Consider the following 96,342-nt stretch of genomic DNA (forward strand, 5'->3'; position numbering starts at 1 on the left):
AGAAGCAGCTCATCGAAGACGTCCAGGACTTCGCCGACGAGTGGGGCTACGGCATCAAGCAGCTCGGCAAGCACACCCAGGGCGCCGTGAAGATGATCAACAACATCGGCGAGAGCTTCGACAAGCTCGACTTGGACCTGGCCGAGTCCCTCAAGGCTCCGAAGCAGAAGGGCAAGTGACGTGGCTGGGCAACGGCCTGCCTTCCCCCACATAGGCTGGGACCCCACGCCGGGAAGCGTGGAGGACACCCGAGACCTCGCCAAGCAGCTCGGCAAGCTGGCCGGCGAGCTGGGTACGGCGCTGGGAGAACTGGAGCGCATCGAGACCGGTGCCTGGAAAGGCAAGACCGCGATCGCTTTCAGCGAGTACGTCGGCCAGGACGTCACCCCTCTCATCCGCAAGAGCCACGAGTCCTTCGACAAGGCCTCGCGCGCGTTGCACCGCTGGGCCGACGACCTCCAGGACTTCCAGGACCGCGCGGACCGCCTGGAGAAGAGCGCCGGGGACAAACTCAATGCCAAGGCAGAGGCCGAGGGGAAGGCCGCCGGCAAGGGCAGCGACGAACTCGCCAAAGCCTCGAGCGCCGTGGACGGCGTCATTCAGAAGGTCCATGAACTGGAGGCGGATTACCGGGCGGCCGCCCGTCAGGTCAGCAAGGAGCTCGACAAGGCCGGCGACATCGCGCCCGACGAGCCGGGCTTCTGGGACAAACTCGGCAAGGGTATCGAGGGTGCCTGGGACGCCACCGGCGACTGGATCAAAGATCACGCGGACGTCTTCAAAGCAATCGGCGACCTTCTCAGCCTGGCCAGCGGTGTACTGGGACTCCTCGCCATCATCACCGCTCCCTTCGAACCTATAGGCGCCATCTTCGCCGCCGCAGCGATGATTACGAGTGGCGCAGCCCTCCTGACCCATCTGGCCGCCAAAGCAGCTGGCGCGGAAGTCAGTTGGACCGAGATCGGATTCGACGCCCTCGGCGTCCTACCAGGCGTCAAGGGGCTCACGGGCAGCGCAGAACTCGCGAAGGGCGCAAACGCGGCCGCACGGGCCGCAGAGCTCGGCGAGGGCTACCGCGGCGTAACCAGCGTCGGGAAGGCATTTGTTCTCTTCGGTCCCATCAAAGCGGTGCCCATGGTGAAGCTGGGCGAAGGCGGCAGCCGACTGACCTTGGCGGTCGAAAGCGGATTGCAGAATATTCGCAAGGGTCAGTTTCTCGGCACCCAGGGCATCAACTTGGTGTCGGGTTTGAAGTTCATCAAGGGGGCCGACGCAATCGCCCCCATGGGCAGGGCGGGCCGTATCATCGATGGTTCGATCAAGGGCGCCCTCGATGCCTACAAGGTGCATACCATCGCAACAAATGACTTTGGGGGCTGAGTGCCGTTCATGAACACCCCTGAGACACTCCAGGATCTGACCATCGAGGGCGCCGTACTGCCCCCGATGGCCTTCCGGCTACCCGACGGTATGCACGCGATCGAGGTTTCACTCGATGCTGACGAGCGGGCACAGGCGGCACAGCAACTCGTCCGCGAGATCTATCCACGTGGTGAAGTACCCCTGTGGGAAACCATGGGTTCGCTGTACAGCGCCATGGCCGATCAGATGCTCGCGAGCGGGGTCGGCTTCTTCGGTATCGGACTCTACGGGCTGGAGGACGACAGAGGCGTGGCACACTGCTCGCTCACCATCGCGGCCTTCGAGTCCGGTGAGACGGATCAGGAAGTCGTCGCGCAGGGCATCAAGGCACTCTTGCTCCGGGACACCTTGCGCGAGGTGACCTGGCTGGATCTCCCGTGCGGGCCGGCGGTCTGCGCAGTCAGCTTCCAGAAACTAGTCGTGGACGGCGGATACACGAAGTCCGGCCAGGACGAGGAACTCATCATGGGACAAATCCAGGTACACATCCCGTTCGCAACCGGTCCGTACACCGCTGTGTTTACCCTGGACACGGCTTCAGTGGAACAGTGGGATGAGTTCGCACACGCCGTCGCGGGAATCGTCGGCTCGGTGGAATTCCCGCCCTCGACCGCTCCTGCCGGTCTTCTCGATTGACCGAGTTGTGTTCCTCCGTGGAGAGATGACGTACTGATGGACTGGTATCCCGAAGCCGACGAGGATCTGCTGATCAGGACCGCGGCCAAATTCGCCACCGGCATCTCACCGGCTGTCTCTGGATCCCGCTGGTTCAGAGATCTCGATCGCAACGACATCCAGCAGGAACTGCGTGACTGGCCTGCGGGTCCGAGCTACACCCTGCGCACGACTGGCGACCGTGTCGCGCAACGCACCGGCCGCGCCTTCGCCGTCGGGATTCCACTGATCGCCAACCTCATCGCGAACATCGGCGGAGCCGCCGGCTCGCCCTTCGGTGATGTACCCGTGCGTGGAAGGCCTGAGGAACCGGAGAACGAGGTCGAGGACTTTCCCGTCATGTGGGCCGCGCCCGACACTCTGGCGCGGACGGTGCCCTGGCAACTGGATCCAGCGCGCCGCCCCAAGGGCTATGCCACCGACCTCGCCCTGACGAGTCGGCGTCTGCTGTTTCTCGGTACCCGAACAGGCACATTGGACAAGGCCGACGTGCTCGCGGAATTCCCTCGCGATTCTCTCGCCGGAGCAAGACGGATGACATTCAGCGAGGCCGAAGCCGACGTACGGCTCAGCTTCGTGGACCAGTCCTGGATCCGCCTGTTCACCGGCAATCCCGACAGCGCCGAGCGGCTGTGCCAGCTACTCTCCGGAGCCGTCCACACCGTCGCCGAAAGCGAGTTGTCCCCAGGCCAGCGTGCCCGGCTGACGCGATTCCTCGGCGAACTCCCCAGCCGCTCCCAGCCCCCGGTCATCACCCGGCTCCGGAGCGGGATCGTCATGGTGGAGGTGAGTGTGCCCTCGAAGGCAGCCAAGGACGTTCACGAGACCCACTCCATCCTCATGGGTCCCTCCGGAGAAGCAGCGGCGCCGAAGCCGGGCGATCTGTAACGCTCTTGCCTCGCCCTGCGCGTCCGCATAAGGCGATGCACAGGGTGAGGTGACCACAGACCGCAGCAAGCAAGGTTTTTGACCGACCCTCGGTTCGACCCGAACCGTACACATCGGCAGATCGGCCGTGCACCCGCCCGATCTGCAAGGTTTGGCGGTAGCGCAACGGAACTCCCGCCGTACGGCGCCACGCACACCGCATACAAACGCGGCCGACGGCGTCATCCGTTCAGGCACGATCAGGACACAGGTCACACCCTCCAGCACGCCATGCGCCCCGGATTATCACCATTCACAGCGAAGTTCGCGCTGGCGAAACCGGGAAGCTCCCCGATAGCGTCGGACCTCTTGAATGGACTGTTGTCTCACGGGGAGTTCACTGTGAAGCGCCGTACTTTGCCCGCCGCTGCCGCGCTGGCGGCAACCGCAGCACTGCTGTTGACCGCCTGCGGCGGCGGGGACGACAAGGCCAGCGACAACGACAAGATCGCCGGAGCCGGCCAGGGGACGAAGACGCCGACGGCTTCGGCATCCGCTTCGGGAGCACCGGCGGCAGACAAGCCGGACGGCGTGGACGTGTCGCTGCCCAAAGACATGGACCTGACCATGGTCTTCGACTGGCCCAAGCCGAACGACAAGAACGAGGCGGCTGCGATGGAGGATGCCGCGAACTTCCTCCGCGCCATCTACCGCGGCATCGACAAGCGCACGACCAAGGACGCTGCAGTGACCACCTACGCCACAGGGGACGGGCTCCATTATGCGCAGGTGCAGATCAACGACTGGATCAAGGGCGGTTGGACGGCGACCGGCACGGAGCGGCACTACGACGTCACCACGCGCTCCACTACGAACGGTCAGGCCGTAGAGGTGGCGTTCTGCGTGGACTCAACCAAGTTCTACGGCAAGGAGATCAAGACCGGGAAGGTCCTGAAGACCAAGCCGAGTCTCGCGGACTTCGACTACTTCAAGATCGTAATGACCAAGTTCCCCACAGCCGATGACCTGTGGCAGGCGTCCAAGGTGTACGTCCAGACCAAGGCGGCGAAGTGCCAGTGAGCGGACGGCGACGCGTACTGCTCGGCACCGGGGCGCTGACTCTGGTTCTCGGCGCTCTCCTCCTGTCGGAACCGGCCTACGCGGCAGGGCCGACGGGCAAGGACAAGGGCGCCGACACAGAGCAGTCAGGCGGCCGAGACACGAACACCGTCTACGCCGCCGCCAAAATCCAGTACTCCGGCGCCGTAGCCAAGAACGGCGGTGTCGGGAACGTGACGTCCTCCGATGTCAGCTGGACGCCTCCGGCCTGCTGGTACGCCCCGTACCTGGGTGCCAAGGACTTCAAGAAGAAGATGTCCGCGCAGATCGAGAGCGCCAAGAACACGCCCGGAATGGGCGGCACCGCGGGTACGGCGATCGGCGAGATGCAGCGCCACTACGAGGACGACTACGGCTGGACCGACACCCCTGGTTACAAGGACTACAACGTCGACAAGGACGGCGAGGGGATGTTCTGGGCGGCCGTCGAGAACCCCGACGAACCCGACATCCTCAAGCGCAGTTCGTGCACCGAACTCCCCTTCTGGGTCGAGAACGGCGACACCCCGCCGGCCCGGTACAAGGAGGCCGTCACCCCGCAGATCCTCGCCGCCCTCGCGTACCAGCGCATGGAGCTTCCCGACACGAAGGTGACCCTCGCCCCCGAGACCACCACCAAGGTGAACCTGCCGACCTGGGCCTGGCTCGACAAGGCCGTCTTCGACGAGGTCCAGGCCACGGCGGCACTCAACGTCCCCGGTTTCAACATTCGGGCCACGACCACCGCGAAGCCCGTCTCCCTCAAGCTGGAACCCGGCACCGCGGACGCCCAGACCTTCCCTGCCTCCGGTGAGTGCGCCATCAACGCCGACGGCTCCATCGGCAAGCCCTATGCCAAGGGAGACGCGGGCAGGACACCGCCCTGCGGAATCAGGTACCTGCGTTCTTCCGGTGACAGCGTCTTCAAGCTGCGGGCGACGATCACCTGGCAGATCTCCTGGGCGGGCACCGGCGGCGCCGGAGGAAACCTGCCCAACGGCACCTTCGGAACCACCCAGGACATCACCGTCCAGGAAATCCAAGCCGTCAACCGCTGAGAGGGATCGGCGGCGGACCTTTACGGCCCGCCGTCATCAATCGTGGAGATCACCTCTGCTTCGCTCGGTGTCGTGACCGCTGGATACGGACTGGTGTCCAGCGCTGCGGATGAGCTCGACAACGACGGCGCCAAGGACGGCGGCACGGCAAACCGCACCTGCCGGCCGTATCGTTCGGCGGCAGCCCTGGCGGCCGGAACGGCGGCTATGACCGACGAGGGGACCATCTCCCGGACGGTCCCCGAGTCGTCGACGAACGTCCCGGTGTCGAGCGTGCTGTAGTCACCCACGTGTCAGTTCTCCTCGACCGGCCGGCGCCAAGGCGGGCCCCATCGGGCGGGCCTCACGTGATCCACCGCAGCGACTCCGCGATCGCGTCGCAGAGTCCGGCCATGGGGCCGGTCACCCCGTTGAGCGGTACCGCGAAGGCGAGGACGAGGTAGCCGACGCCGCCGGGCATCTGGACGTACAGGTCCAGGGTGGTGGGGCCGAGGACGCGGACGGTCTCTCCGGCCGGCAGGGCGACGGTCGAGACGTCCGCGGCGGAGGCGTTCCCGCGCTGTTGCGCCCCGAGCACGTTCTCCAGGTCGCGGGGAGCCGGTCCCCCGCGCCCAGGCACCAGGGAGACGAGGAGCGACGCGGGGAGGATGCCGCCGCCCTCCAGCTCCGGTCTGAGGAAGAACTCCAGCGCGCCGGTCCTGACCGCGGCCTCGGCGGTGTTGCGCAGGGTCGCCCAGGTCTCCTGCTTGACCTCGGCGGGAACGTTCTTGCCCTCGGCCTGGTGGTCCACGAACGTCTTGAGCTGGGCGCGCCAGCGGTCCTGGGTGAGGTCGATGCGGAACCAGTCCCGGGGCACCAGGAGCCGGTAGTCCCTGGGCGGTGCCGTGAGGTCGGGCTTCGTGGTCATCCCGGCATCACCATCGGCTTGCCCGCATCACTGAACAGGCGGACGCTCTTCACGACGCCGGCGAACATCGCCGAGAACACGTCCCACGCCCGCGGTGTGGGCGTGCCCATCTCCAGGACCAGAACCGTGGCGTTGCTCAGCGGTATCTGGACCTGGATGAAGGAGGTCACCACCGGCTCGTCGGCTCCGGACGCGGTGAGGCTGCCGGGCATGCTCCCCTTCCGGGTCCCGATGCAGGACACGGCCGGCCCGCAGGGCAGCGCGATCTCGCTGACCTGTCCCATCTCGAGATGACGCATCGTCGAGCCCAGGAACCCGACGGGATGCGGGCCCGCCCTCTCGTCCAGGTCGATCATGCTGACGGTGACCGTCGCCGTACACCGCTCCCCGTCCACCTCCGTCATGACGAAGCCGGAGTACTGGATCCCGGCCTCGGCGAACGAGTCGTAGTGCGCGGCGACCATGACCGCCCACTCCAGTTGCACCTCGAAGGTGGCCTCCGGCATCACGGCGCGGGCCAGCTCGACGAGTTGCCCGGCGGTCTCGTCCAGGCTCTCCGCGTCCATCGGGATCTCGAAGAACCCCTCCGGCATGATCCAGCGCACGTCTATGCCAGGACCACCGATCGAGCCCTGAACGTTCTCCTCGGCTGCTATGGCGCTCACGACAGGCCTTCTCCATCGGTGGTCTCTGCTTCATCCGCTTCGGGGCGGAACCTGGCCGCGAACGGATACGGCCCGTAGTGCGGGTAGTGGGCGGGCACGTCCGCGCCCTCCGCGCGCGCGAGTTGCGCGAGCTCTCGATACCGCCGGGCCCGGGCACGGAGGTTCTGCCGGACGGGGTCTCCCCAGTGGGCCGCGGCGGTGCGTACGTAGACAGCGAGCAGGATCAGTACGACCGCGCTGGCGGCGCACGCGTAGACGGCCCGTGCCGTACCCGACTCCCAGTACTGGACGACTCCGCCCCAGTACACGGCGGCGCCGAACCCGACGATCGCGAGCGGGGCGCCGATCCTGAGTCCGGCGTCGAACATCGCGGTCTCGTCCTGGTGCCGGCGTCGCAGCATACGGAGGACCGCCCGGTCGTCCAGGAAGTCGAAGCGCAGTTCGCCGCCCGCCCGTTCGGCGAACGCCTTGGTGGCCGGGGTGGCCGCGAGCACGCGCCCCGGCACGAGGAGCACGGGATCCGTGCCCCTGCGGCCGACGAACTCCCACGAGCCGAGGTCATCTGAGTCGCTCACCGGGATCTCCTCCTACGCGGCCAGGGCCGCATTGAAGGGCTTCGGCGAGGGCTGGGGCGACGGGGAGGGAGTGGGGCCCGGAGCCGGGGTCGGCTCGGCCGTTTCCGGTTCCTGGTAGCCGGTGGTCCCGCCGTTCTCGCCGCTGAACATCCGGTGCAGCGCGCTCGCGAGACCGTTGCCCTTGATGACCCCGGTGATCTGTTTCCCGCCGATGGGTACGAACTTCTCGGGAAGACCGCCGACGTTGAGCCGTTGCCCGAGTTTCAGACCCTGGGCGAGGACCTTGTTCGTCAGCCCCACGCTGAGGCCGTTGAGGAAGTTGTGGCCGATGCCGTCGAGCCCCCGCAGCGAGGCCTCACCCCAGGTACCGGCCCTGCCGAAGGCCTTGAGCTTGGCGAGTCCCCGGAGTTTGCCGACGGCCTTGAAGCCCTTGAGCGCCCCGAGACCGGGCAGGACGCCGAGGAAGTCCGTGCCGAGCTTCAACCAGTTCACCTTCCCGCCCCGCACCGACATGTCGTAGGCGTGACCGGCGAGGGCCGCGGCGCTGGTGAGCACCGCGAGGGTGGCGAAGATGGGAACGAGGAACTGCAACGGGGGTATGAAGGCACACACGACCGCCAGAACGGACAGGATCGCGGAGATGTTGGAGAACATGTCCGCCCAGTCGGCGAGCCAGTTCATGAATCCGCCCGGGTCACGGACCGCGTCGTGGTGGACGACGTCCTTGATGTGGCGGGCGGCCCGGTCGCCGGCGTCGTCGAAGATGTCCCTGGCGTCCTTGACCTTCTTGCGCGCCGCTCCGATACGGTGCAGCGCCTCGTCGCGTTTCTTCTCCCAGCGCTCGTACTCGGGCCGGTCGGCCTCGGGAATCTGACTGACGGGGTACTTGTCCGTGAACTTCTTCACCTCCCGGTCGGCGAGATCGTGATCGGACTTCGCCTCACGGTAGTCCGCCAGGGCCCTGTCGGCCTGCTTCTGCGCCCGGTGCAACTCTCCGGCGAATTCCTTGGATTCGCCTTCGGCCACCTTGGTGCCGAGCGCCTTGGACGCCTCGTCGTACCGCTCGAACGCTTTCTTGAGCCGGTCACCGGCGCCGTCGGCGATCTCGTTGAAGGCCCGGCCGGCGTCGCTGTCCCAGCCCTCCACGGAGGACAACGCCTTGATCACGCGGGCCTGTTCGTCGATCGTGTCGGCCATCTGCCGCAGCTTCCGCCCGAGAGCGGCCACTTCGTCGGGATCCCCCGGAGTGGGATCCCCGTCCCACAACGGCGGCCAGTCACCGGATCGCCTGCTCACTTCTTGCCCTTCCCCGTGTTCTCGGCAATCGCCTTGGCCAACTCGTGGTCGATCTCTTCGTACTTCTCGGCCGCCGCGCCGGTGTAATCGGCCAGCTTCTTGAGTTCCTTCGAGAGTTTCTTGCGCGTCTTCTTCCAGGTGGTACTGAAATCGTCGAAGGCGTCCTTCAGGCCCTCGTGTCCCAGTTCGTCCTCGTATCCGTCCGAGGGATTCCCGTGCTGGTCAAACTCGTTGTGGAGTTTCCCCAGCGTGCGTGAACACCCCTTGATCATGTCGAGGTCGTACCTGATTCTGTCCGCCATTGAAAAAATCCCCCATCATGGACATGAGACACTGCCGCGAGACTTCCTTCGACAAACGACCTGGAAGGTGGGACGGGTTTGTCCACGAGCACCGACCGCACCATACGGAACCGGCTCGGCGTCACACCCGACGCGGCGGCCTGGTGCACGATCGGCAAGATCCCCGAACCGCCCGCCGAAGTACACCGGGCAACCGGATCGGCGCCCCTGCGACCCGCTTCCATAAGGCCGCTCGGCATGCTCGGCGTCGCTCTGGGGACACCCCTGCTGTACATCGGCAAGATGTTCGGCCTCCTTGCGGCGGGCGAAGAGGCCATCAGGCGCATGCTGTCGACGACAGGCGAACAGGAGCGCCACCGCGCCGCGAAACTCAACGAGAAGCGGCGGGCCGAGGCCTTCGTCGAACTCGGCCTCGACAAGGCCTTCGACGGCGACTGGAACGGGGCAGCCGGCCGCTTCCTCCTTCAGTGGTACAGCCATTCCTCCCACCACGAACGTCTGGTCGCGCTCGCCGGGAACCGCATCCTGCTGGCCGCTCCGCCCAAGCGGGTGTCGATCCGCCGCGACGCCCTCATGCAGGTCGTCGCCGAGATACCCACCGGTGAAGCCGTCCTTGCGGACCCACTCCCCGCCTTCAAGCTCAAGAACGACAGGCTGCTCCTGCGCTTCAAGGACGGTTCGTGGCTCACGCTGACGACCGAGGAGTGGGACAGCGAGCTGCACACCTACTTGAGGCACCATCAGCAGCCGGGCGAGGCCCGGGCCACCGAAGCCTGACAGCCGGGTGCGACGGGAGCACGTCACGTACTCCCGTCGCACCCGGTCGTTCAATGACCTCGGACTTTACTAACCCTTGGCCTGCTTCGCCAGCTGGTCGTCCAGCTGCTCGTAGGCCTCCTTGGCCTTCTTCAGGAAGTCCGAGAGGCCGTGCAGGCCCTGGATCGTCTTCGTGGCGCCCTTGGTGAAGTCCTTCATGGAGTCGTCGTACGCGCCCGACGCCTTCTGGGTGGTGAAGCCGTTCTCCACCAGGGCGCTGACCCGCTTCTCCACGTTCTTGATCTTGTCCTCGAGCTCGTGCATGTCCTTGATCAGGTCGCCCGCGACCTTCTCCATCTCGGCATATGTGAGATCGGTGTCCTTGCTGGCCATGACGGCCCCCTCCCGTTCGTGTGGCCGCAGGGCCTTCCCCCGTGGCACCGGTCGCGCGGACCGGTGGCCAGGACATGGCCGTCCGTCCGCACGAGCAAAGATCCTACGGGTGGGAGAGGTGTGACCGCAGGGGCCCTGTGCGAGGGAATCGTGAACCGGCGCAATCCCGTTGCACCCGGGAAAGCCCCTGCGGATATGGTCCGGCTAAGGTCACAGCGGATGTACCGGGCCTGCGAGGGGGAGACAACGTGCGCCTGAGTCTGACGGTCGTCGATCCGGTCGGCGGCGCCACCGCCGACGTCGTGCTCGACGCGGATCCCGAGTCGACGGTCGGTGACGTCGCCCGGGAACTGGCCCGGCAGGTCGGTGCCGGTCACCCCGCCGCCGACGAGGGCGGCGCCCAGGTCATCCCCATCGGCGCGCACCGCCAACAGCCCGCCCCGTTCCAGGTGTCCGGCCCGCTCGCCTACGTCGACGGGTACGCCCTCGACCCCGCCGCCACCGTCGTCGCCTCGCCGCTGCGCGACGGTGTCGTCGTCTCCCTGCACGATCCCGCCGGCTGCCTGACGGGCGAGCCCACCGGCATCGTGGAGTTCCGGGTCGCCGGCGGCCCGGCCGCCGGCGCGGTGCACCGGCTCGGTGTCGGGCGGTACGACATCGGCACCGGACCCGCCTCCCACATCCGCGTCGAGGACCCCGAACTGCCCGCCCGCGCCGCCACCCTCGCCATCGCCATCGACGGCACCTGCAAGGTCCGGACGCACACCGCGGACGCCAAGCTGGACGGGGAGGAGTTCAAGGCCGAGGGCGACTGGCCGCTCGGCTCCCAACTCGCCCTCGGCAACAGCCTCTTCGAGATCACCGCGTACGCGCCCCCGAACGCCGCCCTCAAGTGGTCCGACGACGGCGCCGGACTCGACTACAACCGGCCCCCGCGGCTGCGCCCCGCCGACCGGCAGACGCACTTCTCGCTGCCCAACCCGCCCGGCGACTACGAGGCCCGGCCGCTGCCCTGGCTGATGGCCGTGCTGCCGCTCGTCGGTGCCGTCGTCTCCGTGATGATGTTCGGGCGCTGGTACTACCTGATCATGGCGCTGATGAGCCCCGTCATGCTCTTCGGCAACTACTTCATGGACAAGAAGCACGGGCGCAAGTCCCATGCGAAACAGCTCAAGGAGTACAAGGAGCACAAGGCGCGGATCGACGGGGAGGCCCAGGAGGCGCTGGTCGCCGAACGCACCGAGCGGCGGGCCGCGGTGCCCGACCCGGCGGCCGTGCTGACGTTCGGGACCGGGCCCCGTACCCGGCTGTGGGAACGGCGCCGCACCGACGCCGACCACCTGCTGATCCGCTTCGGCACCGGCCGCGTGCCCTCCGAGGTCGAGCTCGACGACCCCGAGCAGGACGAGCACAAGCGCAAGGTCCGCTGGTACATCGAGGACGCCCCGGTCGCGCTGTCGCTGCGTGACCTCGGGGTCGTCGGCGTCGCCGGACCCGGTGACTCCGCGCACGCGCTGGGGCGTTGGGCGGTCGCCCAGACCGCCGTCCTGCACAGCCCCATGGACGTGCAGTTCTACGTCCTCACCGACCACGACGCCGGCACCCGCTGGGACTGGGTCCGCTGGCTGCCCCACTCCCGGCCCGGCGGCGGCCAGGACGTCAACGTGCTCATCGGCACCGACTCGGAGACCGTCGGTGCCCGCGTCGGCGAACTCACCCAGCTCCTCGACGGCCGGCAGAAGGCCCTCCAGCAGGACGGGCGCAACAAGGGCGACGGGCCCGCCTTCGCCGACCCGGACATCGTGGTGGTGTGGGACGGGTCGCGGCGGCTGCGGTCCCTGCCCGGTGTCGTACGGCTGCTCCGGGAGGGGCCGGGGGTGGCGATCCGCTCCATCTGCCTCGACGAGGAGGAACGGTTCCTGCCCGGGGAGTGCCAGGGTGTCGTCGTCGCCGAACCGGTGACCGGCGAGACCGCGCCCGCGGCGCCCGTACCGCAGCAGGCGGCCGGCGGCTTCCCCTCCTTCCAGGCCTGGCATCCCCAGGCCGGCACCGGTGAGGAACAGGCGCCGCAGGACCTGGAGTTGCGGCTGCGCGTCGAGCAGAGCGGGGCGCTGCGCAAGCGGGGCGTACGGCCCGACTTCGTCTCCGCCGCCTGGTGCGCCCGGCTCGCCCGCTCCCTCTCGCCGCTCCGTGACATCAGCGGTGAGACCGAGGACTCCGCGCTGCCCGGCGCCAGCCGGCTGCTCGACGTGCTCCAGCTGGAGCCGCCCACGCGGGACGCGATCGCCGCCCGGTGGCGGATGGGCGGGCAGTCGACCATGGCCGTCATCGGGGAGTCGTACGACGGTCCGTTCGGCATAGACCTGCGGCGCGACGGGCCGCACGGGCTCATCGCCGGTACCACCGGTTCCGGCAAGTCGGAGCTGCTCCAGACCATCGTGGCCGCGCTCGCCGTCGCCAACACGCCCGAGAACATGACCTTCGTCCTGGTGGACTACAAGGGCGGCTCGGCGTTCAAGGACTGTGTGAAGCTGCCCCACACGGTGGGCATGGTCACCGACCTCGACGCCCATCTCGTGGAGCGCGCCCTGGAGTCCCTGGGCGCCGAGCTGAAGCGCCGCGAGCACATCCTCGCCGCCGCCGACGCCAAGGACATCGAGGACTACCAGGACCTCGTCAGAAGAGACCCCTCCCATGCCCCGGTGCCCCGGCTCCTCATCGTCATCGACGAGTTCGCGTCCATGGTGCGCGACCTGCCGGACTTCGTCACGGGACTCGTGAACATCGCCCAGCGGGGCCGGTCCCTCGGCATTCATCTCCTCCTCGCCACCCAGCGGCCCTCCGGTGTGGTCTCCCCCGAGATCCGCGCCAACACCAACCTGCGCATCGCGCTGCGCGTGACCGACGCCGGTGAGTCGACCGACGTCATCGACGCGCCCGACGCCGGGCACATCGCGAAGAGCACCCCGGGCCGGGCGTACGTCCGGCTGGGGCACGCCTCGCTGGTGCCATTCCAGTCGGGGCGGGTGGGCGGACGGCGGCCAGGTGCCGCCGACCCGGCCACGCTCGCCCCCTGGGCCTCCCCACTGAGCTGGCAGGACCTCGGACGGACCGCGCTGCGCAAGCCCAAGTCCGAGACCAAGGAGGACGACGAGATCACGGACCTGAAGGTGCTGGTGGACGCGGTGCGCGAGGCCAACACGGCGCTCGCCGTACCGGCCCAGCACTCGCCGTGGCTGCCCGCCCTCGACGACACGCTCCTGCTGGACGACGTGCCGGCGGTGCGGGCGCAGGGCGCGCTGCCCGCCGCCCCGTACGGTGTCGAGGATCTGCCCGCCGAGCAGGCCCGCCGGGCCGTCGCCGTGGACTTCGCGACCTTCGGGCACCTGATCGTGGCCGGTGCCCCGCGGACCGGGCGTTCGCAGGTGCTGCGCACCATCGCCGGTTCGCTGGCCCGCACCAACTCCTGTGCCGACGTCCATCTGTACGGCATCGACTGCGGCAACGGCGCGCTCAACGCGCTGACCCGGCTGCCGCACTGCGGGGCGGTCGTCGGCCGTAACCAGACGGAGCGGGTGGAGCGGCTGATGGCCCGCCTGTCGGGTGAGCTGAGCCGTCGTCAGGAGCTGCTGGCCGACCGGGGGTTCGCGGACATCGGTGAGCAGCGTGCGGCGGTGCCGGAGGCGGAGCGGCTGCCGCACATCGTGCTGCTGCTCGACCGCTGGGAGGGCTGGCTGCCCACTCTCGGCGAGCTGAACCACGGTGACCTCACGGACCAGATCATGGTGATGATGCGGGAGGGCGCCAGCGTCGGCATCCATCTCGTCCTCACCGGTGACCGGCAGATCCTGGCCGGCCGGATCTCCTCCCTCACCGAGGACAAGTACGGGCTGCGGCTCGCCGACCGCGCCGACTTCTCCATGCTGGACATCAACTCCCGCAAGGTCCCCGAGGAGATCCCGCCGGGTCGTGCCTTCCGCGGCGAGACGGCCGCGGAGACGCAGTTCGCGCTGCTCGCCGCGGACACCACCGGCCAGGGGCAGGCCGCCGCGATCGCCGCGATCGGGGAGTCCGCGGCGGCCCGGGACGCTCAGGTGCCGCGTTCCCGGCGGCCGTTCCGGGTCGACGTGCTGCCCGGCCGGATCTCCTTCGAGGACGCCTGGGCGATGCGGGATCCGGCGACGACGGCCTCCCCGCTGTGGGCCCTGGTGGGGGTCGGCGGCGACGAACTCACCGCCTTCGGGCCGGACCTGGCGCAGGGCGTGCCCGCCTTCGTCATCGGCGGTCCCGCCAAGTCCGGCCGGTCCACGACCCTGCTGGGCTTCGCGCGCTCGTACCTCGCCAAGGGGGTGCGCATCGTCGTGGCGGCGCCCCGGCAGTCGCCGTTGCGTGAACTCGACGGCCAGGACGGCGTGCTGAAGGTGTTCACCGGACGGGACGTCGACGAGGACGAGCTGGAGGAGCTGGTGAACACCGCCACCCCGGCCGATCCGGTCGTCGTTCTCGTGGACGACGCCGAGGTGCTGGACGACTGTGACGCCGAGGACGTGTTCAAGCGGATCGTGGAGCGGGGTGCCGAGGAGGGTCTGGCCGTCGTCATCGCGGGTGACGAGGACGAGATCTGCGACGGCTTCTCCGGCTGGCAGGTCGACGCCAAGAAGGCCCGCCGGGGCATCCTGCTCTCCCCGCAGGAGTCCGGCTCCGGCGAGCTGATCGGCATCCGGACCACCCGGGCCATGGTCGGCGGGCCGATCCAGCCCGGCAAGGGCATGCTGCACCTGGGCAGCGGGGAGCACGTCACCGTCACGACCCCGCAGTAGCGGCAGCGGAGGCGGGGGAACCGGCGTCAGTCCCCCGCCTTCGACATCACCGCCGTCGGATTGCCCTCCGCCGAGCTGTCCGACGTGTAGACCAGGTCGCCGTGGGCCGGGGTCAGGTAGACGGTGTTCGTGGCGGGGTCGCAGCCGTCGTGGTTGCCCTTGGCGCCGGTCGAGGAGGCGACGAGCTTCGTCTTCGTCACCGACTTCAGGGTGAGGATGTCCGTACAGACCCCGCCCAGCTGGTCCGTCTGGCGGAGCCGGCCCAACTCAGCGCCGACAGCGGCCTGTTCGACGGTGACCCGGAAGGTGCCGACGGGCAGGTTGCCGTCCAGGGCGGTGGCCGACCCCTCCCAGGTGCCGAGGTAGGCGGCCGGGATCACCCCCGCGCCGGAGGCGGACGGCGAGGTCGAGGACGGCGAGGTCGCGGACGGCGAGGAAGCCGCGGTCGAGGGTGATTTGGCGGCGGCGCCCGAGTCGCTGCTCGGCCCGTCGCCGCCGGTCCCGAGGAACGGCTTCACGAGGAACCCGACCCCCACGGTGACGACCGCCAGCGCGCCGGCCACCGCGAGCGCGACCGTGCAGCTCACCCGGCGCCCGCGTCCGCCCTCCCCCGGTACGGCGGTCGCGGCGACGCTCACGGACACCTTCCCGGGCACCGGCGGCACGTCGTCACGCGGCTCCGGCGACACCGGCACGGTCACGGGAACCGCCGGTACGGCAGGGGGCGCCGCCGGTACGGCAGAAGGCGCCGCCGGTACGGCCGGGGAAGCGGCCGGTACGACCACGGGCGGCACCGTCGGCGCCGGCCCGAACTGCCCGCCGACGGACGGGGCGCTGAACGCCACCGGCCCGGAAGCCGGCACCGCCGAAGCACCCGCCGCCCCCGACGGCACCCCGGGCGCCGGGACCGCCTCCGCCGCGTCCAGGTTCAGCACCTGTACGGCGCTCCGGCTCACCCGCTCCACCAGTGCCCCGGGCAGCCAGCCGCCGGTCATCAGCCGTGCGGCCCCCTCCGGAGCCAGTCGCCGGGCCAGCTCTGCGGGCGCCGGCCGGTCGCCCGCCTCCTTGGCGAGACACGCCTCGGCCGCCGCCCGCAACTCGCCGCTCAGCGAGCCGAGTTCCGGCTCCTCGTGGACGACCTGGTAGAGCAGCGCGGCCGAGGAGTCACCGCGGAAGGGCGGCTGACCGTTCGCCGCGTACGCCAGCACCGCGCCCAGCGAGAACACGTCGGCGGCGCCCGTGACGCCCTTGCCGAGGATCTGCTCGGGGGACATGTAGCCCGGCGAGCCGATCGACACCCCCGTCGACGTGAGCGAGGCGGTGCCGTCCGTGGCACGGGCGATGCCGAAGTCGATGAGCAGCGGCCCGTCCAGGGTGAGCAGCACGTTGGACGGCTTCACGTCCCGGTGCACCAGGCCCAGTTCGTGGACCGCCGCCAGCGCCTCCGCGAGCCCCGCGCCCAGCGCCCGTACCGTGTGGGCGGGCAGCGGGCCGCCGTCGGTCACGGCGGCCGTCAGGGAGGGGCCGGCCGCGTAGGCGGTGGCGACCCAGGGCACCGGCGCGTCCGGGTCGGCGTCCAGGACGGGTGCCGTCCAGGCGCCGCCGACCCGCCTGGCCGCGGCCACCTCGCGGCGGAACCGGGCCCGGAACTCCTCGTCCAGCGCGAAGTGCGGATGCACGATCTTCACCGCGACCGTGCGGCCGCCGGCCGACCGGCCGAGGTAGACCCGGCCCATCCCGCCGGAGCCGAGCCGGCCGAGCAGCCGGTAGGGCCCCACGGCCGTCGGTTCGTCACCCGCGAGCGGCTGCATGCGCCCCACCCCCCAGAGAGTCCGGACCCCCCGGAGCCCACGCAGCAGCCTATTGCCTGTCAGGGCTCCAGCAGGGCGACCTTCACGTCCGCCGCGAACCCGGTCGTCGGGCCCACCCGGCGGGCGAACTCGGTGACCGCCGCCAGCTGCGGCGCGCCGAAGCTGAAGTCGAGGGTGGTGAAGTACTGGGCGAGGGTCGCCTCGTCGAAGGCCTCCCAGCGCGCGGCCTGTTCGGCGACCTTGCCGACCTCCTCCAGGGAGAGGTTGCGGGAGTCGAGGAAGGCGGAGTGCACGTCGCGGGTGATGCCCGGCTCGCGCTCCAGGTAGTCGCGGCGCGCCGCCCAGACCGCGAAGACGAAGGGCAGGCCCGTCCACTCCTTCCACAGCGCGCCGAGGTCGTGGACCTCCAGGCCGTAGCGCGGGCCGTCCAGCAGGTTGGCGCGCAGGGCCGCGTCGCCGATGAGCACCGCCGCCTCCGCATCCTGCATCATCAGGCTGAGGTCGGGCGGGCAGGTGTAGTAGTCGGGCTGGACGCCGTAGCGCTCGGCGAGCAGCAGCTGGGCGAGGCGGACCGAGGTGCGCGAGGTGGAGCCGAGGGCGACCCGGCGGCCGTCCAGCTGGTCCAGCGGGACCTGCGAGACGATCACGCAGGACATCACCGGGCCGTCGCAGCCCACGGCGATGTCCGGGAAGGCGACCAGGTCTTCGGCGTTGCGGAGGAATTCGACGAGCGTGATGGGGCCGATGTCGAGGTCGCCGCGCACCAGTCGCTCGCTGAGCTTCTCAGGGGTGTCCTTCGTCAGCTCGAAGTCGAGGAGGGTGCCGGTTCTCGCGAGCCCCCAGTAGAGGGGCAGGCAGTTCAGGAACTGGATGTGTCCGACGCGCGGCCGGGTGCGAGAATTGTCCACATCGCGAGGCTAGACCCCATGGGGTACGGTCTTGAGACCGCCCCCGCGTCAAGCCGGCCGAGGAGCCATTCAAACGTCCGGGTGACGTGATCTTGGCCTCTGTTGCTTTCGGCTGCCCACATGCTAGGCTCGCCGCAAGTTGCAGTTTGGTTTCCCTTGCAGTACAGAGCCTGCGGAGCATGTAACCGCGGGCTCTCGTAGTTTTCAGACGTATGCAGTTGTGCGGCACTTAGTTTGTTTTCACACTTGCAGGTTCTGGAGCAGGGCGACCCTTTGGGCCCAAGGAGGGCTTATGGCTACCGGAACCGTGAAGTGGTTCAACGCCGAAAAGGGCTTTGGTTTCATCGCCCAGGAAGGCGGCGGCCCCGACGTCTTCGTCCACTACTCCGCGATCAACGCCAGCGGGTTCCGCTCCCTGGAGGAGAACCAGCAGGTGAGCTTCGACGTCACGCAGGGCCCGAAGGGTCCGCAGGCGGAGAACGTCACCCCCGTCTGATCCCAGACGAACCAAGTCTGATCGCAGACTGAGTGCAGTACCCAAGGAGCCCCGCGCCGTCAGGCGACGGGGCTCCTGCCTTTTCCCGCCCGGGTTGTCAGTGGCCGCCGTTAGGGTCCGCTGCCATGACCGCAGACTTCCTCGCCGCCACCCGTACCTTCTACGACACGATCGCCGAGGACTACGCCGACCACTTCCGTGCGGAACTCGTCGGCCGGCCGCTGGAACGGGCCCTGCTGGCCACGTACGCCGAGCTGGTGGGGGCGGGCGGCGCGGTGGCGGACCTGGGCTGCGGGCCCGGCCGGACCACCGGCCGGCTGGCGGCGCTGGGCCTCTCGGTGTCCGGCCTCGACCTGTCCGCGTCGATGCTGGCCGTCGCCCGCCGTGAGAACCCCGGCCTGCGCTTCGTCCAGGGCTCGATGCTGGAGCTGGAGACGGCGGACGGGGCGCTGGACGGGGTGGTGTGCTGGTACTCGTCCATCCACACCCCCGACGATCACCTGCCGGCGCTGTTCGCCGAGTTCCGCAGGGTGCTGCGGCCGGGAGGCCACCTGCTCCTCGCGTTCCAGGTGGGTGACGTGGCACGGCGGTTCGAGGACCCCTGGGGGCATCCGGTGGCGCTGGACTTCGAGCGCCGGCGCCCGGAGCGGATGACCGCCCTGCTGGCCCGGGCGGGCTTCACCCCGCACTCCAGCACGGTGCGCGAGGCGGACGAGCGGCTCGGGGAGTCCAGCCCGCAGGCGTTCCTGATCGCCGTCGCCTGAGCCGAAGCCACAGGCAACCGCCAGGTCACCCGGTCAGCGGTGATCCGGTCAGCCGGTCAGCCCGGCCACCCAGTCAGCCCGTCAGCCCGTCAGCCCGTCAGCCGGTCACGGAGCAGCGTGCGTACGGAGACCGGTTCGCGGCCGAGCAGTTCCGCCAGGGTGGGGTCCGGGGTCGCGAACTCGTTCTCGCGGGCCGCGGTGAAGATGCCGAGGAGTTGGTCCGCCGTCTCGGCGGGGACGCCGTCGGCCCGCAGGTGCCGGACGAAGTCGGTGTCGGGCACCGTGCTCCTGGTGGCGCCGGCCAGCTCGGCGAGGTCGGCGAAGGTGAGCGCCTCGGAACCGGTCAGGGACGGCGTGGGCCCCTCGAAGCGGCCCTCGTCGGCCAGCACGGCGGCGGCGGCCTCCGCCAGGTCCTCGTGGGCCGTCCAGCAGACCGGGCCGTCGGCGGGCAGGGCGACCTGTCCGGTCCCCAGGCCGCGGGCCAGGAAGTCGAGCCCGCTGGCCGCGTGGAAGCCGTTGCGCAGGGACGTCCACGAGAGGCCGGAGGCCGCCAAATCCCGTTCGGTGGCCGCGTGGTCGCGGCAGGCCTGGAAGCGGGACGCGGGGCTCGCGCCCATCTGCGCGGTGTAGACGATCCGGCGGGCGCCGGCCGCGACGGCCGCCCCGACGGCGGTGCGGTGCTGCCGCACGGTCTCCTCGCCCATCCGGTCGACGGAGACGAGCAGGACCTGGGACGCGCCCTCGAAGGCGTGCGCGAGCCCGGCCGGTTCGGTGAAGCTGCCCTGCCGTACCCGCACCCCTCGGTCGGCGAGGGCCTGTGCCTTCTTCGGGTCGCGGACGCTGACGCCGACCTGTTCGGCCGGTACCCGGTCCAGCAGCCGAGCCACGATGAGGCCGCCGAGCCGTCCGGTGGCTCCGGTCACGATGATCACGATGTCCTCCAGCGAGCGCGGTGGAAGCATCGACACCAGGCGTTGGTATCGATGGAAACAGCTTCAGCGTCACATCGATACTAACGACGGAAGCAAGAGCGCGATATCGTTGATACATGGGCTCGGAAGCACGTGACACGGACACCCGGCGACGCGTCGTCGACGCCGCCATCGGGCTGCTGGAGCGCGAGGGGCGGGACGCCGTCACCACCCGCGCGGTCGCCGTCGCGGCGGGCCTGCAACCCCCGGCGATCTACCGGCTGTTCGGTGACAAGGAGGGGCTGCTGGAGGCGGTGGCCGAGCACGGCTTCGCCACGTTCCTCGCGAGCAAACGCGTGGTCCCGGACCCCGAGGACCCGATCCAGGACCTGCGGGACAGCTGGGACCTGGCGGTCCGGTTCGGTCTGGAGAACCCCGCGCTGTACTCCCTGATGTACGGCGACGTCGCCCGCAGTGACTCGCCCGCCTTCCGGACCGGTCTGGAGATCCTCCGCGGCCGTGTCCGGAGGCTCGCCGTCGGCGGTCTGCTGCGCGTCGGCGAGGCGCTCGCGGCGAACGTCATCCACGCCACGGCCCGCGGGGCCGTCCTCACCTGGCTGTCCATGCCGGAGCCCGACCGCGACCCGGCGCTGCTGACCACGCTCCGGGAGGCGATGGTCACGGCGATCACCACGGAGGAACCCGCGGTTCGCGCCGCAGGGCCCGCGGGGGCCGCGCGGGCGTTGCGGGCCGGGCTTCCCGAGCAGACGGTACTCAGTGGGGCGGAGCGGGAGCTGTTGCGGGAGTGGCTGGATCGGCTGGCCGAGGAGGCATGAGCGAGCGGGCGGCCGCTTCTTCGGGTGCGGCACCGTGGGGGCTGATCGCGCGGTTCCTCCCCCGGCCTTCGGCCGGGGGGACCCCCAGCGCCCCTTCGGGGGCGCCCTGCCGAACCGGTGTGGACTACTTGGCGTAGAGGCTTTCTATCTCTGTTGCGAAGTCCTTCATGATCGCCTCTCGGCGGAGTTTCATCGACGGGGTCAGGTGGCCCGCCTCCTCGGTGAAGTCGACCGGGAGCATCGTGAAGCGGCGGATGGACTCGGGGCGGGAGACGAGTTTGTTCGCCTCGTCCACGGCCCGTTGCAGGACGGCCTGCAACTCGGCGTCGTCCAGCAGGAGTTCCGGTGGCACCGGGTGCTTGCCGTTCATCTGTCGCCAGTGGGTGAGGCCGTCCCGGTCCAGGGTGATCAGCGCGCTGACGTACGGCAGTCCGTCGCCGACCAGCATCACCTGGGAGATCAGGGGGTGCGAGCGCAGCCAGTTCTCCAGCGGGGCCGGGGCCACCGACTTGCCGCCCGCGGTGATGAGCATCTCCTTCTTGCGGCCGGTGATGGTGAGGTAGCCCTCGTCGTCGAGTTCGCCGATGTCACCGGTGGCCAGCCAGCCGTCCCGGGTGGCCGGGACGACCCCGCCCGCCGCCGGATCCCAGTAGCCGCGCAGCACGTGGTCGCCGGCGACCAGGATCTCGCCGTCGGCGGCGATGCGGACCTTGGTGCCGGGCATGGGCCAGCCGACCGTGCCCAGGCGGGGTTTGAGCGGCGGGGTGCACGTGGTGGCGGCGGTGGTCTCGGTCAGGCCGTAGCCCTCGTAGATCTCGATGCCCGCGCCGGCGTAGAACGCGGCGAGACGGCGGCCCAGCGGTGAGCCGCCGCAGATGATGTGGCGGACCCGGCCGCCCATGGCGGTGCGGATACGGCGGTAGACGAGCGGGTCGTAGAAGGTGCGGGCGGTCTTCAGGGCGCGGCCGGGGCCGCTGCCGGTGCCGGTCTGCCGGGCCTCCAGCGCCTCGCCGTAGCGCTGGGCGACGCCGGTGGCGCGGTCGAAGACCGCGACCCGGCCGCCCGCCTCCGCCTTCGCCCGGGCGGTGTTGAAGACCTTCTCCAGCATGTACGGGATGGTGAGCAGGCAGGTCGGTCTGAAGCCGGCGAGGTCCGGGAGCAGGTCCTCGGCCTTGAGACTGGGGGCGTGGCCGAGGCGGACCCCGGCGCGGACGCAGGCGATCGCCACCATCCGGCCGAACACGTGGGACATGGGGAGGAAGAGGAGGATGGAGACCTCCTCGTCGTTGCGCGCCTTGAAGATCGGGTAGAGGAGTTCGATCGCGTTGTCGACCTCGGCGAAGAAGTTGCCGTGCGAGAGGGCGCAGCCCTTGGGGCGGCCGGTGGTGCCCGAGGTGTAGATGAGGGTGGCGAGGGTGTCGGGGCCGAGCATGCCGCGCCGTACGCCGACCTCGGCGTCCTGGACCTGGCCGCCCGCCTCCGCGAGCCGGTCCACGTGCCCCTTCTCCATCACCCACAGGTGCCGCAGGTCGGGCAGCCGGTCGAGTTCCGGGCCCAGTGCGGCGGCCTGCGCGGAGGTCTCGGTGACCAGCGCGACCGCGCCGGAGTCGTGCAGGATCCACCGGGTCTGGAAGACGGAGGAGGTCGGGTAGACCGGGACGGTCACCAGGCCGGCCGCCCAGGCGCCGAAGTCGAGGAGCGTCCACTCGTACGTCGTCCGGGCCATGACCGCGATCCGGTCGCCCGGCATCAGGCCCTCCGCGATCAGCCCCTTCGCCACCGCCAGCACCTGGACGGCGAACTGGGCGGCGGTCACGTTCTCCCAACTGCCCTCGCCGTCTGCGGGCTTGCGGCTGAGGGCCACCGCGTCCGGATCCCGCTCGGCGTTCTCGAACGGGAGGTCCGCGAGCGAGCCGTGCCGTATCGGCGGGGCGAACGGCGGTACGTACGCCTCCCGCACCGCCCCGTCCAGCCGCTGGACGAGGGGCTCGACCAGGATGGGCTTCCCGTCGTAGTCGACGGCGTTGATCGTGACACCGGAGGAGACCGGGGCGGTGTTCTGGAAAGACGAAGTGGACACGGGACGGCTCCTCGGGCGTGCAGCGGTGAACTGCTTGCTGCATCACGTACGTGCCTCATGCGGCGAGGCGTTCACCGGGGCCGGACCTCGGAAAGGGGTTACCGGCGGTTAGACAGGAGAGCGTACGGGGCCGCTGTGGCGGCGTTGTGAGGTTTCCGGGATGGTACGGGGCCGGGCCTGTGCATTCCCGGAGGTTACGTGAGGGTCTCTCACATTAGCCCCGGCGCGGACAGGTCACGGCCGTTCCAGGATCGCCGTCACCCCCTGGCCGCCCGCCGCGCAGACGGATATCAGCCCCCGTCCCGAACCCTCCCTCTCGGCGAGGGACTTGGCAAGGGTGGCGACGATCCGGGCGCCGGTCGCGGCGAACGGATGCCCGGTGGCCAGCGACGATCCGGTGACGTTCAGCCGGTCGCGGTCGACGGCCGGCAGCCCCCGCTTCTCCCAGGCCGCCAGGGTGGCCAGCACCTGGGAGGCGAACGCCTCGTGCACCTCGATCAGGTCGAAGTCCGCGGCGAGATCCAGTCCGGTCCGCTCCAGCATGCGCGGTACCGCGTACGCAGGCGCCATCAGCAGGCCGTCCTCGCCGCCCGCCACGTCACCGTGTACGAAGTCGACGGCGGCGGTCTCGTAGGCCGTCAGATACGCAAGCGGTTGCAGGCCGTGTTCGGCCGCCCAGTCGTCGGAGGCGAGCAGTACGAGCGCGGCGCCGTCGGTCAGCGGGGTCGAATTGCCCGCCGTCATGGTCGGATCGGGGTCCGCGGTGCCGAACACCGGCTTGAGCCGGGCGAGTTTCTCCACCGTGGAGTCGGGGCGCAGGTTCTGGTCGCGTTCCAGGCCGCGGAACGGGACCACCAGGTCGTCGAAGAAGCCGCGTTCGTAGGCGGCCGCCAGCCGCTGGTGACTGGCCGCCGCCAGTTCGTCCTGCGCCTGCCGGCCGATCCCCCAGGCCCGTGCGGTCACCGCCGCGTGCTCGCCCATCGACAGACCGGTGCGCGGCTCGGCGTTGCGCGGGATGTCGGGGACGAGGTGGCCGGGCCGGATCCGGGCGAGGGCCGCGAGCCGGCCGCCGAGGGACTTCGCCCGGCGGGCCGCGAGCAGGATCCGGCGCAGGTCGTCGTTGACGCCGAGGGGCGCGTCGCTCGCCGTGTCCGCGCCGCCGGCCACGGCCGACTCGGTCTGGCCGAGGGCGATCTTGTTGGCGGCCGCGACGATCGCCTGGAGCCCGGTGCCGCAGGCCTGCTGGATGTCGTAGGCCGGGGTGCGCGGGTCCAGTTTCGAGCCGAGGACGGTCTCCCGGGCGAGGTTGAAGTCCCGGCTGTGCTTGAGCACCGCACCGGCGACGAACTCACCGACCGCGCCCGGCTGTCCGAGCCGGTACCGGTCGACGAGGCCGTCCAGGGCGGCGGTCAGCATCTGCTGGTCGGACGCGGTGGCGTACGGACCGTCGGAGCGCGCGAAGGGAATCCGGCTGCCGCCGATCACCGCGACCCGACGAGGGAACCCCATGGCACTCATCTCGACCTCTCCCTCTGCCGTGACGTAGGCTTACCTCCGGTAACCTTACTCCAGAGTAAGCAAGTGGGGGCTGGACATGGCAGACCGCTATCTGAGCTTCGCCGGCACCGCGCCCGGGCGGTTCCTCACCCGGCGGCTGGGGCTGCCGCAGCCCACGGAGCTGGTCCGGTGGTCCGCCGAACGCCCCCACTTCACGGGCGGGTTGCTGCATCTGACCGCCGGGAAGCCGGACCTGGACGCGGAACTGGCGCCGGTACTGGCCCGCGCCGGCCTGCGGCCCGGCGCAGGCTCCCCCAGCGCAGGCTCCCCCGTCGCCGTCGTCCTCGACGCCACCGGCGTACGGGACGTCGAAGCGCTCGGCGAGGTGCACGCCGCCCTGCACCCCGTCGTACGGTCGGTCGCCGCGAGCGGCCGCATCGTGGTGCTCGGCGCTCCGCTCGACCCGACGGACCATCACCAGAGCGCGACCCAGCAGGCGTTGGAGGGGTTCACCCGGTCCCTGGGCAAGGAGATCGGGAGGGGCAGGACGGTCAACCTGGTCCGGCTCGGCGGGGACGCGCGGGCCGCCGAGTCCACCCTGCGGTTCCTGCTCTCGCCGCGCTCGGCCTACGTCAGCGGACAGGTGATCGAGGTCGGCGCGGGCGCCTTCGCCGTACCGGACGACTGGGAACGGCCGCTCGCGGGACACACCGCGCTGGTCACCGGCGCGGCGCGCGGCATCGGCGCGGCCGTCGCCGGGACGCTGGCGCGGGACGGGGCGCGGGTCGTCGTCCTCGACGTGCCGGCGGCGGAGGCGGACGCCCGCGCGGTCGCCGAGCGGCTCGGCGGTCAGGCGCTCACGCTCGACATCACCGACGCGGACGCGGGGGCGCGGATCGCCGACGCGCTGCCGGACGGGCTGGACGTCCTCGTCCACAACGCGGGGATCACCCGGGACCGGCGGCTGGTCAACATGTCAGCCGAGCGCTGGGGTTCGGTGCTCGACGTGAACCTCGGGAGCGTGCTGCGCACCACGGACGCGCTGCTGGAGCGCGGGGCGGTCAACCGCGGCGGGCGGATCGTGGGCACCGCGTCCATCGCCGGGATCGCCGGCAACGCGGGGCAGACGAACTACGGCGCGAGCAAGGCGGGGGTCGTCGGGCTGGTGCGGGGGCTCGCGCCCCGGGCGCTCGCCGAGCACGGGGTGACGGTGAACGCCGTCGCGCCCGGCTTCATCGAGACGAGGATGACCGCCGCGGTGCCGTTGTTCATCCGGGAGGCGGGGCGGCGGATGAACTCGCTGGGGCAGGGCGGGGTCCCGGAGGACGTGGCGGAGACGGTGGGGTGGCTGGCGCAGCCGGGGTCGGGGGCGGTCAACGGGCAGGTGGTGCGGGTCTGTGGGCAGAGCCTGTTGGGGGCGTAGCGGTCGTTCGACGGCTGCGGGTGCGTGGGCCCGTCGCGCAGTTCCTCCCCGAGCCTTCGGCCGGGGGTACCCCCGGCGCCTCTGAGACACCTCCCCGGAGCTGAAAGGCGAACTTCGTGACAGTCCTGGACCACCCGCCTGCCCTCGGGCCCCTGCTCACCCTCGGGGCCCTGCGGTCACCTTTCAAGAAGCCCTCCGCCGAAGCCGGTTTCCCCCGTTCCCGCCTCCTCCTCCCCGGGCTCCGCCCCGATCTCGCGAAGCTCGCCGCGTACGAACGTGTCTGCGGGTTCGCCACCGGGAACGAGGGACTGCCGGTCACCTATCCGCATGTCCTCGGGTTTCCGCTGGCCATGAAGCTGATGAGCGCGCGGGAGTTCCCGCTCCCCCTGCTGGGGCTCGTGCACACCTCGATCGAGATCGTGCGGCACGCCGAGCTGCCCGCGGACAGGGCGTACGACATCGCCGTCCACGTCGACCGGCTGAGCCCGCACCGGCGCGGTACGGAGGCCGGCGTCGTCACCGAGGTGCGGGCCGCCGAGGCCGTCGTGTGGGAGTCCCGGAGCACGTATCTGGCACGGCACCGGACCTCGTACGACGACGGCCCGCCGGCCCCCCGTGCGGAACGCGAGCCGCTGCCCGTGGTCGACGAGTGGCGGATCGCCGGGGACGTGGGACGGCGGTACGGGGCCGCCTCCGGGGACCGCAACCCGATCCATCTGCACCCGTTCACCGCACGCCTCTTCGGCTTCCCCCGGGCCATCGCGCACGGCATGTGGACCGTGGCCAGGTGTCTGGCCGCGCACGGGGTGCCCGAGCGGGTGCGGGTGGCGGCGGAGTTCCGGGCGCCGGTGCTGCTGCCGGGGACGGTGCTGTACGCGGCGGACGCCTCGGGACGCTTCGAACTGCGCGGAGACGAGGGGAGGACGTACGTGAGCGGGGAGGTGGGCGCGCTCACCACGTGAAAACTCGGCCAACCCCAGGTGTCCGGCGTGCCATGGAACCCGTACGGGACGGGCATTTTCATGGCGGGCACAGAGAAAAGGAGGCGTTTTCCCAGAAAGCTCTCAGGCCCCGCTCAAACCCCCTTCTTACATTCCCGGCATGTCTCCCAGCCCCAGACGCATCGCCGTCATCGCAGACTCGGACACCCGCTGGAAGTGGGGTGCGTCGGTGGCCCGGCAGCTCGCCCCGGGACACGCGCTCGACGCGTACTTCCTGCGGGCCAGGTCCACCCCCACCGAACGGCAGCTCGCCGAGATCGGCATCGTGCCCGACACCAGGCGGGACCTGCGCGCCGCGGAACTGGTCGACGACGAGGCACTGGCGGACGCCGGCGTCGTCGTGCTGGCGGTCGCGGGCGGCACGGTCCTGGCGCTCACGCACGCCCTGGGCGCGGCCTGGGCGGGCCGGGGGCACCGGCCGGTCACGGTCAGCGGGTATGTCGGCGTGGTCTACGAGAAGATGGTCGACGGTCTCCTGACCCGCGCCGGCACGGACATCGTGCTGGCCAACTCCGGTCATGACGCCGAACGGTTCCGTGCCGTCCTCGCGGGCGTCGGCGTGGACCCCGGGTCGGTGGTCGAGTGCGCGCTGCCCTTCCTCGGCGGCGAGCCCTACCGGCCGTCCGACGACCGGCCGTTCACCGTCACCTTCGCGGTCCAGCCCTCCGTGCCCAAGGACCGCCTGTCCCGGCTCGGGCTCCTGGAGCGGGCCGCCGCACACGCCCGCTCGCACCCGGAGCGGCTCGTGCTGATGAAGCTGCGCAGCCTGCCCGGCGAGCAGACCACCCACGTCGAGGCCGACCCGTACCAGCACCTGGTCGAGTCGCTCGCCGAACCCGCCCCGGCCAACCTCCGGCTCGCCTACGGCAACATGGGCGACGTACTGGACCGCACCGACCTGCTGGTCACGGTGAGTTCGACGGCCGCGCTGGAGTCGATGCACCGGCGGATCCCCACCGCGATCCTCACCGACTTCGGCGTCCGGGAGGCCCACGGCAACCACTACTTCGTGCACTCCGGCTGCCTGGCCTCCTGGGACGACATCGACGCGGGCGCGCTGCCGCAGCCCGCCCCGGAGTGGGCGGCGGCGCAGGGCATCGGCAAGAGCGACCCGTACGCCGCGGCCCGCGCCCGCGTCACCGCGCTGCGCGCCGCCGGCCCGCTGCCGCCACTGCGCCCCTACTACACCGCGCGGACCGCGGGCCTCTACCTCGACGGCATCCTCCGGAACAACGGCTTCGACGGTTCGGGCCGCCCGCTGCCCCTGCCGTCGGCCGTCGGCGGCACCGGATTCGTCCGGACGACCGTACGGAGGGTCGCCGGTCGGGGTGCCGGCGGGCTGTACCGCCTGGGCCGCCGGCGGCTCGCACCCGCCCTGCGCCGCTGGGGCGCCGTGTGAGACCGGGGCCGGCGCTACCGGACCCGCGGGTGCCCTACCGGACCCGCGGGTCCGTGGGAGCCGTGCCGGGCGGGTCCGGGAGCGGCGGGGTCCAGGGCCGGGCGTCCATCAGGTTGCCCAGGCCCGCCCACGCGAAGTTCATCAGGGTCGCCGCCGCCTGGTGCGCGGTCACCCCGGGGGTGGCGTTGGCCCAGGCGGCGAGGGACTCGGCGGCGCCGACCAGGGCCTCGGCGAGGCCCGCCACCTCCCCCTCCGCCAGGTCCGGGTCGCGGTGGGCCTCGCGGGCGGCGACGGCGATGAGCTGGGTGACGAACGCGACGATCTCCTCGCGCATCGCCGCGACCACGGAGGCGAACCGCTCGCCGTGCGTACGGGCCTGGATGTGCAGCACCGACCAGCCGTCGGGGTGGGCGGCGGTGTGCGCGAAGAACGCCTGGAGGCCGTCCCAGAGCTGGCGGTCGGCGGGCAGCTCCCGGCGGACTCCGGTGCGGACCGCCTCCGCGAGCGCTCCGGCCTCACGGCGGATGCACGCCGTGAACAGGTCTTCCTTCGAGTTGAGGTAGAGGTAGACCAACGGCTTGGAGACACCGGCGAGTTCGGCGATCTCGTCCATGGACGCGGCCATGTAGCCGCGCTGGCCGAAGGTCCGCACGGCGGCGTCGAGCATCTGCTGCTCCCGGACCGCCCGCGGCATCCGCTTGGTCTTCACGGCACCCATGGGGTCAAAGCCTAGTTCGGGCGCGGAGGTTGGGAGGCGCGCGTGTACGTCAGGAGGCCTGGCCCTGGGCCGGCGCCGGGGTCTCCTCCGCCGCCTCGGCCACCTCGTCCTCCTGGCTGCGGTTGGCCTCGATGTTGGCCTTCATCCGCTCCACCCGCTGCGAGACCTGCACGGACGCCCGGTCCCGCTCCTTGCGCAGCACCACGAAGCTGATCGGCGCCGACAGGACGAGGGACAGCAGCAGCATCCACAGCGGGTTGGAGTCGCCGAAGCCACGGGGGAACACACCGGCGTAGACGAGGCCCCATACGACGAGGAGGCAGCCCGCGAAGATACCGAGGCGCATCAGCGTGTAGCGGAGCATCTCAATCCAGTCTTCCGACGACGAAAAGGGGCACCGTCCAGTGAAGCACGGCACGGCACCGATCTTGCAGCGGGGTCGGCTCAGGCCAGGGCGAGCAGCATGGTGATGTCGTCGCGGTCGTCGCCGGGAGCGACCCGGATCGCGCCGGGGACGCGGCCGACCTCCCGGTAGCCGCAGGAGCCGTAGAAGTCCTCCAGCCCGTGGCCGCCTCGGCAGGTGAGCCGTATCGCGGCTATGCCGTCGAAGCCGCGGGCCTCGGCGGCGGCCGCGGCGAGCAGGTCCCGGCCGTAGCCCTGGCCCTGGTGCTTGGGGTGCACCATCACCGTGTACAGCCACACCCAGTGCTTCATCAGGCGGTGGGTGTTGAAGGAGAAGAAGGCGGTGGCGGCGACGGTGCCGGACTCGTCGTGGCCGACGAGGAGCCGGTTGCGGCCCTCGGCCATGGCGACGAGGTGCCGGACCAGTTCCGGACGGATCTCCTCCGGGGTCACCGGCGGGACGAAGCCGACGGCCCCGCCGGCGTTGGAGACGTCCGTCCACAGGTCGAGGACGCCGTCACGGAGGGCGGGGGTGACGGCGGGGTCGAGGGTGAAAGTAAGAGGCACCGATGCAGTGTAACCATTACCTGCCGCTAGGACGACAGTGTTCGCGCGGCGACCTTCAGATCGGCGACGAGACCTTGGTAGGCCTGCTCACGGTCGTCCGACCGCAGTACGGAGGACGGGTGGACCGTCGGCACGAGCCGCTCGGGGCGGCCGTGGATCTCCCGTTCCAGCACGGTCCCGCGCGCCTCGCCGACCCGGAACGACGACCCGAGCAGGGCCTTCCCGGCGGTGGCGCCGAGGACGACGATCAGCTCCGGGGCCACGACGGCGAGCTCGGCGGCGAGCCAGGGGGCGCAGGCCGACATCTCCCGGAGGGTGGGAGCCTTGTGGATACGGCGCTTGCGGGGTTCGGCCCGGGTGAACTTGAAGTGCTTCACCGCGTTGGTCACATAGGCGTCGGCCGGGTCGAGGCCGGCGTCCTCCAGGGCTCTGCCGAGCAGCTTTCCGGCCGGGCCGACGAAGGGCTCGCCCTGCCGGTCCTCCTGGTCACCGGGCTGCTCGCCGACGAGCATGAGGCGCGCCTGCGCCTTGCCCTTCCCGAAGACGGTCCGGGTGGCGTCGCGGTGCAGGGAGCAGCCGCGGCAGTCGGCGGCGGCCCGGCGGAGAGCGGCGAGGCTCGGCGTCCGGCCGTCGGGGAGGAAGGGGGTCGCGGTGTACGCCTCCTCCGGAGCGCCGGTGGCGGTCATGAGGTCCGGGTACCCGCCGCGGGGGTACGGATTCGTCTCCGGCCGCGGGTGCGTCGTGGTTGCTCGCGCAGTTCCCCGCGCCCCTTCAGGGGCGGCCACCGCAGCGCCCCTGCTTTTAGGGGCGCGGGGAACTGCGCGATCAGCCCCCACGCACCGGCACCCGGAAACGTACCGTCGGCCTGTTCAGATCCGCATCGGCTGGGGGGACTCGCGGCGCGCCGGGTCCGGGCCGTCGTACTCGCGGATGATCTCGTAGCGCGTGTTGCGCTCCACCGGGCGGAAGCCCGCGTCGCGGATGAGGTCCAGGAGGTCCTCGCGGGTCAGCTTGTTCGGCGTGCCGTAGTTGTCCGCGTCATGGGTGATCTTGTACTCGACCACCGAGCCGTCCATGTCGTCGGCGCCGTGCTGCAACGCCAGCTGCGCGGTCTGCACACCGTGCATGACCCAGAAGACCTTGACGTGCGGCACGTTGTCGAAGAGGAGCCGGGAGACCGCGAAGGTCTTCAGGGCCTCCGCGCCGGTCGCCATCTGGGTCCGGGCCTGGAGCCGGTTCCTGACCTTGCCGTCCTTCATGTCCACGAAGTCGTGCTGGTAGCGGAGCGGGATGAAGACCTGGAAGCCGTTCGTCTCGTCCTGGAGCTCGCGCAGCCGCAGCACGTGGTCGACGCGGTGGCGGGGCTCCTCGATGTGGCCGTACAGCATGGTGCACGGGGTCTTCAGACCCTTCTCGTGCGCCAGGCGGTGGATCCGGGACCAGTCCTCCCAGTGGGTGCGGTGGTCCACGATGTGCTGACGGACCTCCCAGTCGAAGATCTCCGCGCCACCGCCGGTCAGCGACTCCAGACCCGCGTCGATCAGCTCGTCGAGGATCTCCGACGCGGACAGGCCGCTGATCGTCTCGAAGTGGTGGATCTCCGTGGCCGTGAACGCCTTCAGCGAGACGTCCGGCAGGGCCGCCTTCAGCTCGCGCAGCGACCGCGGGTAGTAGCGCCACGGCAGGTTCGGGTGCAGGCCGTTGACGATGTGCAGCTCGGTGAGGTTCTCGCCCTCCATCGCCTTGGCGAGCTTCACCGCCTCCTCGATGCGCATCGTGTACGCGTCCTTCTCGCCCGGCTTGCGCTGGAACGAGCAGTACGCGCAGGACGCGGTGCACACGTTCGTCATGTTGAGGTGCCGGTTGACGTTGAAGTGCACGACGTCACCGTTCTTGCGCGTGCGCACCTCGTGGGCGAGACCGCCCAGCCAGGCCAGGTCGTCCGACTCGTACAGCGCGATGCCGTCCTCGCGGGACAGCCGCTCGCCGGAGCGGACCTTCTCCTCCAGCTCACGCTTGAGCCCGACGTCCATGCCTCACCCTTTCCACGACAACTCGCCCCACGGTATCCCTAGACCTCCTCGGGCAGGTCCCCCACCCGGTTCTCCCACTTCGTGGAGAGCACGACCGTGGTCCGGGTCCGGGAAACGCCCTTCGTGCCGGACAGCCGCCGGATGGTCTTCTCCAGTCCGTCGACGTCCGTCGAACGGACCTTGAGCATGAAGGAGTCGTCACCGGCGATGAACCAGCAGTCCTCGATCTCCGGCAGGTCCCGCAGCCGCTGGGCCACGTCCTCGTGGTCGGCCGCGTCGGAGAGCGAGATGCCGATCAGGGCGATCACGCCGAGACCGAGCGAGGCCGCGTTCACGGTGGCCCGGTAGCCGGTGATGACCCCGGCCGCCTCCAGCCGGTTGATGCGGTCGGTGACGCTGGGTCCCGACAGTCCGACGAGACGGCCCAGCTCAGCGTACGAGGCCCGGCCGTTCTCCCTCAGGGCCTGGATGAGCTGCCTGTCCACGGCGTCCATGCGATCGAAGCCTTCCGCTGAAAGTTCCCGAAGTAGATGAGAGGTGGTGCAGGGGTACCGCTACCGGCCCGCGCCGCCGCCGAGGTCGCCCTCCCAGCGGCGGTAGAGCCGGTGTCCGACACCCGCCGCGTCCAGTACGCGCCCGGCGACGAAGTCGACCAGGTCCTGGATGTGCGTGGCGCCCGCGTAGAAGGCCGGCGAGGCGGGGACGACGACCGCCCCCAGGTCGTCCAGGGTGACGAGGTGGCGCAGCGTCTGTCCGCCCAGCGGTGTCTCGCGGACGGCGACGACGAGCGGGCGGCGCTCCTTGAGGGTGACGGAGGCCGTCCGCTGGAGCAGGTCCTTGGAGAGCCCGAGGGCGACCCCGGCGACGGCGGCGGTGGACGCCGGCACGATCAGCATGCCCTTGGCCGGGTACGACCCCGAGGACGGGCCCGCGGCCAGGTCACCGGCGCTCCAGTACCGCACCCGCGTCAGGTCGACCGCGAAGGTCCCGGGCTTGCCGTCGGCGCCACGCGCCAGCCATTCCCGCAGGTCGTCGCGCCAGTGCGCGTCCCGGAAGGAGATCCCTGTCTCGTCCAGCAGGGTGAGCCGCGAGGCCCGGCTGACCACCAGATCGACGCTCTCCCCCGCGTCGAGCAGGGCCCGCAGCACAGCGGCGGCATAGGGCGTACCGGACGCCCCGGACACCCCCACGATCCAAGGCACGCGCTGCGTTTCTCCTGCGTTCACACCTTGAGCGTACCGGCGCGCCCGCCCGACTTCAGGACGGGTCCACGGCCGGCCCCCGCCGGTCAGACCGACAGACCGCGGACCAGCAGGTCGAGGAGGGCGCAGGCGAAGAGGGCGATGCCGATGAAGCCGTTGACGCTGAAGAAGGCGCGGTTGAGGCGGGAGAGGTCGTGGGGGCGGACGATGGAGTGCTCGTAGAGGAAGGCGCCGGCGACGATCACCAGGCCCAGCCAGAAGAAGGCGCCGGCGTGCGTGGCCACCGCGTACCAGACGAACAGGGCCGTGACGAGCGTGTGGCAGACCCGCGCGCCCCAGATCGCCGCCGGGATGCCGAAGCGGGCCGGCACCGACATGACGCCGATCTCGCGGTCCGTCTCCACGTCCTGGCAGGCGTAGATGAGGTCGAAGCCGCCGATCCAGATGCCCACGGCGAGGCCCAGGATCACCGCGTCCCAGGACCACTCGCCGGTGATCGCGAGCCAGCCGCCGATGGGGCCCATGGCCTGCGCGAGACCCAGGATGGCCTGCGGGAAGTTCGTGAACCGCTTGCCGTAGGGGTAGACCACCATCGGGATCACGGCGACCGGCGCGAGCGCCAGGCAGAGCGGGTTGAGCAGGGCCGCCGAGCCGAGGAAGACCGCCACCGCGATCAGCGCGCCGGTCCAGGCGTGCTTCACGCTCATCGCGCCGGTGACCAGCTCGCGGTGGGCGGTGCGCGGGTTCCGGGCGTCGATCTCGCGGTCGATGATCCGGTTGACCGCCATCGCGAAGGTGCGCAGGCCGACCATGCAGATCGTGACCAGGAGGAGCCGCCCCCAGTGGATGTTCCGGTCCAGCTCGAACATCGCGGTCAGCGCGGCGATGTAGGCGAAGGGCAGCGCGAAGACCGAGTGCTCGATCATCACCAGCCGGAGGAACGCCTTGGTGCGTCCCGGCTGCGGGAGTGCTGCGGAGGCGGAGCTCACAGGCCGTACTCCTTCCAGCGGCGGTCCACGAGGGCCGCCGTATCCGGGTCCGACAGGACCATCTCCGGCCAGCCCCCGTCCCTGGTGTAGCCCTCCTCGGGCCACTTCCTCGTCGCGTCGATGCCCGCCTTGCCGCCCCAGAACTGCTGGTAGGAGGCGTGGTCCAGGTGGTCGACGGGGCCTTCGACGACGGTCAGGTCGCGGGCGTAGTCGGTGTTGCCGAGGGCCCGCCAGGAGACCTCGTGCAGGTCGTGGACGTCGCAGTCGGAGTCGACCACCACGATCAGCTTGGTGAGGGACATCATGTGCGCGCCCCAGACGGCGTGCATGACCTTCTGCGCGTGCTTCGGGTACTTCTTGTCGATCGAGACGATCGCACAGTTGTGGAAGCCGCCGGACTCGGGGAGGTGGTAGTCCACGATGTCCGGGACGATGATCTTCAGCAGGGGGAGGAAGAAGCGTTCGGTGGCGCGGCCGAGCGGGCCGTCCTCGGTCGGGGGGCGGCCGACGACGATCGACTGGAGCAGGGGGCGGCGGCGCATCGTCACGCAGTCGATGGTCAGCGCCGGGAACGGCTCCTGCGGGGTGTAGAAGCCGGTGTGGTCGCCGAAGGGCCCCTCCGGCAGCATCTCGCCCGGCTCCAGCCAGCCCTCCAGGACGACCTCCGCCTGCGCCGGGACCTGGAGCGGAACGGTCTTGCAGTCGACCATCTCGATCCGCTTGCCCGCGATGAACCCGGCGAACAGGTACTCGTCGATGTCGCCGGGGAGCGGGGCCGTGGACGCGTAGGTGACGGCGGGCGGGCAGCCGAAGGCGATGGCCACCGGAAGGCGCTCGCCGCGCCTGGCGGCCACCTGGTAGTGGTTGCGGCTGTCCTTGTGGATCTGCCAGTGCATGCCGATGGTGCGCCGGTCGTGGCGCTGGAGGCGGTACAGACCCAGGTTGCGGATCCCGCTCTCCGGGTCCTTGGTGTGGGTGAGCCCCAGGTTGAAGAAGGAGCCGCCGTCCTGCGGCCAGGTGAAGAGGGCCGGGAGCCGGTCCAGGTCCACCTCGTCGCCCTTCAGGACGACCTCCTGCACCGGCGCGCTGTCGGACTTCACCTTCTTCGGCGGTACGTGCGCCATCGCGCCGAGCTTCCCGAACGCCTCCCGCACCCCGACGAACCCGTGCGGCAGTTCGGGGCGCAGCAGCCCGCCGATCTTCTCGGAGATCTCGCCGTACGACTTCAGACCGAGCGCCTTCAGCAGCCTGCGGTCGGTACCGAAGACGTTCATCGCCAGCGGCATCGCGGAGCCGCGGACGTTCTCGAAGAGCAGCGCCGGTCCGCCGGACTTCTGGACCCGGTCGACGATCTCCCCGACCTCCAGATACGGGTCGACCTCGGCCTTGACACGCTTGAGGTCGCCCTCGCGCTCCAGGGCCCTGAGCAGGGAGCGAAGATCGTCGTAAGCCATGTGTCCCAGTATCGGCCACCCGGGGTGCGGGCCCGGTCACCGCCCCCTGCGATCCTCGTCGGCCGTGATCCGAGCCCGCTCACCGAGGCCGATGTCCGCGCCGTCATCCGGCCGTTGCCCGCCGAGCGGGCCTGACCGGCTCCCCGCCTCCGGCAAGGGCCTTCTCCCGTCCCGCGGCCCTCGGTCATAGTGGACGTGCCCGGCCGAGGGGGAACCGTGGCGGGGGGAGGGAGAGCCGATGACGGAGCCCGGTCCGTTCGCGCCGGAGACGGTCGTGGTGGAGCAGCTGAAGCAGGCGTGGCGGCGCAGACACACGGATCCGGCGCTGGCGGTGTCCACCGCGGCGGGGAGCCGGCTCGCCCAGGTCACCCACACCGACGACACCCAGTCCCTGCTCACGGGGGTGTCCGGGGAACTCCTCGTGCGCGTCATGCGCACCGGACCGGCGCTGTTCCACCTGACCGACGCCGCGGGCCGGGAGGCCGGCACCGCCGAGGCACCCGGACGCGTCAGGACCCGGCAGCTGAGCCTGCGGACGGCGGCGGGGCGCCGGTTCTTCATCACCCGGCGGGCCCTCGTCTCCGTCGAATGGCTGCTCACGGAGACCGACCCCGATCAGAAGCCCACGCCGGAGACCCTCGGCCGGGTCACGGTGAGCACCGCCGACAGGTGGCGCGGGCTCCAGCGGTACGTCGTCGAGACGGACCCCGGCCTCGACACCTCCGAGCGGCGGACGGTCGTCTCCTCGGTCGTCTGTCTGCACCTGCTCCGCCGGCCGCCGGGCGAGAGCTCAGCACCCGCCTGAGCGCGCCCCGGGCCGAAGGGGTTCAGGCGCGGCTGCCGGCCGGGCTCCGGCCGAAGGCGATCACGCCCGTGCCCCCGGGACCGGACGGCACCCACCCGCTACCCTGGCCGCCATGCTCAGGTATCTGCCCTTCCTGCTGGTCCTCGCACTGTGGATCTACGCCTTCGTGGACTGCCTGAACACCCCCGAGGACGAGGTCCGCGCCCTGCCGAAACTCGCGTGGGTGCTGGTCATCCTGCTCTTCGGGGAGGTTCTGGTCGGCCCGGTGGCCTGGCTGGTCGCGGGGAAGGCACGGCAGCCCCGCGAGCGGTGGGTCGCGCCGGACGACAACCCGGAGTTCCTGAAGTCCCTGAAGCCGGACGACCCGCGCACGGACTGAGGAACGCACGGGCCGGGGTCAGGCCGCGAAACCCCTTCTGGTGCGGGATCCCGAGAGGGCCATGCGTTCCACCCGGCCGGCCTGGTCGAGGCCGCCGCCGTCGGCGTAGCGGTAGGGGGTGGCGGCGCACAGGCGCAGGACGGCCTGCTTCGCCTCCGCGTCGTCGGAGACCACCTGGATGTCCGGGACGGCGGACGCGTCGCCGTCGGCGAGGTGCTCCCACCACACGTTCTTGAAGGCCCCCACGAGCCGCGCCCCGGGGAACGCGGCCGCCAGGTCGGCGGTGCCGCCGCGGGCCCAGGGTCCGACGAAGTCGGTGTGGTCCCCGGTGAACGGGTTGGTGACGTCCACCAGGATCTTCCCGCGCACGGCCGCCCGCCAGGGCCTGAGCACCTGCACCGCGCCCGGTACGCCGAGGACCGCGGGGATCACCACGGACGCCCGTGCGACGGCCTCTTCGCAGGACCCGCCGGTCAGCTCCGGACAGCCCAGCCTGGCCGCCGTCCCGCGCCCGTGCCCGGCGTCCGCCGAGCCCAGCCGGACCTGGTGTCCGGCACGGGCGAACAGCACCGCCAGCGTGGTGGCGATACGGCCCGTTCCCAGTACCCCGATCGTCATGATCGTCCTGTCCCCCGTCGCCCGACTTCCCGTTTTCCGACTTGCGGTCTTGCCGTCTTGCGGTCTTCCGTCTTGCCGTGTGTCAGTTCGTGCGGGTCAGCACCAGGCTGACGTTGTGGCCGCCGAAGCCGAAGGAGTTCGCGAGCGCGGCCTCCCAGCGGCCGGTGCGGGCGGCGCCGGTGACCACGTCGAGCCCCACCTGCGGGTCGGGTTCGTCCAGGTTGCGGGTGGCCGGGACCACGCCGTGGTGCAGCGCCAGCAGGGCGGCCAGGGCGCCGAACGCGCCGGAGGCGCCCAGCATGTGACCGGTCATCGACTTGGTGGCGGTCACCACCGGGTGCGCGCCGACGGCCTTCGCCACCGCCTCGGCCTCGGCGAGGTCGCCGCCCGGGGTCGAGGTGGCGTGGGCGTGCACGTGCCCGATGTCGGCGGGGGCCAGGTCCGCGTCCCGCAGCGCCGCCCGTATCGCCGTGATCTGTCCCTCGGGTTCGGACGCGGAGATGTGGTGGGCGCTGGACGTGACCGCCGCGCCGGCCACCGCGCCGTAGACCCGGGCGCCCCGGGCCCGGGCGGACGCGGCGCGTTCCAGGACCATGACGGCCGCGCCCTCGGCCATGACGAAGCCCGAGCGGGCGGCGTCGAACGGCCGGGACACCGCGGCCGGGTCGCCGCCCTGCTGCGACAGCGCCTTCATCTGCGTGAACGCCGCCACCATGAACGGAGTCAGGCAGGCGTCGGTGCCGCCGGCGACCACCACGTCGGCGCGGTCCAGCCGGATCAGGTCGAGCCCGAGCGCGACGGCCTCGGCGCCCGAGGCACAGGCGCTGACCGGGGCCCGCGCTCCGGCCCGCGCCCCCAGGTCCAGGCCGGCCCAGGCCGCCGGGCCGTTCGGCATCACCATCGGCACGGCGTAGGACGACAGTTTGCGCATGCCGTGCTCCTCGTACACGGCGTTCTGCGCCAGCGTGCTCAGCAGCCCGCCGATCCCGGTGCCGATCACCACCGCCAGCCGTTCCGGCGGCACCTCGGGTCTCCCGGCGTCCTGGAAGGCCTCCCGGGTCACCGCCACCGCCATCTGCTCGGTGCGGTCGAGGCGGCGCGCGAGGACGCGGCCGATCGCCTCGACCGGGTCCGCGGCGAGCGGTCCGCCGATCCCCACCGGCAGTTCGGCGGGCCAGTCACCGCCCAGCGCGCGTATCCCGGACCGGCCGTCGAGCAGCCCCTGCCACGACTCGGCCGCACTCCCGCCCAGTGGTGTCAGCGCCCCCAGCCCGGTCACGAGCACGTCACTGTCCCGGCTCATCCCGCCGCCCCTTCTCAGTCATCGACCATCGGTCATCGGTCATCGGTCATCGGTCGTCGGTCATCGGTCGTCGGTGCTCGTGTCAGGAGAAGACGATGGTGTGGTTGCCGTGCCGGATCACGCGGTCCTCGCTGTGCCAGAGCACCGCACGGGAGAGCACCGCCCGCTCCACGTCGGCACCGCGTCGTTGCAGGTCGGCCGCGGTGTCGGCGTGGCTGACCCGGACCACGTCCTGCTCGATGATCGGGCCCTCGTCCAGGTTCTCGGTGACGTAGTGGGCGGTGGCGCCGACGAGTTTGACGCCGCGTTCCTTGGCCCTGGCGTAGGGACCGGCGCCGACGAACGCCGGCAGGAAGGAGTGGTGGATGTTGATGATCGGCACACCGGCCTGCCGGATGAAGTCGGCCGACAGGATCTGCATGTAGCGGGCCAGCACGACGAAGTCGACGTTGCCCTTGAGCAGCCGCAGCTGCTCGGCCTCGGCGGCGGACTTGTCCGGCCCTGAGCACGGCACGTGGAAGAAGGGGATGCCGAAGGAGCGCACCTCCTCGGCCGTGTCCGGGTGGTTGGAGATCACCATGGCGACCGAGACCGGCAGCTGGCCCCTGCGGTGCCGCCACAGCAGGTCGAGCAGGCAGTGGTCGGCCTTCGAGGCGAAGATCGCCACCCGGCCGGGCACCCCGAGGTCCCGCAGGGTGAAGTCGAGGTCGAAGCCCTCGGCGGTCAGGCCGGTCAGGTCGTCCCGGACGGCGGGCAGGGCGGCCGGCAGGTCGTCGAGGCCGAAGACCGTGCGCTGGAAGAACGCGCCGCCCTGCGGGTCGTCGGAGTACTGGTCCAGGGAGACGATGTTCGCGCCGTGGTCGCTGAGCACCGCGCCGACGGCCGCGACGATGCCCGGCCGGTCCTTGCCCGCGACGATCAGCGAGGCGTGGGGCCGCCCGGACCCGCGCCCCGTGGGCCGGGTCCGGGTCTGTTCGGCGAGCCGCACCTCAGCTCCCCTCGGCGCCGCGGGGAGCGGCGCTCCCCCGGAAGGTCAGCGCCACGTTGTGGCCGCCGAACCCGGCGGAGTTCTTCACCGCGACGAGCTGTTCGCTGCCCAGCTTGAGCGCGCTGCCGTGCACCACGTCGATCGAGACGTCCTCGTCGGGGGCGGTGAAGTTGAGGGTCGGCGGCACCAGGCCGTGGTGCAGGGACAGGACCGTGGTGACGGCCTCGATGGCGCCGGCCGCGCCGAGGCTGTGGCCCGTCATCGACTTGGTCCCGGAGACCGCCGGTCCCTGCCCGGCAGCCCCGAACACGGCCTGGATCGCCCGTGCCTCCGCCGCGTCACCGGCCTGGCTGGCGGTGCCGTTGGCGTTGAAGTGGGCGACGTCCGCGGGGGTGACACCGGCGTCGGCGAGCGAGGCCCGGACCGCCCGGACGGTGCCCGCTCCGGTCGGGTCGGGCTGTACGACGTGGTAGGCGTCCGAGGTGATGCCGACACCGGCGAGCTCGGCGTAGACCCGCGCGCCCCGTTCCCGGGCGTGCCGTTCGGACTCCAGGACCAGGATGCCGGCGCCCTCGCCGAGCACCATCCCGTCCCGCGCGGCGTCGAACGGGCGGGCGGCGCCGGCCGGGTCGTCGACGCGCTTGGACAGCGCCCGCATCGCCCCGAACGAGGCGAGGACCAGCGGGTGCAGCGGTGCCTCCGCGCCGCCCGCCACCACGACGTCCACGGTGCCGCGCCGGATCATGTCGGCGGCCGTCGCCAGTGCCTGGGTGCCGGACGAGCAGGCGTTGACGGTGGTGTTGACGCCGGCACGGGCGTTCACCAGCATGCTGACGGCCGAGGCGGAACCGTTGCCCATGGACATCGGCGCGGTCAGCGGCGGCACCCGGTTCCAGCCGCGCGAACGCAGCGCGTCCCAGCCGTTGATGATCGCGGTCATGTCGCCGAGCGCGGCGGAGACGATCACGGCGACCCGGTCCGGCACCACCAGTGCGGTGTCGAGCCCGGAGTCGTGCCACGCCTCCTCCGCGGCGGTGACCGCGAGCTGGGCGGACCGGCTCAGGCGCCGGCGCTGCATCGGCTCCAGGCCGCTGCCCGGCTCGACCGCCACGGGCGCGCCGAGCTGCGGGGGCATGTCGTGCTGTTCCTGTGTCCAGGACTCCGGCTGGTTCTCGGCGTCGAGGCGGCGGACCCCGCTCCGGCCGCGCACCATCGCTTCCCAGGTACCGGCGACGTCACCGCCGAGCGGGGTGATGGTGCCGAGACCGGTGACGACGACCTTCGTACGGCCGGCCCGGTCCTGTGCCGTGTCTCGTCCCGTGTGCTGTTCCGACATGGTCTGCCTCTCCCTTCCAGGAGGTCTGCGTGAGGTGGGGCGGGCCGATCAGGAGCGGCTGCCGGCCTGGTGCCGGAGCTTCTCGGCGAGCTTTGCGGAGTCCTTCTTGACGGAGTTGACGAGCACCTTGCGCAGCAGGGACTTGGGCATGATCCCGAAGTAGTCCCCGGGCTCGACGTCGAACGTCCAGTCCACGGTGGTGGTGCCGGCCGGTCCGGCGGAGTACGCGTAGGTGCCGTAGTACGTGAACGGGCCGTCCAGCACGTGGAACTTCGAGAGGCGGCCGGGTTCGTAGCTGTCGATCTCGACGGTGAAGGTCATCCGCTTGCCGACCAGCGCGAAGGTGATCTGGTACCGGCAGCCCTCCCGGGCGGGTCCGTTCAGCAGCCGCGACTCCACGCAGGCCGCCTGCCACACGGGGTCCTGTTCGGGGTCGGAGACGAGCGCGAACGCCGTCTCGGGCGGTACCGGAAGGTCGAACGAGTACTCAGCTGTGATCATCGGAGGCTCCAAGGTGCGGGCTGATGGCCCGGGCGGCGACGGCGGCGTGCGGCGGGTACATCACCGAGTTGTGGTCCCCGGCGACGTCGACGACCCGCAGCGCGCCCTTGACCAGGGCGTCCCAGCCGAGCTGCGGCCCGTACCCGGCGGGCTCGTCGACCGCGCGCAGCAGCAGGTAGTCGAGGTCGTTCGGTTCGGGAAGGTAGGTCTGCAGGGCGATGCCGTTGGCGAGGTAGGCCTCGAAGTAGCGCAGGATCTGCGCCCGGTCGGCGTCCTCGGCCAGCACGCCGAGGGCGGCGGCCTCCCGCAGGATGTGGTCGAAGGCGGCCTCGCCGCCGAGTTCGCGCAGCAGCTCCGCCGGGATGTCGAGGGTCTTGCCGTAGGGCACGGCGAGGTCCCGCGCGAACCAGGAGAGGATCGTCGCGTCGTCGGAGGACTCCGGGATGTTCGCCTCGATGGGCGCCCGGCTGTCGATGCCGAAGAGCAGCTCGACCTGCTCGCCGGCGGCGCGCAGCTGTCCGGCCGCCTCGTAGGCGATCACCCCGCCGAAGCACCAGCCGCCGAGGGCGTACGGGCCGTGCGGCTGGATCTCCCTGATGTGTTCCAGGTAGCGGGTGGCCATGGCCTCGACGCTGATCTCGGCCTCGCCCTCGTTCTCGATGCCGGGTGCCTCCACCGCGAGCACGGCGCGGCCCTCGGGGAGGTGGCGGGTGAGTTCGACGTAGCAGAAGACGGTGCCGCCGAAGGGGTGGAACAGGAACAGCGGGCGCTGCCCGGGGCCGCCCTCCCGGAGGGTGACGATCGGTCCCCGGGGGGTGTCCTGGCCGCCGCGCCGGACGAGGGTGGCGAGTTCGGCGACGGTGCCGTGGCGCAGCAGTTCGGAGATGGGGATGTCGACGTCCCACTCGTCGCGGATGGCCGCGCTGAGCCGGACGGCGAGCAGGGAGTGGCCGCCGACGTCGAAGAAGTCGTCGTGGACGCCGACCTCCGGGATGCCGAGGATCTCGGTCCACATCCGGGCCAGCGTGATCTCGGTGGCGTCGCGCGGCTTCTCGAAGACGGCGTCCGAGGTGACGGCGGGTGCCGGCAGGCGGTTGCGGTCGATCTTCTTGTTGGCGGTCAGCGGGAGTTCGTCCAGGACGACGACGATGGAGGGCACCATGTACTGCGGCAGGGACACGGCCGCGGCCGCCCTGACGTCGGCCGGTTTCGGCTCGGCGCCGGGTTCGGGCACCAGGTAGCAGACGAGCCGGTCGTCGCGTACGACGACGACGGCCGTGGAGACCCCGTCGACGGCCTTGACGACGGTCTCGACCTCGGCGAGTTCGATGCGGTAGCCGCGGAGCTTGACCTGGTGGTCGAGGCGGCCGTGGTGCAGCAGCCGGCCGTCGCCGGTCCAGCGGGCCCGGTCGCCGGTGCGGTACAGGCGTTCACCGGGGGCCGCGGGCAGGCCGGTGACGAACCGTTCCGCGGTCAGCTCCGGCCGGTCCCAGTAGCCGACGGCGAGGCCGTCGCCGCCGATCCACAGCTCGCCGGGGAACGTGGGCTCGACTGCGCGGCCCTGCGGGTCGAGGACGTGCAGCCGGGTGTTGGCGACGGGGGCGCCGATGTCGACGCCGGTGGCCGGGTCGACGGGGCCGGCGGAGGACCAGATGGTGGTCTCCGTCGGGCCGTAGACGTTGCGTACGCTCGCGGTCCCTGCGGTCAGGAACTCGGCGAGGTCCAGGGGCAGTTCCTCGCCGCCGCAGAGCACGTTCAGCCGGGCGGTACCGGTCCAGCCGGCGTCCCGGAGCATGCGCCACGAGGTGGGCGTGGCCTGCATCCAGGTGACACCGGAGTCCTCGATGCGGGCGGCGAGGGCGGCGCCGTCGGCGGCCGTCGCGCTGTCGCAGACGAGGACCCGGCCGCCGGCCACCAGCGGCATGAAGAGCTCGAGCCCAGCGATGTCGAAGGACACCGTGGTGACGGCGAGCAGGCTGTCGGACGCCCCGAACCCGGTCTCCTCCCGCATGCCGAGCAGCAGGTTGACCAGCGCCCGGTGCGGGATCGCCACCCCCTTGGGCCGCCCGGTGGAACCGGAGGTGTAGAGGATGTACGCCAGGTCGGCACCGCCCGCCTGGGCCGGTTCCGCCGCGGCCCCGGGTGTCGTGCCCTCGGTTCCCGCTTCCAGGTCGTCGAGGCGGAGCGCCGGGAGGGCGGCGGGCCAGGCGTCCCGGAGGTGGGTCTGGGTGAGGAGGAGGCGGGCCCGGGAGTCGGTCGCCATGTAGGTGAGGCGTTCGGCGGGCAGCCCGGGGTCCAGCGGGACGTAGGCCGCGTCGGCGGCCAGGACGCCCAGCAGGGCGGCCACCAGCGGTGCGCCGCGTTCCGCCAGCACCGCGACCCGGTCGCCGGCCGCGACACCGGCCGTGCGCAGGGCCGCCGCCACCCGCTCGGTCTCGGCCAGCAGCCGGGCGTAGTCCCACTCCGTGCCGTCGGCGACCACGGCGATCGCTTCGGGTGTCCGGCGGGCGCGGTCCCGGACGAGGTCCGGGAGTCGGGCGGCGGGCAGTTCGCGCTCCGGTCCCGTCCCCCACTCCGTGAGCGCGGCCAGCTGCCGGGCGTCGCCGCGGGCGAGGGCGCGCAGCGGCTCGTCCGGGCGGCCGACCAGCGTCTCCAGGGTGGTGACGAAGGTGGCGGCGATCTCCCGGGCGGTGTCCGCCGTGTAGATGTCGGTGTTGTGGCGCAGCACACCGGCGTAGGCACCGGCGCGTTCGGCGCCCATCTCGATCCACAGGTCGGTCTGGCCCTCCTGCTGGGGCAGCGGGTACGGCCGCAGCGCCGCGCCCGCCACGGTCAGCCCGGCGTCCTGGCCGGGCTCCAGCAGGAAGAACTCGTCCATGTCGGTGAGGAACGGCAGCCGGTCCCAGGCGAACCCGGCCTGGTAGAGCGGGGTCCGGCTGGGGTCGCGCGGCGGCGCCAGCTCCCGTACCAGCCACGGGAAGGGCAGCTCCTGGGCCCGCGTCGCCTCCAGCACCCGGGCGCGCACCGAGCCGAGCAGCTGTCGGTACGTCGACTCCTCGTCGACCTCGCCGCGGACGACGACGGTGTTGACGAAGTTGCCGATGGCGTCCCGCATCCTGCGCTGGAGCCGCCCCGAGGTGGGGGTGCCGACGAGGACGTCGGACTGGCCGCTGAGCCTGCTGAGCAGCACGAAGTAGGCGGCCAGCAGCACCATGTACGGCGTGGTCGCGGTGTCCCGGGCCAACTGCCTTACCGCTTCGGTCACTTCGGCGGGCACCGTGAACGGCGTCGAGCCGCCGTCGTACGACGGGGCGGGCGGCCTGGGCCGGTCCCCATACAGGTCGAGGCCGGGCGGCGCGTCCGCGAGCCGTTCGGCCTCCCGTTCGAGCAGGGCGCGCGCCCGGTCGCTGCCGAGGAAGTCGTGCTGTTCCTCGGCGTACGCGGCGAAGGCGGTGCCGTCGAGGGTGAAGGGGCCGGTCTCGCCCGCCAGCCGGGAGCGGACCTCGGAGATCAGCAGGGCCAGCGACCAGAAGTCGGCCGCCGCGTGGTGGACGACCGCGGTGAACACCCAGGTGCGTTCGGCGGTGCGGTAGAGGTGCACGCGCCACAGCGGCGGGCGGGACAGGTCGAACGGGATACGGCTGTCCGTCCTGACGAGGGCCCGCAGCGCCTCGGGGTCCAGGTCTCGGGCGTCGGTGTGCCGGACGTCCACGGGCACGGAGTCGTGCACCCACTGGACCGGGCCGTCGGGTCCGGGCCGGAAGGCGATCCGCAGGGCGTCGTGCTCGCGCATCAGGTCGTCCAGGATCCGCCTGGCCCGGGGGGCGGCGTCGGACTCCGCGTCGACGGTGACCTCGGCCCCGAACACGATGTGGTACGCGGCACAGCCGGGGTCGGCCTCGTGGATGAACCAGAGGCCGGCCTGCTGGGCGTTGAGGCGGGGCGGGGCGGCCGCCGGGGACCCGGTGGCGCCGGGTGCCGTGTCGTTCATCGCCGGCCGTCCGCGGCGGTCGGGACGGACTCGCCGGCCAGCAGCTTCCAGAGCGCCTCGGTCAGGGCGTCCACGGTGGGGTGGTCCCACAGCAGGTCCACCGGCGGGTCGGTGAGTCCGAGGGCGTCCTCGATCTCCATGCCGACGGCGAGCGCCGCCATGGAGTCCAGGCCGTAGGAGGTGAAGGGCTGGTCGGTCGCGAGTTCCGCGGGTTCGAGACCGGCCTCGGCGGCCACCGCGTGGACGAGTACGTTCTTCACGTCGTCGATCGTCAGGTTCTTCGTGCTCATGGCTGGTCAGGCCCTTCCGCTGGTCTGTCCGGTTCGGCTGGTTCGTCTGGTCCGGTGTGGAGGATGGGTGGGGCGGTCAGGCGACGGCGGGCTCGGTGTCCCCGCCCGCCTCGTGCGTGCCGGGGCCCGCGAGGCGCACGGTGCGCAGCGAGAAGAGTTCGTTGCGGTCCCGCTGCGCGGTCATCCGGTCGAGGAGCTGCCGGGCCGCGGCGGGGTCGAGGTCGCCGGCGTCGTACCGGTGGATCTCCTCGCGGGCGAGGGCGGCCGCCAGCCAGGTGCCGTCGGCGAAGAACGCGTCGAGGTGGTCGCGGTTGTACAGCCAGATGCCGAGCGCGGCGACCTTGGCGTGCAGGGAGCACAGTTCCTCGGCGACCCGGATGAGCCGCGGCGAGGTGGTCTTGGCGGTCTCCGAGGGCTGCGGGGTGCGGGCCGCAGGTGACCGGCGGATCTCCCCGGCCCGTTCGTACAGCGCGTCGAGGTCCCGGCGCAGCCCCTCGGCGCTCTCCCGCAGCGCGGCGAGGCGGGACTCCGGGCAGCCGTCGGTGGCCGCGGTCCCGGCGAGCCGGGCGATCAGCGCGGGCAGGCTCGCGAAGGTGGCGTCCCGGCCGCGGCCGAAGACGCTCACCCGGGCCGGGTCGAAGGCGGGCAGCGGGGCCCGCAGGTCGTACAGGGTGCTCCAGTCCTCGTCCCGGGGCTGCGTGTGGGCCTTGGCCATGGCAGGCAGCTGGAGCGCGATGCTGTCCAGGCAGACCGGCTCGCTGCCGTCGAAGACGGACACGACGGCGCCGTCCCGGAGCATCTTCTGGAACATCCCGGCGTGTTCGGGGGCCCGCATGAAGTACCGGGCTCCCAGCGCGCGGGCGAGCACCTTGGTGCTGGTGTCGACGAGCCGGGCCGCCTGCACCTTGGCGAGGTTGCCCCAGATGCTGAACTCCTCGGTGTACAGGTGGAGTCCGCGCATCGCCACGAGGCTCTCGCACTCGGCGAGCAGCAGGCTGAGGTAGGCGCCGGCGAGGGATTCGGCGACGTACGGGATGTCGCCGGCGGGGCCGCCGTACAGCTGCCGGCCGGCGAGGAAGCCGCCGACCGTGCGGAGCATGGTGTCGCCGGTGCCGAGGGAGAGTCCGGTGCAGAAGGTGCGGGTGACCAGCAGGCCGCGCAGGGCGAGTTCGAGGCCCTCGCCCTCGGCGCCGAGCCGGGCGGAGGCGTCCACCCGGACGTGGTCGAAGGCGACCCCGCTGATGTCGCAGCCGCGCAGGCCGTAGGTGGGGACGCGGGGGACGCCGGAGACCGTGCCGGAGACGATCTGCTCCCGGTCGACGAGGAACAGGGACTGCCGGCGCTTGGCCGGGGTGTCCGCGTCGCCCGTGGTGCCGAGGACCACGACGTGGGTGGCGGTGCGGCCCCGGTTGATGGGCCACTTCTCGCCGGTGAGCACGTACTGGCCGGCGTCGGGGACGGCGGTGAAGTCGTTGCCCGCGAGGTCGGCGCCGTGGCCGTTCTCCGAGTAGGCGAGGCAGGGCACCATGCCGCCGCGCAGCTGGGTGGCGGCGGTCTTCGCCCGCTGTTCGGTGTCTCCGGCGATCCAGGCGAGCATGGTCCACACCTGGGTGCTCTCGCTGACCGCCACGTTCATGTCCCGGCGGGCGAGCACCCGGGTGAGCATCAGGATGTCCTCGGTGGTCCGCAGTTCGCCGCCCAGGGACTCGGGCACGAAATACCGGCTGAATCCGAAGGCCCGGACCTGGTCGATGCCGTCGGCCGGCAGCTCGTCCCGTTCGTCCAGTTCGAGGCCGCGCCGGAACGACACGGAATTGGTGGCCAGTTCCGGATCACCGAGCCACTTTTCGAATTCCTCAGCCAGCGCTGCGGATTCACCGGCCGCAGCAGTGGTCCTACGCATTCTTCTCCCCCAGGGATCGGCGCACGGAAGCGCCGGGAAAATGCCCGCGCGGAAATCCACGCGGACATCACGATGAAACCGGGCAGCCCGAGCGGGGCAGCCGGTACCGAAAAGCGACAGGGCGACGCAAGGGTCTCAGCGCACGTCTGTGAACAGGCATGACGAAGGGACACGGACGCACGGGTGCGCCGCACCGAAGACAGCCCGAAGGGCCGGTGATGTATGGATACGGGACCCTATGCGGGCCCGGAACGACAACCGTTCATGTTTCCCCCGTTGAATTCGAAACGATCTGTCGGGTGAAGGTTCATTGTTTCAACCGACCCCCATGTCGGCTGACGATCCCGCACTCGAACGCTATGTTCTGGACAGTAACAGAGAATCAACTCCGGGCCACGTGACGCGCATCACATCACCTGCGCGACCGTTGCCCAGGGCGCCAATAGAGGTTAAGGACGATTAAATTCCGCAAGACGCCGGCGAATTCCGGATCCGGCACACACACCCCCCACACGCCCCGCCGACGCGCCCCCTCCGGCCCTCCGCTCCCGCCCCCGGGCCGCCCGCGGGATTCCACGGCGGACCTTCCACAACCTTCCGCAACCGGCCACCGGCCACCCGCGACCCCCACCGCCGACCACACCGGAACCCGCCACCCTCCGCCCACTCGGCCACTCGACCCACTCGACCCACCCCCGGTCGCCCACGGGGCCCGGCGCTGTCGCCTTGCGCAAAGCGTTGGTATCTTCGATCGTGGAGAATCAAACGGTTGGAGGGAGCACGCGCATGGCGCCCAGCGGGAACGCCGAGCCGGCCGGGGAACGGCTGTCACCCCGGAAGGACTTCCTCATTGCCGAACGCCCCGGCTACCTGTTGCACAAGGCCGGGCTCGTGCTGGTCGAGGACGTCGAGAAGGCGCTGGCCACGCTCGGCATGCGGATGCGGTACTTCTTCGTGCTGGCCGCACTGGCCGGCGGGCCCGAACTCTCCCAGCAGGACCTCAGTCGGCTGCTCAACCTCGATCCGACCACGGTCGTGACGGTGATCGACGAGATGGAGCGCAACCAGCACGTCGAGCGCCGGCGCAACCCCGCCGACCGCAGGCGCTACAACCTGATCCTCACCGACTCCGGCCGCGAGGCCCTGGCGGCGGCCGACAAGGTGGTCACCGAGACCGAGTCGGCGTTCTTCAGCTGTCTGCCCGAGGGTGAGCGCGACCTGCTGCGGGACATGCTCGGCACCATGCTGGCGGGCCGCTGGCCCGCATCCGTCTGCACCGACTGACCCGACTCCGGTTCCCCTCGCGGGGGCGGCGCTCGGCCCACCGGCCGAGCACCGCCCCCGCTTCCGTGCGCCCACTCCCGGACCGACCGGATCACCGACCGTAGAACTGTCCGATCACTGGAGTCATTGACCACCAGCATTCCAATCATCTAGATTTCCATCATCTACGGATCCTGTTGATTGGAGCCCTTGGCATGTCCGCAGAACGCGCACCGTCTCCCACGAGGTGGTGGACACTCGGGATCGTCGCGCTGGGCTCGTTCATGCTGATGCTGGATCTGAGCGTGGTGTCCATCGCGCTCCCGCAGATCCACAAGTCACTGAACAGCAGCTTCTCCGACCTCCAGTGGGTGTTCGACGCCTACGCCCTCACCCTTGCGATCTTCCTGGTGGCGGCGGGTTCGATCGCCGACCGCGTGGGCCGCAAGAAGGTGTTCCAGGTGGGCTTCGCCATCTTCACCGTGGCCTCGCTGGCCTGCGGTCTGGCCGGTGACGCCACCCTGCTGAGCAGCTTCCGCGCCGTCCAGGGCGTCGGCGCCGCGATCATGTTCGCCGTCGGCCCCGCGCTGCTCAGCGCCGAGTTCCACGGAAAGGAGCGCGCCACCGCCTTCACCGCCTTCGGTGCCGCGGTCGGCCTCGCGGTCGCCGCCGGTCCGCTCATCGGCGGGTCGCTGATCAACGCGCTGTCCTGGCGCTGGATCTTCTACATCAACGTGCCGGTCGGTGTCGCCGCCCTGCTCGTCGGTGCCGTGAAGGTCGGCGAATCGCTCAACAAGCGGGCCCATCCCACCGACTGGAGCGGCCTGACCACCTTCAGCATCGCGCTCGGCGCCCTGGTCTTCGCGACCATCCGGGCCCCCGAGGAGGGCTGGACGAGCGCCCAGACCCTGACGCTCTACGCGGTCAGCGCGGTGTTCCTGGCCGTCTTCGTGCTGATCGAACGCCGGCTCGGCGAGCGCGCCATGATCGACCCCGCGTTCTTCCGCAGCCCGACCTTCGTCGGCATCTCGCTCGTCGCGATGATCGGCAACGCCGGCGCGCTGCCCTCGGTCTTCTTCGAGACCAGCTACCTGGAGAACGTGCTGGGCAACGACGCGTGGGGCGCGGGCCTGCGGTTCCTGCCGCTGACCGGCGCGATGTTCGTGGCGGGCGCGCTCGGCGGCGGACTGATCGGCAAGGTGCCCTTCCGGATCCTGCTGGGCGGCTCCACCGCGGTCATGGGCGTGGGGCTGCTGCTCCTCACCCTGACGCACGCCGACTCGTCGTGGACCGTGCTGATCCCGAGCATGCTGGTCGCCGGTTTCGGCATGGGCGCCTTCAACCCGGCCCGCGCGGCGCTGGCCATCGGGGTGGCCGAACCGGCCAAGTCCGGTGTGGCCTCCGGCATCAACGAGACCTTCCAGCAAGTGGGCATCGCGGTCGGCATCGCCGGGGTGGGCGCGTTCTTCCAGAACCGGGTGACGGACGAGTTCACCTCGTCCGCGGTCGGCAGGCAGCTCGGGCACGACACCGCCGAGCAGGCCGCCCACGGCATCAGCGCGGGTTCCTTCGGCGCGGTCGCCAAGGGTGCGGGCGCGCTCCAGGACCAGGTGCTGGCGGCCGGCCGGGACGCGTTCATGTCGGCCTTCCACAGCGCGATGACCCTGTGCGCGATCCTCGGCTTCATCGCCGCGTTCATCGGGTTCGCCCTGATCCGCACGCAGGACCTGCACGCCAGCGCGCTGTCGACGATCCCGCCGGACGTCGACGAGGAGGGCGAGCTGCGTCCCGACGACGTCGCGGTGGGCGCGGCCGGCTGACCGCTCGCGGCAGCACCCGCACCACCCTTGCCGTCCCGGTGGCCCGTTCCCCACGCCACCGGGGCGGCCGTCGCCGTTACAACAGGGCCTTGACCTGTGCCGCGGTCAACGCCTGCTGGAACACCTGCACTTGCTTGATCGAGCCGGGGAACCAGTCGGACGGGGCGGCACCGGCCGTGGCACGGCCGATCACCAGCGGGCCGTCGGCGGCGACCGGGTCGCCGTCGTCGATGCCGGCCTCCTGGACACCGTCGACGTACAGGAGGAGCTGGTTGCGCCGGCCCTCGTAGACGCCGACCAGATGGGTCCAGACGTCCGGCTTCGGCACGGTGAACGACAGGGCGCGCAGGTCGGGGCGGGCGAAGGCCCAGCGGTTCTCGGCGGCCGAGTACTGGAGGTAGAAGCCGCTGACGTCACCGGCGTCCTGGCTGACGGCGGTGGCGAAGAACGCCGGCAGTCTGCTCAGCGACACCCACGCCGAGACGGTGAAGCCGTGGCCCCTGCCGGTGTGGAGCACCGGGCCCGCGGTCATGATCTGGCTGGTGCCGCCGTCGAACAGCGCGGCCCCGTCCTTTCCCCGCCCCCAGCCGACCGCGGTGGCCGTGCCGTCGTACCGGCCGGTGTCGTCGGCGGCGACGGTGCCCGAGGTCTCCTCCAGCGGCCAGGCGTCGGCCGGCGAGGGCACGGAGACCGAACGGCCGGGACGCGGCGGGGACTTCTTGCTCCCGCCCCGGTTCACGAGGTGCGCGACCGGCACGGCCGCCAGCGCGGCGACGGCGAGGGCTCCCCCGGAGAACAGCAGGGTACGACGGCTCGTGCCCGGCTTCTGCTGGTACGACACCGGGTGCCGGGCGGGGTCGAGCCGGGTGGCCGGGTGGATCGCGGCGGGCCGGGGGGCCGGCTGCGCGGTACCGCCGCCGGACTCCTCTGCGGGCCGCGCGGCCGGATGCGTGAAGTCGGCGTCGGAGCCGACGGGAGGTGGCGCGGCCGGACGCCCGGCCCCGGGGCTCGCCACCGGCGGAACCCGGCCCGTGAAGTCGGGGCCGGCGGGCCGCGGGACCGGGTCTCCGAGGTCGGCCCCGGGGTCCGCGGTGGGTCTCGTGAGGAGGGCCGTGGTGTCGGGCGCCGGCCCGACACGGGTCAGGATCTCCCGCGGGAACGGCCGTCGCGCCGGGTCCTTCACCAGGCAGGCGGCGACGAGCTCGGCGAGCGCCGGGTCGGTGACGGCGCTGATGTCGGGGTCGTCGTGCACGACCCGGTAGAGCAGCGCCGGCGTGGGCCCGTCACCGAACGGGTTGCCGCCCGTCGCCGCGTACGCGAGCACCGCGCCCAGCGAGAACACGTCGCTCGCGCCGGTCACCTCGCCGCCCGCGACCTGTTCCGGCGACATGAACCCGGGCGAGCCGACCATCAGCCCGGCCCGGGTGATCGTCGCCGACTCGACACTGCGGGCGATCCCGAAGTCGATGACCCGCGGCCCGTCCTCGGCGAGCAGCACGTTCGACGGCTTGAGGTCACGGTGGACCAGCCCGGCCGCGTGGATGGAGGTGAGCGCCTCGGCCAGCCCGGCGGCGAGCGCGAGCACCTCGGCGGCGGGCAGCGGACCCCGCTCGGTCACCGCCTGCTGCAACGACGGCCCCGCGATGTAGCTGGTCACCAGCCACGGCAGCGGGGCGTCCGGATCGGCGTCCACGACGGGGGCGGTGAAGGCACCGCTGACCTTGCGCGCGGCCGCCACCTCGCGGCGGAACCGGCTCCTGAACTCGGGCTGCCCCGCGACCAGTTCGGCGTGCACGACCTTCACGGCGACGGCCCGGCCGCCCGGTGACCGCCCCAGGAAGACCCGGCCCATCCCGCCGGCGCCGAGCCGCCTCAGCAACTGGTACTCGCCGACGGAGCGGGGGTCGCCCGGCTCCAGAGCTGCCACGATCCCTCCCACGCCGACCCGCTCCCCCTGAGACCCGGTCAGCATAGGACCGCCGGGAGCGGTGGTCGGCCGATTCCGGTCCGTGCGGGGCAAGTTGCCCTCGGGTCTGCCCTTGGGGACCTGTGGCGGGCGGGCGCGGGTCCGGTGCGGTCCGGCCGAGGACCAGGACGCGGCCCAGCAGGGGCCGGGGCGCGGCCTAGCAGGGGCCGGGGCCGTCGGGCAGGTGGTCCTTCGCCCACTGGCCGAGCTCCTTGAGGGAGGGCTCCAGGGCGGCGCCCGCCGGGGTGAGGCGGTAGGCGACGCGCAGCGGGGGGCCCTCGTCGACCTCGCGCAGTACGAGTCCGGCGGCACCGAGTTCGGCGAGGCGGTCGGAGAGCATGCGTTCGCTGATGCCGGGGATGGCGCGGCGCAGGTTGGCGAAGTGGGTGGGCTGGTCCATCAGGACGGACAGGATCGGGCCGTTCCAGCGCTTGCCGAGCACCTGGAAGACGCGCGTGATGCCGACGTCCACGCCTTTGCACTGTTCCGGGTCATGGGCCTGCTCCACCGCCATGGGATCAGGGTACAGCCTCACCATCAGGTGGTGAAAAAAAGTAAGTACCTGTGCTATCTATAGCTGAGTACGAATCCTCAGCCCCGCGGTCACGCGTCGGGCTGTCTGCCCCGTTTTGTCTGGAGTTCCCCCATGGCCACCCTTCTCCACATCGACTCCTCGCTCCTCCCCGGCGAGATGTCCGCCTCCCGCACCGTCACCGACGCCTTCCGCAAGGCGTGGCAGGAGCAGCACCCCGACGGCACGGTGATCTACCGCGACCTGGCGGCGGAGCCGGTGCCGCACATCACCGCGGCCTCCCACCTCGCCGGTTTCGCCGACCCCGCCACGCACACCCCCGAGCAGGCCGAGGCCTTCGCGGCCCGCGTGCGCCTGATAGAGGAGCTGGAGCAGGCGGACGCGGTGCTCATCGGCGCCCCGATGTACAACTTCACGATCCCCTCGACGCTCAAGGCATGGCTGGACAACGTCGTGCTGTTCGGCCGCACCGGCGGTGAGAACCCGTCCGCCAAGGGCACCCCGGTCACCGTGGTGGCCAGCCGCGGCGGTTCGTACGCGCCGGGCACTCCCCGTGAGCCGTTCGAGTACGTCCAGAACTACCTGGCCGCGCTCCTCGGCGAAGCCCTCGGCCTGGAGGTCGACTTCATCGTCCCGGAGCTGACCATGGCCCCGCAGAACCCGGCGATGGCCGAACTGGTGCCGCTCTACGAGGCGTCCCGTGACCGCGCCCTCCAGGAGGCGGCCGGCAAGGCGAAGGAGCTGGCGGAGCGCCTCGCCGCGTAGGGCGCGGTCTTCTCGGCGACAAGGGCCGATTGCACCGATCGGCCCAGCAGCGCATGCGGGCCCGGTGGCGGGCGGTTGTGATGGACGCGTCCCCACCCCGACGCCCCAGGAGGCAGTCATGCGCATCCGTTCCCTCGCCGTCACCGGCGCCGTCGCCGCGGCCCTCGCCCTCGGCGGCACCACCGCAGCCTTCGCCGACAACGGCGCGGACGCCTCCGGCACCGCGTCCAACAGTCCCGGACTGCTGTCGGGCAACGTCGTCGAGGTCCCGGTCAGCATCCCGATCAACGCGTGCGGCGACAGCATCGACCTGATCGGCGTGCTCAACCCGGCCGCCGGCAACACCTGCACCAACGGCTGACCGGTCCGCAGGTACCGCCAGAGGACTTCCGGAGGACGACGCGCCCTCCGGAATTTCTCTGTGCGTGCAGGTTGTACGCCGGTGAGCCGTCCGAAACGGACAGTGCGCCCCTGGGCCAGGGCGGGGGCGAACCCGACACTTACCTCGTATGACGACAGCTCCCGCCGGTTCCACCAGCAGTATCGCCCCCGCGTACGGCGACCGGGTCATCGCCGTGGAGGCGGCGGGCTCGGAGCCGATCCCCGACGCCGAACGCCACGGCGGCCCCCTCCAGTTGCTCTGGACCTGGGCCTCTCCCAACATCGAGTTCGCGACCGTCTACATCGGCGTGATCGCGGTCCTCTTCTTCGGTCTCGACTTCTGGACGGCGACCGCCGCGATCCTGCTGGGCACCGCGCTCGGCGCCCTCACCCAGGGCGTACTGTCGCTGGACGGCCCGCGGTTCGGCGTCCCGCAGATGGTGATCGGCCGGTTCTCCTTCGGCCGCCTCGGCAACATCCTGCCCGCCGCCGCCAACGGACTCCTCGCGGGCGTCGGCTGGTTCGCGGTGAACAGCGTGAGCGCGGCCTTCGCCCTGAACACCCTGACCGGCCTGCGCCCGCTCCCCTCCCTCCTCCTCGTCGTGGTCGCGGAGATCCTGATCGGGTTCATCGGCCACAACTTCGTGCACACCTTCGAGAAGTACGCGTTCCCGGCGCTCGCGGTCGTCTTCCTGCTCGCCGGGGTGTGGACGTTCAAGGACGCCGACCTCGGCGGGGGCGGCTCCGGCGGCGGCATCGGCGGTTTCCTGCTCGCGTTCAGCGCGGCCTGGGGCTACGCGGCCGGCTGGAACCCGTACGCCACCGACTACTCCCGCTACCTGCCGCGCACCGCGGACAAGGTGAGGACCGTGCTGTGGCCGGCCGTCGGCCTGTTCGTGTCCGTCTCGATCGTCGCCGTCATCGGCGCGGCCTCGGCGACCACCGTCGCCCCGAAGGACGCCACCCCCACCGCCGCCTTCACCGGCCACCTGCCCGGCTGGCTCGGCGACCTCGTGCTGCTCGCCATCATGCTCGGCGGCATCTCGGCGAACGCCCTCAACGTGTACTCCGGCGCGATCTCCATCGCCTCCTTCGGCCTGCGGCTGCCGACCTGGCTCAGCCGCAGCGCGCTGGTCGTGGTGTCCGGCATCGCCGGTACGGCGGCGGCCTGGGCCTCGCTCGACGACGCGGGCGCCGCTTACGAGGCGTTCCTGCTGGTCATCGCGTACTGGGTGGCGCCCTGGCTGGGTGTGGTCCTGGTGGAGCGGTGGTTGCAGGGCCGTACCGCGACCGACGAGGAGCTGGCCGCCCGGCTGACCGACCCCACCTTCACCAACTGGCCGGGTCTGGCGGCCCTGTTGGCCGGCGTCGCGGTCTCCGTCCCGCTCTTCTCCAACCAGGAGGACTATGTGGGATACGTCCCGAAGCACTGGCCGTCCTTCGGCGACATCACCCCCCTGATCGGCTTCACGGTGAGCGCCCTCCTCTACACGGCCCTGCGCAAACGCACCCGCGCACAGGCGCCCCGGCACACCTAGTCGTCGTCCCGGAGCCGGCGCCAGATGCGGCTGCGGTGCAGCAGGAAGAGCGAACCGAGCACGGCGACCAGCTGGAGGCCCACGGCGAGCAGCCAGAACTCGTCCCTGGTCTCCAGCCGGTTCGTCAGGAACTCGAAGTTCATGCCGAAGAACCCGGTAAGGAACGACAGCGGCAGGAAGATCACGGACACGATGGCCAGCCGGTTGATCACACCGTTCTGTTCGCCCGCGACCAGGGACCCGTAGCTCGCGAAGGCCCGGCGGGTGGCGTCCTGGAGGGACTCGATGTCCGCGAGGACCAGGCGCCCCGCCCGCTGGAACTCCTGGGCGAGCCGCTGCCGTTCCACCGGGAAGTCACGGCTCATCATCCTGCGGGTGATCACCTCGTCGATCCCCTGGAGGTAGGGCAGCAGCGCGTGGTGCAGGACGGCGGAGTGGCGGCGCAGCTGGGAGAGCTGGTAGATCTGCTCGGGGCGCCGCGCCTCGAACATGTCGTCCTCCAGTTCCTCCACCTGGAGCAGGGCGTCCACCGCGGCCCGGCGGAACGTCGAGAGCGCCTCCTGGAGCAGCAGGAACAGCGTGGCCACGGTGTCGTGCGGGCGTTCCCGCCGCACCTGGGCCGTGATGGCCCGCTCCAGCCCGGCCCGGCGGCCCCAGTGGACGATCAGCAGGTGGCGGTCGGAGGCCAGGACATGCACGGCCGCGACCCCGCCCTCGTGGACCACCGGTACGACGAACCCGGCGGTGTCGCCCAGGAACTCGGCCCGCGGGGACGCGTCCTGCCGGCCGAACCACTCCAGGTCCTCGTCGTCCAGGCCGAGCCGCCGGACCAGCGGCTCCTCCGTCAGGTCCGCCTCCTCGGGCAGCTCGACGCCGAGGAGCAGGAACGGGTCCGTGGCGAGCCGGCGGCGTGCCTCGGCCACGGAGATGCGCGCGGTGTCGCCGTCCGGCACCGCCACCACCGTCACGATCATCGCCTCACCGCCGGTCCCGTGGCCCACGCTCCCAGCGTGTGCGCGGCGGACGGGGCACGCACCCGGATGCCCTCGGGTGCCGCGCGGGACTGCCTCGAACGGGTGAGGTCCCGGGCCGGTGTCTCAGGCCACCGTCCGCAGCCCCGGTGACCGGGCCGCGCCGGTGCCCCGCACCACCCGGTGCGCGCAGGCCGCCGTCAGCAGCTCCCCCAGCAGGTCCGGATCGTCGATCTCCAGGCCGAGCAGCGACTCGATGCGCTCCAGCCGCTGGTAGAGGGACTGGCGGCCGATGTGCAGGAGGGCGGCCGTGCGGGTCGGGGAGCAGCCGTGGCGCAGATGCACCTCCAGGGTGCGGACCAGATCGCTGGCGTGTGCCGCCTCCCAGGCCAGCAACGCCCCCAGGGTGCCCTGGACCAGGGCGGCGAGGCGGTCCCGGTTGGCGGCGATCCCGCCCCGGGTCAGCTCGCGTTCCAGGGCCAGGGCACGGGCGGAGGTCACCAACGGGCCCTTGGCCGGGCCGGGTTCGGCGGGCGGCACGGTCAGCGCGAGTTCCAGACTGGCCCGCGCCGCCCGCAGGGTCTCGCTCCAGTGCAGCCAGCCCGCCCCGGCGTCGACGGCGTGCCCGACGGCGACGGTGATCCCGGACACGACGGCGGCCCCGGCGGCGGCACCGACCAAGGCCGCACCGAGCCCGGAGGCGGTACCAACCCCGGAGGCCGCACCGAACCCCGAAGCCGCACCAAGCCCCGAGGCGGCACCTAGCGCCGAAGCCGCACCAAGCCCCGAAGCGGCACCAAGCCCCGAGGCGGCGCCTAGCCCCGAAGCCGCACCAAGCCCCGAGGCCGCGCCGAGACCGGGGGCGGCGGCCGTGCGGAAGGCTTCCTGGACGGCGCGGACCGGGTCGCCCGCCCCGGGGCCGCCGGCCGTGCCCCGGCTGTCGGCCGGCAGCGCGAGCAGGGCCAGGACGTCTCCGGGGAACGCCGCCCGGAGCACCGCGGCTCCGCCCAGCAGCCGTACCGCCCGGTCCACGGTGCCGGTCTCCCGCGGCCCGTGCACCGACACCCCGATGAGGCGCGCCCCCGGCCCCGGACGGAATCCGGCGAGCGCCGCGCGGGCGTCCACCTCGGGCTGGTTGAGCGCGGCCCGGTCGGCCAGGTCGGCCAGCAGGGCCGCCGTGTGGTCGTCGCCCCGGGGGAGGGCCGCCGACCGCCCGGACAGCCCGCGCGCGACGATCGCCCGGTTGGCGGCCTCCGTGATCCGGACGAAGGGCACGACCCGGTGCAGGGCCAGCAGGGGCAGGCCGAGCCGGCGGGCCTCGTCGGTCACCTCCGCGGGCATGGCGGGCAGGGCCCGGCCGACCTCCACCGCGAGACCGGCCGCGCCGCGTGCGGTCAGTTCCCGGACGTAGCGGCGGCGCACCTCCTCGGCCGCGTCGGTCAGCCCGAAGCCGTTGGTGAGGAGCAGTTCGCCGCCGTCCAGGAAGTTGGCTCCCTCGTAGACCTCGCTGGAGTGCACCCAGCGGACGGGACGGTCGAGGGCGTCCTCTCCGGCGAGCAGTTCGGGGCGGGCCGCCAGCACCAGATCGAGGGCCAGGACTTCGCGGAGGGTGAGTGCGGGCACGGGGACCTCCAGGGCGCGGAGCGCGGCGCTGACATTTCGTCCGGCTGCGGGTTGCCCGGAGGGTACTTTCCGCACGTTGCCCCGGTGTTTCGGCCACAGGAGAGTGAAGTCATGAAGCCTTTGGACCAGGAACAGGCCCGCGCCTGGCTCGCCACCGCGGTCACCGAGGCCCGCGCCGGTCTCGCCGAGGGGGGCATCCCCATCGGGGCCGCGCTCTACGGCGCCGACGGCGAGCCGCTCGGCCGCGGGCACAACCGTCGCGTCCAGGACGGCGACCCGTCCATGCACGCCGAGACGGCCGCCTTCCGCGCGGCGGGACGGCAGCGGACGTACCGGGGCACCACCATGGTGACCACCCTGTCCCCCTGCTGGTACTGCTCCGGCCTGGTCCGTCAGTTCGGCATCTCGCGTGTCGTGATCGGCGAGGCGGCCACCTTCCACGGCGGCCACGACTGGCTCGCCGAGCACGGTGTGGAGATCGTCCTGCTGGACGACCCGGAGTGCGTCGGACTGATGCGTGACTTCATCGACACCAACCCGGCTCTGTGGAACGAGGACATCGGTGAATAGCACGAGTGCCGGCTCCGGCCCCTGGATCCCCACCATCGACCTGCGGCCCTGGCTGGACGGCGACGAGGCCGGCCGGCGGGAGACCGCCCGGACCGTCGACGCGGCCCTGCGGACCGCCGGCTTCCTGCTCGTCACCGGGCACGGGGTCGCCCCGGAGCTGCGCGCCGCGGTACGGGCGGCCGCCCGCGCGTTCTTCGCGCTGCCCGCCGAGACGAAGGCCGCGTACGAGGCGAAGGTCGGCGGTCGGGGGTGGCTGGGCCCGAAGGCGGAGGCCAACGGCTACTCCGAGGGCACCGAGACCCCGCCGGACCTGAAGGAGTCGCTGACCTTCGCGACCCACGAGCCCTTCGCGGACCCGGTGGTCAACGCCGAGTGGTACGCGCCCAACGTGTGGCCGGCCGAGATCCCCGAACTGCGCACGCTCTGCGAGGAGTACCTGGAGCGGATGGCGGAGCTGGAGAAGGAACTGCTGTCCCTGCTGGGGTACGCGCTCGGCCTCGAACGGGACTTCTTCAGCCGGCACATGGACCATCCGACGTACGGCTTCAACATCAACTGGTACCCGGGGACCGACGTCATCGGCGAGCCCGAGCCGGGGCAGTTCCGGATCGGCCCGCACACCGACTTCGGCACGGTGACCATCCTGGACCGGCAGGCCGGCAAGGGCGGACTCCAGGTCTTCACCGACGACGGCGGCTGGGAGGACGCGCCCTTCGACCCGGCGGCCCTCACCATCAACATCGGGGATCTGATGGCCCGTTGGACCGGCGACCGCTGGCGTTCCGGCCGCCACCGGGTGCTCCCCCCGCCCGCCGACGCCCCCGCGGAGGAGCTGATGTCCCTCGTCTATTTCGGCGAGTGCACCCCGGGCACCACCGTCGAGTCCGTACCGGCACCGGTCGGACGGGTGACGTATCCACCGGTGGACTCGCACGTCTACCTGAGGGAGAAACTGAACTCGATCACCGTCGGCTGATCTCATAGCGTCAGGATTCGTGACCCAACAGTCATCACGCGATCTGGCCCGAAGCAACGCCCCCTTTCTACACTTGCGTTGAGGGGGGACTGCCTTGCACAGACGGTTGCACGGGCGAGGGGCGCTGTTCGATGTCGAGCCGGCCGGGCTCGTGCCGAGAATCGTCGGGTTACGGCCGTACCAGCACCGTACCCATCCTCTGGAACACCCCGGCGAGCTGCCGTTCGTCGTGCTGACCGGGGCGCGGGGGCTCGGCAAGAGCGCGGTGCTGGGCGAGTTGCGGGACGCCTACCAGCGGCACACCCCGGTCGCGCTGGTCGACTGCGCGGAGGCGCAGTTCGCGGCGCCGCCCGCCGAGCGGCCCGCCGAGTCCTGGTCGCCGCTCGCGCAGGCCCTGCTGGTCGTCGCCGAACAGCTCGCCGAACCGGTGACGGGCGCCGGCCGGATCACCTTCCCGCGGCTGATGTCCGGCCTGGTCGCGGTGGCCGCCGGGGGCTGGGGCGACGCCGACTCGGAGCGGATCCGGCGCGAGGTGGAACGGATCCTGCTGCTGGGCGAGAGCGGCTCGTGGATCAGCGGGTTCGCCGGGCGGTGGGCCGGGAAGGTCGCCGCGAAGGTGGTGGCCGCCGCGACCGGCACCGGACCGCTGGTGTCCGGCGCCATCGAGGCCACCCTGGAGTCGGTCGCCGAGGGCTTCGCCAGCCGCCGCCACCAGAAGGCGTCGGTCTGGTACCGCAGCTACCCGAACGCGGGCGGCCACGCCCAGCGCGGACTGATCCTGCTCTCCGGGCACTTCCGGGCCGGCGGCACCTCCCGCGAGCACGCCGAGCGGTACCTCGTCCGGGCCCTGCTCGCCGATCTGACCGAGGCGTACACGGGGGTGCTGCCGCGCATGCAGCGGCTCGGCCGTCCGCTGGTACTGGTCGACAACGCCCAGACCGGACCGGGACCGGCACTGCTGGACGCGGTGCTGCGCGACCGCGCCGACGGCGTCGCCGACCACGTGGCGTTCGTCGCCGGAGTCCGCGGCGACGGCCGCGAGCTGCTGCGCAACGCCGTCCGGCGGGAGCTGCCCGAGGTCGCCCGGCGCACCGAATGGACACCGGACGCGGCCGCGCCGTCCTCGCGGGCCCTGCTGGTCGCCCTCCCGCCGCTGAGCCCCGACGACACCCTGCACCTCGTGGACACCCCCGGCGCGCCCCGGCTCGCACCTGCCGTGCACCGGCTGACCGGCGGCAACCCGCTGGGCGTCGCCCTGCTCGCCGAGACGGCCGTACAGAACCCGGAGCGGACCGGCGCGCTCGGCGAACTGCTCACGGCCGGCGTACGGCTCACCGACGAGGGCCCGGCCGCGCCCGCGCACCTCCAGCTCCTCGACCGGCTGGTCCCGGCGGACCGGCTGGAGGAGCTGACGGTCCTCGCCGCCGCCCACGACCACGACTCCGCGTGCGCACTGGCCGCCGCGCTGCTCCCGGACGACTTCGGTCCCGCCGACGTACGGGCCCTGCAGAGCCGGCTGGCCCGGGAGGGGCTGCCGGCCGCACCCGGCCAGTTCGTCGGCGACCCGTTCGTCCGCACGCTCCTGCTGCTCAGGCTGCACCTGCGGGACGCCGACCACAGCGGCTGGCGCACCGCCCACGAGACGCTGATCGCGCACTACGCCGAGTATCTGGGCACCGACCGGCTCGCCCCCTTCCGGCTCCACCACCAGCTGGCCCTCGGCAAGGCCGGGCCCTCGGTCGCCCACCTCCGCGACGGCTTCGCGCTCCTGGACGCCCGGAGCTGGCTGCGCACCCTGCGCTTCATCGCCTCCGCCCCCTACTTCCACGCCCATGACGCCGAGGGCCACGACTCCACCGGCCACGGCGACCGGCGGACGGCGGTGGCGCTCGGCCGCACGGACGCGCGGCAGCCGGTGCCGGAGGGCGTGGACGCCGTACTCCACCTGCGGGTACGGCGGGTGCTGCACGCCGTGTGGCAGCTCGCCGATCCGCTGGTGCTGCCCGACCCGAAGGTGGCCGACCGGCTGCGCTTCGAACTGGAGCAGCTGTCCAACCTGCGGCCGGCCGGCAACGCGCTGCTGTGGCGGGCCTCCCGGGACTGGCCGGCGGCGGCGCTCGCGGGGCGGCCGCTGGCGGAACCGGACGACGACGAGGGCGACGACGAGCGGAGCGGGGTGGCGTGATGGCGGGGCGGGGCGTGGGCACGTGCTTGCGTGAAGGTGTCTGGGAGATCCCGCTGCGCCGCTATCTGGCCCTGCTGGTCACGCTGTGCCTGCTGACGGGCCTGTTCTTCGGCGTGCGCACGCTCACCCACGACGACCGCTCCTGCGCGCCCGGGGTGGCCCGGCCGGAGGGCAGCGACGAGTGCGTGGGGGTGGCGACGACGGCGTACGACTTCGGGCACCCGCAGCTGCGGCCCACCGTGCGGGCCATCGCCAGGGAGAACGCCCGCCTGAAGGCCGGGAGTTACGTCACGGTCGCGGTGATGCTGCCGTACACCTCGACGGCGGCGGCGAACCTCGCCGACATCCAGCACGAGCTCCAGGGCGCCTACCTGGCCCAGTACCAGGCCAACCACGCCTCCAACGGGGAGTCCCCCGCGATCCGGCTGGTGCTGGCCAACCCCGGGGCGACCAGCCGGTACTGGCAGGAGATGGTCACCCGGCTCGCCGCCATGACCGGCGGCACCGACCGGCTGCGGGCGGTGGCGGGGGTCGGGCAGAGCACCGACGCCAACATGAAGGCCGTCAAGGAGCTGACCCGGCTGGGGATTCCGGTGATCGGGTCGTCGATCACGGCGGACGACCTCGCCAACGGGCAGGGTGGCGGGGACCCCTACCCCGGCCTGGCGCGGGTGTCACCGACGAACACCGACGAGGCGCACGCCCTCGCCTCCTTCGCGAAGGTCAGCGCGGGCCGGGCGATGCTGGTGTACGACCGCCCCGGCGACCCGTACACCCGGACGCTGCAGACCTCGTTCGAGGCGCTCATCAAGGGGTCTCCGCACCTCTCGCAGCCGTTCACCCCGCCGGCCGACCGCAGCGAGGAGGGGACGACCGCGAACACGTTCCGGCAGATCGCCCTGCTGATCTGCGGCACCCCGCGGTCCATCGACACGGTCCTGTTCGCCGGACGCCACACCCAGCTGCGGCAGTTCATCAACGCGCTGGGCGCACGGGGGTGCCAGGACCGGAGGTTCACGGTGCTGACCGGGGACGAGGGGTCGTACCTGACCGGGGAGCGGAGCCTGCACCGCAACGTGCTGGGGCCGACGCTCACCGTCCGGTACACCGCGCTGGCCCATCCGGACGCGTGGGGCAGGGGCAGCCCGCGGACGGGCGGATCGGCGGCGGACATGGCGGCGCTGACCGAGCTGCTGAAGAGCGCGGTGCGGGCGCCGGTGGGGCCGGTCGGGCCGGTGGCCCTGGAGGACGGGCAGCTGATCATCGCGTACGACGCGATGCGGCTCGCGGTGCACGGGATCCGGGAGGCGGTGCCGGAGGGGAGGTCGGTGCCGACGCTGGCCGATGTGGGCTTGCAGTGGCCGCAGGTGAAGGGGCCGCTGCGGGTGGACGGGGCGAGCGGGTGGATCTGCCTCGACGTGCACGGGAATCCGTACGACAAGGCGGTGCCGGTGGTGGAGCTGCGGCCGGGGGGTGGGTCGCGGTTCGTGACCATCGCGTGGCCAGAGGGGAAGCCGCCGGGTGCGGAGTGTCTGCCGCCGTCTTAGGCCGCGGGCCCGGGGGGGCTGGTCGCGCAGTTCCCCGCGCCCCTGAAAACAGGCGCTTCGCGCCTGTTTTCATTGCAGTGATGCGGCCAGGCGTTCGAAACGGGCTCGCCAGGTCTGTTCCGACTCGGTGCCGCCCTCGTGCGTGAAGCGCAGGATGCTGGCCGTCTCGCCGTCCGGTTCCAGGTGGAAGCGGATTCTGCCGCCCGGGTCGACCGTGTACTCGGCGATGCGGTCGACGTCCCAGGCGGTGACCGTGCCGGTGCCCAGCTCGCCGAGGGTGACCGTGCCGCCCAGTCTCGGTTGCAGGACGTCCGTGGGGGTGAACCAGGCGGCCAGGCCCTCCGGGGTGGAGAGGCTGGGCCAGACCTGGTCCATCGGCCTCGGCAGTCGTGTCAGCAGCTGGAGGACGGCCATGGGACCAGTGTCGCCCCTCGGCGGTTCAGACGCCCGCGTACGAGTGCTTGCCGGTCACGAAGATGTTGACACCGTAGTAGTTGAACAGCCAGCAGCCGAAGGCGATCATCGCCAGGTAGGCGGCCTTGCGGCCCTTCCAGCCGGCGGTGGCGCGGGCGTGCAGGTAGCAGGCGTAGGCGACCCAGGTGATGAAGGACCAGGTCTCCTTGGGGTCCCAGTTCCAGTAGCGGCCCCAGGCGCTGCCCGCCCAGATCGCGCCCGCGATGATCGTGAAGGTCCAGAGGGGGAAGACCGCCGCGTTGACGCGGTACGCGAACTTGTCGAGGGACGCGGAGGCGGGCAGGCGCTCCAGGACCGAGGTCGCGAAGCTGCCGGGCTTGCCGCCGTTCTCCAGCTTGTTCTCGTACGCGTCCTTGAAGAGGTACAGGATCGTGGCGACCGCGCCCACGTAGAAGACGGCGCCGCAGAAGATGGCCGTCGAGACGTGGATGTAGAGCCAGTACGAGTGCAGGGCCGGGACCAGCGGCTCGCTCGCCGTGTAGAGGACGGTGACCGCGAGGCCGAGGTCGAGGAGGACCGTGGTGATCAGGAAGAGGCCGAGCCAGCGGACGTTCTTCTTCAGGGCGAGGAGGGTCAGGTAGACGGCGACCGCGACCGTGGAGAACGTGATGTTGAACTCGTACATGTTGCCCCAGGGGGCCCGCTGCACGGAGGCCGCCCGGGTGACCACGCCCGCCAGCTCCACCAGGAAGGCGAGGACCGTGAGGGAGATCGCGATCCGGCCGTAGAGGTCGCCCTGCTCGTCACCGCCGTGGGCGCCGGGGCCGTCCGGGACGTCCCGGGAGCCGGCCGCGGCGCGGACGACGACCTTCGGGCGTTCCAGCACGGCGGTGCCGCCGGCCTTCTTGACCGTGACGGCGGGGCCGGTCCGCTTCGCCGCCGTCTCGCTCGTCAGCGCGTTGGCGGTGCGCGCGACCCGGCTGCGGCTGCCGAGCAGCCACTCGAAGATGTAGGCGAAGAAGGCCAGCGTGTAGACGGCCATCGAGGAGTAGATGAGCGTGTTGCTCATACTCGCCAGGTGCTCGTTGGTCGCGGCGAGGGTCGTTGCGGCGGCGGAAGTCATCGCTTCTCAGCCCCTTCGGCAGGTACGACTTCGGGGTCGGGGGATTCTGCGGGGTCGGCGTCGGTGGTGTCGCCGGGGGCGGGGGCCCCTGGTGCCTGGTCGTAGAGGATGCCCGCGAGGTCGCCCAGTTCCTCGGGCACCTTCGCGGACTCGCTGCGGCCCAGGCCGCCCATCTCGACGACGGTGACGCCGTCGGGGCCGGGCACCGCGCGCACCCACACGCGGCGGCGCTGGATGAACAGCGAGGCGGCCAGGCCGAAGATCGCGGCGAGGGCGCCGCCGAGCGCCCAGCCGCTGCCGGGCTCCTGGACGATCTCGAAGCCCGCCCATTCCTTGACGCCCTTCTCGAACGTCACGGAACCGGCGCCGTTCGGCAGCTGCATGGTCTGGCCGGGCTTGAGGTTGTCGCGGAGCTGCGCCCCCTTGGAGTCCTTGAACTCCTTCATGTGGGACTTGTCCAGCTGGTACACGCTCTGCGGGATGCCCGAGTCGACCCCGAGGTCACCGTGGTACGGCGTCAGGTTCAGCACCGGGTTGTCCAGCGCCGGGAAGGTCGAAAGGACGGAGGAGCCGCCGCCGTAGGTGGGCAGGAAGAACAGGGAGATGCCCAGCTGCTCGCTGACGTTCCGCGCGTTCTTGTAGCCGTCCATCACCTTGAGCACGCCCTGGGAGGTGATGTTGCCGTCGAGCGGGAGCAGCGGCACCGCGTCGTGGTAGACGACGTCGCCCTTGCCGTCGCGGACCGTGATGACGGGCGCGTAGCCGTGGCTGACGAGGTAGACCTTGGCGTCGTCGATGTGCAGCGGCTGGTTCACCTTGACGGTGGTCCGCTTCGCCTTGCCGTACGCGCCGTCGATGTACTTGATGTCGGCGCTGAAGGTGGTCGGGGTGCCCTTGCTGGGGCCGCTGGTCTGGTAGCCGGCGGTGAAGTTCTTCAGGTCGAAGCTGAACGGCACCAGGTCGTCGGTGCTGAACATCGAACCGGACTTGAAGTCGTCGTACTGGAGGATCGAGTTGGCGAACCCGCCGCCCTCCACGACCAGCTTGGTGCCGTCCGACTTGTACATCTGGCCGGACGCGAAGGCGATCAGCAGCACGATCAGCGCGATGTGGAAGACGAGGTTGCCGAACTCGCGGACGTAGCCCTTCTCGGCGGCGACCGCGTCCCCGGCGATGTGCGAGCGGAAGCGCCGCTTCTTCAGCAGGGCGAGCGCGTCCTCCCGGACCTCCTCCGGCGCCGCGTCCGTGCGCCAGGTCGTGTACGCGGGGAGCCGGTTCAGCCGCTTCGGGGCGCCCGGCGGACGGCCGCGCAGCTGGCCCACGAACTGCCAGGCGCGCGGGATGATGCAGCCGACCAGGGAGACGAACAGCAGGATGTAGATCGCGGAGAACCACACCGAGCTGTAGACGTGGAAGAGGCCGAGCTTGTCGTAGACCGGCGCCAGTGTCTTGTGCGCCTTCTGGAAGTCGGCGACCTTGTTGATGTCGGCGCCGGTCTGCGGGATCAGCGAGCCGGGGATGGCGCCCAGTGACAGCAGCAGGAGCAGCAGCAGGGCGACCCGCATGGAGGTCAGCTGCCGCCAGAACCAGCGGGCCCAGCCGAGCAGGCCGAGGCCGGGGGCGGCGGGTGGCTCGACCGGGGCGGTGGAGAGCTGGGAGCCCGCCTCGCCGAGGTCCGTCTGGTCCGGCTCGGTGCCGCCGGTGTGCTCGGTGTGCTCGGTGTCGGTGTTGCTCATCGATCAGATCCCCACAGTGAAGCCGTCGGACCAGCCCTGCATCTCCTGGACGAGGCTGTCCCAGGCCCCGGTCAGCAGCAGCACACCGGTCACGATCATCATCGTGCCGCCGATGCGCATCACCCAGACATAGTGGCGCTTGACCCAGCCGAAGGCACCGAGCGCCTTGCGGAAGGCGATCGCGGCCACCACGAAGGGCACGCCGAGCCCCAGGCAGTAGGCGACCGTCAGGATGGCGCCGCGTCCCGCGCTCGCCTGGTTGAAGGAGAGAGCGGTGACGGACGCCAGGGTCGGGCCGATGCAGGGGGTCCAGCCGATCCCGAACAGCGCGCCGAGTACCGGTGCCCCTATCAGACCGGTCACCGGCCGCTTGTGGAAGCGGAACTCGCGCTGGGTGAACCAGGGCATCAGACCCATGAAGAACACCCCCATGACGATCATGAGGACACCGAGCACCTTGCCGAGGGTGCCGGACTGCTCCTGGAGGGTCTGGCCGAAGTAGCCGAACAGTGCTCCGCCGGACACGAACACGGCGGTGAAGCCGAGCACGAAGAGGGAGGCGCCTGCCACCATCCGGCCGCGCCGGGCCTCTGCCAGGTCGGTTCCGGCGACCCCGGTGACGTAGGACAGGTAGCCGGGGACCAGGGGCAGCACACACGGGGAGAAGAAGGAGACGAGCCCGCCGAACAGGGCGACCGGCAGGGCGATCAGCAGGGCACCGCTGAACACCGTCTCGTTCTTGCCCGTCTCCGCCGCGAGCGTGAGGAGTGCGCTCACGTCACTTCTCCGCGACGACCGGCTTGATCATCTTCAGCAGGTTCTCCTCGCTGAGCGCCGCCAGCGAGCGCGCCGCGACGTTTCCCTGCCGGTCGAGTACCAGGGTGGAGGGGATGGCCTGCGGGTTGAGCGTGCCCTTCTTGAAGCGGAGCATCAGCTTGCCCGTCGGGTCGTACAGACTCGGGTAGTCGATGCCGTTCTGCTTCTCGAAGGCGACCGCGGAACCGGTGCTGGTGTCGCGGGTGTTGATGCCGACGAACTGGACGCCCTTGCTCGCGTACTCCTTGGAGACGGAGGCGAAGTAGGGCGCCTCGGCGCGGCACGGGCTGCACCAGGAGCCCCACACGTTGATGACGACGACCTTGCCCTTGTAGCTCGCGACGTCCAGCGTGCTGCCGTCGATGGTCTTGCCGGACAGGTCGGGGGCGGCCGCGCGGTGCCCCTTCGCGACCGTGTCGATGCCGTTCTTGCCGGTGACGAAGTTGGTGTTGCCGCCTCCGCCGGAAGTGCCGCCGTTGCCGCACGCGGACAGGGTCAGGGCCGTCACGGCGGCCATGGCGCCGAGCAGGAGGGCGCGGCTACGGGTACTCATGTGAAAAGTTTCGCATGCCCCTTCTGGGGATCTTGCGCACCCCCCTTGGTCCGCGAAAGGCCCTTTTCAGGCCGCGGTCCCCTGCTTGAGGAAGCCCTTCCAGCCGCCCGCCGGACGCTGCCCGACGTCGAGGGTGCGCAGCTTCGCGAGGACCTCGGGCTTCTGCACGTCGATCCAGTCCACGAACTGCCGGAAGGAGACCATCCGCACGTCGGCGCCCTTCTCCTTCTCCCGGGCGATGTGTTTGAAGGCCTCCTCCACGGAGTCCATGTAGATGCCGCCGTTCCACTGCTCGAAGTGGTTGCCTATGAAGAACGGTGCCCTGTTTGTCGTGTATGCCCGCTCGAATCCCGCTATGTACGCCTGGGCCGACTGGCGGCGCCAGCCCGGGTAGTTGTAGGCCGGGGCCTTGGTCGAGTTCACCGACTGGTTGGCGAGCATGTTGTAGTCCATGGACAGGACCTCGAAGCTGTGGCCGGGGAACGGCACCTGCTGGAGCGGCAGGTCCCAGATGCCGAGCTTCTTCTCGGGCCAGACCTGGCGGCCGCCGGGCGAGGAGGCGTCGTAACGCCAGCCGAGCTCGCGGGCGGTGGGCAGCAGGTTGTTCTGGCCGAGGAGGCAGGGCGTACGACCGCCGACCAGCTCCTTGTCGTAGTCGAAGGGGAGCGCGGGCAGGTCCGTCCAGCCGGTGTTGGTCCGCCACTCCTTCACGAACGCCTTCGCCTGGTCTATCTCGCTGCGCCACTGCTGGGGCGTCCAGTTGCCGACGGTGCCGTGGCCGGAGCAGAAGTGGCCGTTGAAGTGGGTGCCTATCTCGTGCCCTTCGAGCCAGGCGCGGTGGACGTTGGTGAGCGTCGCCCTGATGTGCTCGTCGGTGAGGTAGCCGATGTCGGAGGCGCCGCGGGGGTTGTTCGGCGGGTCGTAGAGCCGCTTCTTCGACTCGGGGAGGAGGTAGAGCCCCGAGAGGAAGAAGGTCATGGACGCGCCGTGTTCCTTCGCCAGGTCGAGGAAGCGCGGGAACAGGCCGTTGCCGACCTCGCCGGCGCCGTCCCAGGAGAAGATCACGAACTGCGGCGGGGTCTGGCCGGGCTCCAGCGGCTCGGGGGCGGCGGGCTGGTGGGGCTGCTTGCCGGTGCGGGAGGTGGAGCCGTCGCCGAGGGGGCGGGCGGTCGCGGTCGGCTTCTTCGAGGGCTGCCTGGCGGAACCGCCGGCGTGGTTCGTACCGTCCGACGGTGTGTGCGTGCCGCAGCCGGCGAGGCCGAGTCCGGCCGCGGCGCCCGCGCCGACGCCGAGTAGTCCCCTTCGGGTGAAGGTCCGCATGGTTCCCCGATTCGTCACGTCCTCTGGTGGTCACCCACTCAGAGGGCGGGACGAACGGGGAGGTTCCTGAAGGAACCTCATATTTTCAGACTAATTTCATGAAGCGGGTTCGACGGGGCGCGGAGCAGGGCTTGGCGCGGAGATTTCTGACGCTCTATGCCCCGAACGCCTTGCCCTGTCCCTGCACCGGCTTGGCACCGGCACGCAGGTGGACCGGCACCAGGTCGATCGCGGGCTCGCTGTACCCGACGGAGATGATCCTGTCACCCTCGTATGTGAAAGTCGTCAGGGACGCCAGGGTGCACTGCCGCTTGCGCGGGTCGTGCCACAGCCGGCGCTTCTCCACGTACGACCGCAGGATCCAGATCGGCAGCTGATGGCTGACCAGCACCGCCTCGTGGCCGCGTGCCTGGTCCCGGGCCGAGTCCAGCGCGCCCTTCATCCGCACGACCTGCTCGACGTACGGCTCGCCCCAGGACGGCTTGAACGGGTTGACCAGGTACTTCCAGTTGGCGGGGTTCTTCAGCGCCCCGTCGCCGACCCCGAAGGTCTTGCCCTGGAAGATGTTCTCGGCCTCGATCAGCCGCTCGTCGGTGCCCAGGCCGAGCCCGTGCGCCTTGGCGATCGGGGTCGCGGTCTCCTGCGCGCGCTCCAGCGGGGAGGCGACGACATGGGTGACGTCCCGGCCGGCCAGGTGCTCGGCCACCCGGTCGGCCATCTGCCGCCCGAGCTCGGAGAGGTGGTAGCCGGGAAGCCTCCCGTAGAGCACCCCCTGCGGGTTCTCCACCTCGCCGTGCCGCATCACGTGCACGACGGTGATGTCCTGCTCTCTCTGCTCGCTCATGCTGCCGTGGCCTCCGCGGCCGCTCGGGCCGCCGCCGGGAGGGCGTCGGCGATCTTCTGGATGGCCCGCTCGTCGTGGGCCGTGGAGACGAACCAGGACTCGAAGGACGACGGCGGCAGGTAGACGCCGTCGGAGAGGAGGGAGTGGAAGAACGCCGTGAACCGGAAGGACTCCTGGCCTCGGGCGTCCTCGTAGTCGCGCACCGGCCGGTTGGTGAAGAAGACGGAGAACATGTTGGAGGCGGTCTGCACCTGGTGCGCGACGCCCTCCTTGCTCAGCGCCTCGCTCACGAGCCCCTGGATCTGCGCGGAGACGGCGTTGACCTTGTCGTAGGCCGCGTCGTCGAGCAGCCGCAGCTGGGCGAGTCCGGCGGCGGTGGCGACGGGGTTCCCGGAAAGGGTGCCGGCCTGGTAGACGGGGCCCGCGGGCGCGAGGTGCGCCATGACGTCCGCCCGGCCGCCGAACGCGGCCGCGGGGAACCCGCCGCCCATCACCTTGCCGAAGGTCATCAGGTCGGGCACCACCCCGTCGATCCCGAACCACCCGGCCCGGCTGGTCCGGAACCCGGTCATGACCTCGTCGGAGATGAAGAGCGCGCCGTTCCTGGCGCAGGCGTCCTTGAGCCCCTGGTTGAACCCGGGCCCCGGCGGCACGACGCCCATGTTCCCGGGCGAGGCCTCGGTGATCACGCAGGCGATCTCACCGGGGTGCCGGTGGAAGGCCTCCTGCACGGCCTCGAGGTCGTTGTACGGCAGCACGATGGTGTCGCCGGCCTGCGCCCCGGTGACACCCGGGGTGTCGGGCAGCGCGAAGGTCGCGACGCCGCTGCCCGCCGCGGCGAGCAGCGAGTCGACATGCCCGTGGTAGCACCCGGCGAACTTGATCACCTTGGTGCGGCGGGTGAAGCCACGGGCGAGCCGGATGGCGCTCATGGTGGCCTCGGTGCCGCTGCTGACGAGCCGCACCTGCTCGAGGGGCTGGATCCGGGCGACCATCTCCTCCGCGAGGGCGACCTCGCCCTCACCGGGCGTGCCGAAGGAGGTACCGCGGGCGACGGCCTCCTGGACGGCGGCGATGACCTCGTGGTGCGAGTGGCCGAGGATCATCGGCCCCCAGGAGCACACCAGGTCGACGTACTCGCGCCCGTCGGCGTCGGTGAGGTAGGCCCCCTTGCCGGACACCATGAAACGGGGCGTGCCGCCGACGGCACGGAAGGCGCGCACCGGCGAGTTCACGCCCCCGGGCGTGACGGCGGAGGCACGGTCGAAGAGCGCCTGCGAGACGGGCGCGTCGTAGGGATAGGGAGTTTCGCTCTGGGCACTCATGACGTGCGACTTCTCCGACTTCTCGGACTCCGGTTGCTGGGTGACCTTCTCAGGGTAGGCGGAGGTCGGCGTTCTTCCCGTAGTGGTCGGGGCATCTGCGAGACTGTGATCCGATACACCCAGCTCATCCGGCACGCAGCTGGCCGGAGGCTGTAAAGATCCTGCGGACTGATGTTTCGACGCACGTTTCGGCGGGCGGCCGTGGGGGAGGTCACTGACACGATGATCGGGTTGCGCGGCGGGGGCCACGCGTCCTAGAAAAGCAGTCGGGTGGAGATATGCATCGCGGTGGCGGACTGGGCGAGGGGACTGACGACCTGGGTCCTCGGCGTGCCCGGCAGGGAAGGCACCGGCGCGACGCGGAGGAAGCGGCGGAAGCAGCACGTCGGGAACAGGGCGGCGTACCGAGTGAGTCCGATCGGCGTGACCGACGTATCGATCAGTGGGACCAGAGGGCCCGGCGGATCGATCGCGGAATCGACCGTCCCGAGACCGGGAGCAGGAATGGTGGTCGGGTGGGGGTGACGTACAAATACTTCGGCGCACCGGACGGCGCGACCGCGGCCCGCGTCCCGATCTCGATGCGCCCCGAGGAACTCGGCGGCGACGAGCTCGGCATGAACGGCATGTTCACCAAGATCAAGCCGGAGACGATGGCCGCGATGGTGCTGACGGGCATCGAAGGTGTGCCTCTGCACAAGGTGCCGCCGCTCGAACTGGTCGTCCTGCACCCGGACTACGCCGTGGTCAAGCTCCCCATGACGGTGGTCGACCCGCTGCGCGGCATAGGCGAGGAAGCGGTGGGCGCGGCGGCCTTCATCTGGTCGACGGTCCCGGACCGGGGCGGCCCGAGGGACGCGTTCAACGTGTACCAGCTGCTGCACGAGTGGCAGGACTTCTCACACCGGTTGCATGAGGCGGGACACCAGCCGTACTGCTTGGTGTGGCCCTGACCTGCGGTTTCGATGGTCCCGGGCGAGGTCTTCGGGCCTCGCCTTTTTTGGTGCCGGAGGGGAGCCGTCAGGCGGCCAGGGCACGTTGAGCCTTTTCCATTGTCGTGCACGGCTCCGGCCGGAGCTGGTGAGGCCCACAGAAGGCGGCCTCTCGGGTCGGCTGTGACCTGCACGTTCATGCCGTGCTGCGTTCCGTCCGCGATCGGACACGCGTTCGTCGAAACGGCATGTACTGCTTGGGCGAGCGTCGGGGCGAGGGCGGCCAGGAGGCCTTCGGGCGTGAGCGAGAACAGCGTGCCGGACGGGTGGCGGACAGTACTCTGAACCCAGCGGGATCGGGCCCGCAGCACAGTGTCCGGGAGGTGCTTCATGACGGCCGAGATGGTGGCCCCGGCGTGGATGCATGAGCAGATCACGGCGGAGGAGTACGAGTCCTGGTCCGAGGAGCAGTGCGCCGGTATCGAGATCGTGGACGGGATGGTCGTCGTGAGCCCGAGTGCGTCCAAGCGGCACAATCGGCTGGCCCGGATTCTGGCGAACGCCCTGGACGCCGCCGCGGGCCCGGAGTGGAATGCCGACACGGACTTCGACGTCCGGCTTCAGGACCTCCCGCTCACCAATCGCCGCCCGGACGTCGTCGTGTACCGCGCAGACACGATCGACGTCATCCCCACCCGCCCCGAGCACGTGCTGCTTGTCGCGGAGGTGGTGTCGCCGGGCTCGGAGACCACCGACCGGATCGTGAAGGTCGACCAGTACGCCAAGGCAGGCATCGGCTTCTACTGGCGGATCGAGCAGGCCCCGACGGGCGTCCCGCTCGTGTACACCTACGTTCTCGACCCCGCGACGAAGACCTACAGGGACGGAGACGTGTTCACCGGTTTCGTCAAGGCAGCGGCCCCCTTCCCGGTGGAAATTGACCTAGGCCAGATCTGACCTACTCACTGTGCACTTCTCACACCGCCTACACGAGGCGGGTCATCAGTCTCAGGGCGGGTCGGCGCCGTCTTGCTCCTCGGTTTCCGTTTCCGTGAAGGCGTCGTCGATCGCCTTGCGGATGCGGGTCTCGCTCGACGGCAGTAGGCGCGTGTGCGTCCGTAGCGTGAATCCCGAGTCCGAGTGACCGAAGTACTCGGAGAGCGCCCTTGATGCTCTCCCCCGCGTTCAGGAGTACGGAACGTAGACGTGCCGAAGGGTGCAACTGCCTGCGTGGGAACAGGACCGACGGGACGGTACCGACGGGACTGACGGCACCTGACAGGAGTGGCGGGGTGACGGGACCGGTAGGAGTGGCGAGTGACAGGAGTGGCGGACCGACAGGAGTGGCGGACTGCCGGGACTGACAGGACGGGACTGGTGGGGCTGGGTGGCGGGGAGTCAGCGAGAGAAGCGCCCCCCTCCTCAGCCCTCTCCCCCGTCAGGTCACTCCGTCGTCACGGTTCGCCGTGCTGGCGGCGGATCCGGGCGGCCACCTCGTTCTCCTCCGTCTCCCACCAGGGGCGGACCCGCTCCGCGGCCGGGGCGGGAGCCGGGACGGCAGCGGAGGCAGCTGCGGACGCTGATGTGGGGACCGACGGCGGTGTCGGTGGCGTGGTCGCCGCCAGCTGTTCGTCCAGCCGTCGGTCCAGGGCCGCCGTCTGGATCCGTTCCGCCCGCGCCCACTGGAACAGGATCGTCAGCAGGAACGGCAGCGCGACCAGCTCGGCGATGCTCACCATCGCGCCGCCGCCGACCTGCTGGTCGTACTGGACGTCGGGGGCCCAGGCCGGATGGTGGTGGAGGTACCAGGCACCCGCGATCAGCGTGCCGTGGGTCATCACGACGACCCCGGGCACCGCGTCGATCACCCCGTCCAGGAAGACCAGGGCCGCCCGCACCGGGTGGCTGCACCAGGCCGGCAGGGTCTCCTCCCGGGTCAGCACCGGTACGACGAAGAGGCAGCCCGCCACCAGCAGGTGCAGGTACATCAGCTCGTGCAGCCAGCCCACCCGCAGCGCGGTGGCGAAGTACGGCGTGAAGTAGACCGTCAGCTCGGTGGCAAGCACCAGCGCCGTGCTGACCAGGGGGAAGGTCAGCAGCCGGAGCACCCGCCCGGTCGTCGCCCGGCGCACCCTGGCCGCCGCGTCCGCGGGCAGCGCCGCCACCGCGAGCCGCAGCGGGTCGCCCAGGGCGAGGCCGAGCGGGACCACCAGGTCGAGCAGGATGTTCTGCACGGCCGCGGGCCAGAACAGCACGCGGTCGTAGACGGCGAGACTCGACATCGTCGCCACGACGAGCGTGCCCAGGCCGAGGAACGCGAAGGCGGCGGTCCGGGCCGGGGACCAGTCCCCGCCCCGGCCGCGCACCCGCAGCACGCCCCAGCCGTACAGGCCGCCCAGGACCAGGACCAGCGACAGCGCGGGTACGTCCAGCTGCCATGACGTCAGCAGCCGGCCGGCGGTCAGCTCGGCCATCCGGCTCACGGTCACGGGTCCACGCTCCTTCAACTCCGGGACGAAACGGGTCACGTCGGGTCCACTGCGCGACGCTATACCCGGGCCACCGGGAGCGGGCACAGGGGTACGCGCCCGACCGGCACGATCACCGAAACGGGTTGCCGCGCCAGGCTGCTGGGTTGCCGGGCTGCTGGGTCGCCAGGCTGCCGGGCTGCTGGTTTGCCGGGTTGCCGGGTTTGCCGGGTTGCCCGACCGCCCCCGCCCCCGCCCCCGTCGCCGCCGAGCCACCCAACCCCCTCGTCACGGTGCCCTACGGCCTCGTCACAGTTCTGTGCCGGGGCCTGGTGATCCTTGTCCGCTTTCGTTCGGCCGTACCTACAGTGATCAACACGGCCTGGAGATCTGACCGTCTCCGCCGCCCCCGCAGCCGCACGTCCGGGGGACACAGGGGATACACCGGGGATACCGGGGACACGGGGGGCTTTCTTCATGGGGGAACGTTTCGGCATGCCTCGGCGCCTGCCGGCGCGGCCCGTCGCCGCGCTGCTGGCCGCCGTCGGGATCGTCGCGGGGGTGCTGGTCGGCAGGCCGGGACTGGAGACGGTCGTGGGGTGCGGGACCTCGGGGGACCTGTATCCCTCACAGACCGCGAAGGACTGGGTGTCGTACGCCGACCACGTCGTCGTCGCCAGCCCGACCGCGGAGCGGGAGACCAACCGGCGGACGTACGCCAAGGGGACCGTGGCGTACGCGACGGACCGGCTGGTGAGCTTCAGGACGGACAGCAGGCTGTGGTCGCGCAGCTCGCCCCGGCACACCCTCGGCGCCTCCTTCGACATGGTCGCCCCCGGCTGGGAGGTCCCCCGGTCCAGTGGGACCCGCGTGGCCGAGATGGCCACCGACGCACCCCGCCTCCAGGTCGGCCACACCTACCTGCTCGCCCTGCGCTGGCACGAGGGCGGCTGGGCCGTTCTCGGCGAGGGCGGCGCCGTGCCCTTCGACGACCACACCGGCGACCAGGGCGAGTGGTGCGGGCGGGTGCTGAGCAAGGAGGACGTGGCCGAGGGCGAACGCTTCTCCCGGCGCGCCGACCACAGCCTGGAGAAGGCGCTGCTGGGGCAGGGAGAGCAGGCCGCCAGGGACGCCCTGAACCGCGCGGCCCGCGGCTGAACCCCCGCACGCGGCGGTCCGGAAGGGGTTCCGCGCGTCCCACCCCGCCCGACCCTCCAGTGCACGGGCCCCGCCCGACCCCCCAGTCCACGGGCACCCACATCTCCCCCACTGAAACGGCATGAACAGTTCACCTGCCCTCCACGTACGACGCGTTGGTGCGCAAGGAACCGGCCATTGACTCTCGGGCGCGGCACCCCGCTTCGGAGCCGCATGGGGAGAACCGTTTCCGTATAGGGGGGCACAGTGGTGTCCGCGCTCAAGGGTTCCGCCGGGGCGGAATCCGAAAGACCCGTGCCCAGGCGGCCGTCGCCCGCCCGTGGACTCGGGGACCGGGTCTTCCGGGTCCAGTTGACGGCCTCCGGGGTCATCGTCCTCGCCATCATGGCCGCCGTAGGACTGTTCCTGCTGCTCCGGGCCGCACAGGCGCTGCGGACCAGGGGTGTCTGGGGCTTCCTCACCACCGCCGAATGGCAGCCCGACGTCCATCGCTTCGGCATCGCGGCCGTGCTGACCGGCACCCTGCTCATCGCCGCCGTGGCCGTCACGATCAGCGTGCCGCTGGCCCTCGGGACCGCCCTGTTCATCTCGGACATCGCGCCCCGGCCGCTGCGCCGCACGCTCGTCTCCATGGTCGACCTGATGGCCGCCGTGCCGTCCGTGGTCTACGGCCTGTGGGGCCTGTTCTTCCTCCAGCAGCACGTCATCGGGGTGTCCCGGTGGCTGTCGGACTGGTTCGGCTGGATCCCCTTCCTGCACGTCGACGGCACCCAGCCGGGTGAACCGCTCGCCTCCCAGAGCGTCTACACCGCTTCCACCTTCGTCGCCGGCATCGTCGTGGCGCTGATGGTCGCGCCGATCCAGTGCTCGGTGATGCGCGAGGTGTTCGCGCAGGCACCGGCCGGTGAGCGGGAGGGCGCCTACGCCCTCGGCGCCACCCGCTGGGGCATGATCCGCGCGGTCGTACTGCCGTACGGCATGGGCGGGATCATCGGCGGCACCATGCTGGGCCTCGGCCGGGCGCTCGGCGAGACCATCGCGGTCTACCTGATCATCTCCCCGGTCTTCACGATCCAGCCGCACATCCTGCAGACCGGCTCGAACTCCGTCTCCTCCCTCATCGCCCTGCACTACGGCGATGCCTCCACCTTCGGCATGTCGGCGCTGATGGCCGCGGGCCTGGCGCTGTTCCTGCTCACCCTGGCGGTCAACTTCACCGCCTCCTCGATCGTGGCGCGGTCACGGTCCGGCGCACAGAGCGAGGCATGACGATGACCGTCGTTGACCTTGAGAAGGGCGCTCCCGAGGACACCCCGCGGGACGCTCCCCAGGACGCCCCCGGAGAGGCCGCCGAGGGCACCCCCGCCGGGCCGGCCGTGGCCGCCGCGGGCCCCGACGTACCGCGCCGGATCGGCGGGGTCACCCGCTCCGGGGTGCTGTCGGTGTTCGGCGCCGCCGCCTCCGGGCTGTGCGTCGCCGTCCTGCTCTTCGGTGAACTGGCGCCGTTCTCGGGCGCGTTGGGCTTCTTCGTCACCGCGTACCTCTCGTTCCTCGGTATCTACGCGGTGCTGACAGGGCTGGAGGAGGACGGGCAGGCGGTACGGGACCGGGTGATGACCGTCGTCCTGTGGTCGGCGGGCGGGCTGATGTTCGCCGCGCTCACCCTGGTCGTCGGCTTCACCGCGTGGCGGGGCCGGGAGGCCCTGCCGCACGCCAACTTCTTCACCCAGGACATGCAGGCGGCGGGCCCGCTCGACCCGCTGACCCACGGCGGCATCGCGCACGCCATGCTCGGCACGCTCATCATGATCGCCATCGCGCTGGCGATCACGGTGCCGCTGGGCCTGGCCTGCGCGGTGTACCTGAACCAGATCCCGGGCCGATTCTCCCGCTTCGTCCGCACGATCGTCGAGGCGATGACCGCGCTGCCCTCCATCGTGGCCGGTCTGATGGTGTACGCCGTCTGGATCCTCAACCTCGGCATGCAGAAGTCGGGTCTGGCGGCGGGCTTCGCGATCAGCGTGATGATGCTCCCGATCGTGATCCGCGCGGCGGACGTGGTGCTGCGGCTGGTGCCGGGCACCCTCACCGAGGCGTCCGAGGCGCTCGGCGCACCCCGCTGGCGCACGGTCTGGCACGTGGTCCTGCCCACCGCCCGCTCGGGCCTCGCGACCGCCGTCATCCTCGGCACGGCGCGCGGCATCGGCGAGACATCCCCGGTGCTGCTCACCGCGGGCTTCACGGCGGCGCTCAACGCCGACCCGACGAACGGCCCGATGATCTCCCTCCCGCTGGCCGTCTTCAACTTCGTCAAGTCCCCCGAGCCCACGATGATCGCGCGCGGCTTCGGCGCGGCGGCGGTCCTGATGGCGCTGGTCCTGGTGCTCTTCGTGATCGCCCGCGTGATCGGCGGCCGCGGCCCGGGCCACCAGAACAAGCGCCAGGCGAGGCGGGCGGCAAGGGCCTCACGCAGGGACGCCCAGAGATTCACCGAACTCCACACCCCGGGCCTCGATTTGTTCGAGCCCGCCCCCGCTTCCGACACCGGCGAGAGCAACTCCCTGCTTGGGGGCGCGGGGAACTGCGCGACCAGCCACAACGCACCCGCACCCACAGACGGCGAACAGCCCCCGTCCTCCACAGGAGACGCGCACTGATGTCCAGCCAAGTCATCAACGCCCTGAGACGGCTGGGCATCCTGGCCGCACTCATAGGCATCCTCAGCCCCCTCACCGTCCTCGGCGTCACGCAAACCGCTTCCGCCGACTCCTACACCCCCATCGCCGGCGCCGGCTCCACCTGGGCCGAGAACGCCGTCGACGAATGGCGTCGCGCCGTCAACCAGTACGGCATGCGGATCAGTTACGCCGGTACCGGTTCCTCCGACGGCCGCCGCCAGTTCCTCTCCGGCACCGTGGACTTCGCTGTCTCCGACATCCCGTTCCAGACGAACCCCACCGACGGCAGCGCCGCCGAACGCCCCGCGTCCGGCTCCTACGCCTACATGCCGATCGTGGCCGGCGGCACGGTGTTCATGTACCACCTCACCGTCAACGGCAAGCGGGTCACCAACCTCCGGCTCTCCGGGGACGTGGTCACCAAGATCTTCACCGGGGTCGTCAAGACCTGGGACGACCCGGTGATCAAGGCCGACAACCCCGGCCTCCAGCTCCCGCACCGCACGATCGTCCCGGTGGTCCGCTCCGACGGCTCCGGCTCCACCGCCCAGTTCACGCTGTGGATGGCGAACCAGCACCGGTCGCTGTGGAACGCCTACTGCGCGAAGGTCGGCCGCTCGGGAGCGTGCGGGGAGACGTCGTACTACCCGACCGTCTCCGGCATGATCGCCCAGTCCGGTGACCTCGGCGTCGCCGGTTACGTCGCGCAGAACTACGGCGAGGGCGCGATCGGGTACGTCAACTACTCGTACGCCATCAACGCGCGGTATCCCGTCGCGAAGGTCCTGAACCACGCGGGCTACTACACCGAGCCGACCCCGTCGAACGTGGCGGTCTCGCTGCTCAAGGCGAAGATCAACACCAACAGGAACTCGGCGGACTACCTCACCCAGCAGCTCGACGGCGTCTACAACGACACCGACCGGCGCAACTACCCGCTGTCCAGCTACTCGTACATGATCCTGCCGCTGAAGGTGCAGGGCACCTTCACCAAGGACAAGGGCAAGACGCTCGGCGCCTTCTCCTACTACTTCATGTGCCAGGGCCAGCAACAGGCGCCGAAACTCGGCTACTCACCACTGCCGATCAACCTCGTCCAGGCCGGGTTCGACCAGATCCGCCGGATCCCGGGCGTGCAGACGCAGAACATCAACATCAAGAACTGCAACAACCCGACCTTCACCACGACCGGCCAGAACAAGCTGGCGCAGACCGCGCCCTACCCCGCGGCCTGTGACAAGAAGGGCGCCGCGCCCTGCACCACGGGCACCGGCGGCACGAAGACCGGCTCCGGCGGCAACAGCGGCGGCACCTCCGGCGGCAGCGGCTCCGGCGGTACGGCCGGCACCGGAGCCGGCACGGGCACGGGCACGGCAGGCGGCGGTTCCGCCGGGGGAGCCGGCGCCCGGCCCTCGGTCGACCCCGACACCGGCCAGACCATCTCCCCGGACGGCAGCACCGCGGCCGGCGGCGGCACCGGCTCGGCCGGCGGTACGGCCGGCGGCACCGTCGCCCTCGCCCAGCCGGTCGCCGTGGCCACCGGACACGGCTGGACCGCCACCCAGACCCTGATGCTGCTGGCCGCGGTCCTGGTCTTCGGCCTGCTCCTGCTGCCCTCGCTGGTCTCCCGGCTGGTGGGCGGCGGCAAGGGCGAGGGCTCCACGGGCGACGGGAGCGCACGATGAGACGGCGCATCGGGAACGCCCTCGTCCGGCTCCTCGCCGGCGCCACCGTCGGCGCCCTCGCCGGGCTCGCCGTGGCCCAGGCGGCGCCGTCCGCCACCGCGGCGAGCGGTGCCGGATCCGCCGTGACCGTGTCCGGGCGCGGTGAGTTCAAGGACATGAAGTTCACCGTCAGCCAGACCACCCACCTCACCAGCCAGGCCGTCTCGGTGAGCTGGACCGGCGGCGCCCCGACCACCTTCGCGGGCTCCCAGTTCGACACCGGCTTCGTGCAGATCATGCAGTGCTGGGGCGACGACGACGGTACGGTCCCCGGCAACCCCGGCCCGTCGCGCACCCAGTGCCAGTTCGGCGCCTCCCCCACCACGGACCGCGGCGGCTGGCCCGGCAACGGTCAGGACGACACCCGGCAGATCTTCTACAGCGCCGACCCGACCAACTACGGCCAGGACGACCGGTACGGCGCCGCCAACCCGAACGCTCCCGGCGAGGTCCCCTTCAAGTCGGTGGACGGCACCACGATCACCAGGGGCACCCAGAACAACCCGCTCTTCAACCACAACACCACCAACGAGGTCGACTTCGCCCGCACCAGCGCCGACGGCAGCGGCCAGGAGTACTTCGAGGTCCAGACCGCCAACGAGGCCCCGCACCTCGGCTGCGGCGTGCCGGTCACCACGGGCGGCGTCACCAGGCCCCGCTCGTGCTGGCTGGTGATCGTCCCGCAGGGCAGCCTGGACCTGGACGGCAAGCCGTACGCGGACCAGAGCCACGTCAACGCGGGTTCCCCGGTCTCCTCGACCAACTGGAAGAACCGCGTCGCCGTCCGGCTGGACTTCAACAGCGTGGGCACCAACTGCGCCCTCGGTGCCGACGAACGTCCCACCACCGGCAGCGAGCTGGTGGCCGACGCGATGACCAGCTGGCAGGCCACCCTGTGCGCGCAGGGCAAGGTCTACAGCTACACCGAGTACGGCGAGCCCAACACCCGGGCCCGGCTCATCTCGGACGGCTCCAGCGGCCTCGCCTTCACCACCCGCAGGCTCGGCGCCGACCCGGGCACCTCCGCGCCACCGGGTACGACGACCTACGCGCCGGTCGCGCTCAGCGGCGCCGTCATCGGGTTCACGATCGAGCGCAGACCCAGATCCACGGCACCGGACAGCGTCCAGAAGCTCGCGGGCACCAAGGTCGAGTCGATCAGGCTCAATCCCCGGCTGCTCGCCAAACTGCTCACCGAGTCGTACCGCAACTCCACCTGGGGCTCGGTGCTCAACAGCGGGGTGGCCAAGGGGTACGGCTGGGCGAGGAACAACCCGGCGGGTCTCGTCACCGACCCGGAGTTCATCGCCCTGAACCCCGAGTTCGCCGAACTCTCGGTCGCCGAGACGCCGGCCACCGACACCGACCTGATGACCTCGCTGGGCCACACCGACACCGCCCGCGCGCTCTGGCAGTACATCGCCGCCGACAAGGACGCACGGCAGTTCCTCGCCGGGGTCCCCGACGACGACGGGATGCGGGTGAACCCGTACTACAGCACCAACGCGGACCTGAACCCGTCCGGCGCCGCCTTCGACCCGTCGAACACCGACGAGTACCCGAAGAACGACCCCTGGTGCACGGTCCCGCCCGGCTCGGGCGCGCCCGACGACAAGCCGCAGTGCATGACCGACTTCCACCCCTACGTGGACGACATGCACGCCGGCGCCCTGCACACCCGGCGCGCGGACACCCTCTGGAAGTCCAGCTGGGACCTGCTGGCCAGTCCGCCGACGTACAAGAGCGTCGGTCCGCAGACGGTCGGCTCGCGCTTCGTGATCACGGTGACGGACGTGGCCTCCGCCGCCCGGTACGGGCTGCAGACCGCCGAACTGGAGAACGGCGCGGGCAAGTTCGTCGCCCCGACGACGGCGGGCCTGACCGCGGCCGCCGCGACCGCCGCCGGCTCCGGTGTCGCCGAGATCACCCCGGCGAACGCCACCGCGAAGGACGCCTACCCGCTGGCCCAGCTGGTCTACGCGGCGGTGCGCCCCGGCAAGGTGTCCAAGGCCGCCCGCGAGGACTACGCCGCCCTGCTGCACTACGCGGCCGCCACCGGCCAGACCTCCGGCTCCGACCCGGGCAGGCTGCCCCTCGGCTACGCCCCGCTCTCCCAGAAGCTGCGCACCCAGGCCGACAAGGCGGCGAACGCGCTGCTCCACTACACGGGACCGGCCCCGGCGGGCAGCGGCTCGGCCGACGGCGGCGGCACGGACACCTCCGGCGGCGGGGCGCCCGGCTCCGCCGGGGACACCGGGGGGACGGGCGCGGTCGGCGGCACGGGCACCGGGACCGGGGCCGACGGCGCCGGCACCAGTGCCTCGCCGAGTGCGTCGGCGTCGTTCGACGGCGGCAAGGCACTTCAGACGACCGCTGCGGGCAACACGCCGGCCGACCCGGCCAACCCGCTGCGGTACGCCGTTCCGGCGGGGGCGGTGCTCGGGGCGGTCGCCGGAGCCGGGGCGCCCTTCGCGGGCGGCTCCAGGTTGTCGATGGGATCCGCGGTGGCGGCAGTACGTCGGCTGCGGGTGCGTCGTGGCTGGTCGCGCCCACGCGGCGGAGCCGCAGATCGATAACGCCCCGCGCCCCTGACGGGGCGCGTTCCCTCAGGGGCGTTTGAAAGCCCCCCGGAGCCAAGTGCTCCCCACAGACGGCCGTCCGCCCCGAAAGGCAGTCGGGGCGGACGGTGCGCACCACCCTGCCAGATCCCTCTGGCGACACCCAGCTAGCACTTGTCAGGAGACTCTCGATGCGCAGAATGCGCTCCTCGGCGGCGTTCGTCGCCGCGGCCGTGGTGGCCGGCGGTCTGGCCCTCGCCACCCCGGCGCTCGCCGACCCCACTCCCGCCGGCACCTTCCGCCAGCTGGTCGGCGTGGGCTCGGACACCACCCAGGACGTGCTCAACGCCCTGGCCGGCGACACCGTCAACGGCACCAGCTACGCGACGACCGCCGTGAAGTCGGCGAACGGCGCCGGCCTCGCCTCGTACGACGCGATCGAGCCCGGCACCGGCTCCACCTCGTCGACCATCACCACCCGTTCCGGCGGTCCCGCGTTCACCCGCCCGAACGGCTCGGGCAACGGCCAGAAGGCCCTGAGCGCGTCGCTGACCGGAGACAAGTTCCCGGCCGGCACCGGCACCGCCATCAAGGGCCAGGTCGACTTCGCCCGCTCCTCCGGCGGCCCGTCCACCGCCGGCACCGCGCTCACCTACGTTCCGATGGCCCGGGACGCGATCGGTGTCGCGGTCAAGGGCTCGGCCCTGGACACGCTGACCAAGCAGCAGCTGTTCGAGATCTACTCCGGCTCGCTCACCGAGCTGAACGGCCAGACCCTGCACCCGAAGATCCCGCAGGACGGCTCGGGCACCCGCAAGTTCTTCCTCGCGGCGATCGGCATGTCCACCACGCCGCTCGGGGCGAACGTCCAGGTCGTCCAGGAGAACCAGGCCAACGCGGCGCTCACCGAGGACGGCGCGCTCGTCCCGTTCTCCGTGGGCTCCTGGATCGCCCAGAACAACGGCGTCTCCCCCGACTACAGCAAGGCCGCGGCCGCCGCCGGCGGTCACCTGGCCTCCATCACCCTGCCCAACGACACGGGTGCCACCAGCCCGGTCACCACGGTGAACGGCAAGCTGGCCCCGGTCCAGGCGTACTACGAGAACTCGACGTTCGGCCGGGACGTGTACAACGTCGTGCCGAGCCGGGCCATCGACCCGACCAGCGTCTTCTTCGACAAGGACCTGTACGACATCTTCGTCACCAGCGGCAGCCACACCGCCGAGCTGGCGTCGGACAGCGCCGAGAAGGTCATCTCCGCGTTCGGCTTCGTCAACGAGCCGTACAACGGCTCCGTCAACCTTCAGGCCAAGCACGCCCAGCAGGGCGGCCTGGAGGGCGCCTCCTCCGCCGTCACGCTGCCGGCCGCGCCCGCCCTGAAGGCCACCGTGGGCGACGCGAGCCTGAAGCTGTCCTGGACCGCCCCCGCCGCCACCCCGCTGCCGCTGTCCGACTACCGGGTGACGCTGACCGACGCGGACGGCGGGGTCGTCGCCACCAAGGACGTCACGGCCACCACCACGTCGTACTCCTTCACGGGTCTCGCCAACGGCACCTACACCGCCACGGTCACCGGTTACAACATCGTCGGCGCCGGCGCGGACGCCACCTGGAAGGGTGCGGTCAAGTACGCCAGCACCACCAAGGCCACCACCGCCACCACCGCCTACGGCAAGACCCCCAAGGTCGCCGTCACCGTCACCGGCTCGCACGGTGTCAAGCCGACCGGCAAGGTCACCGTCAAGGACGGCACCACGGTCCTCGGCACCGGCACCCTGGACGCGTCCGGCAAGGTCACCGTCAGCCTGTCGAACCACCTCAAGGTCGCCACGCACTCCCTGTCGGTGTCCTACGCGGGCACCTCCAAGCTGAACGCGTCGTCCACCACCGTCTCCCTGAAGATCACCAAGGCCGTGCCGCTCGTCGGCATCTCGGCGCCCAGCTCGGTGAGCCACACCGCCAAGGGCAAGGTCACCGTCAAGGTCACCGCCACCGGCACCACCCCGACCGGCACCGTCCGGATCTACGAGGGCTCCAAGGTGCTGGCCACCGGCACCCTGAGCGGCACCCAGGTGACCATCACGCTGCCGAAGCTGGCCAAGGGCAAGCACATCGTGCACGCGTTCTACGTCGGCTCCTCGACCGTGAGCGCGAAGTCCGGCGCCAACGTCACCATCAAGTCCACCTGACCGGTTGACGGGCCCGCCGGGAGCCTCGTACGGCTCCCGGCGGCCCCGCACGCACCTCTGAAGGAGGCGGGCCGCCGTGACGGTCGCCGTACCGACACCGAAAGCTCTGGCTCCGGCCGTGCCGCGCAGGCCCGTCGGCAGTCTCACCTTCGTCCGCCACCTCTCGCGCGGCGGACTGCTCAGCCTCGCCGCCCTGCTGCTCGGCATCACCGTTCAGCTGCTGGTGGTCAGCGGCGCCCAGGAACACTCGGCCCAGCACGCCGGCTTCGACCAGCTGCGCGAGCAACTCGCCCTCGGCACCGCGCCGGTGGCGCAGACCGGGCAGGACGGCAGGCTGCTGGCACCGGGCACCCCGGTCGCGCTCGTCGAGATACCGGAGCTGGGCCTGAGCCAGGTCGTCCTGGAGGGCACCGACTCCTCCGTCATGACGGACGGTCCCGGGCACCGCCGGGACACCCCGATGCCCGGCCAGGCCGGCACCAGCGTGGTGATGGGCCGGGCGGCCGCGTACGGCGGCCCGTTCGGCGGCCTGTCGCGGCTCGCCACCGGTGACACGTTCACCGTCACCACCGGCCAGGGCAAGGCGAAGTTCCAGGTCGTCGACGTACGGCGGGCCGGGGACCCGGCGCCGGCGGCGCTCGCCTCCGGCAGGAGCCGGATCGTCCTCATCACGGCGACCGGCCCGAAGTTCATGCCCTCGGGCGTCCTGCGCGTCGACGCCGACCTGGTCTCCGCGCCGTTCCAGACCCCGTCGCCCGTGATCCGGGCCGGCACCCTGCCGAGCTCCGAGGAGCCGCTGGCCCGCCCCTCCGGGGTGCCGTGGCCGCTGGTGATGTGGCTCCAGGCGCTGCTGCTCGCCGCGGTCGCCGCCGTCTGGACCTGGCACCGCTGGGGCCGCCACCAGACGTGGATCGTCTTCGCCCCGGTCGTCGCGGTGCTCGGCCTCCAGGTCGCGACGCGCACCACCGAACTGCTGCCGAATCTGCTGTGACCGAGGGACTTGAGATGACCGAGACAGTCGAGACAGTTGAGATGACCGACACCGCCGTGCTGCCCGCCGTGGTGGAGGGCCCCGCCCCCGCCGCCCTCGAAGCCCGGGCCGTCTCCGCCTGGTTCGGCTCGCACCAGGTGCTCAGCCAGGTCTCGCTGACCATGCCCGCGGGCGAGGTGACCGCCCTGATCGGGCCGTCCGGCTGCGGCAAGTCGACGTTCCTGCGCACCCTGAACCGGATGCACGAGCTGATCCCCTCGGCGCAGTTCGGCGGCGAGGTGCTCTTCGAGGGCGAGGACATCTACGACGCCTCCTGGCGGCTGACCGACGCGCGCCGCAGGATCGGCATGGTCTTCCAGAAGCCGAACCCGTTCCCGGCGATGTCGATCTACGACAACGTGGTGGCGGGTCTGCGGCTGACCGGCACCAAGGCGAACCGCCGGGAGAAGGACGTGCTGGTCGAGGAGTCCCTGACCCGCGCGGGCCTGTGGAAGGAGGTCCGCGACCGGCTCCGCCAGCCCGGCGGTGCCCTGTCCGGCGGCCAGCAGCAGCGCCTGTGCATCGCGCGGGCCCTCGCGGTCCGCCCCCGGGTGCTGCTGATGGACGAACCGTGCTCGGCCCTCGACCCCACCTCCACCCGGCGCGTGGAGGAGACCATCCAGGACCTGGCGGGCCAGGTGACGATCGTGATCGTCACCCACAACATGCAGCAGGCCGCCCGCGTCTCCCAGCAGTGCGCGTTCTTCCTGGCCGAGCAGGGCACCCCGGGCGGCATCGTGGAACACGGCGCCACGGACGCGGTCTTCGGCTCCCCCCAGGACCAGCGGACGGCGGACTACGTGGCGGGCCGCTTCGGCTGAGCCCCGGCGCCGGCCGGTCCACCCGTACCGTCGTCACCCCGTGCACTCGGAGCGTCACCCCGCCGTACCCCGGGGTGTCACCCGTGCGGGGCACGCCGGCGCCGGGGGACACCGGCCGGGCGGCAGGGGCGATGTCCCCGATGTCCGGGCTGGTACGGATACGCACGTCCCGAGACGGCGCGGACCCTACGTATTGTAGGTTCCCCATCGGTCACGGCGGCCCGTCAGCTCATCGGGGGTACTCATGCACGGCTCGGACACGCAGGAGGCACGGCGCGCACTCGCCCCCACGGTGACGGTGCTGGTCGCGAGCCTGCTGATCGCCGCGGTGGGCGTGTACGAGCTGTCGGGCTTCGGCCTGCACAGTCTCGACCGGCGCCCGCACCTGTTCAGCGACGGGCTGGCGACCGGCGGGGTGATCGTGGCGGCGGTGGCGGCCGGGGCGGCGATCGGCAACCTGGCCTGGGTGCTGGCCGCCCGGCGGCGGGCCGAACGGGAGCACCGGTGACCCCGGGGAGCACCGGTAAGGGACCCCTCGCCGTTTCACACCGTTTTCCCTACCGTGGCAGGCGGTTCCCCCGTCTCCCACAGCTAACCTACAGACTGTAGGGTCAGCCCTCCGTCATCCCGTTCCCCGTCCCCAAGGCGACCGGTCACCCATGCCTCCACAGCTGTCGGCACTGATGCCCTCGCGCGCGTCCGACGCCCGCCGTACCCCAGAGACAGGATCCGGGGGTGCGCTGCGCAGGCGGGCCGCCGACTTCACGGTCTGGTACCTGCGCGTGATCGCCGTACTGAACATAGCGGCGGTGCTGTCGCTGCCGTTCCGCCAGGAGGTCGACGAGCACAACAACGGCCGTATCACCCTGCACCTGCACCAGCAGCACGCGCACCACTCCGGCCAGTTCTTCACACCGTACCTGGCCACCGCGGGCCTGGTCTCGGCGGCGCTCGCCATCTTCTTCGTGCTGGTGATGCGCCGCCGCAAGCGGGCGGCCTGGGTGGTCAACCTGGTCCTGTCCACCCCCCTCTTCGCCCTCTACGTCCTCGCGCTCACCCAGCACGAGTACCGCGCCCACGTCTTCAACTGGGTATCCGCCGCCGTCACCGGCCTCTTCGTGGCCGCGCTGCTGGTCAGCCGCCGGGAGTTCAACGCGGTCGGCGACCCGTCGAACCCGAAGACCGCGCTGGCGGTGGGCGCGGGCGGGGTGCTCGTCACGGGCGGCCTCGGCACCCTCCTCGTGCACGCGACGAACAAGCTCCCCGGCGCCACCCTCCCCGACGAGATCGCGTACACGCTGCTGCGGGGCGTCAGCGTCGGCCCGCTCGCCGACCACGTGACCGCGGTCCACGCCCCCCGCTGGACCGACATCATCATCAACATCCTGCTCGCGGCCGCCTTCTGCCTGGTCCTGTACGCGGGTTTCCGCTCACCGCGCGGCCGCCGGCTGCTCAGCGCGGAGGACGAGGACCGGCTGCGCGCCCTGCTGGACAAGCAGGGCGCCCGGGACTCCCTCGGCTACTTCGCGCTGCGCCGGGACAAGGCGGCGATCTTCTCCCCGACCGGCAAGGCGGCGGTCACCTACCGCGTCGTCGGGGGCGTCAGCCTCGCCTCCGGCGATCCCATCGGCGACCCGGAGGCCTGGCCCGGCGCGATCGACGCCTGGCTGACGGAGGCCCGCCGGCACGCGTGGACGCCCGCCGTCATGGGCGCGAGCGAGGAGGCGGGCACGGTCTACGCCCGCCATGGCCTGGACGCCCTGGAACTGGGCGACGAGGCGATCGTCGACATCGCCGACTTCACCCTCGAGGGCCGGGCGATGCGGGTGGTCCGCCAGGCCCACAACCGGGTCCGCCGGGCCGGCTACACGGTCCGCATCCGCCGCCACGAGGACATCCCCGCGGACGAGCTCGCGCTGCTCATCGACCGGGCCGACCACTGGCGCGACGGCGCCACCGAACGCGGCTTCTCCATGGCCCTCGGCCGCCTGGGCGACCCGGCGGACGGCCGCTGCGTGATGCTGGAGTGCCGGGACGCGGACGGCACCCCCCGCGCCCTCCTCAGCTTCGTCCCCTGGGGCGAGCACGGCCTCTCCCTGGACCTGATGCGCCGCGACCGCGGCTCCGAGAACGGCCTGATGGAGTTCATGGTGGTGGAGCTCCTGCTCCGCGCGGCCGAGTTGAAGGTCGACCGGGTCTCCCTGAACTTCGCGATGTTCCGCTCGGTCTTCGAACGCGGCTCCCGCCTGGGCGCCGGCCCGGTCCTGCGCCTGTGGCACGCCACCCTCACGTTCTTCTCCCGCTGGTGGCAGATCGAGTCCCTGTACCGCGCGAACGCGAAGTACCGCCCGATCTGGGAACCCCGCTACCTCCTCTTCGCCCGCAGCAGCGACATCCCGAGAATCGGCCTGGCAAGCGCCCGAGCGGAGGGCTTCCTCACGGTCCCCTGGGGCTCATGACAGGCCCGGGGGGCGTCCGGTTCACGGCCGGGTCGGCCGGGTCGTGCCGCCCCCCGCGATCCCCCCGCCCACCGTGAAGCCGATCACCGCGCCGCCGCCCTCGCGGCGGAAGGCGAAGGGGGCGCCGCCGTGGGCCATGGCGACCTCGCGGACGATGGAGAGGCCGAGGCCCGAACCGGGGAGCGAGCGGGCGTCCGCGGCGCGGTAGAAGCGGTCGAAGATGCGGATCAGGTCGCCCGCCGCGATGCCGGGACCGCGGTCCAGGACCTCCACGCGGACCGCGCCGGGCCGGGCGGGGCCGGTGACGTTGATCTCGATGGGCTCCTTGCCGCCCCGGTCGAACTTGGCCGCGTTCTCCACCAGGTTGGACAGGGCGCGTTGCAGCATGCCGGGGCGGCCGTCGGTGGTGGTGTCGCCGCTGAAGCGGACCCGGATCTCGCGGCCGGTACGGCGGCGGGCCAGCCCCGCGACGTCCTCCGCGATGTCGGCGAGGTCCACGTGCTGCGGCGGCTCGTTGTCCGACTGCCCGGCCGCGAGGTCGACCAGTTCGTTGACCAGGTCGGTCAGCTCGCGTGCCTCCTGCCCGAGGTCGGCGACGAGTTCGTCACGGGTGGCGGGCGGGAGTTCGTCGATACGGCGGAGCAGCGAGATGTTCGTACGCAGGGAGGTGAGGGGCGTACGGAGCTCGTGCCCGGCGTCCTGGACCAGCCGCCGCTGGTCCTCCTCCGACTGGGCGAGGCGGCCCAGCATCCGGTCGAAGGCGCGGCCGAGGCGGCCCACCTCGTCCAGTCCGGTCACCGGCACCTGGATGCCGAGCTGCCGGGTGCGGGCCACGTCCTCCGCGGCCGAGGTGAGGATCACCAGACGGCGGGTGATCCGGCGGGCCAGCCACCAGCCGAACAGCCCGGCGGCCACCACGACCGCCGCCATCAGCGCCAGGGTGCGCTGCTGGAGGGCCCGCAGCAGGTCCTCGGTGTCGCTGAACTCCTGCGCCACCTGCACGGCGCCCCGTCCGTCGCCGAGGGCCACGGTGGCGATCCGGAACAGGTCCTCGCCGACCCGGACGTCCTTGTGCTCGACCGTCTTCCCGGCGGCCCTGGCGGTGGCGGCCGCCCGGTCCGCGGGGGTCACCGGCAGCACCGGGCTGCCGTGGTCGACGATCTCGCCCCGCGTGCCGAGCACCTGGACGTCGGTGCGCGCCGGCCGGACCAGGTCGTGCCCCGGCCGGGAGGAGGAGAAGTCGTCCGGCATCATCCGGTGCTGCTTGACCTCGTCCTGCACGTCGGAGACGACCTGGGTGAACACCGACTGCTGGTCGACGCGGACCAGCCGGGCGGCAGCGTTGTACGACAGGATGCCGACGACGATCGTGACGGCCGCGGTGACCGCCGCGAAGGAGACGACGAAGGTGGTGCGCAGGGAGACGAGCTTGGGCCGACGCCGCGCCAGCGCCCGTCCGATCCGCTCCGGCCGCCCGAGGCGGCCCACTCAGTCCTCCCGCAGCACGTAACCCACGCCCCGCACGGTGTGGATCAGCTGCGGGGCACCGGGCTCGTCCAGCTTGCGGCGCAGGTAGCCGACGTAGACGGCGAGGTTCTTGGAACCGGGGCCGAAGTCGTAGCCCCAGATTCGGTCGTAGATCGTGGAGTGGTCGAGGACGATCCCCGCGTTGCGCGCGAGCAGTTCGAGGAGTTCGAACTCGGTGCGGGTCAGCTCCAGCTCGCGCCGGCCGCGCCAGGCCCGGCGGGCCTGGAGGTCCATCCGCAGGCCGGCCGCCTCCACCTGCCGGTCGGAGATCTGCGGCTCGCGGCCCGGGTCGGCGCCGACCGTGGCGCCGCCACCGGTGCCGCCGCCACCGGCCGGGACCGGGGAGGTGCGGCGCAGCAGTGCGCGCAGCCGGGCGAAGACCTCCTCGACGTCGAAGGGCTTGACCACGTAGTCGTCGGCGCCGGCGTCCAGGCCGGCGATCCGGTCGGCGGTCTCGACCAGCGCGGTGAGCATGAGGATCGGGGTGCGGTCGCCCTCGGCGCGCAGCACCCGGCAGACCTGGAGGCCGTCGATGCCGGGCATCATCACGTCGAGGACGAGGACGTCGGGGTGGGTGCGATGGGCGTGCGCCAAGGCTTCCACGCCGTCCGCGACCGCGGTCACCTCGTAACCCTCCAGGCTGAGGGCACGCTCCAGGGCGTGGCGGATGGCGCGGTCGTCTTCGGCGAGCAGCACAGTCTGGGGCACGTGCCCAGTCTGCCAAGGCGCCGGGGGTTCGGCCGGGGTGAGCGGGCCTACGATCACCCTTTTTACCTGCCTCTCACCGTCACAGAGGCAACCGGGCGCGCCGGACTCCGGCTGCCGCCGAGTGGGGAGGCCGGGCACGCGGTCCGGTCGCATCTCGGCTGCCGGCCGGTGGGGGCTGGACGTGTGGTCCGGTCGTGGTTCGGCTGCCGCCCGGTGGGGGCTGGGCCCGAAGTCCGGTCGTAGTTCGGCTGCCGCCCCGGTGGGGGTCGAGCGCGCCGTTCCCCGCGCCCCTTACGGGGCGCTCAGCCGCGCCAGCTGTTCAGCGAACGGGATCACCTGGAGGTCGTCGCCGTCGGACTTCCGGGGCTTGGTCCCCGACAGGCCCGACATCAGCGCCGCCAGCTCCCCCGCCGCCCGCTCGACGCGGTCCTCCAGGCCCTGCGCGCCCCAGTCCTCCGACGCCGCGTACACGCCCGTCGGTACGACCACGGCCCGCAGGTAGGCGAACAGCGGCCGCAGCGCGTGCTCAAGGACCAGCGAGTGCCGGGCCGTGCCCCCGGTCGCCGCGATCAGCACCGGCTTCCCGACCAGCGCCTCCTTGTCGAGCACGTCGAAGAACGACTTGAACAGCCCGCTGTACGACGCGGTGAACACCGGGGTCACGGCGATCACGCCGTCGGCCCGCGTCACCGCGTCCAGGGCGGCGGCCAGCTTCCGCCCCGGGAACCCGTTGGTGAAGTTGTGCGCGATCTCCACCGCGAGGTCGCGCAGTTCCACGACCTCCACCTCCACCCCGGCACCGGCCGGGGTGCGGCCCACCGCGGCGGCCAGCCGGTCGGCCAGCAGCCGGGTGGACGACGGCACGCTCAGCCCCGCCGAGACGACGACGAGCTTCATGCCTGGACCTCCTCCTTCTCCGCGGTGGCGGCGGCCGCCGCGACCAGCGAGGCGTGGGTGGGCGCCTCGGGGACGTCCGCCGGGCGGCCCTTCGCGAACTCCTCGCGCAGCACCGGCACGACCTCCTCGCCCAGCATGTCGAGCTGCTCCAGGACCGTCTTCAGCGGCAGCCCCGCGTGGTCGACGAGGAACAGCTGGCGCTGGTAGTCACCGGCGTACTCGCGGAACGCCAGCGTCTTCTCGATGACCTGCTCGGGCGTGCCGACGGTCAGCGGGGTCTGGTCGGTGAAGTCCTCCAGGGAGGGCCCGTGGCCGTAGACCGGCGCGTTGTCGAAGTACGGCCGGAACTCGCGTATCGCGTCCTGCGAGTTCTTCCGCATGAACACCTGGCCGCCGAGGCCGACGATCGCCTGCTCCGGCGTGCCGTGCCCGTAGTGGGCGTACCGGGCCCGGTACAGCTCGACCATGCGCTTGGTGTGGTCGGCGGGCCAGAAGATGTTGTTGTGGAAGAAGCCGTCGCCGTAGTAGGCGGCCTGCTCGGCTATCTCGGGCGAGCGGATGGAGCCGTGCCAGACGAACGGCGCGACGCCGTCCAGCGGGCGCGGGGTGGAGGTGAAGCCCTGCAGCGGGCTGCGGAACTTGCCCTCCCAGTCCACCACGTCCTCGCGCCACAGCCGGCGCAGCAGGGCGTAGTTCTCGATGGCGAGGTTGATGCCCTGCCGGATGTCCTGCCCGAACCAGGGGTAGACCGGACCGGTGTTGCCGCGGCCCATCATCAGGTCCACCCGGCCGTCGGCCAGGTGCTGGAGCATCGCGAAGTCCTCGGCGATCTTCACCGGGTCGTTCGTGGTGATGAGGGTGGTGGAGGTGGAGAGGACCAGCTTCTCCGTCCGCGCGGCGATGTAGCCGAGCATGGTCGTCGGGGACGACGGCACGAACGGCGGGTTGTGGTGCTCACCGGTCGCGAAGACGTCGAGCCCGACCTCCTCGGCCTTCAGCGCGATCGCGACCATCGCCTTGATGCGCTCCCGCTCGGTCGGAGTGCGCCCCGTGGTGGGGTCCGGCGTGACGTCGCCGACCGTGAAGATCCCGAACTGCATGCTCGCTCACCCTCCAGGTTGTTTACGATTCAACTATACCCACAGAACCAGACCCCACCGCCACCTATTCCCCCGGGGGGAAGCGCCCCGTCAGGGGCGCGGGGAACTGCGCGACCAGCCCCCACCGGCCGGCAGCCATGGCACAACCGCCACACCCCCCGTTTCCGTTATCCCGCCGCACCCGCCCGGGTCTCCCCCACGACAGCCCACCCCCGTGGGAACGGACAGGAGCCCCGTGACATGCACCACCGCCGCCAGCGCACCCGCCACCGCACCCGCTACTCCGGCCTCGCCGCCACCGCCGCCGTGGTCTTCACCTGCCTCGCCCTGGTGACCGGCGTGGTCCTGGCCCGTATGCAGTCGGGCCCGGCATCGCAGCACCGCACCACCGCCGCCACCCCCCACACCACCGCCGCCACTCCCCGCACGACGGCCACCACTCCCCTCACCAGCCCCTCCCCGAAACCGTCGCCGTCCCGCTCGGCGCCCCCGCACACGAAACCCCGCACCTCGGCCCCCACCAAGGCCACCCCCTCGCGCACCGCGAAACAGCCGGCACCCGCCACCGGCCCCGTCGGCAAACGCACCATCACCCTGGTCAACCGCCTCCACGAGACCATCTGGCCCGCCATCGCCGCCGACCCCCATCACCCCGTCGAGGCGACGGGCTGGGTGCTGCGCCCCGGACAGAGCCTCAGTTTCGCCATCCCCGACCACTGGGACGTCCGGCTCTGGGCCCGCACCGGCTGCTCCTTCGACGCCCACGGCGACGGCACCTGCCTCAGCGGCGGCTGCGGCCACTTCCAGTGCGGCTCGACCTGGGGCGAGTTCCCCTCCACCCTCGCCGAGTTCAACCTGAACGCCTGGAACGGCATGGACTTCTACGACGTCAGCCAGGTCGAGGGCTACAACCTGCCGATGTGGATCAACAGTTACGGCGGCACGTCCAAGGACAAGGTCGACGCCCGCGGCTGCACCTCCGCCGGCTGCGTCAAGGACACCATCGCGACCTGCCCGAAGAAACTGCGACGCGTCCGGGGCGGCCAAGTCGTCGCCTGCCTGAGCGCCTGCCTGGTGTTCAACACCGACCAGACCTGCTGCACCGGCGCCTACGCCGCCCGCCCCCAGTGCGTACCCTCCTCCTGGCCGGTGAACTCCGCCGCGGTCTTCAAGGCGGCCGACCCCAACGCCTACTCGTACGTCAACGACGACGCGACCAGCGTCTTCACCTGCTCCGGGGAGTGCGGCTACCGCGTCACCTGGGGCGTCAGCCCATAGCCCGAGGGGGCCGGTGCCGGCAGCGCCGCCGCACCGGCCCCCTCGGCTCAGCGCGCCGCCTGGAAGGCCCGGCCCGCCGCCGTGGCCGTCGTACCGTCCGTGAACAGCCCGCTGCTCGGCTTCGACGGGTCCGCGCCCAGCCCGAACCACGCGTATCGGTGCACGTAGGGCAGGCTGTCCAGCATCTTCGTGGACGCCGTGACGAACGCCGCCTGCTGAGCGGCGGACGGGAACCGCGTCCCCTGCGAGAAGTCGATCAGCGCGTACTCGGTCAGCCAGATCGGCTTGTGGTAGCGCACGTACACCGACGTCAGGTACGACTTCAGCTGCTCGACCGCCTGCGGGGTGCGGAAGTCACCGCCGTACCAGTGCAGCGTGACGAAGTCGACCCGGTACCCCTTCTCCGACGCCCCGGCCATGAACCGGTCCAGCCAGCCGCCGGGCGTCGCCGCGCCCGTCGCGACCGCGGGACTGCCCAGGATCTTCCCGGCCGCCATCAGCTTCGGCCACAGCTGGAGCGCCTGGTCGACCGACATGTTCGACTGCTGCGCGAAGTCGGGTTCGTTGAAGGCCAGCAGGTACGGCCCGGCGGCTCGGGCCTGCGCCAGCGCCGCGTCGGTGACGGACGCGGCGCCCCAGATCATCGGCACGAACGACGCCGACCCCGGTGTCGTCACGCCCTGGTGCTGGGTGTTCCACGTGTAGTACCAGCTCGCCCCGCTCGCGGCGAGCGCCTGACTCACCCCGTTGAACGTCCACACCCCGACACCCTTCTTCGCACCGGACGCGACCTGCACGGGCGCCGCGGACTGCTTCGTGGGGCTCGGCTTCACCGACGCCTTCGCCGACGGTGAAGGGGACTTGCCGGGACTGGGACTGCTGCTCGGGCTGGGGCTCGGCGGGGCAGTGGACGAGGTGACGGCCACCGGGGTGGGCGGCGGAGCCGTCGCCGCGGCCGGCGCGGCCGGACCCGCCGTCAGCCGGGCGGCGACCAGCGCGGCCACCGCGACGGCGCCCGCCACCCGCCGGCCCGTCCGCGCAAGCCGCCGGTGCCCCCGCCGAGCCGCCCGGCCCGCAAGCCGCCGGTGCCCCCGCCGAGCCGCCCGGC

The 96,342-nt window shown here is 71.5% G+C and carries 85 protein-coding genes and 2 pseudogenes (1 of these 87 cut by a window edge); 38 read left to right on the forward strand and 49 right to left on the reverse strand.

The window, feature by feature from the left end:
• The 6 genes from MB828_RS03620 to MB828_RS03645 form a co-directional block, all read left to right on the forward strand.
• Nucleotides 1-179, forward strand: the 3' portion of a protein-coding gene (locus MB828_RS03620; RefSeq protein ID WP_301646880.1) for a hypothetical protein. The gene continues 124 nt to the left of window position 1, outside the view; 179 of the gene's 303 nt are visible here — the last part of the coding sequence; the start codon falls outside the window, past its left edge; it ends in the stop codon at nucleotides 177-179.
• Nucleotides 180-237: 58 nt separating this feature from the next.
• Nucleotides 238-1,380 (forward strand): enoyl-CoA hydratase/isomerase family protein, encoded by a 1,143-nt coding sequence (locus MB828_RS03625; RefSeq protein ID WP_343236147.1) that lies wholly within the window; start codon nucleotides 238-240, stop codon nucleotides 1,378-1,380.
• Nucleotides 1,381-1,389: 9 nt separating this feature from the next.
• Nucleotides 1,390-2,058, forward strand: a complete 669-nt coding sequence (locus MB828_RS03630) for a hypothetical protein (RefSeq protein ID WP_301646882.1) — start codon at nucleotides 1,390-1,392, stop codon at nucleotides 2,056-2,058.
• A 36-nt stretch (nucleotides 2,059-2,094) separates the two neighbouring features.
• Nucleotides 2,095-2,985 carry a hypothetical protein gene (locus MB828_RS03635; protein WP_301646883.1) on the forward strand — a complete coding sequence of 297 codons (891 nt, stop codon included), beginning with the start codon at nucleotides 2,095-2,097 and terminating at the stop codon, nucleotides 2,983-2,985.
• A 381-nt stretch (nucleotides 2,986-3,366) separates the two neighbouring features.
• The gene (locus MB828_RS03640) at nucleotides 3,367-4,044 is read left to right on the forward strand and encodes a hypothetical protein (RefSeq protein WP_301646884.1); all 678 of its coding nucleotides are present in this window, start codon (nucleotides 3,367-3,369) and stop codon (nucleotides 4,042-4,044) included.
• Nucleotides 4,035-5,120: a hypothetical protein gene (locus tag MB828_RS03645; RefSeq protein ID WP_430381320.1), complete on the forward strand. Its 1,086-nt coding sequence runs from the start codon at nucleotides 4,035-4,037 to the stop codon at nucleotides 5,118-5,120. The genes MB828_RS03640 and MB828_RS03645 overlap by 10 nt, the downstream gene beginning before the upstream one ends.
• 20 nt (nucleotides 5,121-5,140) lie before the next feature.
• Here MB828_RS03645 and MB828_RS03650 read toward each other — a convergent pair whose 3' ends face one another.
• From MB828_RS03650 to MB828_RS03675, 6 genes are read right to left on the reverse strand one after another with little or no spacing between them, the layout of a single operon-like run.
• Nucleotides 5,141-5,410, reverse strand: coding sequence for a hypothetical protein (locus MB828_RS03650; RefSeq protein WP_301646886.1), 270 nt, complete (start codon nucleotides 5,408-5,410; stop codon nucleotides 5,141-5,143).
• A gap of 53 nt (nucleotides 5,411-5,463) precedes the next feature.
• Nucleotides 5,464-6,027, reverse strand: a complete 564-nt coding sequence (locus MB828_RS03655) for a hypothetical protein (protein ID WP_301646887.1) — start codon at nucleotides 6,025-6,027, stop codon at nucleotides 5,464-5,466.
• The gene (locus MB828_RS03660) at nucleotides 6,024-6,692 is read right to left on the reverse strand and encodes a hypothetical protein (protein WP_301646888.1); all 669 of its coding nucleotides are present in this window, start codon (nucleotides 6,690-6,692) and stop codon (nucleotides 6,024-6,026) included. Before MB828_RS03660 ends, MB828_RS03655 begins: the two co-directional genes overlap by 4 nt.
• A complete protein-coding gene (locus MB828_RS03665) occupies nucleotides 6,689-7,267 on the reverse strand; it encodes a hypothetical protein (RefSeq protein ID WP_301646889.1) in 579 nt (192 codons plus the stop codon). Before MB828_RS03665 ends, MB828_RS03660 begins: the two co-directional genes overlap by 4 nt.
• Before the next feature lie 12 nt (nucleotides 7,268-7,279).
• A complete protein-coding gene (locus tag MB828_RS03670; RefSeq protein WP_343236148.1) occupies nucleotides 7,280-8,563 on the reverse strand; it encodes a putative T7SS-secreted protein in 1,284 nt (427 codons plus the stop codon).
• Nucleotides 8,560-8,865: a hypothetical protein gene (locus MB828_RS03675; protein ID WP_301646891.1), complete on the reverse strand. Its 306-nt coding sequence runs from the start codon at nucleotides 8,863-8,865 to the stop codon at nucleotides 8,560-8,562. Before MB828_RS03675 ends, MB828_RS03670 begins: the two co-directional genes overlap by 4 nt.
• Before the next feature lie 78 nt (nucleotides 8,866-8,943).
• Here MB828_RS03675 and MB828_RS03680 point away from each other — a divergent pair, with 78 nt between their 5' ends.
• Nucleotides 8,944-9,642 (forward strand): hypothetical protein, encoded by a 699-nt coding sequence (locus tag MB828_RS03680; RefSeq protein WP_301646892.1) that lies wholly within the window; start codon nucleotides 8,944-8,946, stop codon nucleotides 9,640-9,642.
• A gap of 69 nt (nucleotides 9,643-9,711) precedes the next feature.
• On the opposite strand, the gene MB828_RS03685 is transcribed toward MB828_RS03680, so the two are convergent.
• On the reverse strand, nucleotides 9,712-10,014 hold the full coding sequence (locus MB828_RS03685) for a WXG100 family type VII secretion target (RefSeq protein WP_046726478.1): 303 nt from the start codon (nucleotides 10,012-10,014) through the stop codon (nucleotides 9,712-9,714).
• A gap of 248 nt (nucleotides 10,015-10,262) precedes the next feature.
• Between MB828_RS03685 and MB828_RS03690 the strand changes: the two genes are divergently transcribed.
• The gene (locus MB828_RS03690; RefSeq protein ID WP_301646893.1) at nucleotides 10,263-14,834 is read left to right on the forward strand and encodes an FtsK/SpoIIIE domain-containing protein; all 4,572 of its coding nucleotides are present in this window, start codon (nucleotides 10,263-10,265) and stop codon (nucleotides 14,832-14,834) included.
• 26 nt (nucleotides 14,835-14,860) lie between these two features.
• Here MB828_RS03690 and MB828_RS03695 read toward each other — a convergent pair whose 3' ends face one another.
• Together MB828_RS03695 and MB828_RS03700 are read right to left on the reverse strand one after the other, a co-directional pair.
• The gene (locus tag MB828_RS03695) at nucleotides 14,861-16,645 is read right to left on the reverse strand and encodes a serine/threonine-protein kinase (protein ID WP_301646894.1); all 1,785 of its coding nucleotides are present in this window, start codon (nucleotides 16,643-16,645) and stop codon (nucleotides 14,861-14,863) included.
• 59 nt (nucleotides 16,646-16,704) lie between these two features.
• Complete coding sequence (locus tag MB828_RS03700; protein ID WP_301646895.1) at nucleotides 16,705-17,553, reverse strand: menaquinone biosynthetic enzyme MqnA/MqnD family protein; 849 nt, start codon at nucleotides 17,551-17,553, stop codon at nucleotides 16,705-16,707.
• 292 nt (nucleotides 17,554-17,845) lie between these two features.
• On the opposite strand from MB828_RS03700, the gene MB828_RS03705 reads away from it, so the two are divergent.
• Together MB828_RS03705 and MB828_RS03710 are read left to right on the forward strand one after the other, a co-directional pair.
• Nucleotides 17,846-18,049, forward strand: a complete 204-nt coding sequence (locus tag MB828_RS03705; protein WP_003992177.1) for a cold-shock protein — start codon at nucleotides 17,846-17,848, stop codon at nucleotides 18,047-18,049.
• 125 nt (nucleotides 18,050-18,174) lie between these two features.
• Complete coding sequence (locus MB828_RS03710; protein WP_301646896.1) at nucleotides 18,175-18,813, forward strand: class I SAM-dependent DNA methyltransferase; 639 nt, start codon at nucleotides 18,175-18,177, stop codon at nucleotides 18,811-18,813.
• Between the two features lie 89 nt (nucleotides 18,814-18,902).
• Here MB828_RS03710 and MB828_RS03715 read toward each other — a convergent pair whose 3' ends face one another.
• On the reverse strand, nucleotides 18,903-19,745 hold the full coding sequence (locus MB828_RS03715) for an NAD(P)H-binding protein (protein WP_301646948.1): 843 nt from the start codon (nucleotides 19,743-19,745) through the stop codon (nucleotides 18,903-18,905).
• A 116-nt stretch (nucleotides 19,746-19,861) separates the two neighbouring features.
• Between MB828_RS03715 and MB828_RS03720 the strand changes: the two genes are divergently transcribed.
• Complete coding sequence (locus MB828_RS03720; protein WP_301646897.1) at nucleotides 19,862-20,560, forward strand: TetR/AcrR family transcriptional regulator; 699 nt, start codon at nucleotides 19,862-19,864, stop codon at nucleotides 20,558-20,560.
• Nucleotides 20,561-20,684: 124 nt separating this feature from the next.
• Here MB828_RS03720 and MB828_RS03725 read toward each other — a convergent pair whose 3' ends face one another.
• Nucleotides 20,685-22,589 (reverse strand): AMP-dependent synthetase/ligase, encoded by a 1,905-nt coding sequence (locus MB828_RS03725; RefSeq protein ID WP_301646949.1) that lies wholly within the window; start codon nucleotides 22,587-22,589, stop codon nucleotides 20,685-20,687.
• 285 nt (nucleotides 22,590-22,874) lie between these two features.
• On the reverse strand, nucleotides 22,875-24,149 hold the full coding sequence (locus MB828_RS03730; protein ID WP_430381321.1) for an acetyl-CoA C-acetyltransferase: 1,275 nt from the start codon (nucleotides 24,147-24,149) through the stop codon (nucleotides 22,875-22,877).
• 85 nt (nucleotides 24,150-24,234) lie between these two features.
• On the opposite strand from MB828_RS03730, the gene MB828_RS03735 reads away from it, so the two are divergent.
• From MB828_RS03735 to MB828_RS03745, 3 genes are all read left to right on the forward strand, one after another.
• On the forward strand, nucleotides 24,235-25,560 hold the full coding sequence (locus MB828_RS03735) for a 3-oxoacyl-ACP reductase (protein ID WP_301646899.1): 1,326 nt from the start codon (nucleotides 24,235-24,237) through the stop codon (nucleotides 25,558-25,560).
• A 116-nt stretch (nucleotides 25,561-25,676) separates the two neighbouring features.
• Complete coding sequence (locus tag MB828_RS03740; protein WP_301646900.1) at nucleotides 25,677-26,522, forward strand: MaoC/PaaZ C-terminal domain-containing protein; 846 nt, start codon at nucleotides 25,677-25,679, stop codon at nucleotides 26,520-26,522.
• A 139-nt stretch (nucleotides 26,523-26,661) separates the two neighbouring features.
• Entirely contained in the window at nucleotides 26,662-27,960 is a 1,299-nt protein-coding gene (locus MB828_RS03745; protein WP_301646901.1) for a DUF6716 putative glycosyltransferase, read from the forward strand.
• Between the two features lie 34 nt (nucleotides 27,961-27,994).
• Here MB828_RS03745 and MB828_RS03750 read toward each other — a convergent pair whose 3' ends face one another.
• The 9 genes from MB828_RS03750 to MB828_RS03790 all read right to left on the reverse strand — a co-directional run bounded on the left by MB828_RS03750 (nucleotide 27,995) and on the right by MB828_RS03790 (nucleotide 35,325).
• Nucleotides 27,995-28,678: a TetR/AcrR family transcriptional regulator gene (locus tag MB828_RS03750; RefSeq protein ID WP_301646902.1), complete on the reverse strand. Its 684-nt coding sequence runs from the start codon at nucleotides 28,676-28,678 to the stop codon at nucleotides 27,995-27,997.
• A 49-nt stretch (nucleotides 28,679-28,727) separates the two neighbouring features.
• Nucleotides 28,728-29,042: a DUF4229 domain-containing protein gene (locus MB828_RS03755; RefSeq protein ID WP_301646903.1), complete on the reverse strand. Its 315-nt coding sequence runs from the start codon at nucleotides 29,040-29,042 to the stop codon at nucleotides 28,728-28,730.
• An 80-nt stretch (nucleotides 29,043-29,122) separates the two neighbouring features.
• Nucleotides 29,123-29,647, reverse strand: a complete 525-nt coding sequence (locus tag MB828_RS03760; RefSeq protein WP_301646904.1) for a GNAT family N-acetyltransferase — start codon at nucleotides 29,645-29,647, stop codon at nucleotides 29,123-29,125.
• A 26-nt stretch (nucleotides 29,648-29,673) separates the two neighbouring features.
• Nucleotides 29,674-30,333 (reverse strand): UdgX family uracil-DNA binding protein, encoded by a 660-nt coding sequence (locus MB828_RS03765; protein ID WP_301646905.1) that lies wholly within the window; start codon nucleotides 30,331-30,333, stop codon nucleotides 29,674-29,676.
• Between the two features lie 183 nt (nucleotides 30,334-30,516).
• A complete protein-coding gene (gene mqnE / locus MB828_RS03770; protein WP_301646906.1) occupies nucleotides 30,517-31,680 on the reverse strand; it encodes an aminofutalosine synthase MqnE in 1,164 nt (387 codons plus the stop codon).
• Nucleotides 31,681-31,718: 38 nt separating this feature from the next.
• Nucleotides 31,719-32,174, reverse strand: a complete 456-nt coding sequence (locus tag MB828_RS03775) for an Lrp/AsnC family transcriptional regulator (RefSeq protein ID WP_046726493.1) — start codon at nucleotides 32,172-32,174, stop codon at nucleotides 31,719-31,721.
• 60 nt (nucleotides 32,175-32,234) lie between these two features.
• Nucleotides 32,235-32,882, reverse strand: a complete 648-nt coding sequence (locus MB828_RS03780) for a UbiX family flavin prenyltransferase (RefSeq protein WP_133027531.1) — start codon at nucleotides 32,880-32,882, stop codon at nucleotides 32,235-32,237.
• A gap of 86 nt (nucleotides 32,883-32,968) precedes the next feature.
• Nucleotides 32,969-33,871, reverse strand: a complete 903-nt coding sequence (gene mqnP / locus MB828_RS03785) for a menaquinone biosynthesis prenyltransferase MqnP (RefSeq protein WP_133027532.1) — start codon at nucleotides 33,869-33,871, stop codon at nucleotides 32,969-32,971.
• A complete protein-coding gene (locus MB828_RS03790; RefSeq protein WP_046726496.1) occupies nucleotides 33,868-35,325 on the reverse strand; it encodes a menaquinone biosynthesis decarboxylase in 1,458 nt (485 codons plus the stop codon). The genes mqnP and MB828_RS03790 overlap by 4 nt, the downstream gene beginning before the upstream one ends.
• A gap of 238 nt (nucleotides 35,326-35,563) precedes the next feature.
• Between MB828_RS03790 and MB828_RS03795 the strand changes: the two genes are divergently transcribed.
• Together MB828_RS03795 and MB828_RS03800 are read left to right on the forward strand one after the other, a co-directional pair.
• The gene (locus MB828_RS03795) at nucleotides 35,564-36,130 is read left to right on the forward strand and encodes a hypothetical protein (RefSeq protein ID WP_301646907.1); all 567 of its coding nucleotides are present in this window, start codon (nucleotides 35,564-35,566) and stop codon (nucleotides 36,128-36,130) included.
• A 112-nt stretch (nucleotides 36,131-36,242) separates the two neighbouring features.
• A complete protein-coding gene (locus tag MB828_RS03800) occupies nucleotides 36,243-36,509 on the forward strand; it encodes a PLD nuclease N-terminal domain-containing protein (protein WP_046726499.1) in 267 nt (88 codons plus the stop codon).
• A gap of 18 nt (nucleotides 36,510-36,527) precedes the next feature.
• Here MB828_RS03800 and MB828_RS03805 read toward each other — a convergent pair whose 3' ends face one another.
• From MB828_RS03805 to MB828_RS03840, 8 genes are all read right to left on the reverse strand, one after another.
• Nucleotides 36,528-37,127 carry an NADPH-dependent F420 reductase gene (locus MB828_RS03805; protein WP_301646908.1) on the reverse strand — a complete coding sequence of 200 codons (600 nt, stop codon included), beginning with the start codon at nucleotides 37,125-37,127 and terminating at the stop codon, nucleotides 36,528-36,530.
• An 82-nt stretch (nucleotides 37,128-37,209) separates the two neighbouring features.
• Nucleotides 37,210-38,430, reverse strand: coding sequence for a beta-ketoacyl-[acyl-carrier-protein] synthase family protein (locus MB828_RS03810; RefSeq protein ID WP_301646909.1), 1,221 nt, complete (start codon nucleotides 38,428-38,430; stop codon nucleotides 37,210-37,212).
• Between the two features lie 82 nt (nucleotides 38,431-38,512).
• Nucleotides 38,513-39,418 carry a formyltetrahydrofolate deformylase gene (gene purU / locus MB828_RS03815; RefSeq protein WP_133027536.1) on the reverse strand — a complete coding sequence of 302 codons (906 nt, stop codon included), beginning with the start codon at nucleotides 39,416-39,418 and terminating at the stop codon, nucleotides 38,513-38,515.
• 1 nt (nucleotide 39,419) lies between these two features.
• Complete coding sequence (locus MB828_RS03820) at nucleotides 39,420-40,754, reverse strand: beta-ketoacyl-[acyl-carrier-protein] synthase family protein (RefSeq protein ID WP_301646910.1); 1,335 nt, start codon at nucleotides 40,752-40,754, stop codon at nucleotides 39,420-39,422.
• Between the two features lie 48 nt (nucleotides 40,755-40,802).
• Nucleotides 40,803-41,255 (reverse strand): SRPBCC family protein, encoded by a 453-nt coding sequence (locus MB828_RS03825; RefSeq protein ID WP_301646911.1) that lies wholly within the window; start codon nucleotides 41,253-41,255, stop codon nucleotides 40,803-40,805.
• Complete coding sequence (locus tag MB828_RS03830; protein WP_301646912.1) at nucleotides 41,242-45,246, reverse strand: non-ribosomal peptide synthetase; 4,005 nt, start codon at nucleotides 45,244-45,246, stop codon at nucleotides 41,242-41,244. Before MB828_RS03830 ends, MB828_RS03825 begins: the two co-directional genes overlap by 14 nt.
• Complete coding sequence (locus MB828_RS03835) at nucleotides 45,243-45,536, reverse strand: acyl carrier protein (protein WP_133027540.1); 294 nt, start codon at nucleotides 45,534-45,536, stop codon at nucleotides 45,243-45,245. Before MB828_RS03835 ends, MB828_RS03830 begins: the two co-directional genes overlap by 4 nt.
• 76 nt (nucleotides 45,537-45,612) lie before the next feature.
• Nucleotides 45,613-47,439, reverse strand: a complete 1,827-nt coding sequence (locus tag MB828_RS03840) for an acyl-CoA dehydrogenase family protein (RefSeq protein ID WP_301646913.1) — start codon at nucleotides 47,437-47,439, stop codon at nucleotides 45,613-45,615.
• Nucleotides 47,440-48,225: 786 nt separating this feature from the next.
• On the opposite strand from MB828_RS03840, the gene MB828_RS03845 reads away from it, so the two are divergent.
• On the forward strand, nucleotides 48,226-48,723 hold the full coding sequence (locus MB828_RS03845) for a MarR family winged helix-turn-helix transcriptional regulator (protein WP_046726507.1): 498 nt from the start codon (nucleotides 48,226-48,228) through the stop codon (nucleotides 48,721-48,723).
• Between the two features lie 194 nt (nucleotides 48,724-48,917).
• Entirely contained in the window at nucleotides 48,918-50,522 is a 1,605-nt protein-coding gene (locus tag MB828_RS03850; RefSeq protein ID WP_133027542.1) for an MFS transporter, read from the forward strand.
• Nucleotides 50,523-50,598: 76 nt separating this feature from the next.
• On the opposite strand, the gene MB828_RS03855 is transcribed toward MB828_RS03850, so the two are convergent.
• Nucleotides 50,599-52,449 carry a protein kinase domain-containing protein gene (locus tag MB828_RS03855; protein ID WP_301646914.1) on the reverse strand — a complete coding sequence of 617 codons (1,851 nt, stop codon included), beginning with the start codon at nucleotides 52,447-52,449 and terminating at the stop codon, nucleotides 50,599-50,601.
• Nucleotides 52,450-52,645: 196 nt separating this feature from the next.
• Entirely contained in the window at nucleotides 52,646-53,002 is a 357-nt protein-coding gene (locus MB828_RS03860) for a winged helix-turn-helix transcriptional regulator (protein WP_301646915.1), read from the reverse strand.
• A gap of 132 nt (nucleotides 53,003-53,134) precedes the next feature.
• Here MB828_RS03860 and MB828_RS03865 point away from each other — a divergent pair, with 132 nt between their 5' ends.
• From MB828_RS03865 to MB828_RS03875, 3 genes are all read left to right on the forward strand, one after another.
• Nucleotides 53,135-53,785 (forward strand): FMN-dependent NADH-azoreductase, encoded by a 651-nt coding sequence (locus tag MB828_RS03865; protein WP_133027546.1) that lies wholly within the window; start codon nucleotides 53,135-53,137, stop codon nucleotides 53,783-53,785.
• A 118-nt stretch (nucleotides 53,786-53,903) separates the two neighbouring features.
• The gene (locus MB828_RS03870) at nucleotides 53,904-54,146 is read left to right on the forward strand and encodes a chaplin (RefSeq protein ID WP_301646916.1); all 243 of its coding nucleotides are present in this window, start codon (nucleotides 53,904-53,906) and stop codon (nucleotides 54,144-54,146) included.
• Between the two features lie 148 nt (nucleotides 54,147-54,294).
• On the forward strand, nucleotides 54,295-55,704 hold the full coding sequence (locus tag MB828_RS03875) for a purine-cytosine permease family protein (protein WP_301646917.1): 1,410 nt from the start codon (nucleotides 54,295-54,297) through the stop codon (nucleotides 55,702-55,704).
• On the opposite strand, the gene MB828_RS03880 is transcribed toward MB828_RS03875, so the two are convergent.
• A complete protein-coding gene (locus MB828_RS03880; RefSeq protein ID WP_301646918.1) occupies nucleotides 55,701-56,705 on the reverse strand; it encodes a magnesium transporter CorA family protein in 1,005 nt (334 codons plus the stop codon). The two genes, MB828_RS03875 and MB828_RS03880, sit on opposite strands and share 4 nt — an antisense overlap.
• A 96-nt stretch (nucleotides 56,706-56,801) precedes the next feature.
• Nucleotides 56,802-58,298: a PucR family transcriptional regulator gene (locus tag MB828_RS03885; RefSeq protein WP_301646919.1), complete on the reverse strand. Its 1,497-nt coding sequence runs from the start codon at nucleotides 58,296-58,298 to the stop codon at nucleotides 56,802-56,804.
• 111 nt (nucleotides 58,299-58,409) lie between these two features.
• Between MB828_RS03885 and MB828_RS03890 the strand changes: the two genes are divergently transcribed.
• The 4 genes from MB828_RS03890 (at nucleotide 58,410) to MB828_RS03905 (ending at nucleotide 63,576) form a co-directional block, all read left to right on the forward strand.
• On the forward strand, nucleotides 58,410-58,868 hold the full coding sequence (locus MB828_RS03890) for a nucleoside deaminase (protein ID WP_301646920.1): 459 nt from the start codon (nucleotides 58,410-58,412) through the stop codon (nucleotides 58,866-58,868).
• Nucleotides 58,861-59,844: an isopenicillin N synthase family dioxygenase gene (locus tag MB828_RS03895; RefSeq protein WP_301646921.1), complete on the forward strand. Its 984-nt coding sequence runs from the start codon at nucleotides 58,861-58,863 to the stop codon at nucleotides 59,842-59,844. The genes MB828_RS03890 and MB828_RS03895 overlap by 8 nt, the downstream gene beginning before the upstream one ends.
• A 94-nt stretch (nucleotides 59,845-59,938) precedes the next feature.
• Nucleotides 59,939-62,029, forward strand: a complete 2,091-nt coding sequence (locus tag MB828_RS03900) for a hypothetical protein (RefSeq protein WP_301646922.1) — start codon at nucleotides 59,939-59,941, stop codon at nucleotides 62,027-62,029.
• A complete protein-coding gene (locus tag MB828_RS03905) occupies nucleotides 62,029-63,576 on the forward strand; it encodes a hypothetical protein (RefSeq protein WP_301646923.1) in 1,548 nt (515 codons plus the stop codon). Before MB828_RS03900 ends, MB828_RS03905 begins: the two co-directional genes overlap by 1 nt.
• 69 nt (nucleotides 63,577-63,645) lie before the next feature.
• Here MB828_RS03905 and MB828_RS03910 read toward each other — a convergent pair whose 3' ends face one another.
• The 8 genes from MB828_RS03910 to hemL all read right to left on the reverse strand — a co-directional run bounded on the left by MB828_RS03910 (nucleotide 63,646) and on the right by hemL (nucleotide 71,707).
• Nucleotides 63,646-63,990, reverse strand: coding sequence for an SRPBCC family protein (locus MB828_RS03910; RefSeq protein WP_301646924.1), 345 nt, complete (start codon nucleotides 63,988-63,990; stop codon nucleotides 63,646-63,648).
• Between the two features lie 25 nt (nucleotides 63,991-64,015).
• The gene (gene ccsB / locus MB828_RS03915) at nucleotides 64,016-65,113 is read right to left on the reverse strand and encodes a c-type cytochrome biogenesis protein CcsB (protein WP_301646925.1); all 1,098 of its coding nucleotides are present in this window, start codon (nucleotides 65,111-65,113) and stop codon (nucleotides 64,016-64,018) included.
• A complete protein-coding gene (gene resB, locus MB828_RS03920) occupies nucleotides 65,110-66,849 on the reverse strand; it encodes a cytochrome c biogenesis protein ResB (protein ID WP_301646926.1) in 1,740 nt (579 codons plus the stop codon). Before resB ends, ccsB begins: the two co-directional genes overlap by 4 nt.
• 3 nt (nucleotides 66,850-66,852) lie before the next feature.
• Nucleotides 66,853-67,626: a cytochrome c biogenesis CcdA family protein gene (locus MB828_RS03925; RefSeq protein ID WP_046726521.1), complete on the reverse strand. Its 774-nt coding sequence runs from the start codon at nucleotides 67,624-67,626 to the stop codon at nucleotides 66,853-66,855.
• Between the two features lies 1 nt (nucleotide 67,627).
• Nucleotides 67,628-68,218 carry a TlpA family protein disulfide reductase gene (locus MB828_RS03930; RefSeq protein WP_207920911.1) on the reverse strand — a complete coding sequence of 197 codons (591 nt, stop codon included), beginning with the start codon at nucleotides 68,216-68,218 and terminating at the stop codon, nucleotides 67,628-67,630.
• A 66-nt stretch (nucleotides 68,219-68,284) separates the two neighbouring features.
• A complete protein-coding gene (locus MB828_RS03935; protein ID WP_301646927.1) occupies nucleotides 68,285-69,538 on the reverse strand; it encodes a hypothetical protein in 1,254 nt (417 codons plus the stop codon).
• 154 nt (nucleotides 69,539-69,692) lie between these two features.
• Nucleotides 69,693-70,382, reverse strand: coding sequence for a histidine phosphatase family protein (locus MB828_RS03940; protein WP_301646928.1), 690 nt, complete (start codon nucleotides 70,380-70,382; stop codon nucleotides 69,693-69,695).
• Nucleotides 70,379-71,707 carry a glutamate-1-semialdehyde 2,1-aminomutase gene (gene hemL, locus MB828_RS03945; RefSeq protein WP_301646929.1) on the reverse strand — a complete coding sequence of 443 codons (1,329 nt, stop codon included), beginning with the start codon at nucleotides 71,705-71,707 and terminating at the stop codon, nucleotides 70,379-70,381. The genes MB828_RS03940 and hemL overlap by 4 nt, the downstream gene beginning before the upstream one ends.
• Before the next feature lie 278 nt (nucleotides 71,708-71,985).
• On the opposite strand from hemL, the gene MB828_RS03950 reads away from it, so the two are divergent.
• Nucleotides 71,986-72,660, forward strand: a complete 675-nt coding sequence (locus MB828_RS03950) for a hypothetical protein (RefSeq protein ID WP_207920912.1) — start codon at nucleotides 71,986-71,988, stop codon at nucleotides 72,658-72,660.
• A gap of 101 nt (nucleotides 72,661-72,761) precedes the next feature.
• Here the strand turns inward: MB828_RS03950 and MB828_RS46800 are convergent.
• A pseudogene (locus MB828_RS46800) lies at nucleotides 72,762-72,929 on the reverse strand (IS5/IS1182 family transposase); the annotation flags it as partial.
• Between the two features lie 100 nt (nucleotides 72,930-73,029).
• Between MB828_RS46800 and MB828_RS03960 the strand changes: the two are divergent.
• Nucleotides 73,030-73,596 (forward strand): Uma2 family endonuclease, encoded by a 567-nt coding sequence (locus MB828_RS03960; RefSeq protein WP_301646930.1) that lies wholly within the window; start codon nucleotides 73,030-73,032, stop codon nucleotides 73,594-73,596.
• A 51-nt stretch (nucleotides 73,597-73,647) separates the two neighbouring features.
• Here MB828_RS03960 and MB828_RS03965 read toward each other — a convergent pair.
• Nucleotides 73,648-73,866: pseudogene (locus tag MB828_RS03965) on the reverse strand (site-specific integrase); the annotation flags it as partial.
• A 227-nt stretch (nucleotides 73,867-74,093) separates the two neighbouring features.
• Nucleotides 74,094-75,113, reverse strand: a complete 1,020-nt coding sequence (locus MB828_RS03970) for a cytochrome c oxidase assembly protein (protein ID WP_301646950.1) — start codon at nucleotides 75,111-75,113, stop codon at nucleotides 74,094-74,096.
• A 489-nt stretch (nucleotides 75,114-75,602) separates the two neighbouring features.
• Between MB828_RS03970 and MB828_RS03975 the strand changes: the two genes are divergently transcribed.
• The 10 genes from MB828_RS03975 to MB828_RS04020 all read left to right on the forward strand — a co-directional run bounded on the left by MB828_RS03975 (nucleotide 75,603) and on the right by MB828_RS04020 (nucleotide 89,724).
• The gene (locus MB828_RS03975) at nucleotides 75,603-76,265 is read left to right on the forward strand and encodes a hypothetical protein (RefSeq protein ID WP_301646931.1); all 663 of its coding nucleotides are present in this window, start codon (nucleotides 75,603-75,605) and stop codon (nucleotides 76,263-76,265) included.
• A 294-nt stretch (nucleotides 76,266-76,559) separates the two neighbouring features.
• Nucleotides 76,560-77,534: a phosphate ABC transporter permease subunit PstC gene (pstC, locus tag MB828_RS03980; RefSeq protein WP_046734141.1), complete on the forward strand. Its 975-nt coding sequence runs from the start codon at nucleotides 76,560-76,562 to the stop codon at nucleotides 77,532-77,534.
• Nucleotides 77,531-78,922, forward strand: a complete 1,392-nt coding sequence (pstA, locus tag MB828_RS03985) for a phosphate ABC transporter permease PstA (protein WP_301646932.1) — start codon at nucleotides 77,531-77,533, stop codon at nucleotides 78,920-78,922. The genes pstC and pstA overlap by 4 nt, the downstream gene beginning before the upstream one ends.
• Entirely contained in the window at nucleotides 78,922-80,628 is a 1,707-nt protein-coding gene (locus MB828_RS03990; RefSeq protein ID WP_301646933.1) for a phosphate ABC transporter substrate-binding protein PstS, read from the forward strand. The genes pstA and MB828_RS03990 overlap by 1 nt, the downstream gene beginning before the upstream one ends.
• Nucleotides 80,625-83,243 carry a hypothetical protein gene (locus tag MB828_RS03995; RefSeq protein ID WP_301646934.1) on the forward strand — a complete coding sequence of 873 codons (2,619 nt, stop codon included), beginning with the start codon at nucleotides 80,625-80,627 and terminating at the stop codon, nucleotides 83,241-83,243. The genes MB828_RS03990 and MB828_RS03995 overlap by 4 nt, the downstream gene beginning before the upstream one ends.
• A gap of 173 nt (nucleotides 83,244-83,416) precedes the next feature.
• Nucleotides 83,417-85,414: an Ig-like domain repeat protein gene (locus MB828_RS04000; RefSeq protein ID WP_301646935.1), complete on the forward strand. Its 1,998-nt coding sequence runs from the start codon at nucleotides 83,417-83,419 to the stop codon at nucleotides 85,412-85,414.
• Between the two features lie 76 nt (nucleotides 85,415-85,490).
• Nucleotides 85,491-86,405: a sortase gene (locus MB828_RS04005; RefSeq protein WP_301646936.1), complete on the forward strand. Its 915-nt coding sequence runs from the start codon at nucleotides 85,491-85,493 to the stop codon at nucleotides 86,403-86,405.
• Between the two features lie 41 nt (nucleotides 86,406-86,446).
• A complete protein-coding gene (gene pstB, locus MB828_RS04010; RefSeq protein WP_430381324.1) occupies nucleotides 86,447-87,265 on the forward strand; it encodes a phosphate ABC transporter ATP-binding protein PstB in 819 nt (272 codons plus the stop codon).
• A 244-nt stretch (nucleotides 87,266-87,509) separates the two neighbouring features.
• Nucleotides 87,510-87,773 carry a hypothetical protein gene (locus MB828_RS04015; protein WP_133027567.1) on the forward strand — a complete coding sequence of 88 codons (264 nt, stop codon included), beginning with the start codon at nucleotides 87,510-87,512 and terminating at the stop codon, nucleotides 87,771-87,773.
• A 175-nt stretch (nucleotides 87,774-87,948) separates the two neighbouring features.
• Nucleotides 87,949-89,724 carry a phosphatidylglycerol lysyltransferase domain-containing protein gene (locus tag MB828_RS04020; RefSeq protein ID WP_430381325.1) on the forward strand — a complete coding sequence of 592 codons (1,776 nt, stop codon included), beginning with the start codon at nucleotides 87,949-87,951 and terminating at the stop codon, nucleotides 89,722-89,724.
• Nucleotides 89,725-89,745: 21 nt separating this feature from the next.
• Here the strand turns inward: MB828_RS04020 and MB828_RS04025 are convergent, their stop codons facing one another.
• The 4 genes from MB828_RS04025 to MB828_RS04040 form a co-directional block, all read right to left on the reverse strand.
• Nucleotides 89,746-91,212: a sensor histidine kinase gene (locus tag MB828_RS04025; RefSeq protein ID WP_301646938.1), complete on the reverse strand. Its 1,467-nt coding sequence runs from the start codon at nucleotides 91,210-91,212 to the stop codon at nucleotides 89,746-89,748.
• A complete protein-coding gene (locus MB828_RS04030) occupies nucleotides 91,213-91,947 on the reverse strand; it encodes a response regulator transcription factor (RefSeq protein WP_046734136.1) in 735 nt (244 codons plus the stop codon).
• A 303-nt stretch (nucleotides 91,948-92,250) separates the two neighbouring features.
• A complete protein-coding gene (locus MB828_RS04035; protein WP_301646939.1) occupies nucleotides 92,251-92,856 on the reverse strand; it encodes an FMN reductase in 606 nt (201 codons plus the stop codon).
• Entirely contained in the window at nucleotides 92,853-93,956 is a 1,104-nt protein-coding gene (locus MB828_RS04040) for an LLM class flavin-dependent oxidoreductase (RefSeq protein ID WP_301646940.1), read from the reverse strand. The genes MB828_RS04035 and MB828_RS04040 overlap by 4 nt, the downstream gene beginning before the upstream one ends.
• 240 nt (nucleotides 93,957-94,196) lie before the next feature.
• Here MB828_RS04040 and MB828_RS04045 point away from each other — a divergent pair, with 240 nt between their 5' ends.
• On the forward strand, nucleotides 94,197-95,234 hold the full coding sequence (locus MB828_RS04045) for a thaumatin family protein (protein WP_301646941.1): 1,038 nt from the start codon (nucleotides 94,197-94,199) through the stop codon (nucleotides 95,232-95,234).
• A gap of 47 nt (nucleotides 95,235-95,281) precedes the next feature.
• Here the strand turns inward: MB828_RS04045 and MB828_RS04050 are convergent.
• On the reverse strand, nucleotides 95,282-96,342 hold a 1,061-nt coding region (locus MB828_RS04050; RefSeq protein WP_301646942.1), incomplete at its 5' end, for a glycoside hydrolase family protein.

It is taken from the genome of Streptomyces arenae, assembly GCF_022343545.1.
In the GTDB taxonomy this organism is placed as follows: Bacteria; Actinomycetota; Actinomycetes; order Streptomycetales; family Streptomycetaceae; genus Streptomyces; species Streptomyces humi.

Bases quoted from the DNA above. Each gene is read 5' to 3' on its own strand.
- MB828_RS03800 (WP_046726499.1), top strand. From the start codon at position 36,243: ATGCTCAGGTATCTGCCCTTCCTGCTGGTCCTCGCACTGTGGATCTAC.
- MB828_RS03940 (WP_301646928.1), bottom strand. From the start codon at position 70,382: ATGAGCGAGCAGAGAGAGCAGGACATCACCGTCGTGCACGTGATGCGG.
- MB828_RS03795 (WP_301646907.1), top strand. From the start codon at position 35,564: ATGACGGAGCCCGGTCCGTTCGCGCCGGAGACGGTCGTGGTGGAGCAG.
- MB828_RS03635 (WP_301646883.1), top strand. From the start codon at position 2,095: ATGGACTGGTATCCCGAAGCCGACGAGGATCTGCTGATCAGGACCGCG.
- pstA (WP_301646932.1), top strand. From the start codon at position 77,531: ATGACGATGACCGTCGTTGACCTTGAGAAGGGCGCTCCCGAGGACACC.
- MB828_RS03805 (WP_301646908.1), bottom strand. From the start codon at position 37,127: ATGACGATCGGGGTACTGGGAACGGGCCGTATCGCCACCACGCTGGCG.
- MB828_RS04000 (WP_301646935.1), top strand. From the start codon at position 83,417: ATGCGCAGAATGCGCTCCTCGGCGGCGTTCGTCGCCGCGGCCGTGGTG.
- MB828_RS03755 (WP_301646903.1), bottom strand. From the start codon at position 29,042: ATGCTCCGCTACACGCTGATGCGCCTCGGTATCTTCGCGGGCTGCCTC.
- MB828_RS04015 (WP_133027567.1), top strand. From the start codon at position 87,510: ATGCACGGCTCGGACACGCAGGAGGCACGGCGCGCACTCGCCCCCACG.
- MB828_RS03745 (WP_301646901.1), top strand. From the start codon at position 26,662: ATGTCTCCCAGCCCCAGACGCATCGCCGTCATCGCAGACTCGGACACC.
- MB828_RS03675 (WP_301646891.1), bottom strand. From the start codon at position 8,865: ATGGCGGACAGAATCAGGTACGACCTCGACATGATCAAGGGGTGTTCA.
- MB828_RS03710 (WP_301646896.1), top strand. From the start codon at position 18,175: ATGACCGCAGACTTCCTCGCCGCCACCCGTACCTTCTACGACACGATC.
- MB828_RS04040 (WP_301646940.1), bottom strand. From the start codon at position 93,956: ATGCAGTTCGGGATCTTCACGGTCGGCGACGTCACGCCGGACCCCACC.
- pstB (WP_430381324.1), top strand. From the start codon at position 86,447: ATGACCGACACCGCCGTGCTGCCCGCCGTGGTGGAGGGCCCCGCCCCC.
- MB828_RS03990 (WP_301646933.1), top strand. From the start codon at position 78,922: ATGTCCAGCCAAGTCATCAACGCCCTGAGACGGCTGGGCATCCTGGCC.
- MB828_RS03975 (WP_301646931.1), top strand. From the start codon at position 75,603: ATGCCTCGGCGCCTGCCGGCGCGGCCCGTCGCCGCGCTGCTGGCCGCC.
- MB828_RS03850 (WP_133027542.1), top strand. From the start codon at position 48,918: ATGTCCGCAGAACGCGCACCGTCTCCCACGAGGTGGTGGACACTCGGG.
- ccsB (WP_301646925.1), bottom strand. From the start codon at position 65,113: ATGACTTCCGCCGCCGCAACGACCCTCGCCGCGACCAACGAGCACCTG.
- MB828_RS03910 (WP_301646924.1), bottom strand. From the start codon at position 63,990: ATGGCCGTCCTCCAGCTGCTGACACGACTGCCGAGGCCGATGGACCAG.
- MB828_RS03685 (WP_046726478.1), bottom strand. From the start codon at position 10,014: ATGGCCAGCAAGGACACCGATCTCACATATGCCGAGATGGAGAAGGTC.
- MB828_RS04045 (WP_301646941.1), top strand. From the start codon at position 94,197: ATGCACCACCGCCGCCAGCGCACCCGCCACCGCACCCGCTACTCCGGC.
- MB828_RS03790 (WP_046726496.1), bottom strand. From the start codon at position 35,325: ATGGCTTACGACGATCTTCGCTCCCTGCTCAGGGCCCTGGAGCGCGAG.
- MB828_RS03870 (WP_301646916.1), top strand. From the start codon at position 53,904: ATGCGCATCCGTTCCCTCGCCGTCACCGGCGCCGTCGCCGCGGCCCTC.
- MB828_RS03695 (WP_301646894.1), bottom strand. From the start codon at position 16,645: ATGCAGCCGCTCGCGGGTGACGAACCGACGGCCGTGGGGCCCTACCGG.
- MB828_RS03840 (WP_301646913.1), bottom strand. From the start codon at position 47,439: ATGCGTAGGACCACTGCTGCGGCCGGTGAATCCGCAGCGCTGGCTGAG.
- MB828_RS03730 (WP_430381321.1), bottom strand. From the start codon at position 24,149: ATGGGGTTCCCTCGTCGGGTCGCGGTGATCGGCGGCAGCCGGATTCCC.
- MB828_RS03875 (WP_301646917.1), top strand. From the start codon at position 54,295: ATGACGACAGCTCCCGCCGGTTCCACCAGCAGTATCGCCCCCGCGTAC.
- MB828_RS03655 (WP_301646887.1), bottom strand. From the start codon at position 6,027: ATGACCACGAAGCCCGACCTCACGGCACCGCCCAGGGACTACCGGCTC.
- MB828_RS03995 (WP_301646934.1), top strand. From the start codon at position 80,625: ATGAGACGGCGCATCGGGAACGCCCTCGTCCGGCTCCTCGCCGGCGCC.
- MB828_RS03845 (WP_046726507.1), top strand. From the start codon at position 48,226: ATGGCGCCCAGCGGGAACGCCGAGCCGGCCGGGGAACGGCTGTCACCC.
- MB828_RS03735 (WP_301646899.1), top strand. From the start codon at position 24,235: ATGGCAGACCGCTATCTGAGCTTCGCCGGCACCGCGCCCGGGCGGTTC.
- MB828_RS03775 (WP_046726493.1), bottom strand. From the start codon at position 32,174: ATGGACGCCGTGGACAGGCAGCTCATCCAGGCCCTGAGGGAGAACGGC.
- MB828_RS03860 (WP_301646915.1), bottom strand. From the start codon at position 53,002: ATGGCGGTGGAGCAGGCCCATGACCCGGAACAGTGCAAAGGCGTGGAC.
- MB828_RS03835 (WP_133027540.1), bottom strand. From the start codon at position 45,536: ATGAGCACGAAGAACCTGACGATCGACGACGTGAAGAACGTACTCGTC.
- hemL (WP_301646929.1), bottom strand. From the start codon at position 71,707: ATGAGTGCCCAGAGCGAAACTCCCTATCCCTACGACGCGCCCGTCTCG.
- MB828_RS03630 (WP_301646882.1), top strand. From the start codon at position 1,390: ATGAACACCCCTGAGACACTCCAGGATCTGACCATCGAGGGCGCCGTA.
- MB828_RS03930 (WP_207920911.1), bottom strand. From the start codon at position 68,218: ATGAGTACCCGTAGCCGCGCCCTCCTGCTCGGCGCCATGGCCGCCGTG.
- MB828_RS03705 (WP_003992177.1), top strand. From the start codon at position 17,846: ATGGCTACCGGAACCGTGAAGTGGTTCAACGCCGAAAAGGGCTTTGGT.
- MB828_RS03960 (WP_301646930.1), top strand. From the start codon at position 73,030: ATGACGGCCGAGATGGTGGCCCCGGCGTGGATGCATGAGCAGATCACG.
- MB828_RS03970 (WP_301646950.1), bottom strand. From the start codon at position 75,113: ATGGCCGAGCTGACCGCCGGCCGGCTGCTGACGTCATGGCAGCTGGAC.
- MB828_RS04035 (WP_301646939.1), bottom strand. From the start codon at position 92,856: ATGAAGCTCGTCGTCGTCTCGGCGGGGCTGAGCGTGCCGTCGTCCACC.
- MB828_RS03750 (WP_301646902.1), bottom strand. From the start codon at position 28,678: ATGGGTGCCGTGAAGACCAAGCGGATGCCGCGGGCGGTCCGGGAGCAG.
- MB828_RS03950 (WP_207920912.1), top strand. From the start codon at position 71,986: ATGCATCGCGGTGGCGGACTGGGCGAGGGGACTGACGACCTGGGTCCT.
- mqnE (WP_301646906.1), bottom strand. From the start codon at position 31,680: ATGGACGTCGGGCTCAAGCGTGAGCTGGAGGAGAAGGTCCGCTCCGGC.
- MB828_RS03905 (WP_301646923.1), top strand. From the start codon at position 62,029: ATGGCGGGGCGGGGCGTGGGCACGTGCTTGCGTGAAGGTGTCTGGGAG.
- MB828_RS03825 (WP_301646911.1), bottom strand. From the start codon at position 41,255: ATGATCACAGCTGAGTACTCGTTCGACCTTCCGGTACCGCCCGAGACG.
- MB828_RS03865 (WP_133027546.1), top strand. From the start codon at position 53,135: ATGGCCACCCTTCTCCACATCGACTCCTCGCTCCTCCCCGGCGAGATG.
- MB828_RS03810 (WP_301646909.1), bottom strand. From the start codon at position 38,430: ATGAGCCGGGACAGTGACGTGCTCGTGACCGGGCTGGGGGCGCTGACA.
- MB828_RS03720 (WP_301646897.1), top strand. From the start codon at position 19,862: ATGGGCTCGGAAGCACGTGACACGGACACCCGGCGACGCGTCGTCGAC.
- MB828_RS03830 (WP_301646912.1), bottom strand. From the start codon at position 45,246: ATGAACGACACGGCACCCGGCGCCACCGGGTCCCCGGCGGCCGCCCCG.
- MB828_RS03935 (WP_301646927.1), bottom strand. From the start codon at position 69,538: ATGCGGACCTTCACCCGAAGGGGACTACTCGGCGTCGGCGCGGGCGCC.
- MB828_RS03765 (WP_301646905.1), bottom strand. From the start codon at position 30,333: ATGACCGCCACCGGCGCTCCGGAGGAGGCGTACACCGCGACCCCCTTC.
- resB (WP_301646926.1), bottom strand. From the start codon at position 66,849: ATGAGCAACACCGACACCGAGCACACCGAGCACACCGGCGGCACCGAG.
- MB828_RS03820 (WP_301646910.1), bottom strand. From the start codon at position 40,754: ATGTCGGAACAGCACACGGGACGAGACACGGCACAGGACCGGGCCGGC.
- MB828_RS03890 (WP_301646920.1), top strand. From the start codon at position 58,410: ATGAAGCCTTTGGACCAGGAACAGGCCCGCGCCTGGCTCGCCACCGCG.
- MB828_RS04020 (WP_430381325.1), top strand. From the start codon at position 87,949: ATGCCCTCGCGCGCGTCCGACGCCCGCCGTACCCCAGAGACAGGATCC.